At 69.5% G+C, this 112,408-nt stretch carries 109 protein-coding genes and 3 tRNA genes (1 of these 112 cut by a window edge); 49 read left to right on the forward strand and 63 right to left on the reverse strand.

Annotated features, from left to right (window positions below):
- The first annotated feature begins 84 nt into the window (after positions 1–84).
- From dnaA to C1N74_RS00045, 9 genes are all read left to right on the forward strand, one after another.
- Complete coding sequence (dnaA, locus tag C1N74_RS00005) at positions 85–1,410, forward strand: chromosomal replication initiator protein DnaA (RefSeq protein WP_233494942.1); 1,326 nt, start codon at positions 85–87, stop codon at positions 1,408–1,410.
- A gap of 393 nt (positions 1,411–1,803) precedes the next feature.
- Positions 1,804–2,943 (forward strand): DNA polymerase III subunit beta, encoded by a 1,140-nt coding sequence (dnaN, locus tag C1N74_RS00010; RefSeq protein WP_023953432.1) that lies wholly within the window; start codon positions 1,804–1,806, stop codon positions 2,941–2,943.
- A gap of 58 nt (positions 2,944–3,001) precedes the next feature.
- Positions 3,002–4,168: a DNA replication/repair protein RecF gene (gene recF / locus C1N74_RS00015; protein WP_137749706.1), complete on the forward strand. Its 1,167-nt coding sequence runs from the start codon at positions 3,002–3,004 to the stop codon at positions 4,166–4,168.
- Complete coding sequence (locus tag C1N74_RS00020; protein ID WP_023953430.1) at positions 4,155–4,643, forward strand: DUF721 domain-containing protein; 489 nt, start codon at positions 4,155–4,157, stop codon at positions 4,641–4,643. Before recF ends, C1N74_RS00020 begins: the two co-directional genes overlap by 14 nt.
- 123 nt (positions 4,644–4,766) lie before the next feature.
- Positions 4,767–6,824, forward strand: coding sequence for a DNA topoisomerase (ATP-hydrolyzing) subunit B (gyrB, locus tag C1N74_RS00025; protein WP_023953429.1), 2,058 nt, complete (start codon positions 4,767–4,769; stop codon positions 6,822–6,824).
- 33 nt (positions 6,825–6,857) lie between these two features.
- The gene (gyrA, locus tag C1N74_RS00030; protein WP_023953428.1) at positions 6,858–9,437 is read left to right on the forward strand and encodes a DNA gyrase subunit A; all 2,580 of its coding nucleotides are present in this window, start codon (positions 6,858–6,860) and stop codon (positions 9,435–9,437) included.
- Complete coding sequence (locus tag C1N74_RS00035; RefSeq protein ID WP_023953427.1) at positions 9,434–9,838, forward strand: DUF3566 domain-containing protein; 405 nt, start codon at positions 9,434–9,436, stop codon at positions 9,836–9,838. Before gyrA ends, C1N74_RS00035 begins: the two co-directional genes overlap by 4 nt.
- A 61-nt stretch (positions 9,839–9,899) precedes the next feature.
- Positions 9,900–9,973, forward strand: a tRNA-Ile gene (locus C1N74_RS00040).
- 14 nt (positions 9,974–9,987) lie between these two features.
- Positions 9,988–10,060 (forward strand) — tRNA-Ala (locus tag C1N74_RS00045).
- A gap of 64 nt (positions 10,061–10,124) precedes the next feature.
- On the opposite strand, the gene C1N74_RS00050 is transcribed toward C1N74_RS00045, so the two are convergent.
- Positions 10,125–11,237: a S1 family peptidase gene (locus C1N74_RS00050; protein WP_258317951.1), complete on the reverse strand. Its 1,113-nt coding sequence runs from the start codon at positions 11,235–11,237 to the stop codon at positions 10,125–10,127.
- Positions 11,238–11,368: 131 nt separating this feature from the next.
- Positions 11,369–12,004 carry a TetR/AcrR family transcriptional regulator gene (locus tag C1N74_RS00055; protein WP_219994747.1) on the reverse strand — a complete coding sequence of 212 codons (636 nt, stop codon included), beginning with the start codon at positions 12,002–12,004 and terminating at the stop codon, positions 11,369–11,371.
- A 65-nt stretch (positions 12,005–12,069) separates the two neighbouring features.
- On the opposite strand from C1N74_RS00055, the gene C1N74_RS00060 reads away from it, so the two are divergent.
- A complete protein-coding gene (locus tag C1N74_RS00060) occupies positions 12,070–13,530 on the forward strand; it encodes an MFS transporter (RefSeq protein WP_137749707.1) in 1,461 nt (486 codons plus the stop codon).
- On the opposite strand, the gene C1N74_RS00065 is transcribed toward C1N74_RS00060, so the two are convergent.
- On the reverse strand, positions 13,508–13,993 hold the full coding sequence (locus tag C1N74_RS00065) for an aminoacyl-tRNA deacylase (RefSeq protein ID WP_064955286.1): 486 nt from the start codon (positions 13,991–13,993) through the stop codon (positions 13,508–13,510). The two genes, C1N74_RS00060 and C1N74_RS00065, sit on opposite strands and share 23 nt — an antisense overlap.
- 5 nt (positions 13,994–13,998) lie before the next feature.
- Positions 13,999–14,577, reverse strand: a complete 579-nt coding sequence (locus C1N74_RS00070; protein WP_023953420.1) for a hypothetical protein — start codon at positions 14,575–14,577, stop codon at positions 13,999–14,001.
- 92 nt (positions 14,578–14,669) lie between these two features.
- Between C1N74_RS00070 and C1N74_RS00075 the strand changes: the two genes are divergently transcribed.
- Positions 14,670–15,227: a peptidylprolyl isomerase gene (locus C1N74_RS00075; RefSeq protein ID WP_036304728.1), complete on the forward strand. Its 558-nt coding sequence runs from the start codon at positions 14,670–14,672 to the stop codon at positions 15,225–15,227.
- Positions 15,228–15,235: 8 nt separating this feature from the next.
- Complete coding sequence (locus tag C1N74_RS00080; RefSeq protein WP_023953416.1) at positions 15,236–16,135, forward strand: rhomboid family intramembrane serine protease; 900 nt, start codon at positions 15,236–15,238, stop codon at positions 16,133–16,135.
- Positions 16,136–16,211: 76 nt separating this feature from the next.
- Here the strand turns inward: C1N74_RS00080 and C1N74_RS00085 are convergent, their stop codons facing one another.
- On the reverse strand, positions 16,212–16,451 hold the full coding sequence (locus C1N74_RS00085) for a cell division protein CrgA (protein ID WP_023953414.1): 240 nt from the start codon (positions 16,449–16,451) through the stop codon (positions 16,212–16,214).
- Between the two features lie 127 nt (positions 16,452–16,578).
- Between C1N74_RS00085 and C1N74_RS00090 the strand changes: the two genes are divergently transcribed.
- The 4 genes from C1N74_RS00090 to C1N74_RS00105 all read left to right on the forward strand — a co-directional run bounded on the left by C1N74_RS00090 (position 16,579) and on the right by C1N74_RS00105 (position 18,582).
- Positions 16,579–16,998, forward strand: a complete 420-nt coding sequence (locus C1N74_RS00090) for a hypothetical protein (RefSeq protein WP_023953412.1) — start codon at positions 16,579–16,581, stop codon at positions 16,996–16,998.
- Positions 16,999–17,078: 80 nt separating this feature from the next.
- Complete coding sequence (locus tag C1N74_RS00095; RefSeq protein ID WP_309147415.1) at positions 17,079–17,786, forward strand: class E sortase; 708 nt, start codon at positions 17,079–17,081, stop codon at positions 17,784–17,786.
- Positions 17,786–17,944, forward strand: coding sequence for a hypothetical protein (locus C1N74_RS00100; protein WP_023953408.1), 159 nt, complete (start codon positions 17,786–17,788; stop codon positions 17,942–17,944). Before C1N74_RS00095 ends, C1N74_RS00100 begins: the two co-directional genes overlap by 1 nt.
- Positions 17,941–18,582 carry an aminodeoxychorismate/anthranilate synthase component II gene (locus tag C1N74_RS00105; RefSeq protein WP_137749708.1) on the forward strand — a complete coding sequence of 214 codons (642 nt, stop codon included), beginning with the start codon at positions 17,941–17,943 and terminating at the stop codon, positions 18,580–18,582. The genes C1N74_RS00100 and C1N74_RS00105 overlap by 4 nt, the downstream gene beginning before the upstream one ends.
- An 18-nt stretch (positions 18,583–18,600) precedes the next feature.
- On the opposite strand, the gene pknB is transcribed toward C1N74_RS00105, so the two are convergent.
- Genes pknB through C1N74_RS00140 form a run of 7 tightly spaced genes read right to left on the reverse strand, consistent with a single transcriptional unit; the run spans position 18,601 to position 27,575 of the window.
- Entirely contained in the window at positions 18,601–20,349 is a 1,749-nt protein-coding gene (gene pknB / locus C1N74_RS00110) for a Stk1 family PASTA domain-containing Ser/Thr kinase (protein WP_181405562.1), read from the reverse strand.
- Between the two features lie 12 nt (positions 20,350–20,361).
- Complete coding sequence (locus tag C1N74_RS00115) at positions 20,362–22,200, reverse strand: serine/threonine-protein kinase (RefSeq protein WP_064955283.1); 1,839 nt, start codon at positions 22,198–22,200, stop codon at positions 20,362–20,364.
- Positions 22,197–23,657, reverse strand: a complete 1,461-nt coding sequence (locus C1N74_RS00120; RefSeq protein WP_137749709.1) for a penicillin-binding protein 2 — start codon at positions 23,655–23,657, stop codon at positions 22,197–22,199. Before C1N74_RS00120 ends, C1N74_RS00115 begins: the two co-directional genes overlap by 4 nt.
- Complete coding sequence (locus C1N74_RS00125; RefSeq protein WP_137750915.1) at positions 23,654–24,979, reverse strand: FtsW/RodA/SpoVE family cell cycle protein; 1,326 nt, start codon at positions 24,977–24,979, stop codon at positions 23,654–23,656. Before C1N74_RS00125 ends, C1N74_RS00120 begins: the two co-directional genes overlap by 4 nt.
- 56 nt (positions 24,980–25,035) lie before the next feature.
- Entirely contained in the window at positions 25,036–26,271 is a 1,236-nt protein-coding gene (locus C1N74_RS00130) for a PP2C family serine/threonine-protein phosphatase (protein WP_088379735.1), read from the reverse strand.
- Positions 26,272–26,280: 9 nt separating this feature from the next.
- Complete coding sequence (locus C1N74_RS00135; protein WP_064955281.1) at positions 26,281–26,838, reverse strand: FHA domain-containing protein; 558 nt, start codon at positions 26,836–26,838, stop codon at positions 26,281–26,283.
- On the reverse strand, positions 26,835–27,575 hold the full coding sequence (locus C1N74_RS00140; protein WP_137749710.1) for a DUF3662 and FHA domain-containing protein: 741 nt from the start codon (positions 27,573–27,575) through the stop codon (positions 26,835–26,837). The genes C1N74_RS00135 and C1N74_RS00140 overlap by 4 nt, the downstream gene beginning before the upstream one ends.
- Before the next feature lie 141 nt (positions 27,576–27,716).
- Here C1N74_RS00140 and C1N74_RS00145 point away from each other — a divergent pair.
- A tRNA-Leu gene (locus tag C1N74_RS00145) sits at positions 27,717–27,800 on the forward strand.
- Positions 27,801–27,923: 123 nt separating this feature from the next.
- Positions 27,924–28,541 (forward strand): GNAT family N-acetyltransferase, encoded by a 618-nt coding sequence (locus C1N74_RS00150; RefSeq protein ID WP_137749711.1) that lies wholly within the window; start codon positions 27,924–27,926, stop codon positions 28,539–28,541.
- Here C1N74_RS00150 and C1N74_RS00155 read toward each other — a convergent pair.
- From C1N74_RS00155 to C1N74_RS00175, 5 genes are all read right to left on the reverse strand, one after another.
- Complete coding sequence (locus tag C1N74_RS00155) at positions 28,477–31,836, reverse strand: ATP-binding protein (protein WP_137749712.1); 3,360 nt, start codon at positions 31,834–31,836, stop codon at positions 28,477–28,479. The genes C1N74_RS00150 and C1N74_RS00155 overlap by 65 nt on opposite strands.
- Positions 31,833–32,576, reverse strand: coding sequence for a DUF4194 domain-containing protein (locus C1N74_RS00160; RefSeq protein WP_023953396.1), 744 nt, complete (start codon positions 32,574–32,576; stop codon positions 31,833–31,835). The genes C1N74_RS00155 and C1N74_RS00160 overlap by 4 nt, the downstream gene beginning before the upstream one ends.
- A complete protein-coding gene (locus tag C1N74_RS00165) occupies positions 32,569–34,041 on the reverse strand; it encodes a DUF3375 domain-containing protein (protein WP_137749713.1) in 1,473 nt (490 codons plus the stop codon). Before C1N74_RS00165 ends, C1N74_RS00160 begins: the two co-directional genes overlap by 8 nt.
- 121 nt (positions 34,042–34,162) lie before the next feature.
- Positions 34,163–34,381, reverse strand: a complete 219-nt coding sequence (locus tag C1N74_RS00170) for a helix-turn-helix transcriptional regulator (RefSeq protein WP_071918818.1) — start codon at positions 34,379–34,381, stop codon at positions 34,163–34,165.
- Positions 34,381–34,857: a DUF2975 domain-containing protein gene (locus C1N74_RS00175; protein WP_137749714.1), complete on the reverse strand. Its 477-nt coding sequence runs from the start codon at positions 34,855–34,857 to the stop codon at positions 34,381–34,383. The genes C1N74_RS00170 and C1N74_RS00175 overlap by 1 nt, the downstream gene beginning before the upstream one ends.
- A gap of 240 nt (positions 34,858–35,097) precedes the next feature.
- Between C1N74_RS00175 and C1N74_RS00180 the strand changes: the two genes are divergently transcribed.
- On the forward strand, positions 35,098–35,886 hold the full coding sequence (locus tag C1N74_RS00180) for a hypothetical protein (protein ID WP_137749715.1): 789 nt from the start codon (positions 35,098–35,100) through the stop codon (positions 35,884–35,886).
- Positions 35,883–36,359: a peptide ABC transporter permease gene (locus C1N74_RS00185; RefSeq protein WP_023953388.1), complete on the forward strand. Its 477-nt coding sequence runs from the start codon at positions 35,883–35,885 to the stop codon at positions 36,357–36,359. Before C1N74_RS00180 ends, C1N74_RS00185 begins: the two co-directional genes overlap by 4 nt.
- Positions 36,360–36,684: 325 nt before the next feature.
- Here C1N74_RS00185 and C1N74_RS00190 read toward each other — a convergent pair whose 3' ends face one another.
- The 3 genes from C1N74_RS00190 to C1N74_RS00200 form a co-directional block, all read right to left on the reverse strand.
- Positions 36,685–37,176: a GNAT family N-acetyltransferase gene (locus C1N74_RS00190; RefSeq protein ID WP_023953386.1), complete on the reverse strand. Its 492-nt coding sequence runs from the start codon at positions 37,174–37,176 to the stop codon at positions 36,685–36,687.
- 174 nt (positions 37,177–37,350) lie between these two features.
- Entirely contained in the window at positions 37,351–38,022 is a 672-nt protein-coding gene (locus tag C1N74_RS00195) for an HAD hydrolase-like protein (RefSeq protein ID WP_023953384.1), read from the reverse strand.
- A 95-nt stretch (positions 38,023–38,117) separates the two neighbouring features.
- Complete coding sequence (locus tag C1N74_RS00200) at positions 38,118–38,717, reverse strand: TetR/AcrR family transcriptional regulator (RefSeq protein ID WP_064955274.1); 600 nt, start codon at positions 38,715–38,717, stop codon at positions 38,118–38,120.
- 90 nt (positions 38,718–38,807) lie between these two features.
- Here C1N74_RS00200 and C1N74_RS00205 point away from each other — a divergent pair, with 90 nt between their 5' ends.
- Positions 38,808–39,680 (forward strand): aldo/keto reductase, encoded by an 873-nt coding sequence (locus C1N74_RS00205; RefSeq protein ID WP_071919468.1) that lies wholly within the window; start codon positions 38,808–38,810, stop codon positions 39,678–39,680.
- A 27-nt stretch (positions 39,681–39,707) separates the two neighbouring features.
- Here C1N74_RS00205 and nucS read toward each other — a convergent pair whose 3' ends face one another.
- Genes nucS through C1N74_RS00220 form a run of 3 tightly spaced genes read right to left on the reverse strand, consistent with a single transcriptional unit; the run spans position 39,708 to position 41,771 of the window.
- The gene (nucS, locus tag C1N74_RS00210) at positions 39,708–40,406 is read right to left on the reverse strand and encodes an endonuclease NucS (RefSeq protein ID WP_064955272.1); all 699 of its coding nucleotides are present in this window, start codon (positions 40,404–40,406) and stop codon (positions 39,708–39,710) included.
- A 16-nt stretch (positions 40,407–40,422) separates the two neighbouring features.
- On the reverse strand, positions 40,423–41,001 hold the full coding sequence (locus C1N74_RS00215; RefSeq protein ID WP_071918814.1) for a GNAT family N-acetyltransferase: 579 nt from the start codon (positions 40,999–41,001) through the stop codon (positions 40,423–40,425).
- A 47-nt stretch (positions 41,002–41,048) separates the two neighbouring features.
- A complete protein-coding gene (locus C1N74_RS00220) occupies positions 41,049–41,771 on the reverse strand; it encodes a CPBP family intramembrane glutamic endopeptidase (RefSeq protein ID WP_071918813.1) in 723 nt (240 codons plus the stop codon).
- A gap of 64 nt (positions 41,772–41,835) precedes the next feature.
- Here C1N74_RS00220 and C1N74_RS00225 point away from each other — a divergent pair, with 64 nt between their 5' ends.
- Positions 41,836–42,426 (forward strand): TetR/AcrR family transcriptional regulator, encoded by a 591-nt coding sequence (locus tag C1N74_RS00225; protein ID WP_137749716.1) that lies wholly within the window; start codon positions 41,836–41,838, stop codon positions 42,424–42,426.
- Positions 42,427–42,691: 265 nt separating this feature from the next.
- Here the strand turns inward: C1N74_RS00225 and C1N74_RS00230 are convergent, their stop codons facing one another.
- Positions 42,692–43,951, reverse strand: coding sequence for an MFS transporter (locus C1N74_RS00230; protein ID WP_258317952.1), 1,260 nt, complete (start codon positions 43,949–43,951; stop codon positions 42,692–42,694).
- Positions 43,952–44,007: 56 nt separating this feature from the next.
- Here C1N74_RS00230 and C1N74_RS00235 point away from each other — a divergent pair, with 56 nt between their 5' ends.
- The 7 genes from C1N74_RS00235 (at position 44,008) to mnhG (ending at position 51,313) form a co-directional block, all read left to right on the forward strand.
- Positions 44,008–45,066, forward strand: a complete 1,059-nt coding sequence (locus C1N74_RS00235) for a LacI family DNA-binding transcriptional regulator (protein ID WP_023953377.1) — start codon at positions 44,008–44,010, stop codon at positions 45,064–45,066.
- 72 nt (positions 45,067–45,138) lie between these two features.
- Complete coding sequence (locus tag C1N74_RS00240; RefSeq protein ID WP_023953376.1) at positions 45,139–48,051, forward strand: Na+/H+ antiporter subunit A; 2,913 nt, start codon at positions 45,139–45,141, stop codon at positions 48,049–48,051.
- Entirely contained in the window at positions 48,048–48,569 is a 522-nt protein-coding gene (locus C1N74_RS00245; RefSeq protein ID WP_023953374.1) for a Na(+)/H(+) antiporter subunit C, read from the forward strand. The genes C1N74_RS00240 and C1N74_RS00245 overlap by 4 nt, the downstream gene beginning before the upstream one ends.
- On the forward strand, positions 48,566–50,131 hold the full coding sequence (locus C1N74_RS00250) for a Na+/H+ antiporter subunit D (RefSeq protein WP_023953372.1): 1,566 nt from the start codon (positions 48,566–48,568) through the stop codon (positions 50,129–50,131). The genes C1N74_RS00245 and C1N74_RS00250 overlap by 4 nt, the downstream gene beginning before the upstream one ends.
- A gap of 2 nt (positions 50,132–50,133) precedes the next feature.
- A complete protein-coding gene (locus C1N74_RS00255; RefSeq protein WP_052007652.1) occupies positions 50,134–50,697 on the forward strand; it encodes a Na+/H+ antiporter subunit E in 564 nt (187 codons plus the stop codon).
- Positions 50,694–50,966 carry a monovalent cation/H+ antiporter complex subunit F gene (locus C1N74_RS00260; protein WP_023953368.1) on the forward strand — a complete coding sequence of 91 codons (273 nt, stop codon included), beginning with the start codon at positions 50,694–50,696 and terminating at the stop codon, positions 50,964–50,966. Before C1N74_RS00255 ends, C1N74_RS00260 begins: the two co-directional genes overlap by 4 nt.
- Positions 50,963–51,313: a monovalent cation/H(+) antiporter subunit G gene (mnhG, locus tag C1N74_RS00265; protein WP_023953366.1), complete on the forward strand. Its 351-nt coding sequence runs from the start codon at positions 50,963–50,965 to the stop codon at positions 51,311–51,313. Before C1N74_RS00260 ends, mnhG begins: the two co-directional genes overlap by 4 nt.
- A 14-nt stretch (positions 51,314–51,327) precedes the next feature.
- On the opposite strand, the gene C1N74_RS00270 is transcribed toward mnhG, so the two are convergent.
- Positions 51,328–51,912: a TetR/AcrR family transcriptional regulator gene (locus C1N74_RS00270; RefSeq protein WP_023953364.1), complete on the reverse strand. Its 585-nt coding sequence runs from the start codon at positions 51,910–51,912 to the stop codon at positions 51,328–51,330.
- Positions 51,913–51,919: 7 nt separating this feature from the next.
- Positions 51,920–52,459: a hypothetical protein gene (locus C1N74_RS00275; RefSeq protein WP_023953362.1), complete on the reverse strand. Its 540-nt coding sequence runs from the start codon at positions 52,457–52,459 to the stop codon at positions 51,920–51,922.
- 107 nt (positions 52,460–52,566) lie between these two features.
- Between C1N74_RS00275 and C1N74_RS00280 the strand changes: the two genes are divergently transcribed.
- Positions 52,567–53,865, forward strand: coding sequence for a PP2C family protein-serine/threonine phosphatase (locus tag C1N74_RS00280; protein ID WP_023953360.1), 1,299 nt, complete (start codon positions 52,567–52,569; stop codon positions 53,863–53,865).
- Between the two features lie 15 nt (positions 53,866–53,880).
- Here C1N74_RS00280 and C1N74_RS00285 read toward each other — a convergent pair whose 3' ends face one another.
- Together C1N74_RS00285 and C1N74_RS00290 are read right to left on the reverse strand one after the other, a co-directional pair.
- A complete protein-coding gene (locus tag C1N74_RS00285) occupies positions 53,881–54,894 on the reverse strand; it encodes a glycoside hydrolase family 6 protein (RefSeq protein WP_137749718.1) in 1,014 nt (337 codons plus the stop codon).
- A 55-nt stretch (positions 54,895–54,949) separates the two neighbouring features.
- Positions 54,950–55,663, reverse strand: coding sequence for an alpha/beta fold hydrolase (locus tag C1N74_RS00290; protein ID WP_137749719.1), 714 nt, complete (start codon positions 55,661–55,663; stop codon positions 54,950–54,952).
- A gap of 30 nt (positions 55,664–55,693) precedes the next feature.
- Between C1N74_RS00290 and C1N74_RS00295 the strand changes: the two genes are divergently transcribed.
- Positions 55,694–56,395: a YafY family protein gene (locus C1N74_RS00295; protein WP_137749720.1), complete on the forward strand. Its 702-nt coding sequence runs from the start codon at positions 55,694–55,696 to the stop codon at positions 56,393–56,395.
- Here C1N74_RS00295 and C1N74_RS00300 read toward each other — a convergent pair.
- Positions 56,381–57,049, reverse strand: coding sequence for a GntR family transcriptional regulator (locus C1N74_RS00300; RefSeq protein WP_052007649.1), 669 nt, complete (start codon positions 57,047–57,049; stop codon positions 56,381–56,383). The genes C1N74_RS00295 and C1N74_RS00300 overlap by 15 nt on opposite strands.
- A 110-nt stretch (positions 57,050–57,159) precedes the next feature.
- Between C1N74_RS00300 and C1N74_RS00305 the strand changes: the two genes are divergently transcribed.
- Positions 57,160–58,308 carry a mandelate racemase/muconate lactonizing enzyme family protein gene (locus C1N74_RS00305; protein ID WP_071918804.1) on the forward strand — a complete coding sequence of 383 codons (1,149 nt, stop codon included), beginning with the start codon at positions 57,160–57,162 and terminating at the stop codon, positions 58,306–58,308.
- Positions 58,309–58,318: 10 nt separating this feature from the next.
- Here C1N74_RS00305 and C1N74_RS00310 read toward each other — a convergent pair whose 3' ends face one another.
- From C1N74_RS00310 to C1N74_RS00345, 8 genes are all read right to left on the reverse strand, one after another.
- The gene (locus C1N74_RS00310; protein ID WP_181405563.1) at positions 58,319–58,984 is read right to left on the reverse strand and encodes an HAD family phosphatase; all 666 of its coding nucleotides are present in this window, start codon (positions 58,982–58,984) and stop codon (positions 58,319–58,321) included.
- 61 nt (positions 58,985–59,045) lie between these two features.
- On the reverse strand, positions 59,046–60,989 hold the full coding sequence (locus tag C1N74_RS00315; RefSeq protein ID WP_137749722.1) for a YhgE/Pip domain-containing protein: 1,944 nt from the start codon (positions 60,987–60,989) through the stop codon (positions 59,046–59,048).
- Positions 60,986–61,651: a hypothetical protein gene (locus C1N74_RS00320; RefSeq protein WP_071918801.1), complete on the reverse strand. Its 666-nt coding sequence runs from the start codon at positions 61,649–61,651 to the stop codon at positions 60,986–60,988. Before C1N74_RS00320 ends, C1N74_RS00315 begins: the two co-directional genes overlap by 4 nt.
- The gene (locus tag C1N74_RS00325) at positions 61,651–62,289 is read right to left on the reverse strand and encodes a TetR/AcrR family transcriptional regulator (protein ID WP_023953343.1); all 639 of its coding nucleotides are present in this window, start codon (positions 62,287–62,289) and stop codon (positions 61,651–61,653) included. The genes C1N74_RS00320 and C1N74_RS00325 overlap by 1 nt, the downstream gene beginning before the upstream one ends.
- Positions 62,290–62,352: 63 nt before the next feature.
- The gene (gene argG, locus C1N74_RS00330) at positions 62,353–63,786 is read right to left on the reverse strand and encodes an argininosuccinate synthase (protein ID WP_023953341.1); all 1,434 of its coding nucleotides are present in this window, start codon (positions 63,784–63,786) and stop codon (positions 62,353–62,355) included.
- Positions 63,787–63,810: 24 nt separating this feature from the next.
- Complete coding sequence (locus tag C1N74_RS00335; protein WP_064955259.1) at positions 63,811–64,653, reverse strand: MetQ/NlpA family ABC transporter substrate-binding protein; 843 nt, start codon at positions 64,651–64,653, stop codon at positions 63,811–63,813.
- Positions 64,654–64,736: 83 nt separating this feature from the next.
- The gene (locus C1N74_RS00340) at positions 64,737–65,480 is read right to left on the reverse strand and encodes a methionine ABC transporter permease (RefSeq protein WP_023953337.1); all 744 of its coding nucleotides are present in this window, start codon (positions 65,478–65,480) and stop codon (positions 64,737–64,739) included.
- Positions 65,477–66,463: a methionine ABC transporter ATP-binding protein gene (locus tag C1N74_RS00345; RefSeq protein ID WP_137749723.1), complete on the reverse strand. Its 987-nt coding sequence runs from the start codon at positions 66,461–66,463 to the stop codon at positions 65,477–65,479. The genes C1N74_RS00340 and C1N74_RS00345 overlap by 4 nt, the downstream gene beginning before the upstream one ends.
- A 279-nt stretch (positions 66,464–66,742) precedes the next feature.
- Between C1N74_RS00345 and C1N74_RS00350 the strand changes: the two genes are divergently transcribed.
- A complete protein-coding gene (locus tag C1N74_RS00350) occupies positions 66,743–67,951 on the forward strand; it encodes an MFS transporter (protein WP_137749724.1) in 1,209 nt (402 codons plus the stop codon).
- Positions 67,952–68,007: 56 nt separating this feature from the next.
- On the opposite strand, the gene C1N74_RS00355 is transcribed toward C1N74_RS00350, so the two are convergent.
- Both C1N74_RS00355 and C1N74_RS00360 read right to left on the reverse strand, forming a co-directional pair.
- Entirely contained in the window at positions 68,008–68,880 is an 873-nt protein-coding gene (locus C1N74_RS00355) for a helix-turn-helix transcriptional regulator (RefSeq protein ID WP_258317953.1), read from the reverse strand.
- Between the two features lie 151 nt (positions 68,881–69,031).
- Positions 69,032–69,700: a peptidylprolyl isomerase gene (locus tag C1N74_RS00360; protein WP_137749725.1), complete on the reverse strand. Its 669-nt coding sequence runs from the start codon at positions 69,698–69,700 to the stop codon at positions 69,032–69,034.
- 159 nt (positions 69,701–69,859) lie between these two features.
- On the opposite strand from C1N74_RS00360, the gene C1N74_RS00365 reads away from it, so the two are divergent.
- A complete protein-coding gene (locus C1N74_RS00365) occupies positions 69,860–70,306 on the forward strand; it encodes a hypothetical protein (RefSeq protein ID WP_064955256.1) in 447 nt (148 codons plus the stop codon).
- Here the strand turns inward: C1N74_RS00365 and C1N74_RS00370 are convergent.
- Complete coding sequence (locus tag C1N74_RS00370) at positions 70,251–70,943, reverse strand: phosphatase PAP2 family protein (protein ID WP_181021898.1); 693 nt, start codon at positions 70,941–70,943, stop codon at positions 70,251–70,253. The two genes, C1N74_RS00365 and C1N74_RS00370, sit on opposite strands and share 56 nt — an antisense overlap.
- Before the next feature lie 81 nt (positions 70,944–71,024).
- Positions 71,025–71,708 carry a hypothetical protein gene (locus C1N74_RS00375; protein WP_064955254.1) on the reverse strand — a complete coding sequence of 228 codons (684 nt, stop codon included), beginning with the start codon at positions 71,706–71,708 and terminating at the stop codon, positions 71,025–71,027.
- Positions 71,709–72,029: 321 nt separating this feature from the next.
- Here C1N74_RS00375 and C1N74_RS00380 point away from each other — a divergent pair, with 321 nt between their 5' ends.
- Positions 72,030–72,521, forward strand: coding sequence for an FBP domain-containing protein (locus C1N74_RS00380; RefSeq protein WP_137749726.1), 492 nt, complete (start codon positions 72,030–72,032; stop codon positions 72,519–72,521).
- Positions 72,522–72,585: 64 nt separating this feature from the next.
- Here C1N74_RS00380 and C1N74_RS00385 read toward each other — a convergent pair whose 3' ends face one another.
- Positions 72,586–72,852, reverse strand: a complete 267-nt coding sequence (locus C1N74_RS00385) for a helix-turn-helix domain-containing protein (RefSeq protein WP_064955341.1) — start codon at positions 72,850–72,852, stop codon at positions 72,586–72,588.
- Positions 72,853–72,910: 58 nt separating this feature from the next.
- On the opposite strand from C1N74_RS00385, the gene map reads away from it, so the two are divergent.
- On the forward strand, positions 72,911–73,681 hold the full coding sequence (map, locus tag C1N74_RS00390; RefSeq protein ID WP_023953324.1) for a type I methionyl aminopeptidase: 771 nt from the start codon (positions 72,911–72,913) through the stop codon (positions 73,679–73,681).
- On the opposite strand, the gene C1N74_RS00395 is transcribed toward map, so the two are convergent.
- On the reverse strand, positions 73,665–74,411 hold the full coding sequence (locus tag C1N74_RS00395; protein ID WP_114598230.1) for a Pr6Pr family membrane protein: 747 nt from the start codon (positions 74,409–74,411) through the stop codon (positions 73,665–73,667). The genes map and C1N74_RS00395 overlap by 17 nt on opposite strands.
- Positions 74,412–74,594: 183 nt before the next feature.
- Here C1N74_RS00395 and C1N74_RS00400 point away from each other — a divergent pair, with 183 nt between their 5' ends.
- Complete coding sequence (locus tag C1N74_RS00400) at positions 74,595–75,335, forward strand: GNAT family N-acetyltransferase (RefSeq protein WP_071918791.1); 741 nt, start codon at positions 74,595–74,597, stop codon at positions 75,333–75,335.
- A gap of 122 nt (positions 75,336–75,457) precedes the next feature.
- Entirely contained in the window at positions 75,458–76,903 is a 1,446-nt protein-coding gene (locus tag C1N74_RS00405) for an HNH endonuclease signature motif containing protein (RefSeq protein ID WP_181405564.1), read from the forward strand.
- A gap of 70 nt (positions 76,904–76,973) precedes the next feature.
- On the opposite strand, the gene C1N74_RS00410 is transcribed toward C1N74_RS00405, so the two are convergent.
- A complete protein-coding gene (locus C1N74_RS00410; protein ID WP_137749727.1) occupies positions 76,974–77,606 on the reverse strand; it encodes a LysE family translocator in 633 nt (210 codons plus the stop codon).
- A 25-nt stretch (positions 77,607–77,631) separates the two neighbouring features.
- Complete coding sequence (locus tag C1N74_RS00415; protein ID WP_023953314.1) at positions 77,632–78,639, reverse strand: LacI family DNA-binding transcriptional regulator; 1,008 nt, start codon at positions 78,637–78,639, stop codon at positions 77,632–77,634.
- Positions 78,640–78,853: 214 nt separating this feature from the next.
- Between C1N74_RS00415 and mmsA the strand changes: the two genes are divergently transcribed.
- The 8 genes from mmsA (at position 78,854) to C1N74_RS00460 (ending at position 88,827) form a co-directional block, all read left to right on the forward strand.
- Positions 78,854–80,377 carry a multiple monosaccharide ABC transporter ATP-binding protein gene (mmsA, locus tag C1N74_RS00420; protein WP_258317954.1) on the forward strand — a complete coding sequence of 508 codons (1,524 nt, stop codon included), beginning with the start codon at positions 78,854–78,856 and terminating at the stop codon, positions 80,375–80,377.
- Positions 80,374–81,717, forward strand: a complete 1,344-nt coding sequence (mmsB, locus tag C1N74_RS00425) for a multiple monosaccharide ABC transporter permease (RefSeq protein ID WP_137749729.1) — start codon at positions 80,374–80,376, stop codon at positions 81,715–81,717. The genes mmsA and mmsB overlap by 4 nt, the downstream gene beginning before the upstream one ends.
- A 50-nt stretch (positions 81,718–81,767) precedes the next feature.
- Positions 81,768–82,886 carry a sugar-binding protein gene (locus C1N74_RS00430; protein WP_137749730.1) on the forward strand — a complete coding sequence of 373 codons (1,119 nt, stop codon included), beginning with the start codon at positions 81,768–81,770 and terminating at the stop codon, positions 82,884–82,886.
- 179 nt (positions 82,887–83,065) lie between these two features.
- Positions 83,066–84,094 carry an amino acid ABC transporter permease gene (locus C1N74_RS00435; protein WP_071918788.1) on the forward strand — a complete coding sequence of 343 codons (1,029 nt, stop codon included), beginning with the start codon at positions 83,066–83,068 and terminating at the stop codon, positions 84,092–84,094.
- Positions 84,091–84,858 carry an amino acid ABC transporter ATP-binding protein gene (locus C1N74_RS00440; RefSeq protein ID WP_064955246.1) on the forward strand — a complete coding sequence of 256 codons (768 nt, stop codon included), beginning with the start codon at positions 84,091–84,093 and terminating at the stop codon, positions 84,856–84,858. Before C1N74_RS00435 ends, C1N74_RS00440 begins: the two co-directional genes overlap by 4 nt.
- Positions 84,859–84,912: 54 nt before the next feature.
- Entirely contained in the window at positions 84,913–85,905 is a 993-nt protein-coding gene (locus C1N74_RS00445) for an ABC transporter substrate-binding protein (RefSeq protein ID WP_137749731.1), read from the forward strand.
- A gap of 47 nt (positions 85,906–85,952) precedes the next feature.
- Positions 85,953–87,032, forward strand: coding sequence for a GNAT family N-acetyltransferase (locus C1N74_RS16490; protein ID WP_219994748.1), 1,080 nt, complete (start codon positions 85,953–85,955; stop codon positions 87,030–87,032).
- A 187-nt stretch (positions 87,033–87,219) separates the two neighbouring features.
- Entirely contained in the window at positions 87,220–88,827 is a 1,608-nt protein-coding gene (locus tag C1N74_RS00460; RefSeq protein ID WP_088379711.1) for a molybdopterin-dependent oxidoreductase, read from the forward strand.
- Positions 88,828–88,924: 97 nt separating this feature from the next.
- On the opposite strand, the gene C1N74_RS00465 is transcribed toward C1N74_RS00460, so the two are convergent.
- The 15 genes from C1N74_RS00465 to C1N74_RS00535 all read right to left on the reverse strand — a co-directional run bounded on the left by C1N74_RS00465 (position 88,925) and on the right by C1N74_RS00535 (position 106,124).
- Positions 88,925–90,559 (reverse strand): ABC transporter ATP-binding protein, encoded by a 1,635-nt coding sequence (locus C1N74_RS00465; RefSeq protein ID WP_137749732.1) that lies wholly within the window; start codon positions 90,557–90,559, stop codon positions 88,925–88,927.
- Positions 90,556–91,497, reverse strand: coding sequence for an ABC transporter permease (locus C1N74_RS00470; RefSeq protein ID WP_137749733.1), 942 nt, complete (start codon positions 91,495–91,497; stop codon positions 90,556–90,558). Before C1N74_RS00470 ends, C1N74_RS00465 begins: the two co-directional genes overlap by 4 nt.
- Before the next feature lie 12 nt (positions 91,498–91,509).
- On the reverse strand, positions 91,510–92,466 hold the full coding sequence (locus C1N74_RS00475) for an ABC transporter permease (protein WP_071919464.1): 957 nt from the start codon (positions 92,464–92,466) through the stop codon (positions 91,510–91,512).
- Positions 92,467–92,468: 2 nt separating this feature from the next.
- On the reverse strand, positions 92,469–94,124 hold the full coding sequence (locus C1N74_RS00480) for an ABC transporter substrate-binding protein (RefSeq protein WP_258317955.1): 1,656 nt from the start codon (positions 94,122–94,124) through the stop codon (positions 92,469–92,471).
- Positions 94,125–94,311: 187 nt separating this feature from the next.
- Positions 94,312–95,115, reverse strand: coding sequence for an ABC transporter ATP-binding protein (locus C1N74_RS00485; RefSeq protein ID WP_088379706.1), 804 nt, complete (start codon positions 95,113–95,115; stop codon positions 94,312–94,314).
- Complete coding sequence (locus C1N74_RS00490) at positions 95,112–96,158, reverse strand: iron chelate uptake ABC transporter family permease subunit (RefSeq protein ID WP_258317956.1); 1,047 nt, start codon at positions 96,156–96,158, stop codon at positions 95,112–95,114. The genes C1N74_RS00485 and C1N74_RS00490 overlap by 4 nt, the downstream gene beginning before the upstream one ends.
- Positions 96,155–97,207 carry an iron ABC transporter permease gene (locus C1N74_RS00495; RefSeq protein ID WP_242435556.1) on the reverse strand — a complete coding sequence of 351 codons (1,053 nt, stop codon included), beginning with the start codon at positions 97,205–97,207 and terminating at the stop codon, positions 96,155–96,157. Before C1N74_RS00495 ends, C1N74_RS00490 begins: the two co-directional genes overlap by 4 nt.
- Complete coding sequence (locus C1N74_RS00500) at positions 97,197–98,249, reverse strand: iron-siderophore ABC transporter substrate-binding protein (RefSeq protein WP_023953285.1); 1,053 nt, start codon at positions 98,247–98,249, stop codon at positions 97,197–97,199. Before C1N74_RS00500 ends, C1N74_RS00495 begins: the two co-directional genes overlap by 11 nt.
- A gap of 48 nt (positions 98,250–98,297) precedes the next feature.
- Positions 98,298–100,187: an FAD/NAD(P)-binding domain-containing protein gene (locus C1N74_RS00505; protein ID WP_219994749.1), complete on the reverse strand. Its 1,890-nt coding sequence runs from the start codon at positions 100,185–100,187 to the stop codon at positions 98,298–98,300.
- Positions 100,184–101,509 carry an NtaA/DmoA family FMN-dependent monooxygenase gene (locus C1N74_RS00510; protein WP_137749735.1) on the reverse strand — a complete coding sequence of 442 codons (1,326 nt, stop codon included), beginning with the start codon at positions 101,507–101,509 and terminating at the stop codon, positions 100,184–100,186. The genes C1N74_RS00505 and C1N74_RS00510 overlap by 4 nt, the downstream gene beginning before the upstream one ends.
- Complete coding sequence (locus tag C1N74_RS00515; RefSeq protein ID WP_137749736.1) at positions 101,506–102,696, reverse strand: LLM class flavin-dependent oxidoreductase; 1,191 nt, start codon at positions 102,694–102,696, stop codon at positions 101,506–101,508. Before C1N74_RS00515 ends, C1N74_RS00510 begins: the two co-directional genes overlap by 4 nt.
- A gap of 92 nt (positions 102,697–102,788) precedes the next feature.
- Positions 102,789–103,352, reverse strand: coding sequence for a dihydrofolate reductase family protein (locus C1N74_RS00520; RefSeq protein ID WP_103841734.1), 564 nt, complete (start codon positions 103,350–103,352; stop codon positions 102,789–102,791).
- Positions 103,349–104,650 carry a hypothetical protein gene (locus tag C1N74_RS00525; protein WP_137749737.1) on the reverse strand — a complete coding sequence of 434 codons (1,302 nt, stop codon included), beginning with the start codon at positions 104,648–104,650 and terminating at the stop codon, positions 103,349–103,351. Before C1N74_RS00525 ends, C1N74_RS00520 begins: the two co-directional genes overlap by 4 nt.
- A complete protein-coding gene (locus C1N74_RS00530; RefSeq protein ID WP_071918776.1) occupies positions 104,647–105,609 on the reverse strand; it encodes an aminotransferase class I/II-fold pyridoxal phosphate-dependent enzyme in 963 nt (320 codons plus the stop codon). The genes C1N74_RS00525 and C1N74_RS00530 overlap by 4 nt, the downstream gene beginning before the upstream one ends.
- Complete coding sequence (locus C1N74_RS00535; protein ID WP_023953276.1) at positions 105,606–106,124, reverse strand: hypothetical protein; 519 nt, start codon at positions 106,122–106,124, stop codon at positions 105,606–105,608. The genes C1N74_RS00530 and C1N74_RS00535 overlap by 4 nt, the downstream gene beginning before the upstream one ends.
- 343 nt (positions 106,125–106,467) lie before the next feature.
- Here C1N74_RS00535 and C1N74_RS00540 point away from each other — a divergent pair, with 343 nt between their 5' ends.
- The gene (locus tag C1N74_RS00540) at positions 106,468–107,256 is read left to right on the forward strand and encodes an inositol monophosphatase family protein (protein ID WP_137749739.1); all 789 of its coding nucleotides are present in this window, start codon (positions 106,468–106,470) and stop codon (positions 107,254–107,256) included.
- On the opposite strand, the gene C1N74_RS00545 is transcribed toward C1N74_RS00540, so the two are convergent.
- Together C1N74_RS00545 and C1N74_RS16545 are read right to left on the reverse strand one after the other, a co-directional pair.
- The gene (locus C1N74_RS00545; RefSeq protein WP_258317957.1) at positions 107,246–108,226 is read right to left on the reverse strand and encodes a cation diffusion facilitator family transporter; all 981 of its coding nucleotides are present in this window, start codon (positions 108,224–108,226) and stop codon (positions 107,246–107,248) included. The genes C1N74_RS00540 and C1N74_RS00545 overlap by 11 nt on opposite strands.
- Positions 108,223–108,720, reverse strand: coding sequence for a transporter substrate-binding domain-containing protein (locus C1N74_RS16545; RefSeq protein WP_071919461.1), 498 nt, complete (start codon positions 108,718–108,720; stop codon positions 108,223–108,225). The genes C1N74_RS00545 and C1N74_RS16545 overlap by 4 nt, the downstream gene beginning before the upstream one ends.
- 142 nt (positions 108,721–108,862) lie before the next feature.
- Between C1N74_RS16545 and C1N74_RS00550 the strand changes: the two genes are divergently transcribed.
- Positions 108,863–110,149, forward strand: coding sequence for an adenylosuccinate synthase (locus C1N74_RS00550; RefSeq protein WP_023953269.1), 1,287 nt, complete (start codon positions 108,863–108,865; stop codon positions 110,147–110,149).
- Position 110,150: 1 nt separating this feature from the next.
- Positions 110,151–111,326 (forward strand): beta-propeller fold lactonase family protein, encoded by a 1,176-nt coding sequence (locus tag C1N74_RS00555; protein WP_137750921.1) that lies wholly within the window; start codon positions 110,151–110,153, stop codon positions 111,324–111,326.
- A 21-nt stretch (positions 111,327–111,347) separates the two neighbouring features.
- Here C1N74_RS00555 and C1N74_RS00560 read toward each other — a convergent pair whose 3' ends face one another.
- Positions 111,348–112,408, reverse strand: the 3' portion of a protein-coding gene (locus tag C1N74_RS00560; RefSeq protein WP_023953265.1) for an AI-2E family transporter. Its footprint extends 88 nt past the window's final position; 1,061 of the gene's 1,149 nt are visible here — the last part of the coding sequence; its start codon lies beyond the right edge, outside the window — the gene reads right to left on this strand; the stop codon is at positions 111,348–111,350.

Genomic DNA, 112,408 nt, shown 5'->3' on the forward strand with positions numbered 1-112,408 from the left:
TTGGCTCAGCACGATCTCCCGGACGTCCCGGTGTGGAACGCGGTCCTCGACCTGCTCGCCGACGATGACCGGGTGACCCCCCAGATGCAGGGGTTCCTGAGTCTCGCCGTCGCACAGGGTGTCATGGGAGGAACGCTCTACCTCGACGTTCCGAACGACCTCACCGCCGCTCAGCTCAACAAGCGACTGCGTCAGCCCATCATGGAGGCCCTCGCGCACGTGCACGTCGAGCCGGGCGCCTCGAGCTACCGCGTCGTCGTGAATCCCGAGCTCGCCGACGCCCACCTGACGGCCCCGATCCCGGTCCAGTCCGCGGCCGCGCCCGCGCCGCTGCGGCCGGCCGGCGAAGAGTACGTCGAGGCCCCCGTCTCGACCTCCCGCCACGACACCCGGCTCAACCCGAAGTACACGTTCGACAACTTCGTCATCGGCCAGTCCAACCGCTTCGCCCACGCGGCCGCCGTCGCCGTCGCCGAGGCTCCGGCCAAGGCGTACAACCCGCTGTTCATCTACGGCGACTCGGGGCTCGGCAAGACGCACCTGCTCCACGCGATCGGCGACTACGCGCTCAACCTGTACACCGGCATCCGCGTCCGGTACGTCTCGAGCGAAGAGTTCACCAACGACTTCATCAACTCGATCGCCAACAACCGCGGATCGGCCTTCCAGGCGCGCTACCGCGAGGTCGACATCCTGCTGATCGACGACATCCAGTTCCTGCAGGGTCGCGCCGAGACCCAGGAAGCGTTCTTCCACACCTTCAACACGCTCCACGACCACGACAAGCAGGTCGTGATCACGAGCGACGTGCCCCCTCGCCACCTGACCGGCTTCGAAGACCGCATGCGCAGCCGCTTCGAGTGGGGCCTGATCACCGACGTCCAGGCCCCCGACCTCGAGACCCGTATCGCGATCCTGCGGAAGAAGGCGCAGTCCGAGCGCCTCCTCGTTCCCGACGACGTCCTGGAGTACATCGCCACGAAGGTCTCGTCGAACATCCGCGAGCTCGAGGGCGCCCTCATCCGGGTGTCGGCGTTCGCGAGCCTCAACCGCTCGAACCTCGACATCTCCCTCGCGCAGACCGTGCTGCGCGACATCGTGGATCAGGATGACGCGAACGTCATCTCTCCCACCGACATCATCAACGCGACCGCGCAGTACTTCCGCCTTTCCGTCGACGACCTCTACGGCTCGAGCCGATCGCAGGCCGTGGCGACCGCCCGGCAGATCGCGATGTACCTCTGCCGCGAGCGCACGAGCCTGTCGCTGCCGAAGATCGGTCAGCTCTTCGGCAACCGCGACCACACGACCGTGATGTACGCCTACAAGAAGATCAGCGAGCTCATGAAGGAGCGCCGCTCGATCTACAACCAGGTCTCCGAGATCACCTCGCAGCTCGGCCGTCGCTGAGCCCAGCTTGACAGGGCTCGCACGACGGCCCATCATGCGGTTCTGCACAGTGTGGAAAACCTGTGGATAACTTCGATTCGTCGTCGAAGACTTGTGAACGAATCACACATCTCCTGTGGATCGCCACTCGAGCCGCGACCGTCGGCGCTCGACGTCATCCCACGCCCATCCGCAGCCGGCTCACAAGTTACAAACGTGTGGTTCCCCTCTCTCGACTGGGATCGAGCGAGTTGTCCACAGTTTCCACAGCGGAGATGAAGAAGACAGTTACATCTAGAGATTTTGCGATTCGATCACCTCGACGGCGATGAGGCCGGTCGCAACGGTGCTTCAGGAACCGCTCGGGATGGGCACTAGCATGGGAGAGCTTTCATCCACGACAAGGGAGCGCCAGTGAAGTTCCAGGTCAATCGCGACGTCTTCAGCGAGGCTGTGTCGTTCGTCGTGAAGCTCCTCCCCCAGCGCAACCCGCAGCCGATCCTCGCGGGTGTGCTCATCGAAGCCACCGACACCGGTCTCTCGCTGTCGGCTTTCGACTACGAGGCGTCCGCACGCACGACCATCGAGGCCACGGTCGACGAACCCGGCACGATCCTCGTGCACGGCCGTCTGCTGTCGGAGATCGCCAGCCGTCTGCCGAACGCGCCGATCCAGATCGCCGTCGACGACGACGGGATCCTGCTCACATGCGGCTCGGCGCGCTTCACGCTCGCGTCGATGCCGGTGCAGGAATATCCCGCGATCCCCGAGGTCTCGGGCGAATCCGGTGTCGTGCCCGCCGAGGACTTCGCCACGGCGATCTCGCAGGTCGCCTTCGCGGCATCGCGCGACGACGTGACTCCCGTTCTGACCGGTGTCCAGCTCGAGGTGACCGGAACGCAGCTCAGCCTCGTCGCCACCGACCGCTACCGCGTCGCGCTCCGCGACATCCCGTTCGACAGCGGGATCGTCGCCGACGAGAACACGACCACGGCTCTCGTCCCGGCGCGCACCCTGACCGAGGTGGGCAAGACGTTCGCCCACTCGGGTGACATCACCGTCTCGTTCTCGGGATCGGGAGACCGCGAGATCATCGCCTTCACGGCCGGCAACAAGACGGTCACGTCGCTGCTGATCAAGGGCAACTTCCCGCCGGTTCGGCGCCTGTTCCCCGAGGCGACCGATCACCACGCGGTCGTCAACACGGGTGAGCTCATCGAAGCCGTGCGCCGCGTGGCCCTGGTGCTCGATCGCTCCGCTCCGCTGCGTTTCACGTTCGGTGCCGACGGGGTCTCGATGGACGCATCCGGTACCGAGCAGGCGCGCGCGACCGAATCGGTCGACGCGACGCTGACCGGCGAGGAGGTCGTGATCGGCCTCAACCCGCAGTACCTGCTCGAGGCGCTCGCGGCGGTCAAGAGCGAGTTCACGCGTGTCACGTTCACGTCGAGCGAGAACGCGAACAAGCTCAGCCCGATCCTCATCACGCCCCAGACGTCGGGCGGCGTCGAGTCGTTCAAGTACCTCCTGCAGCCCAACCTGCTCCTGCGCTGATCGTCCGGGGCAGGGCCCACCGCGGTGGGCTGTCGGAGACGCGAACTAGGGTGATCTGATGATCGTGGAGCAGTTGAGCCTGGTGGACTTCCGCAACTACGCGACCGCCGAGCTCTCTCTCGCTCCCGGGGCGAACGTGTTCGTCGGCCGTAACGGCCAGGGCAAGACCAACCTCGCCGAGGCGATCGGGTATTTCGCGACGCTCGGTTCGCACCGGGTCTCGCAGGACGCGCCGATGGTGCGCGACGGCGCGGATGCCGCCTTCGTCCGGGCCCGGCTCGCCCACGGACAGCGTCGGGTGCAGCTCGAAGCGCAGCTCAATCGCGCCGGGTCGAACAAGGCCCGCGTCAACGGATCACCGGTGCGCACCGCTGAGCTCCCCCGATACGCACAGGTCGTGCTCTTCGCGCCCGAAGACCTGCAGATCGTCCGAGGCGATCCCTCGGCTCGTCGTCGCTTCGCCGATCAGCTCCTCATCCAGCGCGCACCGCGTCTGGCGGGTGTGCTCGCCGACTACGACCGGGTCCTGAAACAGCGCAACGCACTGCTGAAGTCGGCCCGCGCGCGCGGCATCCGGGGCGACGGCCTTTCGACGCTCGAGGTGTGGGACGACAAGCTCGTCACCCTCGGCACCGACGTCATCCGCGCCCGCCTGCGGCTGGCGGCCGAACTCACCGGCCCCGTCGCTCGCGCCTACGCCGCCATCGCCGGTGCCGATCACCGCCCCCAGCTGCAGTGGGCACTGTCGGTGGGCGGCGCCGACCCGGAAGAGGACGACTCCCCCGCCGAATCCGGTGTCGCCGACGCCGCGGCGATCGAGCAGCTCTTCCGTGCCGCCCTCGCCGATCGTCGCAGCACCGAGCTCGAGCGCGGCATCACGCTCGTCGGCCCGCATCGCGACGATCTGATCCTGCGCATCCGCGATCTGCCGGTGAAGGGCTACGCGTCGCACGGCGAATCGTGGTCGGTCGCGCTGTCGCTGCGGCTCGCATCGGCCGAGCTGCTGCGAGCCGAGTCCACGCTGGGTGATCCGATCGTCATCCTCGACGACGTCTTCGCCGAGCTCGACGCCGATCGTCGATCGCGGCTGGCGGGCATCGTGGCCGACTACGAGCAGGTCATCGTCACGGCGGCGGTCGCCGAAGACGTTCCCCTCGGTCTGCGGGCCCGCACCGTCCGGGTCGAGGCGGGCACGCTGCATGAGGATTCCGATGCTGCCGTCTGACGAGGCTCCCGAGACCATCTCCACCTATCTCCGCCTCCGCGGGCTCGAACCGTCGGGGCGGTGGAAGAAACGCCGGCGGCAGCGGACCGACGACGACGAGAACCAGCCCTTCACCTCCGGGCGCGATCCGAAGGGGCTCGGTGACGTGATCGCCGACCTCACTCGTCAGGCCGGATGGGACGCGCAGCTCTCGCGCGAAGACCTCGTGCTGCGGTGGGCGGAGGTCGCCGGCGAGGAGACCGCGCGGCACGCCTCCCCGGTTGCGCTCTCCGACGGCGTTCTGACCGTGCAGTGCGACTCGACGGCGTGGGCGAAGAACCTCCACCTCATGCGTACCGTCATCACGACGCAACTCGTGAAAGCGTTCCCACAGTCGGGCGTGCAGTCGGTGCGTTTCGTAGGCCCGGACGTCCCCTCCTGGAAATGGGGCCCCAGAGCCGTTCCAGGCCGTGGCCCTCGCGATACCTACGGTTGAGCCACGTCCCCAGTCGTCGAATCCGACTTTCGTTCGCCATACGGGCGCTGAGCGCCGCGTGGGAGCGCCTGAAAGGGTAGACTGGACGGGACTGACCGAACCGATGTGGAGCGCTCGAAACCTATGACGTCTCAGAATCCCGACAGCGTTCCCGAAGACCCCGAAACCCCCGACGCGGCCGAGGCGACCTCGGCCAAGGTCCCGAACGAGTACGGCGCTGACGCGATCCAGGTGCTCGAGGGCCTCGAGGCGGTCCGGAAGCGTCCGGGAATGTACATCGGATCCACCGGTGAGCGTGGCCTGCACCACCTCGTCTACGAGATCGTCGACAACGCCGTCGATGAGGCGCTGGCCGGCTACTGCGACACGATCCACGTGACGATCCTCGAAGACGGTGGTCTTCGCGTCGTCGACAACGGCCGCGGCATCCCGGTCGATCCGCACGCCTCCGACCCGACGAAGTCGACCGTCGAGGTCGTGCTGACCGTGCTGCACGCCGGTGGAAAGTTCGGCGGCGGCGGGTACGCCGTCTCCGGTGGGCTCCACGGCGTCGGATCGTCGGTCGTCAACGCGCTTTCGACGCGCTTCGAGGTCGAGATCAAGCGTCAGGGCTCGGTGTGGCGTCAGACCTTCGCCGACGGCGGCAAGCCGCAGGCTCCCCTCGCCAAGGGCGAGGACAGCGAAGAGACCGGAACGACGGTCACCTTCTGGCCCGACGGCGACATCTTCGAGACGATCGCCTTCGACTACGACACGCTTCGCACGCGCTTCCAGCAGACGGCGTTCCTGAACAAGGGGCTGCGCATCACGCTGACCGACGAGCGCCCCGAGGCGGCCGTCGTCGTCGACCTCGAGGAAGGCGGATCCGAGTCGCAGCAGCGTCACGACGACTTCCACTACGAGCGGGGCCTCGTCGACTACGTCGAGTACCTCAACAAGCTGCGCAAGAGCGAGGTCGTCAACGACGAGATCATCGAGATCGAGTCCGAAGACACGGTGCGTCACATCTCGCTCGAGCTCGCGATGCAGTGGACCACGAGCTACACCGAGAACGTGTTCACGTTTGCGAACACGATCAACACCCACGAGGGCGGCACGCACGAAGAGGGTTTCCGGGCCGCGCTGACCACGCGCGTCAACGCCTACGCCCGCGAGAAGGGCCTGCTCAAGGAGAAGGACGACAACCTCACGGGTGACGACATCCGCGAGGGTCTGACCGCCGTCATCTCCGTCAAGCTCTCCGAGCCGCAGTTCGAGGGCCAGACCAAGACGAAGCTCGGCAACACCGAGGCGAAGGCATTCGTCCAGAAGATCGTCGGCGACCAGCTCACCGACTGGCTCGACCGGAACCCCGCTCAGGCCAAGCGCGTCATCATGAAGGCCGTGGATGCCGCGACCGCGCGCCTCGCGGCTCGCAAGGCGCGTGAGACCGCCCGCCGCAAGAGCGTCTTCGAGTCGGCGTCGATGCCCGACAAGCTCAAGGACTGCACGAGCAAGGACCCGTCGATCTCCGAGATCTTCCTCGTCGAGGGCGACTCGGCCGGCGGTTCGGCCGTGCGCGGCCGCGATCCCGAGACCCAGGCGATCCTCTCGCTCCGCGGCAAGGTGCTCAACGTCGAGAAGGCGCGGCTCGACCGCGCCCTCGGCAACAACGAGATCCAGGCGATCATCTCGGCGTTCGGCACCGGCATCGGCGAGGACTTCGCCGTCGAGAAGGCGCGCTATCACAAGATCGTGCTGATGGCCGATGCCGACGTCGACGGGCAGCACATCACGACGCTGCTCCTGACGCTCCTGTTCCGTTACATGCGCGGGCTCATCGAAGCGGGCTACGTCTACCTCGCGATGCCGCCGCTGTACCGGCTCAAGTGGACCAACGCCGATCACGAGTACGTGTTCAGCGACAAGGAGCGCGACGCGCTCCTGGCCGACGGGCTCGCCAACGGCAAGCGCATCCCGAAGGAGTCGGGCATCCAGCGCTACAAGGGTCTCGGCGAGATGAACCCGAAGGAGCTGTGGGAGACCACGATGGACCACAGCACGCGCACCCTGCGCCAGGTGACGATCGACGACGCGGCTGCCGCCGACGAGATCTTCTCGGTGCTCATGGGCGAGGACGTCGAGTCCCGCCGCACCTTCATCCAGCGCAACGCCAAGGACGTCCGCTTCCTCGACATCTGATCGAGCCGAGCGACATCGAGAAACTGAGAACGTATGTCTGACGAAGAACGTCCCGACCTCACTCCTGCCCACAACCACGGCAACATCGACCAGGTCGACCTCCAGGTCGAGATGCAGCGGAGCTACCTCGACTACGCGATGAGCGTCATCGTGGGACGAGCGCTCCCCCGCGTCGAGGACGGCCTCAAGCCCGTGCACCGACGTGTCATCTACGGCATGTACGACGGCGGATACCGCCCCGACAAGAGCTACTCGAAGTGCGCCCGCGTCGTCGGCGAGGTCATGGGTCAGTACCACCCGCACGGCGACAGCGCGATCTACGACGCGCTCGTCCGCCTCGTGCAGCCGTGGTCGCTGCGCTACCCGCTTGCAGACGGGCAGGGCAACTTCGGGTCGCCGGGCAACCAGGGCGCCGCGGCCCCCCGGTACACCGAGACCAAGATGGCGGCTCTCGCCATGGAGATGGTCCGCGACATCGACGAGGACACCGTCGACTTCGAGGACAACTACGACGGCAAGACGCAGGAGCCTGTCGTCCTGCCCTCGCGCTTCCCGAACCTGCTCGTCAACGGTTCGGTCGGTATCGCCGTCGGCATGGCCACGAACATCCCGCCCCACAACCTGCGCGAGGTCGCCGAGGGCGCGCTGTGGTCGCTCGAGAACCCGGACGCGTCGCGTGAGGAGCTCCTCGAAGCGCTGATGTCGCGGATCCACGGTCCCGACTTCCCCACCGGGGCACAGATCCTCGGCACGAAGGGGATCCGCGAGGCGTACCGGACCGGTCGAGGCTCGATCACGATGCGCGCCGTCATCGAGGTCGAAGAGATCCAGGGTCGCACGTGCCTCGTGATCACCGAGCTGCCGTACCAGGTGAACCCCGACAACGTCGCGCTGAAGATCCGCGACCTCGCGCGTGACGGGAAGATCACCGGCATCGCCGACATCCGCGACGAGACCAGCGACCGCACGGGCCAGCGTCTCGTGGTCGTGCTCAAGCGCGACGCCGTCGCGAAGGTCGTGCTCAACAACCTGTACAAGCACACGCAGCTGCAGGAGAACTTCGGCGCCAACATGCTGGCGATCGTCGACGGCGTGCCCCGCACCCTCCCGCTCGACGGCTTCATCTCGCACTGGATCACCCACCAGATCGAGGTCATCGTCCGTCGCACGCGCTACCGCCTCAACGAGGCCGAGAAGCGCATGCACATCCTGCGCGGATATCTCAAGGCGCTCGACGCACTCGACGAGGTCATCGCGCTCATCCGCCGCTCCCCCACGGTCGAGGAGGCGCGAGAGGGACTGAAGACCCTTCTCGACATCGACGACCTGCAGGCCGACGCGATCCTGTCGATGCAGCTGCGCCGCCTCGCCGCGCTCGAGCGTCAGAAGATCATCGACGAGGCGACCGAGCTCGAGCTGAAGATCGCCGACCTCAACGACATCCTCGCCACCCCCGCACGCCAGCGCTCGATCATCGGCGAGGAGCTGACCGCGATCGTCGACAAGTACGGCGACGAGCGGCGCACGCACATCCTCCACGGGTTCGACGGCGACATGTCGATGGAAGACCTCATCCCCGAAGAGGAGATGGTGGTCACGGTGACACGTGACGGCTACATCAAGCGCACGCGGAGCGACAACTACCGTTCGCAGCACCGCGGCGGCAAGGGCGTGAAGGGTGCCCAGCTGCGCGCGGATGACGTCGTCGAGCACTTCTTCGTCACGACGACGCACCACTGGCTGCTGTTCTTCACGACGAAGGGCCGCGTCTATCGCACCAAGGCGTACGAGCTTCCCGAGGCCGGTCGCGATGCGAAGGGCCAGCATGTCGCGAATCTCCTCGCCCTCCAGCCCGGTGAGGAGATCGCGCAGATCCTCGACATCCGCGACTACGCCGCTGCGCAGTACCTGGTGCTCGCGACCCGTGACGGCAAGGTCAAGAAGACCGCGCTGACCGAGTACGACACCAACCGCCAGGGCGGTGTCATCGCGATCCGCCTGCGCGGTCAGGACGACGAGACCGGCGGCGACGAGCTCGTCAGCGCTCTGCTCGTCGACGAAGGCGACGACATCCTGCTCATCACACGCAAGGGGATGTCGCTGCGCTTCGCGGCCACTGACGACGCGCTGCGTCCGATGGGCCGATCGACCGAGGGTGTGAAGGGCATCTCGTTCCGCGAGGACGACAGCCTGCTGTCGGCATCGGTCGTGCGCGACGAGGGCTACGTGTTCGTCGTCACCGACGGTGGCTATGCCAAGCGCACCTCGGTCGACCAGTACCGCACCCAGAGCCGAGGCGGCCTGGGCATCAAGGTGGCCAAGCTGAACGACGATCGAGGCGTGCTGGCGGGCGGTCTCATCGTGTCGGAGACCGACGAGGTCCTCGTGGTTCTTGCCAGCGGCAAGGTGGTACGCTCCTCCGTGGCCGAGGTCCCGGCCAAGGGTCGCGACACCATGGGCGTCGTCTTCGCCCGGTTCGGTGACGACGACCGCATCCTCGCCATCGCCCGGAACGGCGAGCGTGGACTGACCGAAGACGCGGCATCCGAGGATGCCACCGCCCCGGATGCACCCCCGTCCGCGGATACCGAAGAGAGTGGTTCTGACGCATGAGCACGGTCGCCGACAAACTCGCCAAGAAATCCACGAGCAAGACCAGCGCCAAGCAGGTCCGCCTGCGCCTCGTCTACGTCGATTTCTGGTCTGCCGTGAAGCTGTCGTTCCTGGCGGCCGTGGCCCTGGCGATCGTCACGGTCGTCGCGACCTTCCTCGTCTTCATGGTGCTCAGCACCACCGGTCTCATCGACCGGGTGGACGAGCTCTTCGTGGCGTTCTCGAACGGCGACTTCTCGATCAAGCAGTTCCTGAACCTGCCGCAGGTCATGGCGTTCGCGGCGGTCGTGGCCATCCTCAACCTCATCGTCATCACCGTGCTCGGCGCTGTCGTCGCGGGCATCTACAACGTGATGGTCAAGGTCACCGGCGGCCTGCTCGTCGGCTTCACCTCCAATTAGTAGATTCCCGGATCATCGGGTAAAGTCTTGGAGGTTGCCGGCGCGTGAAGCGCGTCGGTACGGGGCTATAGCTCAGGCGGTTAGAGCGCTTCACTGATAATGAAGAGGTCCCAGGTTCAAGTCCTGGTAGCCCCACCCCGAACCCCCTCGGGGCCTTAGCTCAGCTGGTAGAGCGCCTGCTTTGCAAGCAGGATGTCAGGAGTTCGAATCTCCTAGGCTCCACAGATAAGACGCCGGGTATCCGTTCCAACGGATACCCGGCGTCACTGTTTCGCCGGCGCGTACGTCAGCGCGTGAGCAGCCTCAGACCGTACGCCCGCAGGATCTCGTTCACCGGCTGGAAGTACGTCGTGCCGCCGGTGCTGCAGTTGCCCGATCCACCGGAGGTGACGCCCTGCGCCTGGTTCCCGGCGAGCAGCGAACCGCCGGAGTCTCCGCGCTCGGCGCAGACCGACGTGCGGATGAGGCCCGAGACGGTGCCCTCCGCGTAGCGGACGCTGCTGTTGTAGGCCTGCACCTGACCGCAGTGCCAGCCGGTCGTGGATCCGGAGCGGCATACGGTCGCGCCGACGGCTGCGGGCGTCGATCCGGCGACGGCGACGGCGCCGCCCGCGTAGTCGGAGACGGTCGCGACGGGGGTGTGCGAAGGCGTCGCGACCCAGGCGTAGTCATCGCCCGGGAAGCTCGAGCCGCGGAAAGTGCCGTAGTTCGTCGACGCCCCCGCCCGGCCGCAGTGGCCGGCGGTCACGAACCCGCCCTCGACGGCGAAGCCGACCGAGCAGCGCGAGGTGCCGTTGATCGTGTAGGCGATCCCGCCCTGGATGGTCGCGAACGTCTCGGGCGCCTCGGCCGTGGTCTCCACGCGCACCGCGTCCGCGGGGGCTCCGATCTGCGACGCGACCTCGGATGCCGCCGCATCCCCGAGAGTCTCGACGACCACCTGATTGGTGGTCACGTCGATCCACCACGACGTCACGTCGCCGACGGGTCCGCCTTCTGACAGGCGGGCGGAGATCGCTTCGAGATCGTCGATCGAGTATGTGACCTCGACGGGGACGGCGCCCGCATTCTCGGCTGCCTGCCGCGCGTCAGCGGTCGTCACCGCCGTATAGACGGTGCGGGTCGACTCGTCGAGCCACGAGCCCGCATACGCGGCCCCCGTCTCATCGGCGAGCATTGCGGTCGTTGCGTTCGCGGTGTCCTGAAACGCGAGGACGTCGAGGGCGCCGGCGGTGTCCGTGCCGAGTTCTTCTGCCATCGCGGAGAGCAGGCCAGGATCGACGCCGCCAGAACCATCGTCGGGCCCGGGTGTCTGAGCCGACGCCGGAGCCGTCATGATGCTCGTGAATGCCAGGCTCAGGGCAGCGATGCCCAGAGCCGAACGGGTCGTTGATTTCACGGGATGTCCTTCCATCGGGGGGAATGAATGGTGGGTACCCACTGGCATCAAAGCATCCTGAGAGCGTTTTGCGAAGGGCCTGCTCGGAAACTTGGACGGAATGTAACAACCCGCGCAACAATCGCGGAAAGTCAGGAGTGCGCGTGGTTCTCCGCGCCCGTGCTGATGGCGATCCCGTCCATGACGACGGCGACCACCTCTTCGGCCAGCGTCGGCGTCACCGGCAGGTGCCCGAACAGCATCCGGTAGTAGACGGGCGCGGCGAGCGTGTCGAGGATCAGCGGGATGTCGACATCGGGGCGGATGTCGCCGCGCTCGATGCCTCGCCGCAGCGCCGCTTCGCTGGAGGCGCGGCGGGGATGGAACAGCCGGTCGAAGAACTGCGTCTCGAGCTCCGGGTCGTGCGCGAGGTCCGCTACGAGCGCCGGAAGGACCGAGCGACCCATCTCCTCGTCGAAGGACGGGCTGAGAGAGCCGATTCCCTCGATGAGGTCGCACCGGGTGCATCCCGTGTCGGGTGTGGGTGCCGCGCCCAGCCGGTCCAAGAGCGCGCTGACGATGAGGTGCTGTCGCGATCGCCACCGGCGGCGAAGCGCCGGGGTGTTCGTTCCCGCCCGCGCGGCGACGTCTTCGAGCGTCAGGCCGCTGTAACCGCGCTCGGCGAGAACCTCGAGCGTCGCACGCCGGATCGCCTCGTCGATGCGCGGATCTCGAGGCCGGCCGCGGCTGGGGCGGGCGCCGCGAGCATCGGAAGTGGAGGAAGCCACGGTCACACGATAGTCGTTTATATTGTGTTCTAACATCAAACATAAATCGGTCCAGGGGTTCAGAGATGCCGGAACATCGGGGAAGCGCGTCGTCGCCGTCGTCCACTGCGCGGAGCGGGGTCTTCGATGCCCGCCACCGCGGGCTCACCGCGGGCATCCTGCTCTCCGTGGGGATGGTCGCTTTCGAGTCGCTCGGTGTCGCGACCGTGCTGCCCCTGATCGCCCGCGACCTCGACGGGCTCGGCGCCTACGGGTGGGGGCTGTCGGCGCTGATGCTCGCGAACATCGTGGGAACCGTGACCGCGGGCTACATGGCCGATCGGCGGGGAGCGGCGCGTCCGCTGGCGCTCGGCATGCTGGTCTTCCTCGCGGGGTGCATGATCGCCGGTGTCTCGGGCTCGTGGTCGCTCTTCCTGCTCGGGCGGGTGGTCCAGGGAATCGGCGTCGGGGCGGTGATGGCTGCGAGCTACACCGCGATCGGGCGCGCATATCCGGAGTCGCTCCGAGCGCAGATGTTCGCGTTGCTGTCGTCGGCGTGGACCATTCCCTCACTCGTCGGGCCGCTCCTGGCGGGGATAGCCGCCGACCTCGTGGGCTGGCGGTGGGTGTTCGTCTCGATGGTGCCGTTGATCATCGCGGCCATGGCGCTCACGCTCCCGCGACTGCGCCGGGTGGCGGACGCCGGCCCGGCTCACGCGCAGAAGACGACCGCCCGTGGAGCGCAGTGGTGGCGTGGGCCCCTCGCCAGCTCGCTCCTGCTCACCCTCGGAACGGCGCTGCTGCTCCAGGCTCTGCTGCTCGCAGACCTCGTGCTGATGGCGGTCGGTGCGATCCTGGGGCTCGGCGTCGCGCTCGTCGCGTTCCGCCGGGTGACGCCGGAGGGAACGCTGTCCGCCCGCGCCGGTCTCGGAGCCGGCGTGATCGTTCGCCTGCTCCTCAGTGGCGCCTACTTCGGCAGCGAGGCGTTCCTCCCGCTCGCGTTCCAGGAACTGCGCGGGCAGACTCCGGCAGCGGCGGGCCTGGCGCTCTCAGCGGGCGCCCTGACCTGGGTGGCCGGTTCGCTGCTCCAGGCCCGGTGGGACCGTCGCCATCACGGTCGCCGTTCGCGCGCGGTTGTCGGGGGAGCGGCCGTTCTCCTCATCGGCACAGTCGCTATCGCCGTCACCGCTCTGGTGGAGGCGGTCCCCGGGTGGTGCGCGATCGGTGGCTGGGCCATCGGGGGACTGGGCATGGGCATCGCCTTCAATGCGTCGACCACGGACACGATGGAACAGGCCCCCGACGGACAGCAGGGCCAGGTCAGCAGTGCGCTGCAACTGGCTCAGACGCTCGCCACCGCCGTCATCGCGGGCGTGGGCGGAGCGATCGTCGCGTCAGCGGCCGGCGCGGCCGAGAGCCTTCCTGCAGCGATCGCGACCGTCTTCGCCGTGACCGCCTCACTCGCGGCGCTCGCACTCGCACTGTCGGGGCGACTGCGACCTGCGGCGGGGCGATCCGACACAGTCAGAGCGAACGCTGCTCGGTGATGTCGGCGACAGTCGCGCCGTAGGCGGCGATGAGAGCATCGGCGTCGACGAACAGGCTGTACCCGTGCGCGCCGGCACCCATCGCGATGCGTCGGCCCGCGATGGACGAATCGGCGAAGACCGGCCAGTCGTGAGTGCTGCCGATGGGCACGATCGTGCCGCGTTCGTAACCGGTGGCCGCCAGGGCGAGCTCAGGCTCGGGCAGGCGCAGCTTGTTGACTCCCACGAGCGCCCGGAGCTTCGGCCATGAGATCACCCGGTCGCCCGGGACGAGCGCGAACAAGTAGGTGTCGTCGCTGCGCTTGACCACGAGAGTCTTCACGATGTCGTCGGGCTCGAGTCCGAGGAGCGCTGCGGCCTCATCGAGGCTGGAAGCGTCCGGACGCGGTCGCACGACGACATCGAGCCCACGCTCGGCCGCAGCGAGGCGGACCCGAGACGTGGGCTCGAGATCGTCGGTCATCCGATTCAGGCGTCGGGAGCGCGCAGCGGGTCGTCGGCAACCCACAGCTCGTCGTCGGCGCGGAGCGTCTGCCATGCGGCGTAGAGCACGCCGGCGGCGGCAGCGACACCGAGGACCAGGGCGATGACGCCACCGGCGCCACGCTTCTTCTTCGGCTCGGGCAGTGCGGCACGCGACTGGAACTTCTTCGTCGCCTTCTTGCCGTACTTGGCGGCCTTCTTCTTGACCGACGTCAGGTCGAGGTCGACGCCGCGGCCGTGGGCGAGGCGCTCACGCGTGTCGTTCGCGGCATCCCACACCGAGAGGGCGCCGCCCACGACGGCACCAGCGGCGGGGATGAGGGCGCCGTTGTACACCTTGCGGGTGGCGCGGACGCTCTTGTCGACGTACGGCGCCGCGTACTGCTCGTAGGTGTTCTGAACGGCGGGCTTGACGTGCTCGCGGTTGTAGTTGCCCAGCTGGTGGCCGGCGTCGCGTGCGACTTTGGCGGCCTCTCCCATCAGGACCTGCTGCGACTCCCACAGGGTGTTTGCCTGCTTCTGGAGCTTGCGGAGTTGCTTCTTGCGCTTGCGGCTGAGGCTCACGTGGGCCCTCCCTGCATCGTGGGACGTTTTCCCTCATCTTGCCAGAGAGCGCTCCAGCCAGCAGGGCATTGACAGGTGCGAGAATGGCACACATGCCTCAGCACACCGCAGTAGCGACGATCCACACCAACCACGGCGACATCGTCGTCAACCTTTTCGGCGACCAGGCCCCCCGTACGGTGAAGAACTTCATCGGCCTCGCCGACGGTTCGCAGGAGTGGACCGACCCCGCCACGGGCAAGCCCGGCGAGGGCGCGCTCTACACCGACGTCATCTTCCACCGCATCATCCCGAACTTCATGATCCAGGGCGGCGACCCGCTCGGCCAGGGCATCGGCGGCCCCGGCTACAACTTCGACGATGAGATCAGCCCCGAGCTGGACTTCCAGAAGCCCTACATCCTCGCCATGGCCAACGCCGGACTGCGCCGCAACGCGATCACCGGCAAGGCCGAGGGCACGAACGGCTCGCAGTTCTTCATCACCACCGACCCGACCCCCTGGCTGCAGGGCAAGCACACCATCTTCGGCGAGGTCGCGGACGACGCGTCGCGTCAGGTCGTCGACACGATCGCCTCGGTGAAGACCGGCGCGCAGGACCGTCCGGTCGACCCGGTGGTCATCTCGTCGATCGACGTCGTCACGGTCTGAGGCGGTACGTGAGCGCGTCCGAGCTGCGGAGCAACCCCGACAACTTCTGTTACCGGCATCCCGATCGACAGAGCTTCGTGCTCTGCCAGCGGTGCCTGCGCACCATCTGCGCGGAATGCCAGACGCAGATGCCCGTCGGTGTGATCTGCCCCGAATGTCTGCGTGATCAGCAGAAGAGCTCGGGCGCGCCGCGTCCCCGCCGTGCACCGCGCATCCTGCGTGCGGTGCGCTCCGACGATTCCCGGCCGTTGGTCACGTACGGGATCATCGGCGTGACGTTCTTCGCCTTCGTCGTGGGACTCATTCCCGGCGCGGGCGCGGCGGTGCAGTCGCTTCTGGCGCTGTACCCGCCGCTGCTCTACCCGCAGTTCAGCGGGACCTTCCAGCCATGGCGGCTGTTCACGGTGCTGTTCGTGCACAGCGGCTTCTGGCACGTCGGGCTCAACATGCTCGCGCTGTGGATGCTGGGGCGCAGCCTCGAACCGATGCTCGGACGCAGTCGTTTCCTGTGGCTCTACGTGCTCAGTGGCCTCGGGGGATCCGTCGCGGTCGTCCTGTTCGGCTTCACGTCCGCGGTCGTCGGAGCATCGGGCGCGATCTTCGGACTCTTCGGCGCCTTGCTCGTGATCGGCCGTCACATCGGCGCGAACATCACAGGCATCGCCGTCGTCCTCGGGATCAACCTCGTCATCACGTTCCTGCCCCTGCTCACGAGCGGGCTCGGCGGCGGGGGCGGCGTCCAGATCTCGTGGCAGGCGCATGTGGGCGGACTGGCTGCGGGCGCTCTAGTCGGACTGATCTACGCGCGCACACGGACGATCCGGCGCCGGAAGCTCCAGATCTGGTTGCTCGGCGCCACCGCGGCGGCCTTGGTCGCCCTGCTCGCCGTGCCGCTCGCGCTGTACTGACGAAAGTTATCCACAGGTCTATCCCCAGGTGGGGATGGAATCACACCGGTGTGATTCACCCGATGTGGAGAACTGGTCAGCGCCACCGCGTGGTCATGAGGAAGCCCACGAAGGCGATTCCGAAACCGATCACCAGGTTCCAGCCGCCGATGCCGGGAACGGGGAGGGTGGAGTTGCTCAGGTAGAAGACGAGCACCCACACGAGTCCGATGAGCATCAGTCCCAGCATGATCGGCTTGAACCAGACCGGGTTAGGTGCGTCATCTGCGGGGCGTCGCTCCACGGTCGGGTCGTCGTGGTCGCTCGAAGATGCCATGGGAGAATCCTAGCCGTCGGACCTCGAAGCGCCCGGGCTCACCCGTCAGGACTCCCACAGGCCCGCCGTGAGAAAGTAGGGGAGTGCTCCGCCTCGGTGACGGCATGCCGAATCGAGAGGGGCCGATATGCCCGCATGGTGGGAACAGATCGTCCACGCAGTAACCGGTCGCGTCAGCCGGCACGATGACCTGCCGGATCTTCGGCGACTGCCGTCGCGGGCGGTGAGACTGGAACGTACCCACTATCTGGTCAACGACCGTGAGCGACAGAGCCGTCATCCGCGTGCCTATGTCCTGCGTACCGAGGTGGACGCATCTCGGGGCAGCGGCAACGTCGCCGCCTTCTCGAACGGCCGTGGCGTCGGATACCTGCCGCAGTCGATCGCGGCCGAAATGCATCCGCTGCTCGATGACCTCGGAGGAGCCGCCGTCGTGAACGGCGCAGGTGCCAGAACCGGCAGCATCCGGCTCTGGATCGACGTGCCGACGCCCGGTTCGGTCCGTGGGCTCGTCGCCACAGTGAGATCTTCCAGGGCCGAGGGATAAACTCTGCGACTGTGCAGAGCACCCGTACGCCGACCCGACGCTCACGTCGGTCGCAGGTGCGTCCGCGGCGACGCGCGAGTGTGATCAGCGTGTTCGGCGAGCTCCTCCTCACCGCGGGTGTCGTGATGCTGCTCTTCGTGAGCTGGCAGATGTGGTTCGGCGACATGATCATCGGATCGCAGAAGCAAGCCGAGGCCGCCGCGCTGGCGCAGCAGTGGCAGACGCAGGCGCAAGAGGCTCCGACGCCCACCGGAGAATCCGGGCCGGCAGACCCTGCGGCGATTCCCGTGCTGGCCGAGCCCGAACCGGGCGCCGAGTTCGGCATCATGTATGTCCCGCGCTTCGGTTCCGACTGGCAGTTCACGATCGCCAACGGTACGGGCAAGAAGGCGATCCTCGACCAGGGGCGCATCGGTCACTACGAGGGATCGGCGATGCCGGGCGCCGACGGCAACATGGCGGTCGCCGCGCACCGCTGGACTTCCGGTGCGCCCTTCGACCCGGTCGACCGGCTCGTCGTCGGCGACGCGATCGTCATTCAGACCCAGGACGGGTGGTACACCTACCGCTTCCGGAACGTCGAGTACGTGCAGGACACCGCCATCGAGGTGCTCAACCCGGTTCCGCAGCAGGTGGATGTCAGCGCCAACGGCAAGTACCTCACCCTCACGAGCTGCGCGCCGAAGCTCAACATGCTCGAGCGCATCATCTCGTATGCGGTCTTCGAAGAGTTCACCCCGACCTCGGCGGGACCGCCGGCGTCGCTGACAGAGGGAGTCTCCGCCTGATGTACGGAGCGCTGTGGCGAGTTCTCCCCGGGCCGTGGTGGCTCCGGGTGGTCTTCCTGCTCATCCTCGCGGCCGCGGCCGTCTACGCACTCTTCTTCTGGGTGTTCCCCGCCGTCGCGCCGTTCTTCGCCCCCGGCGAGGAGTCGACGGTAGGGTGACCGCCGTCCTCGTGATCGACAATCACGACAGCTTCATCCACACCCTCGTCGGCTATCTGCGTGAACTCGGCGCCGAGACCGAGATGGTGGAGTCGGATGCCGTCCTCGACCCCTCACGCGTCCTGACAGGCTACGACGGCGTCCTCGTCTCGCCCGGGCCCGGGACTCCCGAGGACGCGGGTGCATCGATCGCCGTCGTACGGGCGGCCGCGGCATCCGCGGTTCCCCTGCTCGGGGTGTGTCTCGGTCATCAGGCGATCGCCGTCGCCTTCGGTGCCACCGTGGGCGAGGCGCCGGAGCTCATGCACGGGATGACCTCGGACGTGCGGCACGACGGGTCGTTCCTCTTCGACGGACTGCCCGACACCTTCACGGCGGGCAGGTACCACTCCCTCGCCGTCGACCCAGCGACGCTGCCGGCCGAGCTGCGGGTGACCGCGCTGGCCCCGGGCGGCACCGTCATGGCGATCGCCCACCGAGGCGCACCCATCGTCGGCGTCCAGTTCCACCCCGAGTCCGTGCTGACTCAGGGCGGATACCGGATGCTGGGAAACTGGCTGGGCTCGCTCGGGCTGATCACCGCGCGGGAGCGTGGCGCCCGGCTGCATCCGCATCGACGGGATGTCGGCGCTGCCTGATCGGACGAGGCGCTGCTCTCAGCTGCCGGTGCAGACCCGGAGGGTGACCGTCGATCCGATCGGCACCTCGCCCGGTGCAAGCGACTGCGACGAGACCGTGCGTCCGCCGGCATCCGCGGCACAGCCCGGATCCTCGACCACCTCGGGGATCAGCTGACGCGACTCCTGCTGGAGCTCGCGCTCGGCTGCCTCGACGGTGTACCCGGTGAGGTCGACCAGGGTCACGGTGCCGCTCGCGACCACGAGGTTCACCGACGATCCCATCGCGAGCGCTGAGCCCTCGGGAGCGGAGGCCTCGATGACCGTGCCGGCGGGCAGGGTCGGATCGTTGCGGGATCGCACGGTTCCCAGTTGCAGTCCGGCGCGCTGCAGCGCCTCGGTCGCTTCCGTGCGTGAGAGGTTCTGCAGCGTCGGGACGGTGGCCATCTCCTGGCCGGTCGAGACGTAGACGGTGACGCGCTGTCCGGGGGACAGGGTGATACCCGCGGCCGGTTCGGTGCCGATGACGTCGCCTGCCGGCACCGCGTCGTCGCTGCGGTCGGAGCGGACGGGATCGAGCTCCGCCTCTTCGATCAGGTTCTCCGCGAGGTCCCAGGACTTCCCGGAGACCTCGGGGACGGTGCGCGAGGTGCTGGGAACGGTCGTCCCGGTGTCGCGGAAGGCGAGCACCCAGATGAGCACCGCGATCAGCAGCGCCGCCAGTACTGCAACGCCGGCCCAGATCCAGCTCACGGGCGGGCCGGACTGCGTACGGCGCATGGTGTTGTCGGTGCTGAGCTGACGCAGCGACCGCGCCGTCTCGGCCGCGTGACGCGGATCCGGTCCGTACAGCTCGCTCGCAAGAGCGCCCATCTGACGCCTCGTCGGCTGCTTGCCGCCGACCGCCTGGTCGAGCGCGGCCCGGAACTCCGTGGCGTCCTGGAATCGCTGGAACGGACTCTTCGCGAGGGCACGCAGCACGACCGCATCGAGCGCCCGCGGTACCTCGTCGACGATCTCCGACGGCGGCAGCGGCGCCTCGCTGACGTGCTGGTAGGCGACCGCCACCGGCGTCTCGCCACGGAAGGGCGCGCGGCCGGTGAGCAGCTCGTAGAGCACGACACCCGTCGAGTAGAGGTCGGCGCGCGCGTCGACGGGCTCGCCCTTGGCCTGCTCGGGGGAGAAGTAGGCGGCCGTGCCGATGATCGCGGTCGTCTCGGCAACCGTGGACGACGAGTCCGAAACTGCACGGGCGATGCCGAAGTCCATCACCTTGACGTTCCCGGCGTCGGTGATCATGACGTTCCCGGGCTTGATGTCGCGGTGCACGACCCCGGCGCGGTGCGAGTACTCGAGGGCCTCGAGGATGCCGTCGACGTAGCGCACGGCGTCCTCCTCGGAGAGCGGTCCGGCTTCGACCATGTCCTTGAGCAGGCGGCCCGTCACGAGCTCCATGACGATGTACGGCACGGAGTGCTCGCTGCCGTCGGGGTCGATCTCGGTATCCTCCCCGGCGTCGAACACGCGCACGATCGACGGGTGGGCCATCCGCGATGCCGCCTGGGCCTCCAGACGGAACCGCATGCGGAAACCGGGGTCGTCCGCCAGCTCGCGCTTGAGCACCTTGATGGCCACGTCGCGCCCGAGGGTCACGTCGTATCCCCGATACACGCTCGCCATTCCGCCGCGCCCGATGGGCTCGTCGATGCGGTAGCGCCCTGACAGCACACGTTGCTCTGCCGACACGTCACTCCCTGCGTTCGACTCGTACTCGGATGTGGGACTCATGGTCGAACCGGGTCAGTCGTCGTTTCCGCCGTTGCCGTTTCCGCCACCGTTGTTGCCGCCGTTGCCGTTCTGGCTGGGGGTCGGAGAAGGCGCCGTTTGAATCGTGGCGGCCGCCTCGGGGGAGGCGGGCGACGTGCGGTCGCCGCTCTCACCCGCACAGGTCACGGTGTAGGTGACGGAGAGCGCGCCGGAGTCTCCGACCGTGACCGGCGCGGGACGCTGGTTCAGGCTGAAGCTCGAGGTGGTCTGGCCGTTGCCGAACGTGCCGCCCGAGACCGTGAAGCGGTACTCCGAAGGCGTGAGACCTGCCGGGCAGGAGTAGCTCGACCACATCACCTGCACGGTGGAGCCGGCGGTGACGCTGGTGGCGGTCTGACCGTTGGACTGGATCGTCGGAGCGGAGGGTGCGCCGAGCGGGCTCTGCTCCGCGTAAGAGGTCAGGGTCACCGAATCGGTGGCCTTGACGTTGCCGAGCGGGACGACGTCGTAGACCTGTCCGACCTGGTCCTCGCTCGGAGCGGGGTTCCCGGGTGCGCAGGTGACGTTCTCGAGGCCCGCGCGAGCGGCGACCGCGAGGGCGTCCTCGCACGAACGCCCCGTCAGCCCCAGCCCGTCGACGTTGATCGTCGTTGCCGCGCTCGGACTCGCCGGGGTCGACGGCGTGTTGGCCGGGGTCGAGGGCGCCGACTCGGTCGGCGTCGTGGGAGCGGGCTCGGGGTCGCCGTTGCCGGACAGCAGGGCGAACAGGGTGCCGCCGAGCACGATGACGAGCAGGGCGATGAGAGCGACGAGGGGCCACGTCCACCGGCTGCGCTTGCGCTTGGGGGTCTCGGTCAGGTTGTCGTCCACGGCGGCCGCTTCGGACGCGGCGCCCGCCGCACCCGCGGCCGCGAGCCCGGCACCGGCCGCGGCGGCCCCGGCCGGGAGCAGCAGCGTCGCGGTGTCGCCTCCCTCGGCGGGGAGCAGCTGCGTCACGTCGCTCGTGCCGGCACCGGCCACGATCGCCGGGACAGCGGCGTGGGCGGCGGCCAGATCGCCGCGGCGGAGAGCGGATGCCGCGCGCGCGACGGCCGACGCGGAGGCCGGACGGTCGTCGGGCTTCTTGGCGATCATCGCGAGGATGAGCCTCTGCACCGGGTCGGAGACGGTGGCGGGAAGCGGCGGGGGCTGCTCGTTGATCTGCGCCATGGCGATCGCGACCTGCGACTCGCCCGTGAACGGGCGCTTGCCCGCGACGGACTCGTACGCGACGATGCCGAGCGAGTAGATGTCGGTCGCCGGGGACGCCGGGTGCCCCGAGGCCTGCTCGGGGGAGAGGTACTGCACCGTGCCCATGACCTGACCGGTCGCAGTCAGCGGCACCTGGTCGGCGATGCGCGCGATGCCGAAGTCGGTGATCTTCACGCGACCGTCGGGCGTGATGAGCAGGTTGCCCGGCTTGATGTCGCGGTGCACGAGGCCCGCCGCGTGAGCGGCCTGCAGGGCCGACGCGGTCTGGGCGACGATGTCGAGCGTCTTGTCCGACGACAGCGAGCCTTCACGCTCGAGGATCGTGGACAGTGCCTCACCGGGAACGAGCTCCATCACGAGGAACGCGCTGCCGTTCTCCTCGCCGTAGTCGAAGACGCTCGCGATGCCCTCGTGGTTCACGAGTGCGGCGTGGCGGGCCTCGGCGCGGAAGCGCTCGAGGAACCCGGGGTCGCCCATGTACTCGTCTTTGAGGATCTTGATCGCGACGGTGCGGCCGATGACGTGGTCAGTGGCTTCCCACACCTCGCCCATACCGCCGATCGCGATCCGCGAATCCAGTTCGTAACGCCCGCCGAAGCTCACGCCTTGCATGGGTCTCATCTGTTCAGCACCGCCTCGATAACCTTCTTCGCAATGGGGGCTGCGATCCCGCTGCTCGTCCCGGCCTGCCCCTGGCCGCCCCCGTTCTCGACCATCACTGTGACGGCCACCTGGGGGTTGTCCGCCGGCGCGAAGCCGGTGAACCACAACGTGTACGGATCGCCTGGACCGTGCTCCGCAGTGCCCGTTTTTCCGGCGACATCGACGCCGTCTATTCTTGCACCGCTCGCCGCACCGTCACGGACATTGGCGACCATGAGCGTGCGCATCTGCTCAGCGACATCCGTGCTGAGAGCGCGTTGGAACTCGCTCGGCTCGAACTTCTCCTGCACGGTCAGATCGGGTGCGACGACGGAGTCGAGCAACTGCGGCTTCATCACCATCCCGCCGTTCGCGATGCCTGCCGAGACCTGGTTGATCTGCAGCGGTGTCGCGGTGACGTCGCCCTGCCCGAAGCCGGAGAGCGCCGTGCGGGCGTCGTTCAGTCCGCGGGGGTACTCGGATGCGGCGGCCGGGAGCGGGATCTCCATCTCGCTGTTGAAGCCGAACTTCTCGGCCTCTTCGCGGATGGCGTCGTCTCCGAGCTCGACGGCGAGCTCGGCCATCGGGATGTTGCAGCTGAGTCGGAGCGCGGTCGCGAGGGTGACCGTGTCGCCGGGGCCGCACGTGCCGAGGTCGAAGTTGTGGAGCGTGTTGCTCGTACCGGGGATCGTCCAGGTCGCAGGGTTCGGGAACGTCGACTCGGGCGTGTACTTTCCCGACGACAGCGCGGCGGAGGTCACGACGAGCTTGAACGTCGACCCAGGCGGGTTGAGGTCGCCGCCGATGGCGCGATTGAACAGCGGCTTCAGCGGGTCCGCCGCGAGCTCGTCGTAAGCGGCGTTGACGCCGGCCGAGTCGTGCGATGCCAGCAGGTTGGTGTCGAAGCTCGGGCTCGTGACCATCGCGAGGATGCGTCCGGTGGACGGGTCGCTCGCGATGACGGCGCCTTCGTACCCCTGCAGGGCGTCGAACGCGGCCTGCTGGATCTGGGGGTCGATCGTGAGCAGCACGTTCGACCCGCGCGCGGGTGCACCCGAGATGATCTGCTCGAGGCGGGCGAGGAACTGCGTGTCATCGGTGCCCGAGAGCGACTGGTTCATGATCTGCTCGATCCCTGATGCAGGTGAGCCGAGCACGGGGTTGATCCAGCCCGTGATCGGCGCCCACATGGCGGCATCCGTGTACTGGCGCTGCCATGAGTAGATATCGCCGCTCGGCACGGATGCCGCCACGACCGAGCCGCCCGCGATGATCGACCCGCGCTGCACCTCGAAAGAGTCGTACAGCGTTCGCCGGTTGCCCGGGTTCTCGTTCAGCGCCTGGGCCTGGATCACCTGGATCCAGCTGGTCGAGATGAACAGCGCGAGGAACATCGCCAGCATCACGAAGCTGAGTCGCCGCAGTTCCTTGGTCATCCGATCACCACCCGGGGTCGAGAGCGAACCGCATCCGAGATGCGGAGGAGGAGGGCCACGATGATCCAGTTCGCCACGAGCGACGATCCGCCGGCAGCCAGGAACGGCGTCGTCAGCCCCGTGAGCGGGATGACGCGAGTGACGCCGCCGACCATGATGAAGACCTGCAGCGCGATCGTGAACGACAGGCCGGTCGCGAGGAGCTTGCCGAAGTCGTCCTGACCGGCCAGGCCGATGCGGACGCCGCGGCTCGTGAAGACCATGTAGAGGCACAGCAGGGCGAAGAGGCCGATGAGGCCCAGCTCCTCACCGAGGCTGGGGAAGATGTAGTCGCTCTGCGAGAGTGGCGTCATCCACGGGCGGCCCTGGCCGAGTCCCGTGCCGATGAAGCCGCCCTTCGCGAGACCGTAGAGGCCGTTCACGAGCTGGAAGCTACCGCCGGCCGCGTCGATGTTCGCCGGGTCGAACGGGTTCAGCCAGTTCTGGAATCGCCCCTCGACGTAGGGGAGCACCTGCGAGGCGATCGCACCGCCGGCCACCACGAGGCTCAGGCCGATCATCACCCAGCTCGTCTTGCCGGTCGCGACGTAGAGCATCGCGATGAACATGCCGAAGATCAGGGTTCCGGTACCGAGGTCGCGCTGGAGCACGATGATCCCGAGCGAGATCACCCAGATGACCAGCACCGGGCCGAGCTCGCGAGCGCGCGGCCACGTGATACCGAGGAAACGGGTGCCGACCGATGTGAGCGATTCGCGCGTGCGCACGAGGTAACCCGCGAAGAAGATCGCCAGGGCGATCTTCGCCAGCTCTCCCGGCTGGAACGAGACGATTCCGCCGATGGACACCCAGACGTCGGCGCCGGCCTCGACACCCAGGCCGGGGATGAACGGCAGGAGCAGCAGGGCGATGCCGGCGAACCCGAAGACGTAGGTGTACCGGAACAGCACGCGGTAGTTGCGCAGGGCGATGACCACGATGAGAGCGGCCACCAGGGCGATCGCGCACCAGACGATCTGGCGCACGGCAAGCATGTCCCAGCCCGCGGAGGTGCCCTCGAGGTCGATCCGGTAGATCATGGCGATGCCGATGCCCGACAGCAGCGTCGCGATTGGAACGACGAAGGGATCGGCGTCGCGTGCGCGCAGGCGCAGCACCACGTGGATCGCCAGCGCGACCGCGTCGAGCACGGCGCAGTAGATCAGGAACGAGGAGTCGATCGCGTCGTTCTTGCCGAGCTGCACGAGGGCGAGCGCGGCGGCGTTGATGACGAACGCGAAGAGCAGCAAGCCGAGCTCGCGGTTGCGCTGCGTCTGCGGCATCCGCAGTTTGCGCAGCGCCTTGATGACCGAGGTGTCGGCCGAGACGGCGGTGCCGGTCACGATGATCCTCCGTCCACGCGCAGGTTCTCGACGATGGCTCGTGCATCCGCGAGGGAGTCGGCCGTGATCGTCTGCTTGACCAGGTCCAACTGGTACGGAGCCAGGTCGGCGAGGGCGATCCCGGTGTCCTCTTCGGGCGAGGAGAGCGAGATCGGTCCGATGCTCGGCGGGATGCCGCGGTAGATCACGACCGTGTCCTCGTCGACGCCCACGAAGAAGCGGGTCTGCGTCCAGCTGTAGGCGCCGAACAGCACGACGCCGATCGCCGCGAGGATGACGATGAAGCCCGCGAACCAGGTGAGCCGGCGCCGGCGTGCGCGGCGGCGGTCCTCCTCGATCAGTTCCTCGAGGAACTCGGCGGCCGGTTCGAAGTGCGTGGGCTCGTTCGCGGCCTGCCGGGCAGGATGCAGCCAGCTGCTGCGCTGCGGACGCGCTGCGGGCACCTCGATGCCGAGCGGGTGCGACGCCGAGCCGACGACGGTCGGCGGTCCGCTGAAGAGGGGGTGCTGACCTCCGACGTCGACGATGACGATCGTGACGTTATCGGGCGCTCCGCCGTCGAGGGCCTGCTTGAGGAGGCTGTCGGCGGTGCGACCGGGGGCCCAGCCCTGCCCGAGCGCCTTCGCGGTGTGCGCGTCGTCGACGACGCCCGACAGTCCGTCGGAGCACAGCAGCCACCGGTCGCCGGGCTGCGTGGGCATGATGAACGTGTCGATCTCGGGATCGGGATCCATGTCGCCCAGCACGCGCATGAGCACCGAACGGCGCGGGTGATACCGGGCCTCCTCCGGGGTGATGCGACCCGAGTCGACCAGGCGCTGCACGAAGGTGTGGTCCGTTGTGATCTGGGTGAGCGTCCCGTCGCGGAAGAGGTAGAGGCGCGAATCGCCGATGTGGGCGATCACGGCGTATTCGTCGACCATGACGAGCGCGCTGACGGTGGTTCCCATGCCGGCGAGCTCGGGGCGCACCTTGACGGTGCTGATCAGCTCCGCGGCCGTGTCGGCCAGCGCCTCGCGCAGCGCGGCCTCTGCCTCGGTCGTCGACGAGAAGGCGTGGTCGAGACTCTCGAGCCGTCGGACCGCCAGGCTCGACGCGACGTCACCGCCCGCGTGCCCGCCCATGCCGTCGGCGACGACGAACAGGTTCGAGCCGCAGAAGCCCGAGTCCTGGTTGTTCGAGCGCACCTTCCCGGTATGCGAGATGGCGGCGCTGGAGCCCTGGAAAACCATGCGTGCGGGCTACTTCCGCAGTTCGAACGTCGTCGCGCCGACCTTGATCGGCGCTCCCACGACGACCGGAACCGGAGAAGCGACGCGCTCGCCGTCGTGCCACGTGCCGTTGGTCGAATCGAGGTCCTGGATCATCCACTGGTTGCCCCACAGCACCAGGCGCGCGTGGTGGCTCGACGTGTAGTCGTCGCGGATGACGAGACCCGACTCGCTCGAGCGGCCGATGGTCAGCGGCTCGGAGCCGAGCGGAAGCTCGAGGCCCGCCTTGGGGCCGCTCGTGATGACGATGCGCGACACGGCGTCGGTCGTCGCCTTTCCGCCCTTGCCCGCCGGCGCGGGCGTGCCGACGGCGCCGACTGCGGCGGTGGCGGCATCCGGAGACGACGTGGGCGGACGGGTGACCGCGGGGCTCGCCGCGGGCGCGGCACCGGCGGCGGCCGGCTCGGGGAGCTTGCGCACCTTGACGCCGAACAGGTCGGCGCGCAGCGAGTACACGACGGCGAAGACGAAGAACCACAGCAGTACCAGAAAGCCGATCTGCAGCAGCAGGAGGGTCAGCGGACTCATCGGACGTCACCTCGGGTGTCGTACATGCGGGTCGCGTCGGCCGCCGACATCCGCGGACGTGCGGGAGCCTGAGCCTGCGGGACGACGCGGAAGACGATGTCGGTGCGACCGATGCGCACGACGCCGTCCGACGGCAGGGCGGCCTCGCTGACGCGCGCGCCGTTGAGCTGGGTGCCGTTGGTGGAACCGAGGTCGCGCACCATGGCGCGCTCGCCGTCCCAGAGGATCTCGACGTGCTTCCGGCTGGTTCCGGCATCCGGAATGGTGATGTCGGCGTCGCTGCCGCGCCCGATGACGGTGCGGGCCGCGACGATCGGATGCCGCGTCCCGTCGATGTCGAGCACGGCCTGCCACGACACGCGGGCGCCCGCGTCAGAGGTGGAGTCGACGCGGACGGTGCCGGTCGACAGCTGCGGGTCGGCCTGGAGCGTCACGGTCACGGCGCCCGAGAACGAGTAGCCCTGCGCCTTCGCGTGCTTCTCGACCATTCCGCGCAGCTCGTCGAGAAGAGCGGGCCCGATGGCGTTCATGCGCTCGGCGTCGTTGTCGGAGAGGCGCACCGTGAAGGCGTTCGGAACGAGGATGCGGTCGCGGCTGACGACCGCGGCCTTCTTGTCGAGTTCGCTGCGGAGGGCCGAGGCGATCTCCACCGGCTGGACGCCGCTGCGGAAGGTCTTGGCGAAGGCGCCGTTGACGGCACGCTCGAGACCCTTCTCGAAGCTGTCAAGTAGTCCCACTGGGCTCCTCAGGCAGGCGGATGGTTGCTTCATCGTAGTCAGCGAGGCTGAACGGACCATGCATTGGGCCTCGGATCGCGGCTCAAGAGCCGCCGTCGGCGTGATATCCTCGGGAAGTTGAGTTCGTGGAAATACGTTCTCGCGCGAGTGGCGGAATAGGTAGACGCGCTGGCTTCAGGTGCCAGTGCCCGCAAGGGCGTGGGGGTTCAAGTCCCCCCTCGCGCACACAGTGAGACGAAGGCCTCCGACCGGGAAACCGGCGGAGGCCTTCGGCGTTCGTGGGGTGCTCCATATTCGAGTCACATCCCGAGCCCATACCTTCGCAAGCTAGTTGGCGAAGGGCTCCGTATGAACAACATCGTCCGACGGGTCGATCTCAGACCCACCGACCCGAGCGACCGGATGTCGTTCGCCCGCCGTCTCCAAGCGGCGTTCGCGCTCGCCGTGACCGATCACGGTCCGAGCTCGGACGTCCCGACGCCGTCCGACCGTGAGGTGTTCGCCTCGTTCGATGACGCCGCATCAGAGGTTCTCGACGTCGTGGCGGAGGGTGAGGTCGTGGGCGGAGCGGTCGTCGCGGGCGACGACGATCGTCGATCCCTCGAGCTCTTCTTCATCGATGCCGGCGCTCACGGGCGCGGGCTCGGGCGGACGGCCTGGCACGCAGTCGAGGCGCGCTACCCGGACACCGGGATCTGGGAGACCCACACACCCCACTTCGAAGTGCGCAACATCCACTTTTACGTCAACGTGTGCGGCTTCCACATCGTCGAGTTCTTCCACCCCGGCCATCCGCTCGAACACCCCGGCGAGGCGCAGGCGGACGAGGATCACTCGCCCGAGGTCGGCGAGGACGTGCCGGAGTTGATGTTCCGGTTCGAGAAGGTGGTGCCGCGCGCCGTCAGGACGCCGGGGCCTCCAGGCCGACCTTCGGCTTGGCCCACGATCGACCGCGCGTGTCCTTGAGGATGTCGTACTCGACGTCGACGTGCGGCTCGATGGCGCTGTACTTGTCGTTCGGTGCGCCGATCACGAGCTGGAAGCCGAGTCCGCGCCACGCTCCGATCGCACGCTTGGTGAAGTGTGCATCGGCCTTGATCAGGGCCTCGTCCATGAACACGGGGGCGTAGCGAGGTCGTTCGGCGCTGGCGTCGCCGAGCTGGTAGCGGAGGGCGGCGCCGACGATGAACGCGATGAGTTCCTGCGATTCTCCGCCGGACTTCTCGCCGATGTGGTCGTACAGCGCGACGTGCTCCTTCGTCACGGCATCCACCCGCTCGGCGCTCACGCGAACGTGGTTGCGGACGTCGATGAGGTCGCCGAAATCGGGTGCCGACCGCCGCATGTGCCCGATGAGGCGCGACATCCGGCGGTACGCGTGCTCGCGCTCGTCATCCGTCGTGGCGTTCTCGATCAGCCCGCGCACCTCGCGCAGCTCGCGCCGGAAGCGCCGGCGAGGCTCGGACTGGTTCTCGCGCGTGGTGATCTGCAGGCGGTGGTCGTCGTCGTAGAACGGGAGGTCCTGCATGATGCGGTTGATCGGGTCGATGCGATCACGGATCTCGCGGATCGACCGGCTGAGCGTCGAGTCGAGGTTCGTGAGGTCGTTGCCCGACAGCTTGAGCAGGCTGTCGCGCCACTCCGCCTCCAGCTCATGCAGCCCACTGGTCTCGAGGGCCTGGAGAGCGCGTTCGAAGTCGTCGATCGAGGTGTCGGGGTCGGGCAGCAGGTTCGGATTCGGCCACCGCTCGAGGAAGCTCGCCATGATGCGTCGCAGGCCCTCATGGCTCTCGTCGAGGGCATCGACGGCCGCCCGCCGGTCCTCTGCGAGGCGCTGCGCAGCCGTCGCGAGGGCGGCGGAGAAGCGGTTCAGCGCCTCGGACGGGCTGGCGTCCGAGGTCGGCCCATCGAGATGGAATCGCTCGTCGAGGAACGCGGACTGTGCGGCGGTGAGAGTGCGCTCCGCCCGCTCGGCGTCGTCGAGCACGGACTGATCCGAATCGACGTCGTCGATCACCTCGGCCCACTGCGCCTCGATCTGATCACGCTCGATCGACACGCGGGCGATCTCGTCGCGCAGGTGTGAGATCCGGTCCTTGATGTCGGAGATCCGTCGCTGCACATCGGCGATCTCGGGGTTGGCGGCCGTGACGTCGCTCTGCACGCCGATCCAACGATCCCGTTCCGCGGTGACCGCCTCGACGTCGACCTCTTCCCAGGTCAGGTCAGTGATCTTGGCGTACACAGCAAGGCGCGAGTCGACCGTGTCGAGCTCGGTCTCGGCGACCTTCCGCTCCCGCAGGGCGTCGTCGAGACGGCGGCGAGCGTCGTCGATGAGACGCGCCACGTCGTGCCGGCGTCGCTCGTTCGAGAACCCGAGGACATTCTCGCGACCGTGGCCACCGTGCGCGCCGCGGTTGCCCTGCGCGACCTGTCCGGTGATCGTGAGCGCCATGCGATGCTTCGGCAGCTCGGCGCTGGAATCGACGCAGACGTATCCGTGACGGGCTTCGAGCCGCTCCTGCAGCCAACCGGTGAACGGCGAGCTCTGGTAGTCGAGGCGCCCGGGCAGGGTCTGCGGGTCGAGGTTGGCGACCGGCTCCATGCCTGCGTGCACGCCCTCGAAGCGCAACCGCACGGGGGTGTGGACCGATTCGATCGCCGCCCGGAAGCGCCCCAGGTGAGCGGTGTCGATCAGCACCGTGGTCGCGAAGCCGCCGAGCGCGAGGTTGAACGCCTCTCGCCACGGCTCGAACTCGGTGCGCACTTCGACGAGCTCGCCGACGAAGGGAAGGTCGGCTGTCGTGAGCCCGGCGGCCTCCGCGAGCCGCTCGCGCGACTCGTGCAGAGCGGGTGGGATGTTGCCGTGGCGAGAGGCCACGCGCTGAGCCTCCGCCTCCAGTTCTGCGACGTCGATCCGCGCGGCTTTCGCCGCCGACGCGGCTTCAGCGAAGGCGGAGCGAGCACGCGCTTTCGCATCGGAGTCGGCGAGTTCGGCCCGCGCGCGGGAGATGAACGCTGTGAACTCGTCGCGGTTCGAGATCTCGACGCCCAGACCGCGGAGGGCGGCGTCGAGCACCTCGCGGTGTCGCCGGACGTCGGTGAGGCGCCGCTCCACCTCGCGCAGTTCGCGCTGCGCCGTGGCCAGCCGATCCCCGCCGGAGAGCCGGAGCACGTCGATCAGGCCATCGCGCTCCGCCTCGGCGCCATCTGCGAGGGCACGCTTCTCGCGCAGCGTGACCTCGGCCGCGGTCTTGCGCTCGCGCAGCTCGGTCTCGACGTCGCGCAGCATCCCGAGGCGTCTGTCCGCTCGCCAGAGCGTGGCGAGCGACCCGGCATCCGAGAAGGAGCCGACCTCGTCGATCAGGTTCACCCGCTCGGCGGCGGCGGCCATCTTGGCGCGCAGCTGCGGGATAGGCGTGAGCGCGGTGACCTGCTGCCGGGCCGTCAGCATGCGCATGCGCGTGCTTTCGAGTCCGTCGAAGTGCGCGACGACGGCGTCGGCGGTCTCCATCGTCTCGGGCTCTTCGAGCACGAGACGCTTGTAGAGGTCGTCGACGGTCGTGATCTGCTGGCCCGCCTGGATGCGCGCGAGCAGGCTCATCGCCTTGGCCCCGGCCCCTGCTGCCCCGATGCCCAGGACGGCGTGCAGGCGGGCCGAGAACTCGCGGTCCGTTCCGACGGGCTCCAGACCGGCGTCGCGCACGGCGGAATCGGAAAGCCGCTGCGCGGCGGCCGGTTCGAGCGAGCGGAGGTCGAAGGCCCGATCGGTCGTCGCCCGCACGCGCACGGTGTCTTCGAGCACGCGCGCGCTGGCCGGGATGTACCAGGCTCGCACCGCTGTGAACTGCGACCCGTCGTGATCGATCCACGTCATCGAGACGGCGGTCCAGGTGTCTTCGCCGTCGCCTCGGAGGACGGTCATCTTCGTGCCGTCCTCGGTGCGCGACTCGTCGATCTTGCCGCGACCGTAGGAGAGGATGTTGCGCTGCTCGGAGCCGCGAGGACGCCCGGTGACGCCACCGTTCGAGGCGCCGTTGAAGGGAGTGGTGTGGGGCATCATGAGCGCGATGTAGGCGTCCATCAGCGTCGACTTGCCCGACCCCGAGCCGCCGCACAGAAGAGTGGCACCGGGGGAGAAGCGCACGCGATGGGCGCCCTCGTAGCCGCCCCAGTTGATGAGCTGAAGGTCTTCGGCGAGCCACTGCTGGCCGCGGGATGCCGCCGGGATGAGCCCGAACAGCGTCTCGAGCATCGTCACAGCTCCTCCTCCTGAGGCTCGTCGTCGCCTTCTTCGTCTTCGTCTTCGCCGGCCGCGATGCCACCCGTGTCGTCCGCCCCCGACCGGTCGCGTAGCCAATCGCGCAGTTCCCGCAGCTTCTCGGCGCTGAGGACGATCTCGACGAGCGGACTGATGCGGAAGCGGCCTGTCGTCTCCTCGTCGACGATGCCGTCGCGGGCGAGCCGGTCCATCGCTTTGCGGATGAGGCGCTGCCGCTTCGCGGTGTCGCCGTCGGCATCCGCGAAGTAGCTCATCACGGTCTGCTCGACGTCTTCGATGTCGACCCGGGCAGCCGGCTCACCGGCCGCCGATTCCCGCTGGTACACCGTGCGCAGGTGCACGAGGACGAGGGTCTCGGAGCGCGTGTATGCAGCATCCCGAAGCAGGATCGGAACATCGAGCTCGTCCGAGCGCACCTGCTGCTTGTACGCGACCCCGCGGTCGTGGTCGATCACGAGCCGCACGAAAAGGTCGTTGAGGCGCGATTCGACGAGCTGCTGATTGTCGAGGAGGGCTGTCCACTCCTCGCGGTTGCGGTCGGCGAGGACGAACCGCCGCTGCAGCAGGTGGACGAGCACGCGGCGCACCGCGGGATCGAGAACTCCGCGATCGCCGGGGAAGAGCTCGCCGAGATCGTCCTCCATCGCGGCGGGCTCGACGAATGCACCGTCGCCCGGGGCCTCGTCTTGGGCTGCGCCGAGGGTGGCGGTGTCAGTCATCGTCGGACTCCTTCGAGGTGCGGGCGGTCACGGATCCGAAGGCGAAGCGCCGGGTGGTTCCGTCGGGGCGGCGCGCCTCGACCACGGAGAGGTCGTCGCTCTCGCGCATGCCGTTGCGGTGGGCGATCTCGAGAAGGCCCACCAGGTCGACCGGACGGCGCACGTCGTCGTCTGCGGCGAGGAAGGCCTCACCCAGATCGAACTCCTCGCCGAGGGCCGCGACGTGGGCCTCGAGCTCCGCATAGCGCGGACCGCCCCACGCCCGCGTATCGGCATCCAGAATCTCCGCGTCTTCGTCGGACGCTGTCAGCGGTGCCGGCGCACGCGGCGGGCGGATGTCGGTGGTCGACTGCCGCAGGTGGCGGATGTCGGCCGTCGGCAGACTGCGGATCATCTCGACGGTGGCCTCGGATGACGTGCTGTGCGTCCAGGCCTGGAGGCCGGCCATGACATCGCGCAGCAGATCGTCGACGTGGCGATCGCGGATGGGGTCGTGCGTGCGCACCTGCGCGGTGATGACCCGCGACGCACGGCGCTGGGCGGTCAGAACTTCTTCGACGCCGAGCTCCACGCGCCTCGAGATCGCGTCGAGCTCGGCGCGCTGCTCGGCGTCCATGAGACGCGCGAAGGGCTGCGCGACCAGGGCGTGCAGCTGATCGGTGAGGCTGTCGATGCGCTCGGGATCGCTGATCAGCCGGAGCGCGCCGGCGAACGCCCGGCCCTCGGGGGTCGACTGCATGACGTGCTGCCCGCGCTGCAGGTACTCGCGCAGCACCTCTCCGGTGGGCCGAACATCGCGCCGGAGGTCGGCGACGACATCGCGCTGCATGGCCTTGATCGACTCCGCGACGCGCGTGAAGTCGGCGGGCAGCTCACGCGCCAGGTGCAGCACGTTCTCGGCCTCTTCGAGGAGGTGCTCGTCATCGATCGGCTCGGACTCACCGACCTGGAGGCGCGCGATCTCGGCGTCGAGCGCGTCGCGTTCGCGGATGAGGCGCGTGAGGCGCACCTCCGGGTCGGTCTCGGCGTGATCGGAGAGTCGTTCAACGGCTTCCAGGAGGGTGCGGACACGAGAGTTCGAGACCCGGGTGCGTCCGCCGGTGGTGCGTCCGGTGATCTCCAGCGCGCCCACCGCGTGGGCCGTCAGCCGGTAGACCTCGACATCGCCGTCGATCTGGGGGACGAGCCATCCCACCCGCACCCAGTAGCGACAGATCTCACGGGCTGTGCCCGCCGGGAGTGCGCGATCGTCCTCGTCGTATCCGGCCGCGCGCAGCTCGTCGAGGATCTCGGCGACCTCGGCGTGCGCATCCGAGATCTCGACGGCCGGCCGGTCGACGGAGAAGACGAGCGAGAGCGTCGCGACCACGAAGGGCGCATAGCGGCCGTGGAGGAGATCGAGCGTGGGGGTACGGAACGCCGACAACGCACGCAGATATGCGGCCTCAGCCCGAGTACTTCCCATCCATGCAACAGTATCCGGCGCGCCGACATCGAACTGTCGCATCGGATCCCGTCGAGCGCCGGCGAATCTCGCCATCCGCGCGTTCGGCGACCGGACGCACAGCACCGGTGGGTGCCCGAGCCTACGTGCCGGCTGGGGCGTTGTCGTATCGGAGTATGTCGCCGGGCTGGCAGCCTAGCGCCTCACAGAGCGCAGAGAGCGTGGAGAAGCGGACGGCCTTCGCACGACCGTTCTTGAGCACGGCAAGGTTCGCTGGCGTGATTCCTATCGCCGCGGACAACTCAGCGACGGTCATGCCGCGTTCGTCCATGAGCCGGTCGATGTCGACGACGATCGGCATCAGATGACCTCCGCAAGGTCGTATCGCATGGAGGCGGACTGCCGAAGCAGCGTGAACAGCACGGCCAGGATCAATGTCGCCGCGGCACTGACTCCGATCGCGGACAGCATGCCGAGCATGAGCGCCGGCGGCGTGACGTGCGCGGCGTTGAGCACCACGAACATCGCGAGGGTGCTGAGCCCAATCGCGGCGGGGCACCACGTCAGCGCGCGCACCCACGTGAAGGCGTCGGTCGTGAAGATGCTGTCGTCGCGCACAAGATCGAGCAAGCGCCACGTGACGACGACCGCTGCCTGACCGCAGGCGATGACGAAGGCTCCCCACCCGATGATGACGGGCTCGATGCTGGCGACCTCCGCGTAGTCGCTGGCGAGGCCGGCGACGTTCGCGGGGATGATGAAGAGCCGGAGCGCGAGCCCGATGAGGGCAAGTACGGCGAAGACGATCTTGGCGGTGGCGATCAGGGTCCGGTTCATATCGCGCTCCTTCACTAGGTATCGAGAAACGATCGATTGTTTCTCGATAGGCGTCTACCCCCTGGACGCGTAGCGGCCGGGATGCCGGCCGGGTCAGCGGGCTCCACAGCGCGAACCAAGTACCTGGCGATGGCCGGCCATAAACGATCGTTTCCGGTGGGCTCGTCGGCATCGATGAGCAGCTGCGCGATACGCCGAGGCTCGATCTCATCGAAGAAGCGATCCTCGCGCCCTGGGGCCATGGACCCGCAGTCCCCGGCGGTCATCGTCCAGATGAATGAAGAAGCCCGAACTCCTGAGCTGCAGTTAGTAGCTCGCGACGGCGGCACCGCCTTGAGGGGGGGTTTCGGTGGAACCCGGCTGATGGCAGAGTCCTATGCGGCAGGGGGGCTCCACCTAAAGAACGGACAGAAAATGCGGAACGCGAAAATGCTCGGCCTCGTCGTCGCGTCGGCGCTTGCCATGATGCTGGCGGTCCCGGGGGCTGCTAGCGCGGCGCAGGTTGAACCGGCACCACCGGCTGATGTGGCGGCTCAGATCGCGAGCGATCCCGAGCTGCGGTACGTCACGGTAGCGGAAGCGGAAGCACTTTATGGTTTCGACGCTGATGCTGAAGATGTCCCGGAGCCAGCCGCAACCGAGCCCGTCGTCACCCCTCTGTGGTCTTGGTGGGGCTGCGACTGGCGCGGAAAAGCCGATTACCCGCACGTGACGAAAAACGAAGCCTCTGTACATGGGTACTGGGTCAAGGATGGTGGCGACTGCCCAGCGACGGGAACGGTCACTGTTGAACTGCAAGCTCTGGGCTGCAGCCAGTTCGGTTGTACATGGATCACCCAGGCGACAGACGTCGCCCCGGGTGTGAAGCCAGGATCGGGAACGGGGCGGTGGGCCACTCCGCACAAGGCGTGCGCGAACAACAACCTCACCGGTTGGCGCGGCCGTGTCGACACGGCGCTCACTGATTTCTACGATCCGTTTGGTTGGGACGATGGGCCGGCCAAGGATCTGAGCTGCTCGCCGGCATGAGTGAGGACGACGAGCAGATCCGGTACGTCCCTCTGCGCCCAGCCGACGAGTACCATCGCGCACCTCAACGCCGAGCCTTCGTGTTGTCAGAGCTTTCTGTCACGCGACTGGTCATCATCTGCGAACTCGACCAGCCCCTTACCGGTAGATCTCGGCCCACCATGAGCATGAAGATCACGCAGTACTTGCGGATGTCGGACGACTCGATGGTGCGCCTCGACATGGATCGCGGGGTGAGCTCGTTCAAACACGGGTGGGAGAGGCCCGTGAGCTGGAAGAGCGCCGCGCAGGACGTAATCGATGAAGTTCTCGACCTCGTTCGGGCTGACGGAGTGGACGGCGAGTCATTTCCGTGGGAGGAGTACGCGGAAGCCGCGCGAGTGCGCGGTATCGAGGTGGGTCCAGACGAACTGAAGGACCTCCCCCACACCGTGCTCATATCGGACGAGCTGACGAAGGTCTTCGAGTTCTGACTTCCGGGACCCGTATCACTTGTGGCCCCGGCGTGAGTATCACCCGGGGCCACAAGTATTGCCCGCACGGTTCGCCTTCGTGGTCTCATCCGCGCCGTTCTTGCTCAGGCGGTTCTGGATGGCGCATCAGCCGACGAGATAGCCGAGACTGCAGGCCTCCTACAAGCGCAGGCCAACGAGATCATGTCGGGTCACACAAGCTTCTCGAAGCTGCTCTTCGAAGCTGCCGCCGCCGACTCGCTGCCCACAACACGAGAGCAGCAGGCGAGAACTTCAGCGTCCTTCTCGAAGTCCAGCCGGGCTGGTGGCCTGTAGCGAAGTTCGGTCAGATCCCGTCGAGCGTGGGCGGCAGGGCGAACACGAGCTCGTCGATCTCGGCGCCACGCGCGGGGGCGTAGGCGCGCTGCCGCCGGATCTCGCTGAAGCCGTTCTTGGTGAGGACGGCGATGGATGCCGCGTTGTCGGCGGCGACCCGCGCGTAGAGCGGACGCTCGGCCTCACGGGCGACAAGCAGGCGCAGGGCGGCGGACGCGACACCGCGGCCCCGCGCGTTTCGGGTGATCCAGAAAGTGACCTCGCGGTCTCCGTCCACGGTGAAGGCCGCGGCGGTGCCGGCGAAGCCGCCGTCATCGGTCACGACGAACATCGAGACCCGGTCGTCGGCGCGGTGGCGCTCGAGCCAGGCGTCGAACGCTGCCCGGTCCGAGGGGTCGTCGGCGGTGAACGCGGCCTGGGCGACGGCATCCGGGTCGCGCATCATCTCGAAGACGGCATCCGCGTCGTCATCGTCGAAGGGGCGGAGATCCACATGAGTCACACCGGCACGCTACGCGGATGAAATCCGTCTCATTTATGGGTATCGGTGCGCGGCGAAGATCAGTACGCTTATCCCGTCACGCATCGCGTGACGTATCCGGGGGGATCCGTCGACGCCCGGGCGCTGCATTTCTGGCACGCAGCCCGGGCGTCGAATGGGGGAGTGCCCCGACGCTCAGCCGGCAGGGAGCAGCTGCCTACGCAGCTCGTCGATGTCGGCCGCCACGGCGATCGCGCCGTTCGCCTCGTCGGGGGTGCTGAAGCCCCACGACACGAAGATGACGGGCACGTCGTTCGCGGCGCCGCCCTCGACGTCGTGGTGGCGATCTCCGATGAGAACGGGTCGCGACACGTCGATGCCGTCGGCCGCCAGGCGTCGGAGAGCCTCCGCCACGATGTCCGACTTCGAGCTGAGCGTCTTCTCGTCGCTCGTGGCCCCGACGATCTCGCGCAGCCGCGGAGCGAGGCCGAAGTGCTCCATGAGCGCCCGCACCTGGATCTCGGGCTTCGAGCTCGCCGTCGACTGCGGCACGCCGGCCTCATCCAGCTCGACCATGAGGTCGGCGACGCCGGGATAGAGGCGAGCACCGGTCGTGTAACCGTCGGCCTTGCCGAGCACGCGGTAGAACGACACCGCCTCGGTCGCCTTCTCGGGCGTCATCCCGAGGTTCGTCTGGAACGACTCGTGCATCGGCGGACCGATCCAGTGGATGAGCTCCTCACGCGTCGGCGCGGGGTGGCCGAAGTGCTCGAGCGTGATGGTGAGGCGGCGGAGGATGCCTTCGGACGCATCGACGACTGTGCCGTCGATGTCCCACAGCACGCAGGAGAACGGCGATCGGGTCATAGGTCCCACCCTATGTGCGCGATGACACGGAGTACGGCGTGAGGGCGCCGTCGGCCATCTCCAGCACGCGGTCGCAGTGTCTTGCCGACAGGCTGTCACCTACGAGGGACAAGTTCACATGCGCCGTGCACGCCTCCATCGAGAACCCCGATGACGCCAGCGATCACGTCGTCGGCGTCGACCCCGTGCTCCACGAGCTGCATGCCGGCGGTGATGACGCCCTGAACGAGGGCCGCACGGGTTGCGGCATCCGGGATTCCCAGCTCCTCGAGGAGGTGACGCAACGGCGCCGTGAGTGCGTCGTGCATCGCCATGATCGCCTCGACGTTCTTCGGCGAGATATCGGTCTGCTGAAGCCCCGTTGCGAGCGTGTGCTTGCCGTCGGCCGTCATCCGGATCGTCGCGGTGACGTAGGCGTGCAAGCGATCACGCCCCGGCCCGGCGGCATCCATCGCGGCCTCGAGCTCCGCCCCCCACTCCTCGAACGCCTGCATCGCGATCGCGGCGAGGAGGTCGTCCTTGGAGGGGAAGTACTCGTAGAAGCTCGACCGGGACAGGCCCGCCCTTTCGCACACGGAACGCGGGGTGATGGCGGCGACGCCGGCCTCGGCGATGATCGCCTTCGCCGAGGCGAGGAGGGCTCCGTGTTGAGCGACGCGGTGTTCTGCGACGGTCGCAGCGGTGATCTTCGGCACCGCCCCATTATGGGTCTCGCTCATGAGGCCCGCCGGGGTGGCTATGTGGGTGGCGGGAATGTCTCGCGGCTCCCGCGCGCTGACATCCTCATGACGACATCCAGCACGTCCTCAGCCCACGCTTCCGGCACCTTTCGCATCGGCGGCGACCTCGAGGTCAACCGCCTCGGCTACGGCACGATGCAGCTCACCGGCCCCGGCGTCTGGGGTCCGCCGAAGGATCACGACGAGGCGATCCGCGTGCTCAAGCGCGCCGTCGAGCTCGGCGTGAACTTCTTCGACACCGCCGACTCGTACGGCCCCTACGTTGCCGAGGAGCTCCTCAAGGAGGCGCTGCACCCCTACGGGGACGACGTCGTGATCGCGACGAAGGCCGGCCTCACGCGCACTGGGCCCAACGAGTGGCCGCCGCTCGGGCGCCCCGAGTACCTGCGCCAGGAGGCCGAGATGAGCCTTCGCCGCCTCGGACTCGACCGCATCGACCTCTTCCAGCTGCACCGCATCGACCCGCAGGTTCCCCTCGAAGACCAGGTCGGCGAGCTGAAGAAGCTGCAGGACGAGGGCAAGATCCGCCACATCGGACTCTCCGAGGTCACCGTCGATGAGGTGAAGGCCGCGCAGCAGATCGCGACGATCGTCTCGGTGCAGAATCTCTACAACCTGCAGAAGCGGGATGCCGAGGAGCTGCTCGACTGGTCGACGGAGCAGGGCATCGGCTTCATCCCGTGGTTCCCGCTCGCGACCGGCGGCCTGACCGGTGCCGACTCGCCGCTCAGCGAGCTCGCTGAGCGCAAGCAGGCATCCCCCGCCCAGATCGCCCTCGCGTGGCTGCTCAAGCGCTCGCCGGTCGTGCTGCCGATCCCGGGCACCTCGAGCGTCGCGCACCTGGAGGACAACCTGCGCGGTGCCGAGATCGAGCTGACCGACGACGAGTTCGAGGAGCTGTCGAAGCTCGGCTCCTGACGGGTTCGTGGTTGCGGGCGCGCCGCGTCAGAACAGGCGCGGTGCGCCCGACTCGATGCCCTTCATGGCGTCGTAGTCGAGCGTGACACAGCGGATGCCGCGGTCTGTAGCGAGCACTTTCGCCTGCGGCTTGATCTCCTGTGCGGCGAACACACCCGACACGGGCGCGAGGTGCGGGTCACGGCCGAGCAGCTCGAGGTAGCGCGTGAGCTGCTCGACGCCATCGATGTCGCCGCGGCGCTTGACCTCGACGGCGATCGTGCCGCCCGCGGGATCGCGCAGCAGCAGGTCGACCGGGCCGATCGCGGTCGGGAACTCGCGTCGGACGAGCGTCAGGTCCTCGCCGATGACCTCGACCTGCTCGGCGAGCAGCCGCTGCAGGTCGGCTTCGACGCCGTCCTTGATGAGACCGGGGTCGACGCCGAGCTCGTGCGACGAGTCGTGGATCATCTCGTAGATGCGCACGACGAGGGTGTCGCCCGACTTCGCGTGGGTCACCCGCCACTGCTCGACGACCTGCTCCTCAACATCCGGGTCGTCCTCCGGCGTCTCGACCGTGAGCGTGCACGGCGGGCTCATCCAGTTGAGCGGCTTGTACGACCCGCCGTCGGAGTGCACGAGCAAACTTCCGTCGCCTTTGTGCACCAGCAGCCGAGTAGCCAGCGGAAGGTGAGCATTGAGGCGCCCCGTGTACTGGACGGAGCAGCGGGCGATGACCAGACGCACCCGTCGAGCCTAAGCGCTATCGCTGGGCGGCGTCGGCCTCGGCGTCGGTGTCGGCATCGGCGACGGAGAGCTCGTAGATGATCTCCCGGCCGTCCTCGTCATCCCACTGCTCGCCGCGCTCGACGAACCCGTAACCGTCGATGAGCGCTCGTGACGCGACGTTGTCAGGGCTGATCGTCGCGCGCACCGTGCGCACATCGGGGTGGGTGCGGGCGACGTCCAGGAGTATCTCGAGAGCCTGCCGCGCATATCCGCGGCGTCGCAGCTCGGGGTCTACGCGGTAGCCGACCTCGACCATTCCGCCCTCATCGGGCGGGCCGTGGAAGCCGGCCACGCCGACGGCGGCGTCGCGCTGGGGATCGATGATGAGCCGGGTGATCCACGGAGCGTCACCAGGCGCGTTCCCGACCTGTGCGCTGCGGTGCCGCCAGAGCCAGTCACATTCCGGGCCTGTGAGGAACGGGTTGGCGTAGATCGGGTCGAGGTTCGCCGTGTCACCTGCCCCGAGGGCATGGAGAACCTGCTCGGGGATCATGTCGAGGTGGACGCCGGTGTCGGATGCCGGGAGATGCCAGGGCTGTGTGGAGATCGTCATCGCGGATGATCCTGGCAGAGTGCCGGCGCGGGCGCGCGCCCGCGTGTTCAGCCGATATGCGCAGCGACGGTCGGGATGAGGATGGGTGCGTTCACGGCTGCGTGGAGCACCATGCAGGCGACGAGGTTGCGGCGCCAGAGGTACAGCACGTAGATCGCCACGGTTCCGCTCGCGTGGTAGAGCAGCCACTCGGGTCCGAAGGTGAACAGATGTGGCACGACGAAGAACGGAAGCGTCGTGGCGACCGCGACCCAGCGTCGCCGGGTGAGCTGGGTGAGCCGTTCGAGCGGGTAGCCGCGGAACAGGATCTCTTCGCAGATCGCGGCGCTCAGGATCATCGCGACGACGGTCAGGATCGGGAGCGCCGCGATGGTGGCGGAGCCGGTGTCGGGTGCGTTCTGCGGACGGATGAGCTGCGCGAGCCAGCTCCAGGCCATGGCGCCACCGAAGAGGATGAGCGCCCACTCGAGGTCTTTGCCGGTCGGCCGCACGATGCGCAGAGACGACAGCCCGCGCCGCTCGACACCGAACACCCACGCGAGGACGAGCGCCGTCGCGAGCCAGTTCCAGAAGATCGAGGCCGCCGGTCCCGCGAGCCCGATCGCCGCGAGCGGGAGACGTGGGTCGGCTCCCGCGGCGCGAAGCACCTCCGGTAGCCACATCGGTGACCACGCGAGACCGATGCCCACGAGCGCGGTGACCCACGCGCGTGCCCGGGTGCGCGGGCGCTGCGATTGCGGTGCCGCGACGGGGTTCGATTCAGGTTCCACGAAAGTAGATTAGCCGCTCTAGAGTGGGCACTCTATTAACGATCAGCGGGTTATCGTGGCTCCCGTGCCACGCCGACGCGATCCAGAACGCTTCGAAGAGCGACGTTCGGCGATCTTGGATGCCGCGGCGGCCGAGTTCGCCGCATCCGGATACGCGGCCGCCACCACTGCGTCGATCCACCGTCGCGCGGGCGTGTCGTCGGGCACGCTGTTCCACTACTTCCCGACGAAGCTCGACCTCCTGGTCGGAGTGCTCGAGGCCGGGCGCTCCGAGACGGAACGGGCGCTGGCCGAGATCACTGAGCGGGCAGCGGGTATGGATGCCGTTCTGGCCTATGCCGCGCACCTCGAGGCGGAGCTCGCCGCCGAGTTGTACCCCGGGCTCGTCCGGGCGATCGGCGACGTCGAACGGCTCGAGCCCGTCCGCGAAGCGCTCGCCGCCGAGACCGCGGCGATCGACGACTTCCTCGCGCAGCACCTCGCGCAGGCTCTCGATGCAGACCCGACGTCGTGCGCCGGCCGGGCTCGCGCGATCCGCTGGGTTCTCGACGGTGCCGCAGCCGACGCGGTCGCAGCGCCGGTCCCCACCGGGTTGCTTGTCGACGCGATGCGCGCCCTGCTTCGCGGCATGGGGGTGCCGCTGCCGCGGTTCTGAGCTACCGCGCCGGCATCTGCCGGTTGTCCCGTCGTCAGGCTCACCTGCCGTTGAAGCCCCGCGGGCCGTCAGCGAGCACGGTTGAGCCTGTTGACCGGACGGGACCGGCTCGGCTCACACGACCCCGACTCGTCCGCCAGGCCATCTGCCCCCGCCCGCTTCACCGCTCCGCCGAGGTCCCAGTTGGGCGGGGAATGGTGGCGGGATACCCGGCCCAACTGGGACCTCGCGGCGCGGTGACGCGGCGCGGACCTCGCGCGACGGGTCAGTGGCGCCCGGCGCCGACCTTGGCCCCGGGCAGCGGCTTCGCGGCGGACGAGGCGAGACCGGATGCCGCAACGAGCACCACCAGGATGAACAGCGTCGGCAGCAGGCCGATGTGGTCGCTGATGAAGCCGAGGACCGGCGGCCCGCACAGGAACGCGACGTAGCCGATCGTCGCGGCGGCACTGACGCGCGCGGCCGCGCGGGCGGGGTCGTCGGCGGCGGCCGACATCCCGAGCGGGAAGCCGAGCGACGCCCCGATGCCCCACAGCGCCGCGCCGACGAAGACGAGCGGCAGGTTCGGGGCGAGGATGAACAGCAGGATGCCGGCTGTCGCGGCGACGGCGAGCACGCGCAGCGTCGCGACGCGGCCGAAGCGGTCGACGAGGGGTCCGCCGAAGACGCGCACCACGGTCATCGACACGCTGAAGACGGTGAGGGCCGCAGCGCCGATGGCGGCGGTTCCGCCCTCGTGCTCGACCACGCCGAGCGCGAGCCAGTCGTTCGCACCGCCTTCGGCGAAGGCCATGCCGAGCATGATGATGCCGAGCGTGTAGGTCCGCGGCTCGCGCCAGGCCGAAAGCGACACGGCAAGGCGCTGACGCCAGCCGGGCGCGGGACCGTCGGCGGGCGCCGCCTCGGGTGCCGCGGAATCGGCGGCGACGGCGTCGGTGACCGCCCGGCGGGGGACGTTCGCGATCGCGACGATCGCAAGCACCACGATGAGGGCGGCGATGGTGACGGCGTGGATCGCGACGCCGATCCGCAGGCCCGCGGCGATGGCGCCGAGCCCCGCGCCGATCACGGTTCCGAAGCTGAAGAAGGCGTGGAACAGGGGCAGGATCGTCTTGCCCGACTGCGTCTCGATGGCGGCACCGTCGACGTTCATCATGACGTCGAGGCATCCGTTGCCGAATCCGAACAGCGCGAGCCCGACGATGAGCATCGCGTACGAGTGGAAGAAACCGCTGCCGAGCCCGAGGATCGCGAGGCCGATCGACAGCGTGATCAGCACCCCGAACATGCCGGTGCGGGTGCCGAGCCGGGCGATGATGACGGAGCTCGCGGAGAGCCCGAGGATCGAGGCGATCCCCATCGCGAGCAACGCCAGTCCGATCTCGCGGTTCTCGATGCCGAGGTCTTCTTTGATCGTGGGAACGCGCGCCGCCCAGGTGGCGATGCTCAGGCCGCTCGCGGCGAAGATCGCGAAGACGGCGTTGCGCCAGCGCAGGTAGACGGAACGGGAGAGCACATCGGTCACCGGGTCAGCGTACCGAATCGATTCGACGTCGCACGACAGCCAGGTACGATCGGGGCGTGAATGCTCGTCGGCCCACCATCTCGGATGTCGCACACGCGGCCGGGGTCTCGCCGTCGACGGCATCCGTCGTCTTCAGTGGCAAGACGCCCGTGAGCGAGGCGACCCGGGCGAAGGTCCTCGCGGCCGCAGCCGAGCTCGGATACCTCGGGCCGGACCCGCGCGCGGCGTCGCTCCGACGCGGACGCAGCGGCATCATCGGCGTCGTCAGCGGAGGGCGACTCGGCAGCGTCTTCGGCGACCCCGTCATGCGCACGACGATGGATGCGCTCGCCGATGCGGTCGCTCCCATCGGTGCGGGCCTGCTGCTGCTGCGCGAAGGCAGCGTCGTCGCGGGCGAGCCGACCCTCATGACGGCTCCGATCGACGCCGCCGTGCTGATCGGATGCAGCGCGCTGCTGCGCGATCACCTCGCGAGCGTGCGCGCCCGCGGCATCCCGGTCGTCGTCATCGAGGGCGACGGGGGAGAGGGGGTGCCCCGCATCGCGCTCGACAACCGCGAGGCGCAGCGTCTGGCCGCCGAGCACGTCCGCGATCTCGGGCACACGAACGTCGTCGCGGTGACGATGCCGGTGCGGTGGGGGTCGGAGTCGGGCTGGCTGTCGCGTGACGACGAGAGCACCACCTCGGTCGACGTGGTGGCCGACCGGCTCGCCGGATTCCGCGACGTGTTCCCGGATGCCGCGGCCTACGCCGCTGTCGACAGCTCGATCGACGCCGGCGCCGCGGTCGGCCGCGCCCTGTTCGCGGGTGACGGCCCTCGGCCGACCGCGATCGTCGCGCAGAGCGACCTGCTCGCCGTCGGCGTGCTGCGCGCGGCGGAGGAAGCCGGACTGCGGGTGCCCGACGATGTCAGCATCACCGGCTTCGACGGCATCGTCGTCGACGGCCTGGCGCCCTACGAGCTGACCACTCTCGTGCAGCCCGCGTGGCAGAAGGGGCGCGCCGCCGGCGAGGCTGTCGCTGCGCTGCTCGGCGGCGACACGCCCGACTCGCAGTGGTTCACCAGTACGTTCCGCATCGGGAACACGACGGGGCCCGTCGCCGCCGAATCTTAGATCCCGGGGCGCAGGACCGTCATCCTGTCGGTAAGATGGATGACACGACCCCCCACGCCCAGAGGAGGCCTGTTGCTGATCTTCCTCGGTGCGTTCGCGGTTCTTCCGTTGGTTCTGCCGTGGTTGATCAAGCGGATCGGCGCCCGCGCATTCTTCGTCGCAGCCCTGCTGCCCATCGCCGCGTTCGTCGATGCGGCCCGCCGCGCTCCTGAGGTTCTGAGCGGTGGCATTCCGTTCGAGTCATACGCCTGGATCCCCCAGCTCGACATCGCGCTGTCGATGCGGATGGACACCCTCGCGTGGATCATGACGCTCATCGTCACGGGCGTCGGTGCGCTCGTGATGATCTACTGCCGCTGGTACTTCGACGGCAAGAAGGTCGGCGTCGGGCAGTTCGCCGCCGTGCTGCTGGCCTTCGCCGGTGCCATGTACGGCCTCGTCCTGACCGACGACATCGTCGTGCTGGTGATGTTCTGGGAGATCACGAGCGTCCTGTCGTATCTCCTGATCGGGTTCTACAACGCCCGCGGTGCGAGCCGGCGCGCGGCTCTGCAGGCTCTGCTCGTCACGACCCTCGGCGGGCTCGTGATGCTCATCGGCGTCGTCATGCTGGTCGTGCTGTACGGCACGACGAGCCTGAGCACGATCGTCGCGTCACCGGCCCCCGACGGCGCGCTGCTGAACGTCGCCATCGCGCTGACCCTCGTCGGCGCCCTGAGCAAGTCGGCGATCTTCCCCTTCCACTTCTGGCTTCCGGGCGCGATGGCCGCACCCACGCCGGTGAGCGCGTACCTGCACGCGGCCGCGATGGTGAAGGCGGGCATCTACTTGATCGCCCGCCTCGCCCCCGCTTTCGCCCACGAGGATCCGTGGCGCCCGATGGTCATCGGACTCGGCGTCTTCACGATGCTGCTCGGCGGATTGCAGGCGCTGCGCGAATCCGACCTCAAGCGCATCCTCGCCTTCGGCACCGTCAGCCAGCTCGGCATGCTGACGGTCGTGCTGGGCTACGGAGAGCGCAACTCCGCTCTCGCGGGTCTGGCCCTGCTCGTCGGTCACGCGCTCTTCAAGTCGTCGCTCTTCCTCGTGGTCGGCGTCATCGACCGGCAGCTGTCCACTCGCGACATCCGTGAGCTCTCCGGGGTGGGCCGGCAGGCGCCGACGCTCGCGGTCTTCTCGATCATCGCGATCGGTTCGATGGTGGGCCTCGCGCCCACCGTCGGCTTCGTCGCGAAAGAGGCGGCGCTCTCGTCGTTGCTCGAGGGAGGCACCGATCCCGAAGCCCTCGCGCCTCTCATCGGAATCGTGCTCGGGTCGCTCCTGACCACCGCCTACGGCGCCCGCTTCGTGTGGGGGGCGTTCTTCACGAAGAAGGATGCCGCGGGCGAGACTCTGCCCCGTACCGAGTGGCCCGACCCGCCCATCGGTTTCCTCGCGGCCCCGGTGCTGCTGAGCGGCCTGACCATCGTCGGCGGTGTCGCGGCACCCCTGCTCGACGTCGCATTCTCGGGTTACGCCGACACGATGCCCGAGGTGGCCGGCGCCGACGGCTACGAGTACCACCTGGCTCTGTGGCACGGTCTCGAGCCGGCGCTGTTCCTCTCGATCGGCAGCATCCTCGCCGGTCTGGTGCTGTTCTGGTTCGTCGGCCGGCGCGACGGCACGCAGCGTCGCTGGCTTCCCTTCACAGCGGTCGACGCCTACAACGGCACGGTCCGTGCGATCGTGCGGACCTCGGTCTGGACGACGTCGCTGACCCAGCGCGGGTCGCTCCCGGTCTACGTCGGAACGATCTTCGTCGTCTTCGTCGCGGCCGAGGGCACTGCACTCATCGCGCACGGAGGCTGGCAGGCAGACCTGGCCGCGTGGCACTCGCCGATGCAGGTCTTCGTCGCACCGATCATGATCATCGCGGGCATCATCGCGGTGCGCGCGCGGAAGCGTTACACGGGCGTCGTGCTCGTGTCGGTGACCGGGCTCGGCATGGTCGCGCTCTTCGCCTCGGCCGGTGCGCCCGATCTCGCCCTGACGCAGATCCTCGTCGAGACCGTGACGCTCATCGCCTTCGCGCTGGTGCTGCGCCGCATCCCGTCGCGGATGGGCGACCACAATGCCTCGGTCTGGCCGATCGGGCGCGCGCTGCTCGGAATCGGCGTCGGCGCGACGATGGCGCTCGTGGCGATCGTCGCGACCAGCGCCCGCGTCGCCGAGCCGATCTCGACCGCGTTCCCCGACCTCGCCTATGAGATCGGCCACGGCAAGAACGTCGTCAACGTGACCCTCGTCGACCTGCGCGGCTGGGACACGATGGGTGAGCTGTCGGTGCTCATCCTCGCGGCGACGGGCGTGGCCTCGCTCGTCTTCGTCACCCACCGTTCCGACACGCTCTCGCGGGCGATCTCGTCGCTGCCGACCGGCGCGCTCCGCACCCGGCGCCCGCTCGTCGAGACGGCGGAGGGCCCGCGTCCGCGTGCCGGCTCGGGCTCGTCTCGGCAGGCCTGGCTCGTGGGCGGGCAGAAGCTCCGGCCCGAGACGCGCTCGATCATGCTCGAGGTGATCGTCCGCATCCTGTTCCACACGATCATCGTCGTCTCACTCTACCTGCTGTTCGCCGGCCACAACCTGCCGGGCGGCGGCTTCGCCGGCGGACTCGTCGCGGGCATGGCGCTCGTCATGCGCTACGTCGCGGGCGGCCCGTACGAGCTCGGTGCGGCGGCTCCCGCGGATGCCGGGCGGCTGCTGGGCGTCGGGATGGCGCTCGCCGTCGGCACGGCGGTCGTCCCCCTCTTCTTCGGGGCACCAGCTCTCACCAGCACGTTCTGGGAAGCGGAACTGCCGGTCCTCGGCCACGTCGAGTTCGTCACCTCGACGATCTTCGACGTCGGCGTGTATCTCGTGGTGATCGGTCTCGTCCTCGACGTGCTCCGCTCGCTGGGCGCTGAAGTCGACCGCCAGCGCAAGGAGCGAGAGGAGCTCGCCCGATGAACGTCTCGCTGATCCTCATCATCGTCATGGGTGTCCTGTTCGCCGCCGGCGTCTACGCGATGCTCGAGCGCAGCCTGACGCGCGTGCTCATCGGGTTCCTGCTGCTCGGCAACGCGGCCAACCTGTTCCTCCTCGTCGTCATGGGGGCGCCCGGCGTCGCGCCGTTCTACGGCTCCGCCGACGACCCTTCGGAGTTCAGCGACCCGCTGCCGCAGGCCCTGACGCTCACGGCGATCGTCATCACCTTCGCGGTGTCGGCGTTCCTGCTGGCCCTGATCTACCGTTCCTGGCAGCTCGGTCAGGCCGACACGGTCGAGGACGACGAGGCCGACCTCGCCGTGCGTGATCGTGTCGCCGAAGACGACGAGGCGATGGAGCAGGAGATCACCGACGAGGACGACGACGCCACGACCGACTTCGTCGGCGATCAGACCTCGCCCATCACCGTGCTGCACTCGCGCGACTTCGACGCGCTGCGCGACGACGCGCCCACCGATCGCCCCGGAGGAGACCGATGAGCGCCCTGGTTCCCCTCCTCGTGACGCTGCCCCTGCTGGGGGCCGCGATCGCCCTCATCTTCGGTCGCCGCCGCCGCATCCAGGTCGGGGTCTCGATCGTCACGCTCACCGCGACGCTCGTGATCGCGGCGGTGCTCCTGAACGCCATCAACGCCACCGGCGTGCCGATCGCGGTCTCGGTCGGCGGCTGGCCGATCCCCTTCGGCATCGTGCTCTACGTCGACCGGCTGGCCGCGCTGCTGGTCGTCGTCTCGAGCGTCGTCCTGCTCGCGGTTCTGCTCTTCTCGGTCGGCCAGGGCGCCGCCGACGGTGACGACGAGACGCCGGTCTCGATCTTCCACCCGTCGTACCTCATCCTCTCGGCGGGCATCTTCAACGCCTTCATCGCGGGCGACCTGTTCAACCTGTACGTCGGGTTCGAGATCCTGCTCGTTGCGTCGTACGTGCTCATCACCCTCGGCTCGACCGAGTCGCGCATCCGCACGGGCGTCGTCTACATCGTCGTCTCGCTCGTGTCGTCGATCCTGTTCCTGTCGGCGATCGCGGCGATCTACGGCGCGCTCGGCACCGTCAACATGGTGCAGCTCTCGCAGCGGATGACGGAGCTGCCCCAGGAGACGCAGCTCGTCCTGCACCTGCTGCTGCTGCTCGCGTTCAGCATCAAGGCCGCCGTCTTCCCGCTGTCGTTCTGGCTGCCCGATTCGTATCCGACGGCCCCCGCTCCTGTCACCGCGGTGTTCGCGGGTCTGCTGACGAAGGTCGGCGTGTACGCGATCATCCGCACCGAGACGGAGATCTTCCAGGACAACGATGTCAATACGCTGCTGCTGATCGTGGCGCTGGCGACGATGATCGTCGGAGTGCTCGGCGCCGTGGCGCAGGCCGAGCTCAAACGCATCCTGTCGTTCACGCTGGTGAGCCATATCGGCTACATGATCTTCGGCCTCGCGATCGCGACGCCGGCGGCCGTCGGGGCCACGATCTACTACATCGTCCACCACATCGTCGTTCAGACGACCCTCTTCCTCGCGGTGGGGCTCGTGGAGCGACGCGCGGGGTCGACCTCCATCCTGAAGGTCAAGGGCCTCATGCGGGCCGCACCGCTGCTGGCCGTGCTCTACTTCATCCCGGCGATCAACCTCGGGGGGCTCCCGCCCTTCTCGGGCTTCATCGGCAAATACGCGCTCTTCGACGCGGCCGCCGACGAGGGCACCCCGCTGATGTACGTGCTGATCGTCGCGGGCATCATCACCTCGCTCCTCACCCTCTACGCCCTGATGCGCGCGTGGAACCTCTCGTTCTGGCGGGAGAAGGACGAGGTCGGCGAGGGTGAGAGCGAGACCGACTCGCGCATCGCCTACCTCGGGGATGCCGAGGGGGCCGACGTCCAGACCGAGAAGCGCGTCATCCCGCGCATCATGACGACCGCGACGGCCGGAATGGTCGCGGTGACCGTGGCGCTGACCGTCTTCGCCGGGCCTTTGTACGACCTGTGCGCCGCCATCGGAGAATCGCTCCTGCAGCCGGTCACGATCAGTCAGCTCGAGCAGGAGGTGCAGTGATGATGGGCGAGGCGAAGCGCAATGCCGCGACCGCGCTCTGGCGACAGCTGCCGTTCTTCGTCTGGCTGGTCGCGCTGTGGATGCTGCTGTGGGGTCAGTTCACCGTGCTCGCGGCGCTGACGGGGATCGTGGTGGCCCTCTTCGTGACGCGCGTATTCCGGCTGCCGCCGGTCGAGCTGTCGGGTCGGGTCAACATCTGGTGGGGCGTCGTCTTCTTCCTCGAGTTCCTCCTCTCGCTCGTCAAGGGATCGCTGCTGGTCGCCTGGCAGGTCATCGATCCGCGCCGTCAGCCGGGCGCTGCGATCATCGCTGTGCCGCTGCGCACCGACGACGACCTGATCATGACGCACGTCGCGGTGACGGCATCCCTCATCCCCGGCTCGCTGATCATCGACATCGACCGCGATCGCCGCATCCTGTACGTGCACGCCATCGGCATCCGCACGCAGGAGCAGCTCGAGCACCAGAGGCGTGAGATCCAGCACTGGGAGGAGCGCATCGTGCGTGCAGTCGGCTCGAAGGAGCAGGCGCACCAGCTCTCGGACCTGCGGAGGGAGCGCTCATGACCTGGCTCATCGTCGTCATCTCGGTCGTCTTCGCCGTCTCGGCGCTGCTCACGCTGTGGCGCATCATCGTCGGCCCGTCGATCCTCGACCGCGCCGTCGCCTCCGACGTGCTGCTGACGCTCGTCATCTGCGCGCTCGGCGCCGAGATGGCGATCAACCATCACACCCGCACCTTGCCCGTGCTGCTGATCGTCGCCGCGGTCGGCGTGTTCGGTTCGATCTCGATCGCGCGCTTCGTCGCGCGGAAGGACAACACGGACGCATCATGACCATCACCGACGTCATCGCCCTCGTGCTCGTCCTCATCGGGGCGCTGCTGTGCCTCACGGCGGCGATCGGCTTGCTGCGTTTCCGCGACGTGCCGACCCGCCTTCACGCCGCCACGAAGCCGCAGGTGCTCGGCTTCATCCTGATCTGCATCGCGGTCGGCGTCTCGCTGCACTCGTGGCCGGTCGTCGCCTTCCTCGTCCCCGTCGCGCTCATCCAGCTGGCGACGGCTCCTCTGTCGGCGCACATGGTGGGGCGGCAGGCATACCGGAACAAGACCCTCGACCGCGATTCGCTCTTCGTCGACGAGTTCGCCGACGCTCCGGCGCCGAGCGACACCCGCGACTGAGGCGCGAAGAAGCGCTAGCCGGCGAGCGAGTCGAGGTGGCGCGCGAGCACCTCATCGGCGTTGACGACAGTGTCGATCGACGAGGTCCAGATGAGGTGCAGCGCCAGCCCGTCGAGGAGCGCGTGCAGTCGCTCCGTCTCGAGGACCGGGTCGAGGTGAGACGCGAGCTCTCCCGCGGCCGCGAGCTCCTCCACGGCGGCGGCACAGACCCGATGGACGCCGTCGTGCAGGTCGCGGGCGTGGCCTCGTAAGCCGTCATCGGTGAGTGCGAGCCGGGTCAGTTGGAGCTGAACCAGCAGCTCGGTACGCCGGGAATCGTCGAGCGGCAGCAGCTCACGCATCCAGCGCATCGCGCGTTCGCGGCCCTGGCCGGTCACGGCGAGCAGGCGGGTCGTGACGTCCTGTTGCAGTCGCTCCAAGCAGAATCGGCGCAGCTCATCCTGCGTGGAGAACGCGCGACGAAGGGATGCGGTCGCGATCCCCGCCTCGTCCGCCACCCGCCGTACCGACAGTGCCGCGACCCCGTCGCGGGCGAGCACTCGGAACGCGGCCGCAGCGATCTCGTCGTTGCGGTGGTCGTGGTCGATCAGGCGGGGCATGCCAACATCATCCCGCAGCGACGGGAGCCCGCTTGGGCCAGAGGGAGTAGCTGATCGCCCAGAGCAGGTCGATCCCGACGATCACCCCGAGAATGGGGAAGAACCCGAGCAGCTCCGAGGTGCGGTCCGCGTCGCCGACGACGACGATGAGCCCGCCCAGGATCGAGGCAGCGATCGCCGCCGCGAGCAGTGTGCGCGGGACGTCCTTCCAGCAGGCGACGGCATACGCCGCGCCGTACAGCGCGGGGCGTGGGGCGGCGCCCCGGAAATGTGTGGCGACCTTCGCGTCGGCCCAGGCGATCATCCGGTGCCCGTACGCGACGGAGATGCCGATGTAGAGCGCGGCGAGGCCGTGGTGCCAGGAGGCCGTCCCGCCGCCGATCAGGTCCGCTGCGACGAGCAGGAGCAGGAGCAGGTCGATCAGCGGCGCTGCGAGGAGCAGCATCGCACCGAGTCGGGGGCGGTTGAGGGCGTAGCGGGCGACGAGGCCGGCGACGATCGCGACCCAGAACCCCACCTCGCAGGCGATGATCGCGGCCAGAATCATGATCGAGTCCTCTCGAGTCGACGAATGCGCCGATGTTAGCACGCGTGTGCTATCAAAAGGCATGGCTCCGCGACCCGAAGCGGGCGGGAGTCGTATTGACTGGAGGCATGACGCACGCCCCGCCTGACACCCGGGTCTCCCCGGCGGAGACGACGCCCGTGGTCGTGGCGACAGGACACCGATCATGGGAGAACCTCGCGCGGCAGGCGATCGTCGCCACCGTCGTCGTCGGAGCGGCCATCGCGAGTGCGGCCGTGCCCTGGCTCCCCGTGACGGACGCGACGAGGATGTGGCAGGGAGCCGCTCTCGCGGTGGTGCTGCTGGTCCTGGGCGCTCTGATGGCGCGGTGGCCGGTGCTGCGGCGCGCGGAGCTGATCATCCCGATCGGCGACTTCGTCGCGATCGGCTTGCTGCGCTTCGGCACGGGCGACACGCAGTCCGTGTTCCTTGCGATCGTCGTGCTCCCGGTGATCTGGATCGCCGCCGGGCCCGGGCGCTGGCGCATCCTCGTCCCCCTCGTCGGCGTCTGCGTCACGCTGCTGCTGCCGCTCGTGCTGGCGCCCGGCCAGGTACTCACGGTGAGCGAGTTCGTCCGGCTGATCATCGCCGTGCTCGTCTACGCGGCAGCGGGCGCCGTCGTGAACGAGCTGTCGCGCCGCTCGCTGCAGAAGCTCACGGCGTCGCAATGGCACCGGCGCCTGGCCGAGGCCGAGGTTTCGCAGGCCGCCGTGGTGCAGCGGTCGTTGCAGCCGGTCGACGGCTCGGACCTCCCGCCGCGCTTCCGCGTCGCGGGGGTCTGCGTGCCGGCCCGGACGGTCGGCGGCGATTTCTACGACTGGTACGCCACGCCCGACGGCGGCACAGCCTTCACTCTCGGCGACGTCATGGGCAAGGGTGTCGGCCCCGGGATGATCGCCGCAGCCGTCCGCACGGTCATCCGCAGCAACGTCGACGATCCCGACCCCGCCGCGGCTCTGCGGCGCGCCGCCGTCGGCCTGAACACGGGTCCCACCGACACGATCGGCACCCAGTTCACGACGTGCTTCCACGCGCGGATCAGCCCGGATGGGATGCTGCGCTGGGCCGATGCCGGGCATGGCCTCACGATCGTCCGGAGCGCCGACGGCACGAGCTTCTTCCTGCGTTCGGGACAGCTCCCCATCGGTGTCGGCACCGGCTGGACCAGTGACGAGGTCGCACTGCGGCCCGGTGACAGTGTCATCAGCGTCAGCGACGGCGTCCTCGACCTCTTCGGCGGATCGCTCGACTCGATCGACCGCTACCGCGACTTCGTCACCGGTCGGGACGACATCGACGCCGTCGTCAGCGAACTCGCCGCTCGTGCCGCACAGAGCGAGCAGGAGGACGACGTCACGGTGATCGCGGTCACCTGGGGCATCGCCTGAGCTTGCCGACGGCGCTCAGAACGCGCGGTTGCGCACCAGCTCGAGGGCGGCCTGCTCGTACCAGCTGCCCGCGGCGGGCCCGCCGTTGCAGGTCCCGTCGCTCTCTCCGGGACGCTTGACCCAGAGCAGGGCGTCGAGCCCGGAGCCGTCCGTGCCGATGCTCGGCGGGGTACCGAGGCCCACCCCGGTCGGGTTGCACCACGTTCCCTGCCATCCGCGGCCGTTGCGCGAGGTGTCGATGACGTACCGCGGGGCACCGCCCAGAAGGGCGCGCAGGCGCTCCGCGTAGCGCTGCTCGTCGGCCGTCGGCGAGAAGTTCGACACGTTGGTGGAGAACCCCCGGCCCTCGAGCACCCCGGCGTCGCGCAACCGCTGGGCCATCGTCTCGGGCGGCACCCAGTTCGCGTTTCCCGCGTCGACGTACGCGGCGACGCCGGCCGCGGTGAGGGCACGGACGGCGTCGCCGATCAGCGTCGCCCGCGGACCCTGGCCCTCGCAGTCGCCGAGCATCGCCAGGGCGTCGGGCTCGACGATGACGGCGGATGCCGTGCCGCGCAGCGTCTGCGCGATGAGCCGTGCCCACGCGCCGTAGCGGTCGACCGGGAGCCCGCCCTGCGAGTAGGCGGAGCAGTCGCGGGCGGGGATCGCGTACATGACGAACGTCGCGACCTTGTTCTGCGCCGCCGCCGCCGCGGTCTCCGCCTGGAGCACCCGTACGAGCTCGGCGTCGCTGTACCACTCCCCGAGCCAGGTCGCGGTGGGCCGGCTCGCGATCACCTCGAAAGCGTCGGCCTCGGCCGTCCGGCCCTGAGCTCGCGCGTCCGACACCGCTTGGGCCGCGGCCGAATACGTCGGCAGCGCGGCTCCGCGCGCGAGTGGGTTCGGGCCGGAGCTCGCGCCGGCCGACGGGCCCGCGCCCCGCCGGGTCTGCTCGTGGGCGCTCGCCGGCGCGGCGTGGGCGATCCCGACGGTCACCGCGAGAGCGAGCACCGCCGTGATGGCCGAGAAGATCCGCAGAACGCTTCGCATGATCGACCACCCTCCAAGAACGATGTCCCGAGACTATCGGGATGCCGCGCGCTCGTCAGCGGCCCCGCGCGACCTCCGCCCGGATGATGTCGGCGAGCTCGCGCGGCCTGCTCCACATCGGCCAGTGGCCCGTGGGCAGGTCGACGACGTCGACGTGCCGAAGCCGCGTGACCTCGGCGAACATGGGATGACCGCTCTCGGCCATCCGAATGACCTGCGCGCCCGAGATCGAGCAGCACACCAGCGTGGTCGGCACGGCATGGCGCGCATCGTTCGTGAGGCGCACCGGTTCGCGCACCACCGGCGCGGGCTCGGCCATGGCGCGGTCGCGGAAGCGGTCGAGGTGGTCGGCGTCGAGCCCTGCGAGGCTCGCCTGCTGCCCGAGTTCGTCGAAGGGGGGCAGGGGAAGTTCGGAGACGGTCTCGGGCAGTCCTGGCGCGAACGCGGAGCCGCTCGCCATCGGGCCGGAATCGACCCATACGATGCGCCGGACGAGTTCGGGATGCCGGTCGACGACGATGCTCACCGGCCCGTTGGCGCCGCTGTGGGCGACGACGACCGCCGGGTCGGCGGGTGACGCACCGAGCGAGTCCAGCGTCTCGAGAATCGCGTCGACCTGGTCTTCGAGTGTGCGCGTCGCGTGCGCGGGGTCGTCGCCATCGAGGCCCGGCAGGGTGAGCGCCTTCGTTCGAGCATCGGCGGGGGAGAGGTGAGCTGATCGGTCATGACACCAGCATCCGCCGGGTGTTGGACAGCAGTGTGTCATCATCTATGTCATGAATTCATCGCGATTCCGACGATGAAGCGCGCGGAGCGCTTGCACGCCCTGTCCGAGACACTGCGCCGCAGCGGGGCGCGCGGTGTGTCGGCCGAGCGTCTGGCGCAGGAGTTCGAGGTGTCGGTTCGGACGGTCAAGCGTGATCTCGATGCACTCGAACGCAGCGGTGCGCCGATCTGGTCGCGGCCCGGCCCGGGCGGTGGCTACGGGCTCGCCGCCGGGTCCTCCCTCCCGCCGATCAGCCTGTCGCCGTCTCAGGCGGTGGCGCTCATGGCCGCGGTCGCGGCCGCGACGGACGCGCCGTACGCCGACCTCGCATCGGCTGCCGTGCGCAAGATCGTGGACGTGCTCGACCCTCGCACCCGGAAGCACGCGGCCGACCTCGCCGGACGGGTCTGGGTCGACGGCGCGCCCGGCGCCTCGCGTGCGGTCAGATCAGCCCTCGAACAGGCGATGGCCGAGCAGCGCGTCGTCCGCATCCGCTACACCGCCGACAGCGGCGCCACCACGACGCGCGACGTCGAGCCGGTGCTTTTCGCGTCGAATGGCGGCCGCTGGTACCTCATCGGATGGTGTCGCCTGCGCGACGGGATACGTTGGTTCGCGATGGATCGCGTCGAGCGGGCGCACGTGACGGCGGCGGAGTGCGAGGGGCACACCGTCGCCGAGGTCGGGCGGCCGCCGGAGCACGCGCGGCCCGTCGGCGGATCACGAACGGAGTGAGTCCGCGGGGTCGCCGAAGTGCGTGCGGATGTGCTCGCTGATGACGCGCCGGCCCTCGTCCTGGTCGCCCGCGCGCAGGGCGTCGAGCAGTGTTCGGTGCTGCGCCCCCACGGCGTGCGGGTCGCTGTAGAACGACGCATCGCGCCGGAAGTACGCGCGTACGCGGGGCTGGATCGTCCGCCAGATCTGCAGGCAGTGCTGCTGGCCGGACAGGATCACGATGGCCTCGTGGAACCGGGCGTCCTCGTCGGCGAGCCGACCCAGGTCGCCGGCCGACGCCGCATCGTCCATGCGCTCGATGATGGCTGCCAGTCCTGCGGCATCCTCATCCGTGCACGCCTCCATCGCCTTCGCGAAGGCGAAGCGCTCGAGGGCGAGGCGGACGGGAACGAGGACGTTCTCGATCTCCTCCTGCGAGACGCCGAGCACCTCGGTGCCGCGGTACGGGTAGGAGACCACGAGCCCCTCCTGCTCCAGCTGTCGGAGCGCCTCGCGGATCGGCGCACGACTGGTCCCGAGCTGACTCGCGAGCTCGAGCTCGGTGAGCTTGTGTCCGGGTTCGAGGTCCCCGGACGTGATGGCCTCTCGCAGCACGTCGGCGACCTGCTGGCGGCGAGAAGCGGTCGGGATCGGCGGAAGCGGAGAGGAGCTCACTCCGCCACCGTAGCAATCCGGTGGTCGTTGTCGACAATGACCGGAAGAGGCCGGTACGGTTATTGTCGACAATCGACAGCATGGATTCCGTGGTGAGGAAGGCGGATCAGATGAAGATCACCGAGATCAAGACGTGCGGGCTGCGCGGCGCGACCCCGGAGGGTGGGTGGACGCACGAGCACGGCCCCGACGACGTCATCCACACCCTTATCGCGGTGCACACCGACGAGGGCGTCATCGGCGTCGGCAGCTGCTACTCGAGCGAGGCGCTCGTCCGCGCCGCGCTCGAGCTCCTGACACCGCTGGTCGTCGGGGCAGACCCGCGCGAGCCCGAGCGGGTGAGTCAGACGCTGGCAGCCCATACCTTCTGGATGGGAAGAGGGGGCGCGGTCGCGCACGCCATCAGCGGGATCGACATCGCCCTGTGGGACATCCTGGGGCAGACGGCGGGACTTTCCGTGGGGATGCTGCTCGGGGGCGTCTACCGGTCGCGTGTACGACCGTATGCGTCGCTGCTGGTCGACGACCCTGCCCCGCTGCGCGACACGCTCCACGAGATCGCGGCCGACGGTTTCCACGCGTTCAAGATCGGGTGGGGCGGTTTCGGACGCCGCGACAGCCGATACGACGAGGATGTCGTCGCCGCGGCGCGCGACGCGATCGGGCCGGATGCCCTGCTCGCCGTCGACGCCGGCGGGTCGGATGGATTCTGGGCGGGCCGATCGGCGTGGGCGATCCGCACCTCGGCGATGCTCGCCGACTACGACGTCGCATGGTTCGAGGAGGCATTGGCGCCCGATGACATCGAGGGCTACACGGCTCTGCGTGCTCGAGCCGGCGTGCCCATCGCCGGCGGCGAGGTGCTGACGCGGCGCCAGGACTTCGCGAGATGCATGCGCGCCGGGGCCTTCGACATCGTGCAGCCCGACACGACGAAGAGCGGCGGGCTCAGCGAATCACGCCGTGTGGCCTGGCTGGCCGAGGAGTTCGGGGTGCAGCTCATCCCGCACGGGTGGAACACGGCGGTCGGGCTGAGCGCGGATCTGCATCTCGCGTCCGCTGTCGCCGGCACCGACCTCGTGGAGTACCGCACGGGCTCGGCCTACATCGACGGGCTGCTGGAGACGCCTCCCGAGCTCGACGCCGACGGCATGCTCGCCGTGCCCGAGGGGCCGGGCCTCGGCATCCGGCTCTCGCAGGAAGCCCTCGACCGATGGGGCACGCGGCCCGATCTGCTTCGGCCGAGCGTGAGCCGGTGAGCGCCGCGGGTCAGTGAACGACCGTGTCGAGGATGAGAGTGCGCATGCCCGCGCGCGAGGCGGCCAGCGCGCCGACGGCGCTGTCTTCGATCGCGAGACACCGGTCGGCTGGAGCCGCGACGAGCGACGCGGCTCGACGGTAGAGGTCGGGGTGAGGCTTGGGGCGGTCGCGTGGCGTCCATCCCACCAGCGTCACTCCCGCCAGCAGGGGCAGCGCGCAGGAGACGGTGTACTGCAGCCGTTCCTGCGCGCTGTTGCTGACGATCGCGACGGGAATGCTCGCGCGGACGAGCTCGCGGGCGAGGCGGTAGGTCGCCTCGATGGGCTGCAGGCTCTCCTCGAAGGCTGTGCGCAGGCGCCGCCAGTACTCGGCATAGACGACCTCGGTCGGGGGAAGCGCGGGATTCGTGGTCCGCAGCGCCTCGAGGCGCTGCTCGAAGCTGAGGCCCTCCGCGTCGGCTCCCGGGGCTGCCACCACGCCCAGGTCGCCGGCGAGAGCGCTCCAGACGCGGTGGCCGATGGGCTCGGAGTCGACGAGGGTGCCGTCGCAGTCGAACATCACCGCGTCGATGTCCTGTCGTCGGACGAGATCGATCACGGCAGTGCCGACGTCGTCGACGCGGGTCCGCTCGGGGGCCAGCGGGTCACGTGCTCCGTCGGCGTCCACGTCCACCATTCCGCCACTCCTCGCTCTCGTGTCGATTGTCGACATTCTAGCGGGACTGGCCCGGAGTGAATCAGCCGATGAGGCTCGGCTGCAGGTCGCGCAGCGTGCGACCGTGCGTCATCCGGGCCACGCCGACCGCGGCGAGCACGAGAGCGCCGGCCATCCACGCGAAGAGCACCGCGAGATCGAGACTGACCCGACTGAGGTCGCCCCCGTACATCCACTGGCGCATGCCGTCGACGACGTAACCCATCGGCAGAACATGGTGCAGGGCGGCGAGCGGTGCCGGCAGGGTCTGCCAGGGGAAGGTTCCGCCCGCCGTGACGAGCTGGAGGACCATCAGCACGAGGCCGATGAACTGACCGACCGACCCCAGCCACACGTTGAGCGCGAGGATGATCGCGGCGTACGTGAACGACGCCGTGATCAGCATCCCGAGCGTGCCGACGGGGCTCGAGAAGTTGAACCCGAGCGCGATAGAGAGCACCCCGAAGAGGACGATCATGCCGATCCCGCCCAGCATCGCGGGTGTCAGCCAGCCGGCGAGGGTCACGCGCAGGGGTGAGCGCAGCGCGGTCACGGCGCGGCGCGAGACCGGCTTGACGATGAGGAACAGGGCGTAGATGCCGATCCATCCGGCTAGGGCGGCGAAGAAGGGCGCGAGGCCCGCGCCGTAATCGCCGGCCTTCGCGAGGTTGCCGGAGTCGACCGCCACCGGGTCGGCGATCGTCTGCGCCTGCTGGTCGCGCAGCTCGGGAGTCGAATCGGGCAGCTGGGCCACGCCCGAGCTCAGCCCGTCACGCAGGGTGACGAGCCCGCCGTCGAGGGTTCCGAGGCCCGACGCCAGCTGCCGCGCGCCCTCGTCGAGCTGAGCGGCGCCGGTCGCGGCCTCGTCCGTCGCCGACGCGAGCTGGCCGGCACCCGACGACACGGATGCCGCACCGTCGGCGGCCTGTGCGGCGCCGCTCGCGAGCTGGGCGGCACCCGAACTGACCTGAGCGGCCCCCGCGGCGAGACGGTCGATCTGCCCCGTCGCCTCGTCGACGCGCGTCGCGCCCGACTGCAGGCGCTCGCCGATCGGATCGAGGCGCGCGAGGACCGCCGCGATCTGCCCCTCGTCGAGTCCCCCGTCGGCGAGCAGGGCGGCGATGTCCGTCCGCACCTGCGGGAGCTGCCCCGCAGCCTCATCGACGGCCGCGCGAACGCGATCGGCGTAGCCGGCGAGCTCGGCCGTGCCGTCGGAGACCTGGGCCGCGCCCGACGCCAGATCGGACGAGCCCTGAGCCAGGGTGCGGGTGCCGTCGGCGAGCTGCGACGCACCGTCGGCGAGCTGGTTCGCGCCGTCGCGCAGCTGCACGGCACCGCTCGAGAGCCGCCCGGTGCCGTCGGCGAGCTGGTTCGCGCCGTCGAGGGCCTGACCGGCACCGTCGACGAGCTGGTTCGCACCGTCGGTGGCGTTCTGCAGCTGCACGCGGATGTCGGCGATGCCGGTGAGCAGACGCGACGCGGCCTCGCGGCCGACGAGCTCGGCGACGGACGAGCGGATGCGTTCGACCGCCTGCGAGCCGATCGATGAAGCGAGGTAGTTGTTCGCGTCGTTGGTGGCGAGGACCAGCGTCGCCTGCCGGGGCGTATCGCCGGCGGCGCTCGTCAGAGCGAGCGAGAATTCCTCGGGAAGGGTGACGGAGAAGTCGACCTCGCCGGTGCGCAGCGCCTCCTGCGCCTCGGCGGCATCCATCTGCTTCCAGCCGAAATCCTTGCCCTCGACGAGCTTGTCGGCGACCTCCGACCCGTAGTTGACCGTGCCGTCGCCCTCGCTCGCGGGCGCACCCGCGTCGAGGTCGACCAGGGCCACCGGGATGTCGGCGAACTTGCCGTACGGGTCCTGGTTGGCCCACAGGTACAGGCCGCCATAGAGGACGGGAACGAGCATGAGCGCGATGAGGGCCACCACCGACATCCGGGTGGCCGTCAGCCGTCGCAGCTCGGCGCTGATCAGGGCGGGGATCTTCATCGGGAGGCCTTCGGACGGGTGCCGCGCAACCGGATGCCGCTGGGCACCAGGCGTCGATGCGGCGCGAGGGGATCGGTTTCAGTGAGGAGCGTCGCGGCGGCCTCGCCGGCGATGACGAGCACCGCGAGGCCACGTCCGGCGAATTCGCGCGCGAGCGTCCACCAGGCATGGGGATCGCCGCCGTGGCGGTCGGGCGAGACGAGCACGATGCCCTCGACGCCCGGGCGCAGGGCCGCGAGCTCGAGCAGCATCCGGATGCGATCGGTCGCGGGAACGTCGCCGATGGGAACGCGCGAATACGAGCGCAGGTCGTGCTCGTCGAGCCAGCGCCGAGCGGAGATCGGGTCGGCGAGCCGGCCCGCGAACATCAGCTCCTCGCCGACCATGCCGACCGTGGAGATGTTCGGTGGCGGATCGCTGACGTCGGGAGCGTCGATCAGTGCGGTCTTGTGCCGAAGGGTACGCGCCGCCCGGGCGCCGTCGAGCAGAACGGTGCCGCCGTCGGGCCGCATGCGTCCGCTCGCGATGAGGCCCAGGACCGTCGGGCGCTGCTCGGTCTCGGCGATCGCGAGGGTGGCGCGGCCGGTGCGGAACGACAGGCTCGTGGGCGGCAGAGCGAGATCTTTGCGGCCCTTCGCCACCTCGCGCAGTTCGACGCGCATCAGGACACCGTTCCGACCACGTCGGCGTGTGCGTCGATGATGGCGGCGGCGTCGCGCCACGAGAGCCCCGCGATCGACAGCACCGCTCGGACGACGAGCGAACGCGCCTCGGGCGACGAGGCGTCGAGGCGCACGATGACCGTTCGGGCGGTCTCTTCGATGAGGCGGGCGAGCGTCGGCGCCGCGACGTCCGTGCGGAGCGTGCCCTCGTCCTGACCGCGGCGCACGAGCGCCATCAGCGCTCGGCGGAGCGGGGCGAGGGCCGCGGCGGAGTCTTCGACGTGGCGCTCGTCGAGGGCGACGGCCGCCGCGACCTGCACGTGGGACGCCTCGCCCCAGAGCCGGCCCGTCAACCGGGCGAGGGCGACGGGGACGGGCTCGGTGTCGAGTCGCAGCGCGGGGTCGGTCGCGATGGCGTTGAACCGCTGCGCGCCCGAGGCCACGAGCTCGCGCACGAGGGCGTCACGGTCGTCGAAGTGGCCGTAGAGCGCGCGGCGGCTGAGCCCGGCGGCGCGGGCGATCGCGTCGACGGAAGCGCTCGGGTCGAGCGCGAGCGTGCGCGCGGCGGCGGAGAGCAGGCCGGCGCGGTTCGCGGCGGCATCCTTCCGCGGACGACGGGGGGAGACGGTGTCGGTCACCCGTCGATGATACGAACCTGCACATGCGTGTGCAAGTTACCTCGCTGCAGCGCGTGCTGCGGGTCAGTCGGCGCCGAAGTCGAACGACGCGGACTCGCCCGCGGCATCCACTCGCTCGGCCAGATCCTGGTCGGTCGGTTCGACGTTTCCGGTGATCTCGGCCGCACCGCCCCGCTCGAGGTCGCCGACGAGCTCGGCCGTCGGACCGCCGATGAGGCCGATGCCGGCGTAGTGCTCGAGGCGCGAGCGCGAGTCGGCGATGTCGAGGTTGCGCATGGTGAGCTGGCCGATGCGGTCGGTCGGACCGAAGGCCGAGTCGCCGACGCGCTCCATAGAGAGCTTCTCGGGCGAGTACGACAGGTTGCGGCTCTCGGTGTTCAGGATCGTGTAGTCCTCGCCGCGGCGCAGGCGCAGCGTCACGGTGCCGCTGATGGCGGAGCCCACCCAGCGCTGGATCGACTCGCGCAGCATGAATGACTGCGGCTCGAGCCAACGACCCTCGTACATCAGGCGGCCGAGGCGGCGACCCTGCTCGTGGTAGGTCGCGAGGGTGTCTTCGTTCAGGATGCCGTTGACGAGGCGCTCGTACGCGATGAACAGCAGCGCCATGCCCGGGGCCTCGTAGATGCCGCGGCTCTTGGCCTCGATGATGCGGTTCTCGATCTGGTCGCTCATGCCGAGGCCGTGGCGGCCACCGATCGCGTTCGCCTCCATCACGAGCTGCACGATGTCGGAGTACTCGACGCCGTTGACGGCGACGGGACGGCCGGCCTCGAACGTGACCGAGACGTCCTCGGTCTCGATCTCGACGGCCGGATCCCAGAAGCGCACACCCATGATCGGCTCGACGATCTCGAGCGAGACGTCGAGGTGCTCGAGGGTCTTCGCCTCGTGCGTCGCGCCCCAGATGTTGGCGTCGGTCGAGTAGGCCTTCTCGACCGAGTCGCGGTAGGGGAAGCCGTGCGCGACGAGCCACTCGCTCATCTCGGTTCGGCCGCCCAGCTCGGTGACGAAGTCGGCGTCGAGCCACGGCTTGTAGATGCGCAGCGCGGGGTTGGCGAGCAGGCCGTAGCGGTAGAACCGCTCGATGTCGTTGCCCTTGTAGGTGGAGCCGTCGCCCCAGATGTCGACGCCGTCCTCCTTCATGGCGCGCACGAGCATCGTTCCGGTGACGGCGCGGCCGATCGGCGTGGTGTTGAAGTAGGTGCGTCCGGCCGAGCGGATGTGGAAGGCACCGCACGACAGGGCGACGAGGCCCTCCTCGACCATCATCGGCTTGCAGTCGATCAGGCGCGAGCCCTCGGCGCCGTACTGCAGCGCGCGACCGGGGATCGACGCGATGTCGTCCTCGTCGTACTGACCGAGGTCGCCGGTGTAGGTGAAGGGGACGGCGCCCTTGTCGCGCATCCACGCGACCGCGACGGAGGTGTCGAGACCCCCCGAGAAGGCGATGCCGACGCGTTCGCCGACGGGCAGGGACTGGAGGACCTTCGACATGGGGACAATCCTACTGAGCAGGCGTCAGTCCTTCGTGACGGGGACGACGAGGCCGCCCCAGGTCTCGTTCTCGAAGTCGGCGACCTCGGTGGAGGTCAGCAGGTCGTAGAGCGCAACGATGCGGGGGTCGTCCTTCAGGTCGGGGCGCGTCGCGAGAACGTTGTAGTACGGGCTGCCCTCGCCCTCGGTGAGGATCGCCTGGTCGGCGGTGAGGCCTGCGGGCAGCGCGAAGCTGATCGTGACGAAGGCGGCGTCGACGTCGGGCACGGCCTGCGGCAGCGTCGCGTTCTCGATCTCCTGGAACCGGAAGTCGCGCGGGTTGTCGGTGATGCCGGTGAGGTCGGCGACGTCGTCGGAGACCTCGATCAGGCCCTCCTGCGCGAGCAGCTTCAGTGCTCGTCCCTCGTTCGTCGGGTCGTTCGGGATGGCGATCGTCGCGCCGTCCTCCAGGTCGTCGAGGCTGTCGACCTTGCTCGAGTAGAACGCGGCCGAGGGCAGGTAGGCCTCGCCGACGCTGATGAGGTCCGACCCGGTGTTGGTGTTGAAGTTCTCGAGGAAGGTCGAGTTCTGGAACAGGTTCGCGTCGATCGAGCCGTCGACGAGCGCCGTGTTGGGGGTGTTGTAGTCGGTGAAGGGGACGAACTCGATCGTCAGCCCGAGTTCGGCCGCGCCGTTCTCGGCGATGTGGTTGAGGATGTCGCCGGCCGGGGTCTGCAGGGCGCCGACCTTGAGCGTGCCGAGGCCGTCTCCGTCGGCGTCACCCGACTCGGACGCCGGCGAGCCGGCGCACCCGGCGAGCAGGAGCGCGGCCGAGGCGACGGCGGCGATGAGGAGCGGGGTGCGGGCGGTGCGAGCCGTGCGGGACATGAAGGGTTCCTCTCGGGATGACGGTGCGGTGCGGTGCGGTGCGGTGCGTGGGGTGCGGGTGCGGGTCGGGGACGGACGGGTGTTCAGGCGGCGCCGCGGGCATCGGCCCGCTGCATCCGTGCGCTCGGGGAGGCGGTGCGGCCGCGGGGCGAGCGGCGGGCGAGGCGCCGGGCGCCCCAGCTCGCGAGGCCCTGCAGCACCATGACGATCGCGAAGATCACGACGATGACGCTGACGATGTGAATCCAGCTGTACTGCTGGTAGCCGTACCGGATCGCGACGTCGCCGAGACCGCCGCCGGCGACGGTGCCGACCATCGCCGAGAAGTTGATGATCGAGGTGACGGTCGTCGAGAGGCCGAGCAGCATCGCGGGCGCGGCCTCGGGCAGCAGCACCTTCGTCACGAGCTGCCAGCGGCTCGCTCCCAGCGATGCGGCGACCTCGAGCAGGCCGTCATCCACTTCCTTGATCGCGATCTCGACCATGCGGGCGAAGAACGGGATGGCGACGACCGACAGGGGCACGATCGCCGCGGTCGGTCCGATGAAGGTGCCGACGATGAGCCGGGTGAAGGGGATCAGCGCAACCATCAGGATGATGAACGGCACCGAGCGGCCGAGGTTGACGATGAAGTCGAGCACGCGGTTGATGACGATGCCGACGCGGCGCGAGCCGAAGGGCGTCGCGAGAAAACGCCCCTGCTCCGTGCCGACGAGCACGACGCCGAGCGGCAGGCCGATGACGATCGTCGCCAGCAACGCGACGCCCACCATGTAGAGCGTCTGGCCCGTGGCGACCAGCAGCAGATTGAGCAGTTGCTCGTTCACGCGGCATCCCCTCCTCGCAGGACATCGACGATGAGACCCTGACTGCGCAGGTCGGCGATGACGGCGGCTGCCGCGGACGCGGGCACCTCGAGACGGGTGCGGCCGGCCTGCGTCCCTGCGATCTGCTCGACGAGAGCGCCGAGCAGCGACACGTCGACGTCGTGGTCGCGGGCGATGCGCGCGATGACGGGACGGTCGGCTGTGCCGCCCGCGAACGTGATGTCGATGACCGTCGCGCTCGGATCGACTCCCGCAGGAATCGGCCCCAGCGGGAAGAGCTGCGACGTGAGGCGCGAGCCCGGCGTGCGGATGACGTCGGTCAGGCGCCCGCTCTCGATGACGCGGCCGTGCTCGATGAGCGCCGCCGAGTCGCACGTCGACTTCACGACATCCATCTCGTGCGTGATGAGGAGCACGGTGAGTCCGAGCTCGGCGTTGATGCGCCGGTAGAGGTCGAGGATCGAGGTCGTGGTCTCGGGGTCGAGGGCGCTCGTCGCCTCGTCGGAGAGCAGCACGCTCGGGCCGCTCGCGAGGGCGCGGGCGATGCCGACGCGCTGCTGCTGTCCGCCCGACAGCTCGTGCACGGCGGCGTCGCCACGGTGACCGAGGCCGACGAGGTCGAGCATCTCCTGCGCGCGGTCGCGCCGCCGGGTCCGGGGGCTGCCGTCGAGTTCGAGGGCGAGCTCGACGTTGCCGCGCACGGAGCGGCTGCCGAGGAGGTTGAACCGCTGGAACACCATGCCGATGCGGCGCCGTGCCGCGCGCAGGCTGTTCGCGTCGAGGGCGGTCAGATCCACCCCGTCGACGACCACTCGGCCTGTATCCGGCCGCTCGATGAGGTTGACCATACGGGCGAGCGTGCTCTTGCCGGCGCCGGACTGGCCGACGATGCCGTAGATCTCCCCGGAGGGGATCTGCAGCGAGACGTCGTCGACGGCGGTCAAGCCGCCGTAGGTCTTCGATACGTGCTCGAGCGCGATCACGGTCGGGCCTTTCGGAGGTGTGCGCCGTCGGGTCGCCGGCGTCACCCCGAGTTTCCCGGTGTTCACGCGCCGCGCCGAATTCTCGTTACCCCAAATGTCGCCGTCGCTTGGCGACGCGCGAGCACGCACCGTCGCCGCGAGCGCGTACCCCGCAGGGTGCGTTCTCGCCGAGAGGGTGCGTTCCCGGCGGATGCCGCGTGCCCGGGCCGCGGCCAGACGGTCGGATGCCGCGGACGTTCGGTCGGGCGCACGTTCGGCCGAGGCGACAACATCGGAAGCATGACCTCGACCGCAGCCATCCCCCTCGCACACGAGAACGCCGCGCCCATGAGATACGGCGGACTCATCGTCGTCATGCTCATGGGGTTCCTCGTGGTCACCGCGGAGTTCCTGCCCAACGGCGTGCTGACCGAGATGGCCGCGGGCCTCGGGGTGACACCCGGTCAGGCGGGCCAGACGGTGACGATCACGGCGCTCGCCGGACTCATCGCGGCCCCGACGATCGGCCTCATCTTCCCGCGCCTCGATCGGCGCGCGCTGCTCGTGGGGGCCGCGGCGGCGGCATCCGTCTCGAGCATCGTCGTCGCGCTCTCACCGCACCTGGTCGCGATCCTCATCGCCCGCTTCTTCCTCGGCGCCTCGATCAGCGCGTTCTGGTCGATGTCGATCACGGTGGCCGCCCGGCTCGCCGGGCCGGAACGCATCGGCCGGGCGATGATGTTCACCTCGGCCGGGGTGTCGCTCGCAACCGTGGCCGGCGTGCCCCTCGGCGTCCTTCTCAGCGAGATGCTCGACTGGCGCATCGCGTTCGCCGTCGTCGGAGCCGCGACCGCTGCCGTCGCGCTCGCCGTGCGCCTCACCCTGCCCACGGTGCCGGCCGCGGCGGCATCCAGTCTGCGGCTGCTCGTCGACTCGCTCCGGCGCACCGGCGTCGCGGCGGGCATGGTCGGCCACGTGCTCGTCGTGCTAGGGCACTTCCTCGCGTACACCTACATTCGGCTGGCGCTGGAGCGGGTACCGGATGTCGGGGCCGAGACGATCGTGCTGCTGCTCGCGGTGTTCGGGGCGGGCGGGCTCGTCGGAAACCTCGTCATCGGACTGCTCGTCGACCGGGCGTTCCGCGTCCTCGCCGTCACGGCGCCGGTCGTCATCGCCGCGGCGCTCGCGCTTCTCGTGCTGCTGCCCGGATCGATCCCCGTCGTCGTCCTGGCGGTCTTCGCCTGGGGCTTCTTCTTCGCCTCGTGGCTCATCATCGTCAACACGTGGGTGGGACACCGGATGCCGGACCGGCTCGAGGCCGGTGGAAGCCTGACGGTCGTCGGGTTCCAGCTCGCGATCGTGCTCGCGGCCGGACTCGGCGGGCTGCTGGTCGATCTCGTCGGCGTCGTCGCGATCGACGTCGTCGCCGTTACCCTCCTCGCGGCCGGCGCGGTGCTGTTCGGTTGGGTCGTGCGGACGCACGAGGCCGACCGGATGCCGCGCCCCTGACGAGGCGCCCGGACGACCGCCCCGCCGCCGAGGGCGGCTCTCGGGCGGCGGTACCGTCAGTACAACGACGGCGCCGCCGCCCGCGCACGCCACAGCGACGGCGGCATCCCGGTATGGCGGCGGAACGCCCGGCTGAAGCCTTCGTCGGATCCGTAGCCCAGGGTGCGGGAGGTCTCCGAGACGGATGCTCCCGACTCGAGCATGTCCTTGGCGTGCTGCATCCGGATCTCGGTGACGTAGCTCGCGGGCGAACGCCCGTACGCGCGCCGGAAGCGTGCGGCGAAGACCGTCCGCGACATGGCGCTGAGGCTCGCCAGCTGGTCGATGGTCCAGTCGCGACCGGGGTCGGCGGCGACGGCCTCCGCGGCGCGGCTGAGGAAGGGGTCGACGGCCGGCGCGGGCCACGCGGAGGCGCCGGCGGTGTGCGCGGCCCACGAGCGGATGGCCGAGAGCAGCACGGTCTTGACCATCATCTGGCAGATGACCGCGTCTCCCGACCGCCCGGACGCGGTGCCGGTTCCGAGGTGGGAGACGAGGGCGGCGGCCGCGGGCTCGAGCTCGACGAAGCCGTCGACGAAGACGAACGGCGGCAGCGGGGTCACCGCGGCGAGGGAGACGTCGGCGGGGACGACCGTCAGCTCCGCGCCCGACTGCGAGGTCAGGGAGATCGGACGGCATCCCAGGCTCAGGAAGGCGTCACCGGCGAGGAGCGTGCGCGCGCCTGTCGGGGTCGCGGCGTCGCCGGAGGGTCCGACGACCGTGCAGCTGGTGCCGGATGCCGGATCGCCGGTGATCTCGCCCGATCGCACGTACACCAGCGTTGCGTCGCCTGTGCCGAGCGGCAGCGATCCGCCCGGGGCGAGGTCTGCCCGATGGGCCATACGCGGCCGGATCTCGAGGGATGCCAGAGCCTGTTCGAGCGCGATCACGCTGTCCCCAACGCCGCGCCGAGCGGGCTCATTCCGCCGCGCACGCCTACGCCCACGCGAGAACGTACCGTCGGGGCGAGCACGCACCCCGTTCGGTGCGTGCTCGCGGCAAGGGTGCGTTCTCGGCGGGCTCGTCTCAGCCGCGGGCGGCTCAGCCCAGTGAGACGCCGGTGATCGTCACGGGGGTTGCGGGGGCGCCGTCGGCGGCGCCGCCCTCGGCGCCGGCTGCGGCGACCTCGCGCACGACGGCGAGGCCCGCTTCGTCGAGCGTGCCGAAGACGGTGTACTTCGCGGGCAGCGGGGTGTCCTCGTACACGAGGAAGAACTGCGAGCCGTTGGTGTTCGGGCCGGCGTTGGCCATAGCGACCGTTCCGGCCGGGTAGGTCTCGCTGCCGTTGAGCTCGTCGGCGTAGTTGTAGCCGGGGCCGCCGCGTCCAGTGCCCGACGGGTCGCCGCACTGGAGCACGAAGATGCCCGAGGTCGTGAGGCGGTGGCACGGCGAGTCGTTGTAGTAGCCCTGCTCGGCGAGTGAGACGAAGCTCCCCACCGTGCACGGCGTGCGGTCGGCGTCGAGGGTCATCGGAATGTCGCCCGCCGACGTCTGCAGGACGGCCGAGACCTGCCCCGACACCTCGGCCTCAGCGGGCGGCGGCGTCACATCGCGCACGCCGCCGGCTGCCTCGACGTAGGCGCACGAGCCCTCCGGGACGGTCTCCGCCGTCGGCATCGTGTCGGGTTCGGCCGGCGCCGGCGACGACGAGCATCCGGCGAGAGCGAGAGCCGACAGGACGAGGAGGGCGGAACCGAGGCGAGCACGCATGGTCCGAGCCTACGGTCTTGGATGCCGCCTCCCGGGTAGTCCTCGCGACGTCGTTCGGTCTCCGCGGCAGACGCCCGGATGTCGGATCTTTCCCGCACGCGGCGCGAGTGGCACGATCGGACCGTGACGCCCGCGCCGCGGGCCGCGGAAGGGGTGGCGATGGCTGACAGCACGGCGGGCGGGGCCGGGTTCTCCGACGAGGAGAAGGCCGCGATGAAGCAGCGGGCCGAAGAGCTCCGCTCGACGAAGGGTCTCAAGGGTGCCGCGAAGCTCGCGAAGGAGCTCGAGGCCTGCATGGAGGCGATCGACGCGCTCGAGGGGATCGACGGCGAGGTCGCCCGCATGGTCCACCGGATCGTGTCGGAGGAGGCATCCGACCTCGATCCGAAGACGTTCTACGGGTTCCCCGCATACGCGCGGGCGGGCAAGGTCGTCATCTTCGTCCAGCCCAAGTCGAAGTTCGACACCCGCTACCCGACCCTCAACTTCGACGAGACGGCGACGCTCGACGACGGGTCGATGTGGCCGACGTCGTTCGCGATCGTCGAGGTCACTCCCGAGGTCGAGCGTCGCGTGCGGGCTCTGGTCCGCGCGGCGATCGACTGAGCGCCGACGCCGGCGAGACCCCCGCCGACCGCGGTTCTCGCGTCGCGGCGACCGCGATGGCCGTCAGCAGCGCGGGCACGGCGAGACCGAGCAGAGTCCCGGCCGCGACATCGTGCAGGTAGTGCGCACCTTCGAACAGCCGGCCCGACAGCACGATGAGCGCCGCTGCGACCGCCGTCCAGGTCGCCCACGCCCGGTGCACCGCGACGGCGATGACCCAGACCGCGCCCATCGCCAGAACCGAGTGGTTCGAGGGAAAGGAGTAGCCCGTCGCGTCACACGCGGTCAGCGCGGTCCAGCGGGTGCACGGACGGGCCTGCATCAGAGCCACCTTGACCATCTCGCTCGTCGCGTAGGCGATGACCACTCCGCCCGCTGCGGCGATCGAGAGGATGCGGCGCCGCGGGCCGCCGCGGAGCGTGACGGCCAACGCGACGACCGTTCCGACGGCGAGAAGAGACAGGAACACGTCCGACAGGTACGCGGTCGCCGGAAGCGCGAGTCCCGCGTTCATCGCCCGGCGCGTGACCTGGACACTCAGGCTCACGCCCCACCACGGGATGAGCAACGCCGCCGCGGCGATGACCGCGACAGCGGACAGGGGGAGTATCGACGACCGAGGGATGACGGTGCTCACTTCAGCAACGCTAGGAAGCGCGCCGCGGCGCGGCATCCGCTCGCAGGCTGAGTCGCATCGTCCGCGCGGTGTATTCCCGCCTCAGGAGAGCAGCGCCTCCGCACGCAGCGTGAGCGCGGTCGCGACGAGCGTCGACAGCAGGCCCGAGGCCAGCAGGAGGCCCGGATGGGCGAGACCGATCACGATCTGCCGGGTGCGCGGCGCCTCGGCCAGGAAATGCTCCGGGATGCGGTGACGCGTAGGCACAGCCGACCAGCCGCGCAAACGCACGAGGTAGCTCGCGTAGCGGATGATCAGCACGCAGTACAGCAGCACGGTCACCGGAGGCACGATGCGGGCGAAGAGGTCGCCGGCGACGAGCCAGGCGGTCTCGATGTTCGTGCCGCTCTCGTCGGCGAGCTGCACGGCGATCGCTCCGCCGATCACGACCGAGCCCAGCCAGAACACGAAGGCGCTGAAAAGCGCGAGGAACCGCGCGAAGAAGTGGGTCAGGATCGACGGCTCGTACTCCAGGTGCGACCTCGGTGTCTGCGACAGGACGATGAGCGTCGCCACGAGCGGGGGCAGTGCTGCGGTGAGGGTCAGGGTCGCGCGCAGCCAGTGCGGGCCGCCCAGCAGATCGCAGATCACGAGCAGGGCGACCACGGTGATCATCCACAGCAGGCCGAGGGCCGTGGGGTGGGAGGTCACGAACGACGGATGATGCTCCTCCAGGCGGGCCCCGGCTCGTTCGACGAGGCGCCGTCCCCGATCGTTCGTCGTCACGGGGGGATGCTATCGCCGGTGACGGCCGGGCGGGCAGGGAGTAGCCTGGACGCGTGAGTACCGCCCGCCTGCCGATGCCCTCTGGGCGTGAGGGGGTCTCCGGCGCGCTCAGCGCCGGCGGCACAGGCGCGGCATCCTTCGTCCTCCTCGCCGGTTGATCCGGCGCGCGTCGCGTCGACTCTCGTCCGCGATGCACTCTCCCGGTCCCGGGCGACGGCTCCGTCGTTCCGGGATGATCCGCTCACGACCGTCCGCTCGCAGCCCGTTCCGGGCGCCGGCGCGACGGTGGTGCGCGAACGTGTACTCAGACAGGACCCCTTCATGTTCGCCCTCACCGCGAAAGCCATCCGCTCCTCGTTCATCAACGTCTCGCTCCGCGAGCGCAATTCGCTCGTCGTCCCCGCCGATCTCGGGGACCTCGACTGGTCCACCCGTGACTACTACGGATGGCGCGACCCCAAGACTCCGCTGTTCGGGTTCATCGTCGCCGAGGTCGACGGCGAGGCCGTCGGCCTGCAGCTGCGTCAGGCCGACCAGGCCACGCGCACCCGTCCGCAGTGCTCGTGGTGCTGCGACGTCACCCTCCCCAACGAGGTGGTCTTCTTCGCCGCGAAGCGGGCGGGCAAGGCCGGTCGTGCCGGAAACACCGTCGGGACGCTCCTGTGCTCGGGATTCGAGTGCTCGCGGAACGTCCGGCGGCTCGACCCGCCGCCCTACCTCGGGTTCGACGCCGCAGCGGCGCGCGATCGTCGCATCGCGACGCTCCGGAACAACGTCGACGCCTTCTTCCGCGATCTGCGCGACGGCGCCTGAGCCGCCCCGCCCGGGCGTCCGGCTTCTCCTCGACGAGGTGGGGCCGGACGCCGGCGGTCGCCGATCAGATCGTGGCAGGGGTGATGTCTGCGAGCAGCGCCTCGGCGGCCAGTGCGTCGAGCGATAGGCCGAGGCTCGCGGCGACGGCGGCGACGGTCGCGAACGACGGGGTCGCCAGCCGCCCCGTCTCGATCTTGCGCAGCGTCTCGGGAGACACCCCCGCGGCTGCCGCGACCTCGGCGATCGACCGGTCGCCGCGCGCTCGCCGGAGGTGGGCGCCCAGGCGCCGGCCGCGCTCGACGGCTTCGGGGGTGAGAGCGCGACGAACCATCATGCGCTCATCGTATCGGTATAGTTTGACCGGTATTTTTATACCGGAGGAGCGCACCATGATCGAGATCTTCACACCGCCCGAGGTCGACCGCGCCCGAGAGACGGGAGCCATCGTCGGCGGCATCCTTCGCGACCTGCGCTCGCGGGTGCAGGTGGGCACGAACCTGCTCGAGATCGACGAGTGGACGCGCGAGCTCATCGCCGACAATGGAGCGACGTCCTGTTACGTCGACTATGCGCCGTCGTTCGGGCGGGGACCCTTCGGGCACTACATCTGCACCGCCGTCAATGACGCGGTGCTGCACGGGATGCCGCATGACTACCGTCTCGCCGATGGCGACCTCCTGACGCTCGATCTCGCGGTCATCAAAGACGGCCTCGCTGCCGACGCCGCGATCAGCTTCATCGTCGGGCGCAAACGTCCCGAGGGGGCGGCGGCCCTCATCGACGCGACCGAGCGCGCCCTGGCGGCGGGCATCGAGGTCGCACGCGCGGGCAACCGGGTGGGCGATATCTCGCGCGCGATCGGCAATGTGCTCTCCGGTGCCGGATACTCCATCAACACCGAGTTCGGTGGTCACAGCATCGGGACGGTGATGCACGGCGACCTCCACATCCCGAATACCGGGCGGCCGGGGCGCGGCTACATCCTGCGGCCCGGGCTGCTCATCGCGATCGAGCCGTGGGTCATGGAAGACACGAATGTGCTCGTGACCGACGCGGACGGGTGGACGCTCCGCAGCTCGACCGGATGCCTCACCGCGCACACCGAGCACACGATCGCCATCACCGACGGAGCGGCCGAGATCCTCACTCTGTCGCGGTGATTTCCGTCGCGGCGGCCTCTGCCGTGGTGGCCTTTGTTGGCACGGCGCGGCCGCGGCGGCGGGTGACCCACACCGCTCCGAAGCCAACGGCGACGAAGCCGATCGCGATGACGACGACGTACGCCGTGACCGACCCCCATCCGCCGGGGCCGTTGGGGTTGAGGAACGGGTAGGGGTACCAGTACGGCTCGCCCGTCGTGGGGTTCGTGACGAGCGGGCCTCGGACGAGCGTGTAGGCCACCCACAGCAGCGGGAACGCGACTACGACCCAGACGACCTGCCAGCGGAGGGCGCGGCGCCGGGTTCCGATCAGCAGGTCGAGCACGAGGAAGATCGGGCCGATCAGGTGCAGCACCTCATTCGACCACGGCACCGGCTCGGATCCCTGCGGGAGCGTGATCCCGCGCAGGAGTGCGTTGTAGACGATTCCGGTGATGACCATGTACGCCGTGGCGCAGGTGAGCGCGGCGGAGAGCCCGAGTGAGCCGGCGGCTTCGGCGGGCCGCATCAGCGCTCGGGCGCCCGCCGTCGCAAGGACCACCGCCGCGATGACGTTCGAGAGGATCGTGAAGAAGCTGAAGAAGTTCGCGAACACTGTCGCGACGTCGCCGCCGGTCTCGGCGGTTCGGGTCAGTGACACGGTCAGCTGGGTGATGACGGCGGCCAGGATGACGACGGCCATCGCCAGCCGCAGAACGGACCACACCGTCGCCTGCCTCGAGCTCTGCACGAGGGCACACTATCGCTCGCCCGCCGTTCGTGAACGTATGTGGCGGCGGTCCGGGATGTCGCGTCCGGTCACGGCTAGCGTCGCGGTGCGGCATCCGCGGGCATGGATCTGCGCCCCCGTGCGTTGCGTTCCTCGGCGACCGCGACGAAGGCACCACGCGGCGCGCGCGAGAGGACGAATCCGATGACCATCACCACCCCTCCTGCTCTGGGAGTCTCCGACGTCCGCGACAACGCCGCGTGGCACTCGCTGACCGGGGTGCATGCGCACCTCGCCATCGGCGACGACCTCGTCCGCCGGTACCCCGACGACGTGGCCGGCTTCGTGGGCGTGCGCACGTGGGACGACCCCGCGGTGTGGGACTCGCTCGCGACCGTGGTGGGGTCGGGCAACGAGTTCAGCATCAGCACGCCCGACCGTGCGGATGCCGCGGGCGTCGCTGCCTCTGCGCCGGAACTGCCGGAGGGCTGGGTCCGTACGTTCGGCGGCGCAGGCGTGCAGCTCGTCGAGACGGATCGCCTCCGCCCGAGGCCGGACGACGAGGCGGTCGAGCTCGGTGAGGCGGATGTCGCCGACATGCTCGCGCTCGTCGAGCGCAATCGGCCCGGCCCCTTCCGCCCGCGCACCTACCTGCTCGGCCGGTACATCGGCATCCGGCGTGACGGCCGGCTGATCGCGATGGCCGGGGAGCGGCTGCAGCCGGGCGAGTGGACCGAGATCAGCGCTGTCGCTACCGACGAGGCGTACCGGCGGCAGGGGCTGGCGTCTCGGCTGGTGCTGGATGTCGCTTTCCACATCCGGCAGCGGGGCGGCCGCGCGATGATGCACGCCGCGGCGTCGAACGTGAATGCGATCGCCGGGTACGAGAAGCTCGGATTCGAGCTGCGGCAGCGGACGAACTTCACCGGCGTGCGCGTGCCCTGAGCGGGGCGTTCGCTGCGCGATTCTCCAGCGGCGATTCCTCCCCAGGGGGCGCGCTCTGACGGGCTTCTTAGTTCGTCGCTATGGTCGATATTAATGTCTGACCCTGCTGCCACAATGGGAACATGGCGGCGAACACGGGTGGTGGCTCGGACGGGGTGGAGGTCTCGCCGCACGCCCACGCGATCGCCGCTTACGGCGAGACGTTGGCGCTGGTGCATTACGCGGAGGTCGCGTCGGTGCGCGCGCTGGCCGAGCTCGGGCGGTCGGCGCTTCGTGAGGCCCAGCGTGATGGGGTTCGCGGGATGGCGTCGGACATGGAGCTGCGGTCGGTCGCGGCCGAAGCGGCGGGCCTGGCCCGGCGGACCGACCGGCGCCTGCAGGCCGACATCGACCATGCGCTGACGGTCGTCGACGACTACCCGACCGTGTTCGCGGCGTGGGAGGGGCGGCGGATCACCCGCGACCACGTCGACGTGGTCGTGAAAGCGGGAACCGGGCTGCCCGACGAGGTGCGGGGCGAGTTCGAGGTCGCCGCGATCGCGGTGTGCGAGCGCGACATCGCGACCCGGGTGAAACCGGCCCTGCGGGCCCTGGCTGAGAGGCTGCACGAGCGCACGTTCACCGACCGGCACCGAGAAGCCGCCGCAGGCAGGTGCGTGCGGGTATCGCACGGTGCGGACGGGATGTCGGACCTCATCGCCACCCTCCCCACCGTCATCGCCGCCGGAATCCTCGACCGCATCACCCAGATGGGACAGTCCGTCAAAGACGCCCGGGTGGAGGCGGCCGGCGCCGTGGCAGGGCCGAGCGCTGAGGGGCTAGATGCCGCGGGCGCGAGTGTCGATGCGGATGGCGCGGGCGCGAGTGTCGATGCGGATGCCGCACCGGATGTCCGGACGATGGACCAACTGCGCGCCGACATCCTCAGCGACCTCGTCCTCAGCGGGGCGCCCGTGGTCGATCCGACCTACGGGACCGACCGGGCCGGTGGGCTCGGCGCGATCCGCGCACGGATGCAGGTCGCCGTGACCGCCGAGACCCTGACAGGCACAGATGAGCACCCCGCCGAAACCGTCGGGGCCGGGCTCATCGACGCCGAAACAGCACGACAGCTTGCGGGGCGGGTCAGCGAATGGGACCGCCTGTTCATCGACCCGGTCACCCGCACCCCCGTGGAGATCGACACCTACCGGCCCACCGCGGCGATGAAGAAGCTCCTCGCCGCGAGAGACCAGCATTGCCGGTTCCCCGGATGCCGCCGGGCCGCGATCCGCTGCGAAATCGACCACACCATCGACTACGCCCTCGGCGGGCACACCCACATCTTCAACCTCGCCCACCTCTGCCAACGACACCACTCGATGAAGCAATTCACCAAATGGGAAGTCAGACAACTCGGCGGCGGAGTCCTCGAATGGACCTCACCCCTCGGGCGGATCTACCGCGAAGACGTACCGACACCGGCGGTGTGCTTCACGATCGACACGGGTGACACTGCCGCTATCGGCGACGCGCCACCGGGTGGCCGAACCGAGCGGGTAGCGCCACCCGAATCACCACCCTTTTGACGCCAGCTCTCTGACGCCGGTCGCGTTCGACACCGACAATTCCCCCGCGGTCAGCCTGTGCGACATGCGGTCAGCTCTTCGAGCCGGCGAACGCAAGGGTGCCGCCGAGGCCGATCATCATCACGCCGCCCGTTCCCGCGAGCGTCGACATGCGCCGCGGCGAGTCGGCGAACCAGGCGCGGGCCGTTCCCGCAGCCAGCGCCCACAAACTGTCGCAGACGACGGCGAGCACCTGGAAGAGGAGGCCGAGCGCGAGGAGCTGCATCCAGATCGGACCAGCTTCGGGGGCGACGAACTGCGGCAGCACCGCTACGAAGAACGCGATCGTCTTCGGGTTGGTCATGCCGACGACGAACCCTTGGGTGAGCAGACGCGTCGACGAGGTCCGTTCGCCTCCCGGAGCGTCGACCCGCACGTGGCGATGGCGGATCGCCTGCACGCCCAACCACACCAGGTAGGCGGCGCCCACGAGTTTGATCACGGTGAACGCCGCGACCGATGACGCGACGATCGCACCGACGCCGAACGCCACCGCGATCACAGCGGGCACGGTGCCGAGGGCATTGCCGATGACGCTTAGCACCCCGGCCCGGCGCCCCAACGCGATCGACCGCCCGATGACGAACAGCACGCTCGGCCCGGGGATCACGATGATGACGACAGCCGCGAGGACGAACGCCAGCAGGTTCTCGAACGGGATCACGAGCGAACGCTACTCCGTCGATGTTTCAGCCGTGCGGCGGACGCTCGCCCGACCCGCGCTGCACCAGCGAAGTCGCGATCTCGACGCGTCGCGGCGGCGCCGTCGGGCGGTCGATCCGATCGATCGCGAGCAGCGCTGCGGCTCGGCCGAGCGCGTGCGCATCGTGCGCGACGACAGAGATCCCCAGCATCTCCGCCAGCTCGAAATCATCGAAGCCGATCAGCGCGCACGGCGAATCGAGATCGCGCAGCGCCTGCAGGGTCGCCGTCGTCGCCCGGTTGTTACCCGTCACGATCGCGGTCGGCGGCTCACTCGAACGCATCAGCTCGACGACGGCGTCGCGCGTGCTCGCCGCCGGGTCGTCGCCGAGGCTCAGCCAGCGATCGGTCGGGCTCACCCCCACCTCCGCGAGCGCGTCGCGGTACCCCGCCAATCGCTCCCGCACTGTGTGCACCGACGCGGGATTCGCGACGAACGCGATCCTGCGGTGCCCAAGCGCGGTCAGCGAACGTACGGCCTCAGCCATCCCGGCGCGATTGGTGAGCAGCACCGTGTCGGACAGCAGGTTCTCGAGAGGCCTGTCGACCCCGACGATCGGCGTGCCGAAATGGCGCTCGCCCTCGAGGTACGACTGATCGTCCGCGACGGGGATCAGCAGCAGTGCCCGCACGCCCTGTGACAGGACCGCGTCGACCACGCGGCGCTCGGTCTCGGCCGAGTCGTCCGTCGTGGCCAGCAGCATCGTGTACCCGTGCTGCGCCAGCTCGTACTCGATGCCCCCGGCGACGGTGAAGTAGAACGGGTTCTGGATGTCGCCGATCACGAAGCCCACGGTGCTGGTCACCCCGCCGCGGCGCAGATCGCGCGCGACGCGGTTCGGACGGAATCGCAGACGTTCCGCGGCGGCCATCACCCGCTCGCGCGTGTCCGGACGCACCTGGTCCGAACCGTGGAAGACACGCGAGACGGTTTTCGCGCTCACCCCTGCGAGCCGGGCGACATCCTGAATCGTCGCCCGCGTCGGATTCGGCATCCCTGCTCCCTCCGATGACAACGGTGGACATTCTATCTGTGCGGCGATGCTTCATACATCGCAAGGCGGAGCGTAGAGTGACGTCGCTCGATGACAACGTTGACATCCGATGAGCTGGGGCAGAGGAGCTTTGGTGATCGATTCAGAACCCGGCGTGCCCGGACTCGGCCGCGAACGGCCTGACCGGAGTGCGACCGGCCGACCCTTGCTCGAGATGCGCTCCATCACGAAGCGCTTCCCCGGCGTCATTGCCCTCGCCGACGTGTCGCTCACGGTGCAGGCCGGAGAGATCCACGCGATCTGCGGCGAGAACGGCGCCGGCAAGTCGACGCTCATGAAGGTGCTCTCGGGGGTCTACCCGTACGGGACCTATGAGGGCGACATCGTCTTCGACGGGCAGGCGGCCCAGTTCCGCGACATCCGGGCGAGCGAGGATGCCGGCATCGCGATCATCCATCAGGAGCTCGCCCTCATCCCCGAGCTGTCGATCGCGGAGAACATCTTCATCGGCAACGAGATCTCGCGGTTCGGCCGCATCGACTGGGACGCCTCGCGAGCCCGGGCGCGTGAGCTGCTGCAACGCGTGGGCCTGCGCGATGACCCGGCCACCCCCATCAAGCAGCTCGGCGTCGGCAAGCAGCAGCTGGTCGAGATCGCCAAGGCCCTGTCGAAGAACGTCAAGCTGCTCATCCTCGACGAGCCGACCGCCGCGCTGAACGAGAACGACTCGCAGCACCTGCTCGGCCTCATCACCGATCTGCGAGACCGCGGCGTGACCTCGATCATCATCAGCCACAAGCTCAACGAGATCGCCCAGATCGCCGACTCGATCACGATCATCCGCGACGGTCGGACGATCGAGACGCTCGACGTCCACGCCGGCGACGTCGACGAGGACCGCATCATCCGCGGCATGGTCGGCCGCTCGCTCGAGAACCGGTTCCCGCCGCGCGACACGAAGATCGGAGAGGTCTTCTTCGAGGTGCGCGACTGGACGGTGCGGCATCCGCTGAACGCCGACCGGCTCGTCGCGAAGTCGTCGCACCTCACCGTCCGCCGCGGCGAGGTCGTCGGTCTCGCGGGCCTGATGGGAGCCGGCCGCACCGAGCTCGCGATGAGCCTGTTCGGCCGCTCGTACGGCCTCTACGAGGGCGGTCAGATCCTCATCGACGGCAAGCCCGTGACGCTCAAGGATGTGCCGGCGGCGATCTCGCACGGGCTCGCCTACGTGAGCGAGGACCGCAAGGTGCTCGGGCTCAACCTGCTCGACCCGATCCGGCGATCGGTGGTGTCCGCGAAGCTCCGCAAGATCGCGCCGCACGGCGTGCTGCATAAGGACGAAGAGCGCGCCGTCGCCGACGACTACCGGGGGAGGCTGCGCATCAAGACGTCGAACGTCGACGACGGCGTCTCGAAGCTCTCGGGCGGCAACCAGCAGAAGGTCGTCCTCGCCAAATGGATGTTCACCGATCCCGACCTGCTCATCCTCGACGAGCCCACCCGCGGCATCGACGTCGGGGCGAAGTACGAGATCTACTCGATCATCAACGACCTCGCCGCTCAGGGGAAGGGCGTGCTCCTCATTTCGAGCGAGCTACCGGAGCTGCTGGGCATGGCAGACCGCATCTACACGGTCTTCGAGGGGCGCATCACCGACGAGATCGACGCACGCAGAGCCACACCCGAGGAACTGATGCGGAGCATGACCGCAGACCGTGGAAAGAAAGTGACCGCATGACTCAGCCCGACACCGCCCCCGTCCGCACCGGCGGGCTGGCCGACATCCGCAAAGCGTTCGGCGGCGGACAATCCACGCTGCGGCAGTTCGGCATCCTCGGATCGCTCGTGCTGATCATCCTCGTCTTCCAGATCTGGACCAATGGCCTGACGCTGTCGTCGGGCAACCTCATCAACGCGATCAATCAGAACTCCTACATCCTGATCCTCGCGATCGGCATGGTGATGGTCATCATCATGGGCCACATCGACCTCTCGGTCGGGTCGGTCGCCGCCTTCACCGGCATCGTCGTCGCCAAGTCGATGGCCGACTGGAACGTGCCGTCGTACCTCGCGATCGTGCTCGGGCTCGTCGTCGGCGTGCTCATCGGCGCCTGGCAGGGGTTCTGGGTCGCCTACGTCGGCGTGCCGGCGTTCATCGTCACGCTCGCCGGGATGCTGATCTTCCGAGGCTTGAACCAGATCGTCGGGCAGTCGACGACCCTCGCCGTGCCCGCCGACTTCCAGGTGATCGGTGCCGGGTACCTGCCCGAGCTCCCCTTCATCCCGTTGCCGTTCAACGTGCTGACCCTCGCGCTCGGCATCCTCGGTGCGCTCTGGATCGTCGTCAACGAGATCCGCCTTCGCAGGCGTCAGGCCAAGACCGGAGCCGAGTCGGCCCCGCTGTGGGTCTCGATCCTCAAGGTCGTCGTCGTGGGCGGCGTCATCCTCATCGCCGCCTACCTGTTCGCGACCGGGCGGCCGGGAACCGGGTTCCCGATCTCGGGCGTCATCCTCGTCGCCCTCGTCATCCTGTATTCGTTCATCACCAACAACACGACGTTCGGCCGGCGCATCTACGCCGTCGGCGGCAACCGTCTCGCCGCGACGCTGTCGGGCGTGAAGGATCGGCGCGTCGACTTCTTCGTGATGATGAACATGTCGGTGCTGGCTTCGCTCGCCGGCATGATCTTCGTCGCCCGATCGGGTGCCTCCGGCCCGCAGGACGGCAACGGATGGGAGCTCGACGCCATCGCGGCGGTGTTCATCGGCGGCGCGGCGGTCTCGGGCGGCATCGGCACCGTCATCGGCGCGATCATCGGTGGACTCGTGATGGCCTTCCTCAACAACGGGCTGCAGCTCGTGGGCACCGGCGCCGACCTCGTATCGGTCATCAAGGGCCTCGTGCTGCTGCTCGCCGTCGGCATCGACGTGCTGAGCAAGGCGACCGGGCGCCCGTCGATCATCGGCCTCTGGTCGGCGCGCCGCCGGGCCCGCGCCGACGCCCCCACACCTCCGACTGTCTTGCCGACCGCCGGAACCAATGAGACCAGTCAGCCCGTCGATGCCGGTCGTCGATGACGACACCGCTCGCTGATGGCTCTCCGCACCGAAGAAAAGAGATGAATGCAATGAAGAAGATCGCTCTCGCCGTCACCGCGCTCGCGGTCACGGCGCTGGCCCTGTCGGCGTGCTCCAACGCGCGCACCGACGCGGGCGCCGGCGGCGACGCCTCCGCTGCGGCGGGCTTCGCGGCCGACGCGACGATCGGCGTCGCCTTGCCCGACAAGACCAGCGAGAACTGGGTGCTCGCGGGCGACCTGTTCACGAAGGACCTCGAGGCCGCCGGCTTCAAAGCCGACGTGCAGTACGCACCGGCATCGAACACAGTCGCCGAGCAGCAGAACCAGATCTCCGCGATGATCACGAACGGTGCGAAGGTCATCGTCATCGGCGCGAAGGACGGCAAGCAGCTGGGTACCCAGCTGCAGCAGGCCGCCGACGCGGGCGTGAAGATCATCGCCTACGACCGGCTGCTGGAGAACAGCGAGAACGTCGACTACTACGTCGCGTTCGACAACTTCAAGGTCGGTCAGCTGCAGGGGCAGGCGCTGCTCGACGGGCTCGAGGCGCGGTCGGGCCACGGCGCGCCGTGGAACATCGAGCTGTTCTCCGGCTCGCCCGACGACGCGAACTCCGCGGTGTTCTTCAACGGCGCGCTCGACGTGCTCCAGCCGAAGATCGACGACGGCACCCTCGTCGTGAAGTCGGGTCAGGACGAGATCGCGCAGACGGCGACCCAGGGCTGGAAGGCCGAGAACGCGCAGAGCCGCATGGACTCGATCCTCACGTCGACCTACAGCACCGACACGCTCGACGGCGTGCTCTCGCCCAACGACACCCTGGCCCGTGCCATCCTCACCTCGGTGAAGCAGGCGGGCAAGGATGTCGCGACCTTCACCGTCACCGGTCAGGACTCCGAGGTCGAGTCGGTGAAGTCGATCATGGCCGGTGAGCAGTACTCGACCATCAACAAGGACACGACGCTGCTGGTCGAGCAGACGGTCAAGATGATCGGCGAGCTGCAGCAGGGCGAGGATGCCGAGGTCAACGACACCGAGCAGTACGACAACGGCGTGAAGGTCGTTCCGGCCTATCTGCTCGAGCCCGTGATCGTCACGAAGGAGAACGCGGCCGACGCGTACGCCAACGTCCCAAGCCTCCTCGAAATCGTGCAGGCGGCGCAGTAGCCCGAACCGCTCGCGGAACCGGCCCCCAGCTCTCTCGCTGGGGGCCGGTTCCTCGTGTTACGCCGTATCTCTCTTCGTGTCGTCGTGTGAGCGGATGCCGCGACACCGGGCTCCTCCGAGTCCTACTGTCGTGCGATCCGCAGCCTCCGCTGCATCCACGCCGTTCCGAGGAGATCCGCATGACCGACACCGTCTCGCGCGTCGACCGCGCCGTCGGCGACCCTGCGTCGACCGCGCCGCGCGTCGACCTCGGCGACATCCCGGTCGTCCGCACACGGCACTGGTTCCGGTGGGCCATCGCCGCGATCGTCGTGTTCGTCGTGGCCCAGTTCGTGTGGTCGCTCGTGACGAACGAGAACTACGAGTGGGACTACTTCGCGCAGTACTTCTTCTCCGACCCGGTGCTGCAGGGACTCGGCCTCACCCTCGTCTACACGGCGGTGTCGGCGACGATCGGATTCCTGCTCGGGACGGTGCTCGCGCTGGCTCGGCTCGCCAAGTCGCCGCTGCTGAACGCCGCGGCGTGGGGCTTCATCTGGTTCTTCCGCTCGGTCCCCCTCGTCGTGCAGCTGGTCGTCTGGTACAACCTCGGCTACCTGTATCCGACGCTCGGACTGGGCACCCCCTTCACAACCGACTTCTGGATCGTCGAGTTCCCGACGGTGCAGCTGATCAGCGCGTTCGCGGCCGGCGTGCTCGGCCTGAGCCTGCACCAGGCGGCCTACTCCGCCGAGATCATCCGCGGCGGCCTGCTCTCGGTCGACCAAGGCCAGCTCGAGGCGGCCGCCGCCCTCGGCATCCCGCCGCGTCGGCGGCTCAGCCGCATCGTGCTGCCGCAGGCCATGCGATCGATCATCCCCAACGCCACGAACGAGGTGATCGGGCTCGTCAAGGGCACCTCGGTCCTGTTCGTGATCGCGATCCCCGAGCTGTTCTACGCGGTGCAGGTGATCTACAACCGCAACAGCCGCGTCATCCCGCTGCTGCTCGTCGCGGTGGTCTGGTACACGATCATCACCACGGTGCTCAGCATCCTGCAGTACTACATCGAGCGGCACTATGCCCGCGGCGCTGTGCGTGTGCTGCCGCCGACCCCGCTGCAGAAGGCGCGTCACTGGATCGCCGTGCAGTGGGCCCGCCTCGGCGACGACGCGCCGGCACCCCGCCCACTCGCGACCAGCCGCGCCACTTCCGGAGGAGAGTCATGACCCGCGGTCTCGTCGAGATCCACAACGTCCACAAGAGCTACGCCGGAGTCGAGGTGCTCGGCGGCATCGACCTCACGGTCGAGCCGGGCGAGGTCGTCGCGATCCTCGGCGCGAGCGGCTCGGGCAAGTCGACGCTGCTGCGCACCATCAACCACCTCGAGACGGTCGACCGCGGATCGGTCACGGTCGACGGCGAGTTCATCGGGTACGAGCAGCGCAACGGCAAGCTCTACGAGCTGCGCGAGAAAGCGGTGCTCGAACGCCGCACCCAGATCGGCATCGTCTTCCAGAACTTCAACCTCTTCCCGCACCTCACCGCCCTCGAGAACGTCACCGAGGCGCCCATCGCCCTCGGCCGATTGTCGAAGGACGACGCTCGCGAGCTCGCCCTCGGCCTCCTCGACCGCGTTGGGCTCGGCGACAAGGCCGGTCACTACCCGCGCCAGCTCTCCGGCGGGCAGCAGCAGCGCGTCGCGATCGCGCGAGCGCTGGCTCTCAAGCCGAAGGTGATCCTGTTCGATGAGCCGACGAGCGCGCTCGACCCCGAGCTCGTCGGCGAGGTGCTCGACGTCATCCGCGACCTCGCACAGCTCGGCACGACGCTCATCATCGTCACCCACGAGATCGGCTTCGCCCGCGAGGTCGCCGACCGCGTCGTCTTCCTCGATGGCGGCCGGATCATCGAGCAGGGCCCGCCCGCCGAGGTACTCGTCGCGCCGAAGCACCCCCGCGTGCAGGAGTTCCTCGCCAAGGTCCTCGCCTGACATCCCATCCCACCCCTCCACCCGCACCCCACTTTTCGAGAGAGACCCAACAGCATGGCCATCAGTAAGAAGCAGGGCATCGCCGCCGGACTCGGCGTCGTCGCGGTCGCGGCGATCGTCGGCGGCATCGTCACCGCCGTGAACCTCAACCGGCCTGCCGAGGCCGAGGCCGCCGCGCCCGCACCGACGACGGCGAACGTCGCGACCGACGACATCCACTGGGTGCACCTCGACGAGCCCGTCGCCGAGGCCGTCGCTGCCCTCGAAGCGAGCGGTTTCGAGCCGGTCGAAGAGGGGAAGCTGACCGTCGCCCACTCCGCTTACCTGCCGCCGCTCGGCTACATCCCCGAGGGAGAGACCGAGGCCGCCGGAACCGAGCCCAACATAGGATCGCTCATCGCCGAAGCGCTCGGCCTCGAGTACAACCCCGTGGTCGTCGCATGGGCCGACTGGCCCCTCGGCATCCAGTCGGGCAAGTACGACCTCATCACCTCGAACGTCACGGTCACGGAGGAGCGCAAGGAGCTCTACGACTTCGCGAGCTACCGCGAAGACCTGCTCGGCTTCTACGTCCGCTCCGACAGCGACATCGACAAGATCGAGGAAGCCGCCGACATCTCGGGCCTGAAGATCGTCGTCGGCTCGGGCACCAACCAGGAGCAGGTGCTGCTCGCCTGGAACGACGAGCTCGAAGCCGCAGGCGAGGCGCCTGCCGAGTTGCAGTACTACGACGACAACGCCGCGGCCGTGCTCGCGCTGCAGTCCGGCCGCGTCGACGCCACCTTCGGCCCCAACGCGACGTCGGCCTGGTCGGCGCGGGAGACGGGCGACACCAAGCTCGTCGGGCTCGTGCCGGGCGGCTGGCCGCAGACCGCGAACATCGCCGCGGCGACGGCGAAGGGCAACGGCCTGATCGAGCCCGTGTCGATCGCGATCAACGCCCTCATCGCCGGCGGCCAGTACGACGAGGTCCTCGAGACCTGGGGGCTCGAGTCGGAGCGCATCGAGAAGAGCGAGATCAACCCGCCCGGACTCCCCGCGTCATGAATGGGCCCGCGTCGCGATCGGGTCTCGGTGAGAGGTAGCGTCACCTCGTGACATCGACCGCGACAGCGCTCACCATCCGGCTCGTCCGCACCGAGGAGTTCGCTCGGGCGGGCGAGCTGACCGCTCGCGCCTACCAGCACAGCTACGGCGAACTCTCGGAGCACTACCTCGCCTCGTTGCGCGACGTCGCCGCGCGCGTCCGGAGCGGAGATGTGTGGGTGGCGGTGGACGCCGGCGGGAGTGAGGATGCCGCTGCCGAGCCCGAGATCCTCGGGACCGTGTGGGTCGCTCGGCCCAACCGCCCGCTCGCCGGGGTCGCGCAGCCCGGCGAGACCGACTTCCGTCAGCTCGCCGTCGCCCCCGAGGCGCGGGGGCGGGGCGTCGGCGAAGCACTCACGCGGCACGTGATCGAGCTGGCCCGCGAGCGCGGTTCGCACCGCGTCGTCATGAACAGCGGACCCGAGATGACCGCGGCGCACGCGCTGTACGCCAAGCTCGGCTTCACGCGGCTCACCGAGCGCGAGGGGCGGATCGAGGTCGAGCCCGGCCGCTTCATCGACCTGCTCGCGTTCGGATACGACCTCGCGCCCGAGCCTGCCGCCGCAACCCGCGCTCCTGCAGGCGCCTCGGCCACGATGTGGCTGTTCGAGCACATCGACTACGACGACCCGCGTGCCGAGGCCCTGCGCGCCGAGATGGACCGCGAGGTCGGCCCGCGCTACGCCGACCGCTTCGACGAGACCGACCCCGAGGCCGCCGCTCGGTCGGCACGAGCGTTCGCCCTCGATCCCGCGACGATCGTGGCGACGGTGCTCGTGACGGATGCCGCGGGCGAAACAATCGGCCACGGCGCGCTGCGCGATCTCGAGCACGACGGCATCCGCGATCTCGAGATCAAGCGCGTGTATGTCCGCCCTCGGGCCCGCGGTCTCGGCGCGAGCCGGGCACTGCTCGCCGAGCTCGAACGCATCGCCCGCGACCGGGGCGCGGCGCGCGTCATCCTGCAGACCGGCGACCGCCAGCACGACGCCGTCGTCCTGTACGAGCGCCTCGGCTACACCCCGATCCCGATCTACGCCCCGTACACCGAGTACGCGTTCTCCCGCTGCTTCGCCAAGACCCTGTAGCCCCGAGCCCCCTGGCACGATCGCCGAGAACGCACCCTCCCGGCGAAGACGCACGGTGCAGGGTGCGTCCTCGCGATGGCGGTGCGTTCTCGCGGCATCGACACCGCCGAATTTCCATCCGTTGCGGGCTCGGCGACGAAGACACTATGCACGGTAGGAGTGATCTGCCGATCGAGAGGCGACAGCGATGGCGAAATCGACCGCATCCGCGAACGAGGCGAAGACCCGTCGCTGGGTCTGGGGCCTCTGGAGCGCACTCGCCGGCATCGTCAGCGCGGCCGCCTTCCTCGCGGTCGCCGAGCTGATCGCGCTGCTCGTCGCGCGCGAGAGCAGCCCGATCCTCGCGGTGGGCGCCTTCGTCATCGACATCGTGCCGCAACCCCTCAAAGAGTTCGCGATCGCGACCTTCGGCTCGGCCGACAAGATCGTCCTGCTGGGCAGCCTCGCGCTCGCCGTCGTCATCGCCGCGGCGATCGCAGGCATCCTGCAGTTCTTCGTCCGGCCCTTCGGAGTCATCGTCATCGCCCTCGCCGGGGTGATCTCGACCGCGGCGATCATCACCCGAACCGGCGCCAGTCCTCTCGCGTTCGTGCCGCCCGTGGTCGGGACGCTCGTCGGAGTGCTCGTCCTGGTGTTCCTCATCACGCGCCTCCGGCGCTGGGCGGGCGCCGCGGATGCCGCTGATGCCGACACTCCCGCGGCACCGGCCGCCGAGCAGCGCGGCCTCGGTCGCCGTTCGTTCCTCGTCGCGACGGGAGGCGTCGGCATCGCTGCGGTCATCGTCGGCGTCGGCGCACGTCTGCTCAACGCGACGTCCGCGTCGGTCGACGCCCTGCGCCGCGAGCTGCGCATCCCCGAGCCGCGGTCGACCGTCACGATTCCCGACGGCGCCGAGCTCGAGGTCGAGGGCATCTCGCCGCTCATCACCCCGAACGCCGATTTCTACCGCGTCGACACGGCGCTCACCGTGCCCTCGGTCGACCCCACCACGTGGCGTCTCGTCATCGACGGCATGGTCGACCAACGCGTCGAGCTGAGCTTCGACGACCTCGTCGGCATGGGCCTCGACGAGTACGCCGTGACGCTCACCTGCGTCTCGAACGAGGTCGGTGGCGGGCTGGTGGGTAACGCGATCTGGCAGGGCGTCCCGATCCGCGACATCCTCCGCATGGCCGGCCCGCAGTCCGGCGCCGACATGGTGCTCTCGAAGAGCGTCGACGGCTACACGGCGTCCACCCCGCTCGAAGCTCTGACCGACGATGCGCGCGACGCGATCTTCGCCGTGAAGATGAACGGCGAGCCGCTTCCGCTCGAGCACGGTTTCCCGGTGCGCATGGTCGTTCCCGGGCTGTACGGCTACGTCTCGGCGACGAAGTGGGTCACCGAGCTCAAGGTCACGACGTTCGAGGCCGACGAGGCGTACTGGACTCCGCGCGGATACGCGGCCGAAGCTCCGATCAAGTTCTCCTCCCGCATCGACACTCCGCGCACGGGTACCCCGGTGGCGGCGGGAACCGTCGCGATCGCCGGGATGGCGTGGGCGCAGACCGTCGGCATCGAGCGCGTCGAAGTGCGCATCGACGACGGCGACTGGCAGGCCGCGACGCTCTCGACCCCGATCAATGCCGACACCTGGGTGCAGTGGATGCTCGAGTGGCAGGCCGAAGCGGGCACCCACTACGTCGAGGTGCGCGCGGTCAACAAGAACGGCGACACGCAGATCGAGGAGCGCGCCCCCATCGCCCCCGACGGCTCGAGCGGCTGGCAGCGGGTCCTCGTCACCGTCTCAGCCTGATCCCCGGCCAGGTCTCCCCACCCTGCCGTCGACTCGCCATCAACTGCGGATCCTGGCCCCGCCGCATCCGCAGTTTCTGGCGACTCGACGGGGCCTTTCAGGGGGCGACGGGCTCGCGGGAGCGGCCGGGGATGGCGTTGATCAGGCGGCGCGTGTACTCCTCGCGCGGGTACGTCAGCACCGTAGCGGTCGGCCCCTGCTCGACGACGCGCCCCTTCTGCATCACCGCGACGCGGTCCGAGATCTCGCGCACGACCGCGAGATCGTGGCTGATGAAGAGGTACGACACCCCCAACTGCTGCTGCAGCTCGACGAGAAGGTCGAGGATCTGCGCCTGCACCGACACGTCGAGGGCCGAGACCGCCTCGTCCAGAACCACCAGGTCGGGGTCGGTCGCCAGAGCGCGCGCGATCGCCACGCGCTGGCGCTGCCCTCCCGACAGCTCGGCGGGCCGGCGCCCGGCGGTGTCGGCGGGGAGCGCGACGCGGTCGAGCAGCTCTCGCACGCGCGCCGCGCGTCGTGTCCGATCGCCGATGCCGAACGCGCGCAGCGGCTCGTCGACGACGTCCGCGATCGTGAACCGCGGGTCCAGCGAGGCGTACGGGCTCTGGTAGACGAGCTGGAACCGGCGACGTAGCGACCGCAGCTGCTCGCGCCTAGCGGTCACGAGATCGACGCCGTCGAAGCGGATGCCGCCGGCCGTGGGCTGCTCGAGCCGCAGCGCGAGCCGCGCGGTCGTGCTCTTGCCCGACCCCGACTCGCCCACGACGGCGAGGGTCTCGCCCCGCCCGACCGCGAACGACACGTCGTCGACCGCGACGAGACGCCGGCGGCCGGGAAGCGCGAACTCCTTGCGCAGACCCGTGACCTCGAGAAGCGGGGCGGGCTGCACATCCGCTGCAGGCTGCACATCCGCCGTTCGCAGACCCGTCGCCCGCAGGCCCGGTGCCGCCGCGATGAGTGCGCGGGTATAGGGATGCTGCGGAGCCGCGAGCACGGCGCCGGTCGGTCCCTGCTCGACGATCCCACCGTTCTGCATCACGACGATGCGGTCGGCGCGGTCGGCGGCGACTCCGAGATCGTGCGTGATGAGCAGCACCGCGGTGCCGAGGGTGTCGGCGAGCGTGTCGATGTGGTCGAGGATCTGCTTCTGCACCGTGACGTCGAGCGCGCTCGTCGGCTCATCGGCGATCACGAGCTGCGGCTCGGCTGCGAGCGCCGCGGCGATGAGTGCGCGCTGCCGCATCCCGCCCGAGAACTGGTGCGGGAACTGCTGCGCCCGGGCCTCGGGCTCGGGGATGCCGGCGAGTCCGAGCAGCTGCACCGCCTGCCGGTCGGCGGCACGGCGCGAGGCGAGCCCGTGGATCACGAGCGGTTCGCCGACCTGCCGCCCGACGCGTTTGACGGGGTTGAGGCTCGTCCCCGGGTCCTGCGGGATCAGGCCGATCCTCCGGCCGCGCACCTCGCGCCAGGCCCGGGACGAGAGGCCGGTGAGGTCTTCGCCGTCGAATCGGATGGCGCCGGCGTCGACACGCGCGTTGCGCGCCAGCAGGTGGATGACGGCGTGCGCGGTCGTGCTCTTCCCCGATCCGGACTCGCCGACGATGGCGACGACCTCTCCGCGGTCGACCGAGAACGAGACATCCGTCACCGCCGCACGCGTCTCGCCGTCGACCGTGTACGACACGCTCAGGCCGTCGACCTCGAGCAGGGGTGTGAGCGGGGCGGTCATCGGGTTCCTCCGTTGCGTTCGAGAGCGCGTGAGATGCGGTTGGCAGAGAGCACGACGGCGACGATCACGAGTCCCGGGAGCGTTGTCAGCCACCAGGCGACGGCGAGGTAGTCACGCCCGCCCGACACGAGCGATCCCCACTCGGGCGTCGGCGGCGGTGCGCCGAAGCCGAGGAACGACAGCGATGAGATGGCCAGCACCATGACGCCGAACTCGAGGGCGGCGAGGGCGACGACCGGTCCCGACGCGTTCGGCAGGACGTGGCGGGCGAGGATCGTGTACCACCGCACGCCCAAGACCCGGGCGGCCTCGACGTAGACGGACGTTGCGACCTGCAGCACCTCCGCGCGCATGACGCGCGAGAACGATGCGACGCTCGCGAGTCCGACCGCGATCGCGACGTTGATCGTCCCGAAGCCCAGAGCCGTGATGAGGGCCAGCGAGAGCAGCAGGCTCGGGACCGCGAGGAGCACGTCCATGAAGCGCATGATCACGTCGTCGACGAATCCGCGCAGAAAGCCGGCGAGCAGCCCGAACACCGATCCCACCGTGAGCCCCACGACGACGGCGACGCTCGTCGCGGCGAGCGACGTGGCCGATCCGTGCACGACCCGGGCGAACAGATCGCGGCCGAGGTTGTCGGTGCCGAACAGGTGCTCGGCCGACGGCGGCTGCAGCCGGTCGCGCGCCACCCCCTCGATCGGGTCCCATGACGTGAACCAGGTCGGCGCGACCGCCCACAGCACGACCAGGGCGAGCACCGCGACGGCGAGCACGAGCGTCGGTTGGCGCAGGAATGATCGGATGCCGCGCGCGGCACGTGCCCGATCCGCTCCGGTGCGGGGCGGCCGACGGCCGCCGCTCGGCCCCCGGCCGGCGGATTCGGCGGGATCGGCGGGTTCAGCGGGGCGGATGGGGGCGTCGAGGGTGATGGCCATGATTCCTCCGGCTCAGGCGGCGACGAACGCCGTGCGTGCGAGCGTGATGCGGCGGTCGACGAGCGGGTAGACGAGATCGACGATCAGGTTGGCGACGACGAAGACGAAGGCGGCGAACACCACGACGATCTGCACGACCGGAACGTCGCGGTTGTTGACGGCGGTCACCACCAGGCGTCCGATGCCCAGCCGCGAGAACACGGTCTCGGTCACGACGGCCCCCGACAGCAGGCCGCCCACGAGCACGCCGCCCATCGTGAGGGTCGGGATGACGGCGTTGCGCAGCGCATGCCCGAACTGCACGCGGGTCTCGCCGGCACCCTTCGCGCGGACGACTTCGACGTAGGGCTGCGCGAGCGTCGAGCGCAGGCTCCGCGAGAGCAGCTGCGCGATGAACGCGCCCGAGGGGATCGCGATCGTCACGGCGGGCAGGACGAGACTCACGAAGCCGTCGTCGCCCATCGCCGGGAACAGGCGCAGCTGGAACGAGAACGCCTGCAGCAGCAGGAGACCGATCCAGAACACCGGAATGGAGACGCCGATCGGCGGAAGGGAGAACAGCAGGTTCCGCAGCCACGCGATGCGGGTGAGCGAAGCCGCGAGCGCGAGCACCGCACCCAGCGCGACGGACAGCACGAACGCGAAGCCGGTGAGGGCGAGAGTCGGAGGCAGCGCCTCGCCGAGCAGATCGGCGGCGGGGCGCCCGGTCTGCGTCGAGGTGCCGAAGTCGCCGACGAGCGCCCGCCCGAGTGCCGTGAGGTACTGCTCCCACAGGGGGCGGTCGAGCCCGAGCTCGGCGCGCAGCCGCGCCACGAGCTCCGGGTCGACCGCTTCCTGGTCGGCGCCGCCAGCGAACAGGGCCGCGGCGTCACCGGGCAGCAGATACAGGACGAGGAACGAGATCGTGTACGCCGCCCAGAGCACGACCAGTCCCTGCCCGACCCGACGCGCGATATAGGTGAGCCACATGATCACTCGGCGATCCAGGCGTCGTAGAAGTCGAGCCGGCTCGACGCCTCGAACGTCAGTCCCCGCACCTTCGAGGCCGCGGTGATGGTGGTCGACAGCTCGTAGATCGGGATGGTGATCCCCTCGGTGACGAGCGCGCGCGCCGCCTCGTCGACGACGGTCTGGCGCTGTGCGGCATCCGTGATCGCCGACTGCTGATCCAGCAGGTCGTCGACGGCGGTGCGCGTCGTGCGCCGGGTGTTGCCGGTCGGGTTGTCGGCCGTGAAGACGGTGCGCAGCACGTCGGGGTCGGACCGGGTCAGGTTGCCGTAGACGAAGTCGTAGGTGCCGTCGGCGGATGCCGCCTGCGAATCGGCGATGCTGGCGAACTTCAGCTGCAGGTCGACGCCGATCTCGCGCAGCTGCTGCTGGACGAGCTCGAGCACCTCCTTGGGCGACTGCCAGTACGTGACGAGGAAGCTGAGCTTCTCGCCGTCCTTCTCGCGGATGCCGTCGGCCCCGACCGTCCATCCGGCGTCGTCGAGCAGCTCGCCCGCGGCATCCGGGTCGTACTCCAGCACATCGCTCAGGTCGCTGAAGTACGGCGTCGACGAGGCGAGCGGCGACAGCGCCGGCTTGTCGTCGGGTCCGAGCAGGGTCGCGGTGATCTCGTCGCGGTCGATGCCCTTCTGGATCGCCAGGCGTACGTCGGCGTCGGCGAGCTTGGGCGTCGACTGGTTCGCGTAGAGGTTGTAGACGACGCCGGGGTTCGCGCGGTTCTCGCTCCAGAATCCGTCGCCCTCGAACAGCACGGCGTCGGTCGCCGAGATGCCGGTGGTCGCATCGATCTGTCCCGACTGCAGGCTGCCGGTGCGGTTGCCGGCCTCGGGCACCACGACGTACTCGATCGCGTCGAGGTAGGCCTCGCCCGTGTGGTCGTTGGTCGAGGGACCCCAGTCGTAGCCCTCGCGGCGTACGAGCGTCGCGCCCTGGTTGGGCGTGTAGCTCTCGACCGAGAACGGACCCGAGCCGACGTATTCGCCGAGGCAGCGGTCGGCCTGGCTCACCGCGGCGGTCGCTGGGGAGAGCAGGCCGAGGCTGAACGTCGAGGTCGCCTGCAGGAACTGCGCGCTCGGACGCGAGAAGGCGATCGTCACGGTGCTGTCGTCGACGACGTCGATGCTGTCGAGGTCGGCGAGGTACGACGAGCCGAGGGGTGCCTTCGCCCCGAGCGCTCGGATCGCCTCGAAGTTCGTCTTCACCGAGGCGGCGTCGATCGGCGCGCCGTCGGCGTAGGTCGCTCCGTCGCGCAGCGTGAACGTGAAGCTCGTCGCGTCGGCGTTGACCTCGTAGTGCTCGGCGAGCCAGGGCAGGATCTCGCCCGTCTCGGCATCCTGCGTCGTCAGCGAGGCGACGGTCTGGCGGGCGATCGCGATCGCGTCGTTGTTGCCGACCTGCTGGGGGTCGATGCATTGGCTGTCGACCGAGATCGCGAAGGTCAGCGTCCCGCCCGCCACGGGCTCGCCGGACGGCGACGGGCCCGCTCCGGCGGTCGTCGAGCTGCAGGCGGAGAGGAGGACGGCGCCGGCGGCCGCGCCGACGAGGAGCACGGTCGGCGCGGCGCCGCGCAGCGTGCGCGAACGGGTGCGGATGCGGGAAGGTGTGCGGAGGAGAGGCATGCGTCCCAGGCTCGCGACCATCGTCGCGGCCGGCGCGCGGCCCCGTCACACAGCGGAAGACCCCGACACGCAGCGTCATCCGCCGCCCTCCCACACTCCGTCGACTCGCCAGAAAGGGCGGATGCTGACGCTCCCTCATCCGCAATACGTGGCGAGTCGACCCCGGGCGGAGCGAGGCGGCAGGTCCTCAGGCGCGGTGGTGGCGGCCGAGGGGAGAGACGAGGGGCGCCCCGGAAGCGGGGTCGGGGATGACGATCGCGTCGATGCCGAAGACCTCGCGCACGAGGTCGGCGGTGACGACATCGGCTGGGGCGCCCTCCGCGACGATGCGCCCGCCCGACATCGCGACGAGATGGTCGGCGTAACGGCACGCGAGCGACAGCTCGTGCAGCACCATCACGATCGTGGTGCCGCGCTGGTGGTTGAGGTCGACGAGCAGGTCCAGCACGTCGATCTGGTGGCTGATGTCGAGGTAGGTCGTCGGTTCGTCGAGCAGCATGACATCGGTCTGCTGCGCGAGGGCCATCGCGATCCAGACGCGCTGGCGCTGACCGCCCGAGAGGGTGTCGACGGAGCGGTCGGCGAGCTCGGCGACCCCCGCCGTGCGCATCGCAGCGTCGACGATCGCGTCGTCCTCGGATGCACGTCGCCGCAGCCAGCTCTGATGCGGATACCGTCCGCGGGCGATGAGGTCGGCCACGAGGATCGACTCCGGCGCGACCGGCGATTGCGGCAGCAGCCCCAGCACACGCGCGACCTCCGCGGTCGGCCGCGAACGGATGTCGGCGCCGTCGAGCAGCACCGCGCCCGTGGTGGGCGTGAGCAGCCGGGCGAGAGCCCGCAGCAGCGTCGACTTCCCGCACGCGTTCGCCCCGACGATCACGGTGATCCGCCCGGGTGGCACGGCGAGCGACAGGCCGTCGACGATCGGGACTCCGTCGTAGCCGAGCGTGATCGCCTCGGCGCTGAGTCGGTGATCGGCGGTGGTCATCGGGTGCCTCCCGGTCGGGTGGGGTCGGAACGTGTCAGCAGCCAGGCGAGGGAGGGCGCGCCGATCGCGCCCGTCACGACCCCGACGGGAAAGGGGATGCCGGGTACCGCGTACTGCGCGATGAGATCCGCCGCGCTGACGAGGGCGGCGCCGACGGCGGCCGAGGCCACGAGCGAGATCGACCCCGGGCCCACGAGGCGTCGCGCGATCTGCGGCGCCATCAGGGCGACGAAGCCGATCGGTCCGCTCGCTCCGACGGCGATCGCGGCGAGGACGACGGCGGTGAGCAGCACACCGATCCGGACCCGCTGCACGCGCACGCCCAGGGCGGCGGCGGTCGCGTCGTCGAGCTCGAGCCCACGCAGACCCCGCACCTGCAGGACCAGCAGGGCGAACACGATGACCGCGACGGCCCCGCTCGTTCCGACGACGGCCCACGACGAGCCGCCCAGGCTGCCGACGAGCCACGTGTACGCGACGCTCACATCGCGGATCTCCGCACGGGTCAGCACGGTTCCGGTCAGCGCCGTCGCGAAGGCGGAGAACCCGACGCCGACGAGGATGAGCCTCATGCCGTGCAGCCCGCGGTTCCAGGCCAGGACGCCGATGAGCGCCGCGGCGACGACCGACCCGCCGGCGACGAGGCCGGTCAGTGCGATGCCGCTGGCACCGAGACCGAGCACGGCGGCCACGCCGACGGTTCCGGCGGACGCCGTCACCCCCAGCACATCGGGGCTCGCAAGCGGGTTGCGCAGCACCGACTGGAAGACGGCCCCCGCGGCGCCGAGGCAGGCGCCGACGACGACGGCAGCGAGGGCGCGCGGCATCCGGAGCTCCCAGACGACGAGCGAGACGACCGGCTGGGCGCGGCCCGTGATCGCCTCGACGACCTCAGCCGGCGAGAGCGCCGCCGGTCCCAGCAGCAGCGCAACGGCGAACAGGACGGCGACCGCGACGGCGGCGCTCGCCGAGACGATCACGACCCGGCGGGCAGCTGCTCGGCGGAGCGGCTGAGCGAGAGCTGCGGGAACCGCGCCCGTCACAGCCCCGCCATCCGACCCCGCCGCACGAGCGCGATGAAGAACGGCGCGCCGACCGCCGCGACCACGATGCCGACCTGCAGCTCGCCCGGTCGCGCGACGATCCGGGCGACGACGTCCGCCGCGACGAGGAGGACGGCGGCGGTCGGCGCTGCGAAGAGCAGGATCCATCGGTAATCCGGGCCCGCGATGCTGCGCACGGCGTGCGGCACGATCAGACCGACGAAGGCGATGGGACCCGCGACCGCCGTCGCGCCGGCTGCGAGCACGACCAGCGCGATCGCCAGAAGCAGGCGCGCGCGGTTCACCCGTAGGCCGAGGGCCGCGGCGGTCTCATCGCCGAGGGCGAAGAGGTTCAGCGTCCGACCCGACGCCAGCGCGACGGCGGCCGCGACGATCAGCACCGGCAGCACCGGAACGAGGACGTCGAGACCACGTCCGGCCAGGGCGCCGACCTGCCAGAAGCGCATGGCATCGAGCGCCTCGCGGCTGACGATGAGCACCGCCGAGACGAGCGAGAACAGCGCGGCGGACACGGCCGCTCCCGCGAGGGCCAGCTTGCCCGGGGTGGCCCCGTCGCGACCTCGCGACGACAGCACCCAGACGATGGCGGCGGCGATCGCCGCGCCGACGATCGCGAACCAGAGATACGAGTTCGGCCCGGTCGCACCGAAGACCGTGATGGCTGCGACCACCGCGAGGGCGGCTCCCTGATTGACGCCGAGGATGCCGGGGTCGGCGAGCGGGTTCCGGGTCACCCCCTGGGCGAGGGTGCCCGACAGCCCGAGCGCGGCGCCGACGATGATGCCGACGACCGTGCGCGGCAGACGTTTCTCGACGATCGCGATGTGCTCCGGATCGGCGGGGTCGTAGGCCGTCAGCGCATGCCAGACGGTGCCGAGAGGAATCTCGGACGTCCCGACCGCGAGGCTCGCGACGACGACGCCCCCGAGCGCGAGCGCGACTGCCGCCCCCGCCCAGACGCGCCGACGGGGCAGCGACCGCGGAGAGCGGCCCCTGCCCCGGGGAAGCGCGAGGGTGTCAGCCGACACGCTCGGCGACGGCGGCGAGCTGCGGAACGTACTGGTCGAGCATCCACGGGATCGACAGCACCGTGGGCGCGCTCGAGGCCATGACGAACGACTCGCCGACGATCGGGGCGAAGCGGTCCTCCTTCACCTGCGGCATGGCGGCGACGAGCGGGTCGGCGACGAACGCGTCCACGTCTGCCTGTGTGCCGAAGTAGGCCACGAGCACGTCGGACTCGAGGGCGTTCAGGTTCTCGAAGCCGAGCTGGTAGAAGTAGCTGTCGTCGTCGGGGGCGAGCGTCTCGACCGAGGGGGCGACCGTCATGCCCAGCTGGGTGAGCAGCTGTACGCGCGGGTCGTCATCGCGGAAGACGTTGAAGATCTCGGGCTGGTTGTTCGCTCCGTAGGCGAAGGACGTGCCTGCGAGCGCCGGATACTCGGCGGCGAGGTCGGCGATGTCGGCGTCGACCTGAGCGACCAGGTCGGCGGCCGCATCCGTCAGGCCCAGCGCCTGGCCGACGATAGCGGTCTGGTCCTCCCACGAGGTCGCCCAGCGCTGGTCGGGGTATGCGACGACGGGCGCCACCTTGCTGAGAGCGTCGTACTGCTCCTGCGTCAGCCCCGAGTAGGGCGCGAGGATGACGTCGGGGCGGGCTTCGACGAACTCTTCGATGTTCGGCTCGCCCGTGTCGCCGCCCGTCAGGAGCGTGGGGGTCTCGCCGCCGAGGTCCTCGATCGCATCGGCATCCCACGGGAGCACGCCGTCGACGCCGCCGTAGGCGAACGCGGGCATGGCGACCGGGACGACGCCGAGCGCGAGCACCGCGTCCTGCGCCGACCAGCCCCATGTCGCGATGCGCTCGGGCTTCTCGGGGATCACCGCGTCGCCCAGGGCGGACGTGACGGTGACGGGGAAGCCGGCAGCGTCGGAGCCGTCCGCGGCGGGTGCTGTACTCGCGTTCTGGTCCGTGGGGGCGGAGCAGGCGACGAGGCCGGCTCCGGTGATGATGAGGGCGGTGACGGCCGCGGCGGCGCGGCCCCCCGGACGTGAGAGAGCGGTGTGCATGGGGATCCTGGCTGGAGAGGGTTGTGCGACCGGTGATCCGGCCGCACGTTAGGTTACCCTAACCAGCGGCGCAGCTGCGTCGAGAACGGTGGCGACGATGGCGCCGGCGGTGCGATCCGTCTGGCGGATCGAGAGCGCGTTCGACCCCGGGCGGGTGAAGGCGCCGCTCTCGGGCAGCGACGTGAACGGTCCGAGCGCGAAGGCGGATGCCGTCGGCACGCCGTCCGCCGTCAGCACGCGGCCGTCGGCGTCGGTCAGCACCCGCGCCACCGAGCCCTGCTGCCGGGCGAGCGCGCGCAGCACGGGGTTCTCGCTGAGGGCGGCGCCGGGTCCGGGGACCCACGCGTCGACGAGGCTGCGGGCGACCGTCTCGCCCGGGACCCGCGGGCTCGAGGCGACGAAGCCGCGCTGCGGATCGATGCGGACACCGATCTCGGGTCCGAGGAAGCGGACGACCCCGGCATCCGCGAGGGCGAGGAGCTCCTCGAGGCGATGTGCGGGCGGGCCGCTCGCGACATAGCTGAAGAAGGTGTGCCACCGCCCCGGCAGCGACTGCGTGCGCGAGCGCTCGTTCCACCGCGCCGCGGGGATCTCGGCAAGCGCGAGGAACGACAGCAAGGCGGCCAGGAAGACGCCCTGCGCGGCACTGCGCTTCGGCGACGTGCGCAGATGCAGGTCGGTGACGATGTGGGCGCGCACGCGGTCGTGCGCGTCCTCGCGATCGGTGAAGGTCTTCGCGGCCAGCGGGCGGTCGAGCGACGCGACGTCGAACCGGTCGAGCGGGTCGGGCACCGCCGCCGCGATCGCCTCCAGAAGCGCCGGGTCGTCCCACGCGTGCGACTGCAGCACCGCACGGAAGGTCGGCCAGTCGCCTACGACACGGTCGGGGTGGCCCGTGAACAGCTCGCGGTAGTGGCCGTGCAGCAGCTCGCCCGCGATGAGCGGCCAGACATCGGCCTCGAAGTCGATGAGACCGGGGCGGGCCACCAGCTCGGCGATCGCCGCGGGCGTCAGCACCTCGCGCTGCGGCGCGTCGCCCTGTATCGCCGACGACACCTTGGAACGGTAGGGCACACCCCGGCGCGACCCGAGATGCAGGCGGGGCTCACGCCCCGAGGCGACGTACCGCAGGGCGCCGCCGTCGTCGACGAAGCGTCCGCCACGGCCCTGAGTGAGCAGCACGACGAGGTCGACCGCGGCCAGCCCCATGCCCCGCACGATGACGTCGTCGCCGGCTCCGAGATGGGAGAGGTCGGCATCGGCGGTGAAAGCCGGCGGCACGTACTGCAGTTGTCCGTGGCGGGCTCCCGCGATGAGGTCGGCGGTGATGGCGTCCGGTTCGCGACCGGTGTGACCCAGCGCGAACACGACGCCGTCTGCCTCGAGCTCGAGGCCGCTCGACAGGATCACGCGATTCTCCGGGCTCACGCTCGCGACGGTGTCGGGCCGCCAGCGCACCGTGACGCCGGTCGGCGCCTCGGCGACCGTGCGTCGGTAGAACCACTCCAGGTAGTAGCTGTGCAGCCGCCGCGTGGGAAAGCTGTCGCCGCGCAGCCCGCGTGCCTCGGCCGCGGCGACCTCGTCGTCGATCTCGATGCCCCGGCCGGTCGCGGTCAGCTCGCCGCTGCGCCAGAGCTCGGCCCACTCGATGAGCGAGGGCCCCGGGCGGATCGGGCCGTCGATCGTGCAGCTGTCGTCGGTGAAGACCGTCACGTCGCGCGCCATCGAATTGAGCTTCAGCAGCGGCGATTGCGCTCGCCGCCAGATCCGGCCGGCACCGGGGGGATGCGGGTCGATCAGCTCGACGTGCAGCCGCGGTGCACCGACGGTACGAGCGTCCGCCGTGCCCGCCGCGGCGCCGAACCGCGCGATGATCCGCTCGAGGAGCATGATCGCGCGCGGGCCGGCGCCCACGAAGACGAGCCGGTGGACGCTCACGCCGGTACGGATGCGGGGGCCGGAACCGCGGCCGGCAGCCCGAGCAGGTCGCGCAGCGTCGCACTCTCGCCGTACGAGTCGCGGTACGACCCGCGCTCCTGCAGGAGGGGGACGATGCGGGTGGCGAACTCGTCGAGCCCGTTCGGCGTCAGATGGCCGACGACGGTGAAGCCGTCGGTCGCCCGCTCCTGCACGTAGCGGTCGATCTCGCCCGCGATGTGCTCGGGCGTGCCGACGAACGTGTGCTTCGCCGTCAGCCGGATGACGAGCTCGCGCACGCTCAGACCCTCCGCCGCGGACAGGTCGCGCAACGAGGCGATGCGCGCTTGCACGGCCTTGTGGCGGTTGGCCCAGCCGCGTGCCGTCTCCGACCCGGTGTCGGGTTCGACGTCGGGCAGCGGGCCGTCGGGGTCGTAGCCGCTGAGGTCGCGACCCCAGACCTGCTCGAGGTAGGTCAGTGCCTGCTCGGGCCGCACCTGCTGAAGCGCGATCTCGCGCGACCGCTCGCGCGCCTCGGCATCCGTGTCGCCGATGACGAACGTCGCGGCGGGCAGGATCTTCAGCGAGTCCTCGTCACGACCCCAGGCGGCCAGGCGGCCCTTGACGTCGTCGTAGAACACGCGGGCCGCGTCGAAGTCCTGATGCAGCGAGAAGATCACCTCGGCGTGCTCGGCTCCGAAGTCGCGCCCGTCGGCGGAGTCGCCGGCCTGCACGATCACCGGGCGCCCCTGCGGCGAGCGGGGAACATCGAAGAGGGCGTCGACGTCGAACTGCGGACCCGCGTGGCGGATGCGGTGGGGCAGCGCCTCGTCCTCGTCCCATGAGTCCCAGAGCTTCTTCGACAGGGCGGCGAACTCCTTCGCGCGCTCGTAGCGGTCGGCGTGGTCGAGGAACCCGCCGCGGCGGAAGTTCGCGCCGTGGAACGCGTCGGAGCTCGTCACGGCGTTCCACCCGGCGCGGCCGCCGGACAGGTGGTCGAGCGTCGCGAGCTGACGGGCGAGCTCGTACGGCTCGTTGAACGTCGTGCTCAGGGTGCCGACGAGACCCACGTGGTCGGTGACCGCCGTGAGCGCCGCGAGGACGGCGAGGGTGTTGGGGCGGCCGAGCACGTCGAGCTCGTGCACGCGGCCCTTGTGTTCGCGCAGCCGCAGGCCCTCGGCGAGGAACACGTAGTCGAAGAAGCCGCGCTCGGCGGTGCGGGCGAAGTACTCGAAGGCCGCGAAGTCGATCTGGCTGCCCGACGTGGGATCGGTCCAGACGGTCGTGCTGTTCACGCCGGGGAAGTGTGCGGCCAGGTGGATCTGGCGGGGTGAACGGCTCACAGGGCGACCTTCTCTCGTGCCGGCGCGGAGTCTTGCGCGGGAGCGGCGTACCTGCTCGCGGGACGCGGCAGGCCGAGTCGGCCGCGCAGGGTAGCGGCGTCGTCGTCTTGCAGCACGCGAGTCGCGCGCAGCAGCGGGGTGAGCCGCTCGGCGATCGCGACGACGTCGTCGGGCTGACGTGCGGGACGCAGCCGCACGCCGTCGATCCCGGTCTCGGCGAGGGCGCGGATGTGCTCGGCGACCTCGGTCGGCGTCCCGGCGATGATCCGCGCGTCGGAGCGGAACTCGGCCCCGGCCAGGCCGTCGAGCCGCGCGAGCGCTTCGCGTGCGGCGGACGATGTCTCCTCGATCAGCACGATCACGTCGGCGAACACGCGCAGTCGCTCGGGAGAGCGGCGCAGCTCGGCGGCGGCGCCGTCGAGCTCGGCGAGGATCCCGGTGGCCGCGGCCTCGTCGTGGGGCGTGACGAACACGACATCGGCGTGCTCGGCAGCCAGTCGGAAGGGCACAGTCTGGTGCGCGAGCACCGAGATGATCGGGCGGCCCTGGGGCGAGCGGGGCACGATCGACGCGCCGGTGATCGAGAAGAACTCACCGGCGAAGTCGATGTTGTGGATGCGGTCGGCGTCGACGAATCGGCCGCTCGCGGCATCCCGGATGATCGCGTCGTCCTGCCACGAGTCCCACAGGCGTCCGATCGCGTCGGCGACCTCGCCCGCCTCGCGGAACCCGGTCTCGAGGTCGATCTCGTCGCGGCGCCCGAAGTTCGCCCGCTCGGCTGCCGACCCCCCGACGACGAGGCGGACGCCCGCGCGGCCGCGGCTGGCGAAGTCGAGCGTCTGGATGCCGGTGGCCACATGGAACGGCTCGGTGTGCGTCGTCGTGACCGTCGGGATCAGGCCGATCCGGTGGGTGAGCGGCGCGAGCGCAGCGGCCAGCAGAACCGCATCGACGCGGCCGTGCAGGCGCTGCGGGTCGGGGGCGTCGGCGTTCTCGGAGCGATCGGTCAGGGTGAGCGCGTCTTCGATGGTCGCGAAGGTGACGCCCGCCCGGTCGAGGACGCGTACCTGCTCGGTCCAGTGACGCGGTGTGGTGAGCTCGCGTGGCGAGAGGCCCGCGGCGCGCCACGCGGCGGGGTGCCAGCCGGCCCGCTCGAGAGCGACGGCGAGAAGGATGCGGTGAGACATGAGCCCACTGTCGACCTCACCCTCGGCGCTGCCAAGGGCGCGCGTCATCCGGCGACACCTGTCGTAACCGGAGTTCGCGGCGGGAGCCCGGGTCAGGCGCTGCGGAGCCGATATCGCGTCGCCACGGCCCCGGAGCGGAACGCCGTGCGGTCCACGGGGTCGAGTTCGATCTGCCGGTCCAAGCCGGCGAGCAGGGTCGGTCCGCGCCCCGCGACGACGGGATGCACGAGGAACTCGAACTCGTCGATGAGGCCGAGGTTCGCCAGGGCGGTCGGCAGGGTCACGCCGCCGACCCACAGCCCGGTGCCCGGCTCGGCCTTCAACGCGCGGACGGCTGTCTCGAGGTCGCCCGAGATCAGCTCGGCGTTCCAGTCGGGGTCCGCGAGAGTCGACGACACGACGAACTTCCGCGCGCCGTCGATGGCCTCGGCGAACCTGACCTCGGCGTCATCCATCCAGGCGGGCCACTCGCCCGAAGGCGGCCGCCGCCAGGCCGCCGCCATCATCGCGTACGTCACCCGCCCGAGCAGCAGCGCGTCGACGCCGGCCATCTGCGCTGTCCAGAAATCCATCGATTCCTCGTCGGGCGGCAGGCCCGCCTCGTGGTGGCAGCAGCCGTCGAGCGTCACGTTGATCGAATACCGGAGAGGTCTCATGTCGCATCCCGCCTGCGGCGGATGACGCCGCGACGCCAGTCTGAACCTGCGGGCATCGATATGCGAGGAGTCCAGGCCAAAAGCACGGCGAAGACGACGCGCGTCGCGAGCAGGACCGACCAGATGGCCTCCGCCGAGCCGGAACGCGTGACGGCGAGCAGCGTCAACCCGGGGCCGGCCACCGCCCCGTAAGCGATCCCGAGGGCGGGCAGCCCGGCCGCCGTCGACAGCGCGATCTTCCGGTAGGAGTAGAGAACGCCTGCCCACGGTTCGATGAGCAGCTGCACGGCCATCATCGCTATGAGCAGCCAGCCGAGCTGGTCGAAGACCGGTAGGGCGAGGCGCGAGATCGCGAGCGCCACCGCGATCGCCGCGAGCAGGACGAAGCAGTTCGTCTGGACCGTCGACAGACGCATGGCGTCCTCGCGCTCGCGCCCGCGCTCGGCGATGACGAATCGCGCCCCGACCACGCCGAACTGCTTCAACGGGACGATGACCGAGCGCATCACCGCCACCGAGAGCGCGACGACAGCGCCGTCTGCGGGGGAGTGCGCTGTGGCCACCAGGATCGCCGCGGTGAAGGTGACCAGGAAGACCAACCCGTCGACCGACGCAGCAGCACGCTCGCCGAGCGAGCGGACCACCGCGACGGGGTGCGCGAGAGCGTCTCGCCTCGCCGCTGCGAACATGGGCCACGAGATCATGTCCGCCCGCGCGAGCTGGGATCCTCGTACCAGCGCTCCCAGGATCGACGCGACCGACGTCGTGGCCCCCACCGCCGCGACGGCAGCAAGCGGTGAGACGCCGAGCACGACGACGACCGCCGCGACGGCCGCTTTCACGAGCGTCCCGGTGACCGCGGTGATCAGGTTCGTGCCATCGCGGTGCAGCGCCTGGAACGCGCCGTTGAAGACGAAGCCGATCGGCGTGAGCACCGTCGCCGGGATGGTGGCGATCCAGTACGCGGCGAAGAACCCGCCCGCGTCCGAGCGGGAGAGCACCGGGCTGAGCAAGGCGATCGCGATCGATGCGAGCAGCAGGAGCATCGCTGCCCCGACGGAACCCGTCAGCTCGCCCTGGAGGGAGCGTCCCGCCGTGCGTGCACGAATGGTGGTGACCACGAAACCGGATGCCACGACCGTCACGATCGCGGCGGTCGAGCCGCCCAGCCCGATCGCCGCCTGCACGTCGTCGGAGTAGGCCGTCGCCATGATCAGCAGGATGACGACGCTGCCGATCCCCGGCAGGAACATCGCGGATGCCGCCAGAGCGGCCCGCCCCAGATAGTCGCGCCTCATGATGGGGCTCCTGTCCACGCCTCGATCGAGGCGGCCACCCGATCCGAGGCATCGAGACGCAGGGCGTTGAGGAGTGGGTACTCCTTCCAGCCGTGGTCCCCCAGCGCGGGCTCGGGGACGGAGCCCCGCCGGACTGTGATCGCGAAACTGTTCGACGTGTACATCACCTCCGCCTCGAGACGCTCGAGTGCGCGTCGCAGCCGATGGTGCAGCTTCCGCTGGCGTGTACCCACGTCGTGGGCGCGACGGCGAAGGTTGTCGCCATCGATGAATGCGTCCCAGACGGCGCACTGGAACACATCGAGCTCCATCGGGTTCGGCATGACGTGCGGTCCGGGTCCGCCATCGAGCAGAACGCCGAGACGGATGCCGGCCAGGCCCAGCGATTTCGACGCGCTGACGATCACCGGCGCGTCGGTCAGGCGCAGCAGGGGTGCGAGCCCGGCGACGCCGTCGGGGTCGAGAAGCGAGAATGTCGCGTCGACAACGGCTTGGGCGCCCCTTCCCGCCAGCGCCCGGAGGAGATCGCCGGCATCCGCCGTCGCGATCGGCGACGACGGCGTTGTGATGACGACGAGGTCGCCGCGGCGCGACCCCGCGAGATCGTCGAGGTCGGCGTACGTGAGGAGCGGGATGCGGCAGGATGACGCGACGCGAGCGAATCCCGGGTACCCGTGCGCCGGGACCCACAGTCGTTCGGGCGCCCGGTGCTCGATCAGGCATTTCAGCGCGGCTTCCGCGCCGCGGTGGAGCGACCCGCGCCGGTCGCCCCCGGGGTCGAGCCTGAGACGCTCCGCGAAGTCTCGGGCTGCTTGCCGTCCGTCGAGGCCGACGTAGGTGTTCCAGCGCGAGAGGCGCACCCGCTCGAGGACCTCGGCTTTCCAGGCGACATCGACATCACGGTCGTGCGTTGCGAACGACACCCGCGAGGGCGGGCTCAGCGCGTAGTCCCGATTCACGCGGCCAGGAGCATCTCGAGATCGTCGTGCGCGAGGATGCGCCATGGCGAGTCCGGCGGCAGTGCTGCCTCGGGCTGAGCGGATGCCGCGACTGCGTTGATCTCGTCGAGCGTCATTCCGAGCTCGGAACGCAGGAACCCGACCACTGTCCAGTGCTCCGCACGCTCCGGATCGAAAGGCCCGAAGCTGTGCACGTAGTCAGGGACCCAGCGGAGGAACTCGGCGACGAACTCCCGCTCTCCCGTCCGCGCGGCGTATGCGTCCGGCGTGATCGAGGCGTGGTGAACGTACCTGCCACCCGGCAGGGCTTCGCACAGGGCGAAATACGGGCCCGTCTGCACGATGAGCTCGTGCCAGACCTCGTCGACTTCCGGAGTGACGACTATTCGTCGCCCGCTGGTGCCCGACATGATCGCGAGGTATTTCAGGCACTCGATGATATGTCGGTCGGTGCAGGCCAGTCCTTTTTCGTCGACACGGCTGCGAACCGTCTCGACGTAGTTCCTCGTGAGCATGAGTCGCCTCTCCTTCATTTGCGGCACGGAGGGCGGCGGGTGCGCTCTCGGTCCGCCCCGCCGCCCGGTGTGATCACTTCGGTTCGTCGATCACTGCGCAGCAGTCCATGTGGACCTGCTTCAGCTGATCCAGGTGTCGCGCTTCGATGAGGTCAGCGATGGCATCCATGCTCGCTCCTTTCTGCCGATATCCGGCCTCGGAGTTTTCGGAATAAGACGCACATTTTGCGCCCCGTGGTGCGGGAATTTACCGGCGTCGGGATATGCACTCAATGGGCCACTGGTGTTCTCGGCCACTTTTGGCGAGTTTTCATCGTCGGTGGCGCCCGCTAGCGTCAGATGGATGGATCTCCAGCGCGCCGCAGACCTCGCCATCGCCCTCGCCCGGGAGGTCGGTGACTTCGCCGTCGCAGAGCGGGCGACCGCCCGCGTCCACGCGAAGGGCGACGGCGCCGACCTGGTGACGCACGTCGATCGCGAGGCCGAGCGCCGGATCGCCGCGGCCCTCCGTCGCGAGTACCCGGATCACGCGATCCTCGGCGAGGAAGGCGGCGAGCAGGGCGCGGAAGGCAGCGAGTGGCGCTGGCTGATCGACCCGCTCGACGGCACGCACAACTACGTGCTGGGACTCGACGTGTACGGCGTCTGCATCACGCTCTGCCACCACGAGCGACCGGTCATGGCTGTCGTGCACGATTCACCGCGCCACCGCACCTTCTGGGCCATCGAGGGCCGCGGGGCGTTCGTCGCCGACGCTGCACCCGACGCCGGAGCCGCCGCCGACCGCCTCCGCGTCGACGCGGAGGGCGCGCTCGCTCACGCGACCGTCGCCTTCACGCAGGGTTACGGCGTCGGTCATGACGACCCGCGCCGCAACCAGCTGTTCGACCGCCTCGAGCGCCGCACGAAGCGGGTGCTGCGCAGCTGGGCGCCGTCGTCCGACTGGGCGCTGCTCGTGACGGGCGGGCTCGGCGCCCTCGTGGCCTACCGCAACGAGATCTGGGACCTCGTCGGCGGCGCGCTCATCGCGACCGAGGCGGGCGCGGCATCCTGGACCTCCGCAGACGGCGACCTGGTCATCGTCGGCCGACCGGATGTCGTCACAGCGCTGCACGAGCTCGTCACTCGCTGACCGGCACGACGATCGGCAGTTCGCGGACGGGCACGAGCACGATGTCCTGCACCTTCCAGTCGAGCTCGACGCAGCCTTCGCGGGCAGCCTCCAGCTCGTCGAGGCTCGGCATGCGCCCGTCGCGCGGCACGACGAACGACTCGACGTGGAACACGTGCCCCTCGTCGCGCACCCGGCTGCCGACAGCCGACACCCAGGGCAGACCTGCGAGGTACGCGTCGATCTCGCCCGCGAGCGGATGGGGCTCGGCCTCGTCGAACGTCGTGGCGCGCGCGTCCATGAGATCGACGATCGCGGCCCGCAGGTTCTTCAGTCCGTCGCGCAGGATGCCCGACGCGATGAACAGCGCCGCCGCCGCGTCGAGCCACCACAACCCGAGCCCGATGCCGGTGACGCCGACGATCGAGCCGACGGCCGTCATCCAGTCGGCTTTGTTCATGTCGGCATCCGCGTAGAGCACCTTGTTGTGCAGCTCACGCGCCAGCTTGAGCTTCGCGCGCCCGAGGAGGACGGGCGGCACGGCGGTCATCGCCATGACGCCGATCATGAGCCACCCGAGCCAGATCGACGCGCCGAACAGCTCGACCGTCCCGATCGTCGGGTGTTCGCCGCTCAGCAGCCCGATCCCCGACTCGACGATCAGGTAGGTGCCCATCGTGGTCAGGGCCACGGCCGCGACCAGGTGGCCGACCCCGACCGAGCGGTGATAGCCGTACGGATGCTGGAGCGTCGGCCGTCGACGGTTGACCCGGATAGCGATGAGGAACGCCAGCGGCGGGATGAACGACAGCAGGTCCTCGATCCACGCCGCCTTCATCGCCTGCGAATTGCCGAGCACGAGGAAGACGAGGGTCACCGTCACCGCGAGGAACCCGATGGTGATCCACTCGAGCCGCACCGCGCGGCGCAGCGCCTCGACCTGACGCTGCGGGAGCTCGGTCTGCCCGAAGCGCACCTCCGACCGGTTCACAGCTCGCCCGCCTTCGCCCGCTCCGAGAGGAACGTCTCGAGGCGCGAGAGGAACGCGTTCTCGCCGAGCGGCACGAGCATGACGACCTTGAGCGTGCTGCCGTCCTTCGCCGTCGCTTCGGCGTAGGGGCGGGTGACCCCCGCCTTGTCGGTCCACGGCGTCTGGTCGGTGATGCCGCCGGCGATGAGGTCGAGCCCGCCGTTCTCGAGCTCGCGCACCAGAGCCTCCTCCGACCCGACGGTCCATTCCACGTCGGCGTCGAGTGACTCGGCGAAGGCCCGGATCGCGTCCGGCTCGCTGCCCTGCGGCTCGTCGCCGTCGACCTGCACCCACTCGCCGTCGGGGGAGACCCCGGCCCGCAGTGTGCCGCCCTCGACCGAGGCGAGCGTGCCCGACGGGTCGGTCGGGATCGACAGCCCGCACCCCGCGAGCGCGAACGACGATGTCAGCAGCAACAGGACCGCGCCGACCGCTGCGGCGAGCCGGTGGTGCATGAGACCCTCCTCCTTGCGTGTCTGATCGATACATCCGATCTGCGCCATCACCCTGGCGCGCGCGCCGCGATCTCCGTAAGGGGGTTGCGTCCGTGTCGATAGGATGGGGTGCAATCCCTCCTCGACAGAAAGGGAGATCCGCATGCCGGGAATCGTCATCGTCGGCGTCCAGTGGGGCGACGAGGGCAAGGGCAAGGCCACCGACCTGTTGGGCGACCGCACCGACTGGGTCGTCAAGTTCAACGGCGGCAACAACGCCGGGCACACCGTCGTCATCGGTGACGAGAAGTACGCCCTGCACCTGCTGCCGAGCGGCATCCTCTCGCCGGGCGTCAACGCCGTCATCGGCAACGGCGTCGTCGTCGACCTCGAGGTGCTGTTCGCCGAGCTCGAGGCGCTGTCGGCGCGCGGGCTCGACATCTCGCGCCTCAAGGTCAGCGCCAACGCGCACCTGATCACGCAGTATCACCGCACGCTCGACAAGGTGACCGAGCGCTTCCTCGGCAAGCGTCAGATCGGCACCACCGGCCGCGGCATCGGGCCGGCCTACGCCGACAAGATCAACCGCGTCGGCATCCGCGTGCAGGACCTCTTCGACGAGAACATCCTGCGGCAGAAGGTCGAGGGCGCCCTCGACCAGAAGAACCACCTGCTGGTCAAGGTCTTCAACCGTCGCGCGATCACCGCCGATGAGATCGTCGAAGACCTGCTCTCGTACGCCGATCGCCTGCGTCCGATGGTCTGCGATACTGGCCTGCTGCTGAGTGAGGCGCTCGACAACGGCGACGTGGTCGTCTTCGAGGGCGGCCAGGCCACCATGCTCGACGTCGACCACGGCACGTACCCCTTCGTCACGTCGTCGTCGGCCACCGCCGGTGGCGCCGCAACCGGATCGGGCGTCGGCCCCAACCGCCTCGACCGTATCGTCGGCATCGTCAAGGCATACACGACGCGCGTCGGCTCGGGTCCGTTCCCGACCGAGCTGTTCGACGAGAACGGCGACTTCCTCCGCTCGCGCGGGTTCGAGTTCGGCACGACGACCGGCCGTCCCCGCCGGGTCGGCTGGTACGACGCCCCGATCACCCGCTACGCCACGCGGATCAACGGCATCACCGACCTCGTGCTCACCAAGCTCGACATCCTCACGGGGCTCGACCGCATCCCGGTCTGCGTCGCGTACGACGTCGACGGCGAGCGGTTCGACGAGGTTCCGGTCAACCAGTCCGACTTCCACCACGCCAAGCCGATCCTCGAGTACTTCCCCGGCTGGAAGGAGGACATCTCGACGGCGCGCACGTTCGACGACCTCCCCACCGCGGCCCAGGAGTACGTGCTGGCCCTCGAGAAGATGAGCGGCACCCGCATCTCGGTGATCGGTGTCGGGCCCGCCCGCGACGCCGTCATCGTCCGCCACGACCTCGTCGACTGACGTGCGGCTGCTGCTCGGCGGCTACACCGCCGACATGGGCGGCGAAGCCGCCGGCATCGGGCTGCTGCACGCCGGCGATCCCGACGGTGCCACCGCGGACGGTCAGCTCTCGCTGCGGCCCGAGGTCGTCGCCGCGTCGTCGCCGTCGTGGGTGGCCCGCCACCCGCGCCTCGACGTCGTCTACGCGGCTCTCGAGTTCCGTGGCGAGGTGCAGGCCTACCGGCGCACCGGCCTCGACGCGTGGACGCCGCTCGGCCGCCCCGTCGCGGCGGGCGAGGCGGTGTGCCACGTAGCCGTCGCCCCCGACGGAGCATCGCTCGTCGCGAGCTGCTGGAGCGACGGCCGCGTCGTCCGCATGAGCGTCGACGCCGCCGGCATCCCGTCAGCGCCCGTGATCGCGCCCGCCGCCGTCGACCCGTATGGGCCCGACGCACCGGCCGAGCCCACGGTGGACGACATCGACCTGGCCGCCGCTGCGCGGGCGCTCCGAGAGGCGGCCGGTCCCGAGTTCGCCCATCTGGTGCCCGGCTCCGACGCGCCCGCCGCGCCGCATCCCGGTCCCGATCAGGATGCCGAAGCCCCGCGTCCGTCGCGATCTCACCAGGCGCGGTACCTGCCGGGCGGCCTCATCGTCACGACCGACATGGGCCTCGACCTCCTGCGTTTCTGGCGTGACAGCCCGCGCGGGCTCCGGCTCGTCGAGCAGGTCGCCCTGCCGCTGGGCAGCGGGCCGCGCCACACGCTCTGGCACCCGAGCGGCCACCTGTACGTGCTCACGGAACTCTCGCGCGAGGTGTTCGTGCTCGGTGCCGACCGTGAGGGGCGATGGCGGATGCTATCGGCGACCGGCCTTCTCGGCGCTCTCGACGACGACACCGCCGCGGAGATCGCCATGACGCCGGACGGCGAGGCCATCTATGCCGGTGTCCGTGGCAGCAACACCCTCGGTGTGCTGCGCGTGCGCGACGCCGGCGACCGGCTCGAGCAGCTCGCGCTCGTCGATGCGGGCGTCGACTGGCCGCGCCACCACGTCGTCGTGCGCGACACCCTGCTCGTCGCCGGGCAGCTCTCGAGCGAGGTCGTGTCGATGACACGTGACCCCCGGACCGGCGTGCCCGGTCGCGTGCGCCACCGCGTGACAGCGCCGAGCCCGACCTGCATCCTGCCGGTCGCGTGATCGCGTGCCCCGCCGCGGGGCTCAGTGGGGCAGCTTCTTGGCGTCCTGACGCGGGATGACGATCTGGTTGATGATCAGCAGGATCGACGCGGTGACGGGGATCGCGACGAGGGCGCCGAGCAGGCCGAGCAGCGTGCCGCCGACCAGCGCGCCGATGACGACGAGTGAGCCGGGCACCGAGACCGTGCGGTTCATGACCCGCGGCGTCAGGACGTATGCCTCGACCTGCATGTAGAGGAGATACACGGCTGCGAAGATGATCGCCTGCACCGGCGCAGTCGGATTCGTCAACAGGGTGATGACGGAGGCGCCCACCCAGAAGATCACCGTTCCGACGAGGGGGATCAGGGTGATCGCGAAAGCGAGCACGGCCATGAGGGCCGCGAACGGGACGCCGAGGATGGTGAGCACGATGAAGGCGAACGTCGCGTTCATGAGCGCGAGCACGACCATGCCCGACAGGTAACCGCCGATCGACTCGGTGATCTGGCGGGTCATGTCGGCGACCGTGGCCCGTGACCGGGCCGGCGAGATGCGCACGAGCGCGTTCTTCATGCGGGGCAGCGACGCGAGGAAGTACAGGCTCAGCACGAGCACGATGATCGAGCCCGAGATAGCGGTCACCACGTTGACGCCGACCTGCAGCAGGCCGCCGCCGATCGCGGCGATGTTGGAGGGGTTGGTGACGAAGCTCTGCACCTCATTGATCACGTCGCTCAGGCTGTCGCCGAAGGTGTCTTCGGCCCATCGGACCGTCTCGCTCTTCAGCACATCGTTGACAATGTTCGGCACGTCCTTCGCGAACTGCTCGACCTGGCGCACGACCGGCGGCAGGACGACCCACAGGATGCCGGCGATGATGAGCGCGAGCGCGGCGAACGTGATCACGATGCCCCACGCTCGCGGGATGCCGCGGCGCACGAGGAATCGCACGACCGGGTCGAGCGCGAGGGCGACGAACAGGGCGATCGCGACGTAGATGAGGACCGTCGACAGGCTCGAGATCGCCAGGCCGAGCACGATCGCGGCGAGAGCGCCGAGCGCCAGGAAGAAGCCCGCGGCGAACGGGCGGGAGAGCGCGC

This window comes from Microbacterium sp. SGAir0570 (assembly GCF_005491085.2).
GTDB classification, from domain to species: domain Bacteria; phylum Actinomycetota; class Actinomycetes; order Actinomycetales; family Microbacteriaceae; genus Microbacterium; species Microbacterium arborescens.

Bases quoted from the DNA above. Each gene is read 5' to 3' on its own strand.
- dnaA (WP_233494942.1), top strand. From the start codon at position 85: ATGCAGGGGTTCCTGAGTCTCGCCGTCGCACAGGGTGTCATGGGAGGA.
- recF (WP_137749706.1), top strand. From the start codon at position 3,002: ATGATCGTGGAGCAGTTGAGCCTGGTGGACTTCCGCAACTACGCGACC.
- C1N74_RS00020 (WP_023953430.1), top strand. From the start codon at position 4,155: ATGCTGCCGTCTGACGAGGCTCCCGAGACCATCTCCACCTATCTCCGC.
- gyrB (WP_023953429.1), top strand. From the start codon at position 4,767: ATGACGTCTCAGAATCCCGACAGCGTTCCCGAAGACCCCGAAACCCCC.
- gyrA (WP_023953428.1), top strand. From the start codon at position 6,858: ATGTCTGACGAAGAACGTCCCGACCTCACTCCTGCCCACAACCACGGC.
- C1N74_RS00035 (WP_023953427.1), top strand. From the start codon at position 9,434: ATGAGCACGGTCGCCGACAAACTCGCCAAGAAATCCACGAGCAAGACC.
- C1N74_RS00060 (WP_137749707.1), top strand. From the start codon at position 12,070: ATGCCGGAACATCGGGGAAGCGCGTCGTCGCCGTCGTCCACTGCGCGG.
- C1N74_RS00065 (WP_064955286.1), bottom strand. From the start codon at position 13,993: ATGACCGACGATCTCGAGCCCACGTCTCGGGTCCGCCTCGCTGCGGCC.
- C1N74_RS00075 (WP_036304728.1), top strand. From the start codon at position 14,670: ATGCCTCAGCACACCGCAGTAGCGACGATCCACACCAACCACGGCGAC.
- C1N74_RS00085 (WP_023953414.1), bottom strand. From the start codon at position 16,451: ATGGCATCTTCGAGCGACCACGACGACCCGACCGTGGAGCGACGCCCC.
- C1N74_RS00090 (WP_023953412.1), top strand. From the start codon at position 16,579: ATGCCCGCATGGTGGGAACAGATCGTCCACGCAGTAACCGGTCGCGTC.
- C1N74_RS00100 (WP_023953408.1), top strand. From the start codon at position 17,786: ATGTACGGAGCGCTGTGGCGAGTTCTCCCCGGGCCGTGGTGGCTCCGG.
- pknB (WP_181405562.1), bottom strand. From the start codon at position 20,349: ATGAGTCCCACATCCGAGTACGAGTCGAACGCAGGGAGTGACGTGTCG.
- C1N74_RS00115 (WP_064955283.1), bottom strand. From the start codon at position 22,200: ATGAGACCCATGCAAGGCGTGAGCTTCGGCGGGCGTTACGAACTGGAT.
- C1N74_RS00120 (WP_137749709.1), bottom strand. From the start codon at position 23,657: ATGACCAAGGAACTGCGGCGACTCAGCTTCGTGATGCTGGCGATGTTC.
- C1N74_RS00125 (WP_137750915.1), bottom strand. From the start codon at position 24,979: ATGCCGCAGACGCAGCGCAACCGCGAGCTCGGCTTGCTGCTCTTCGCG.
- C1N74_RS00130 (WP_088379735.1), bottom strand. From the start codon at position 26,271: ATGGTTTTCCAGGGCTCCAGCGCCGCCATCTCGCATACCGGGAAGGTG.
- C1N74_RS00135 (WP_064955281.1), bottom strand. From the start codon at position 26,838: ATGAGTCCGCTGACCCTCCTGCTGCTGCAGATCGGCTTTCTGGTACTG.
- C1N74_RS00150 (WP_137749711.1), top strand. From the start codon at position 27,924: ATGAACAACATCGTCCGACGGGTCGATCTCAGACCCACCGACCCGAGC.
- C1N74_RS00160 (WP_023953396.1), bottom strand. From the start codon at position 32,576: ATGACTGACACCGCCACCCTCGGCGCAGCCCAAGACGAGGCCCCGGGC.
- C1N74_RS00165 (WP_137749713.1), bottom strand. From the start codon at position 34,041: ATGGGAAGTACTCGGGCTGAGGCCGCATATCTGCGTGCGTTGTCGGCG.
- C1N74_RS00170 (WP_071918818.1), bottom strand. From the start codon at position 34,381: ATGCCGATCGTCGTCGACATCGACCGGCTCATGGACGAACGCGGCATG.
- C1N74_RS00175 (WP_137749714.1), bottom strand. From the start codon at position 34,857: ATGAACCGGACCCTGATCGCCACCGCCAAGATCGTCTTCGCCGTACTT.
- C1N74_RS00180 (WP_137749715.1), top strand. From the start codon at position 35,098: ATGGACCCGCAGTCCCCGGCGGTCATCGTCCAGATGAATGAAGAAGCC.
- C1N74_RS00185 (WP_023953388.1), top strand. From the start codon at position 35,883: ATGAGTGAGGACGACGAGCAGATCCGGTACGTCCCTCTGCGCCCAGCC.
- C1N74_RS00195 (WP_023953384.1), bottom strand. From the start codon at position 38,022: ATGACCCGATCGCCGTTCTCCTGCGTGCTGTGGGACATCGACGGCACA.
- C1N74_RS00205 (WP_071919468.1), top strand. From the start codon at position 38,808: ATGACGACATCCAGCACGTCCTCAGCCCACGCTTCCGGCACCTTTCGC.
- C1N74_RS00215 (WP_071918814.1), bottom strand. From the start codon at position 41,001: ATGACGATCTCCACACAGCCCTGGCATCTCCCGGCATCCGACACCGGC.
- C1N74_RS00245 (WP_023953374.1), top strand. From the start codon at position 48,048: ATGAACGTCTCGCTGATCCTCATCATCGTCATGGGTGTCCTGTTCGCC.
- C1N74_RS00250 (WP_023953372.1), top strand. From the start codon at position 48,566: ATGAGCGCCCTGGTTCCCCTCCTCGTGACGCTGCCCCTGCTGGGGGCC.
- C1N74_RS00255 (WP_052007652.1), top strand. From the start codon at position 50,134: ATGGGCGAGGCGAAGCGCAATGCCGCGACCGCGCTCTGGCGACAGCTG.
- C1N74_RS00260 (WP_023953368.1), top strand. From the start codon at position 50,694: ATGACCTGGCTCATCGTCGTCATCTCGGTCGTCTTCGCCGTCTCGGCG.
- mnhG (WP_023953366.1), top strand. From the start codon at position 50,963: ATGACCATCACCGACGTCATCGCCCTCGTGCTCGTCCTCATCGGGGCG.
- C1N74_RS00270 (WP_023953364.1), bottom strand. From the start codon at position 51,912: ATGCCCCGCCTGATCGACCACGACCACCGCAACGACGAGATCGCTGCG.
- C1N74_RS00275 (WP_023953362.1), bottom strand. From the start codon at position 52,459: ATGATTCTGGCCGCGATCATCGCCTGCGAGGTGGGGTTCTGGGTCGCG.
- C1N74_RS00280 (WP_023953360.1), top strand. From the start codon at position 52,567: ATGACGCACGCCCCGCCTGACACCCGGGTCTCCCCGGCGGAGACGACG.
- C1N74_RS00285 (WP_137749718.1), bottom strand. From the start codon at position 54,894: ATGCGAAGCGTTCTGCGGATCTTCTCGGCCATCACGGCGGTGCTCGCT.
- C1N74_RS00290 (WP_137749719.1), bottom strand. From the start codon at position 55,663: ATGATGACACACTGCTGTCCAACACCCGGCGGATGCTGGTGTCATGAC.
- C1N74_RS00295 (WP_137749720.1), top strand. From the start codon at position 55,694: ATGAAGCGCGCGGAGCGCTTGCACGCCCTGTCCGAGACACTGCGCCGC.
- C1N74_RS00305 (WP_071918804.1), top strand. From the start codon at position 57,160: ATGAAGATCACCGAGATCAAGACGTGCGGGCTGCGCGGCGCGACCCCG.
- C1N74_RS00310 (WP_181405563.1), bottom strand. From the start codon at position 58,984: ATGGTGGACGTGGACGCCGACGGAGCACGTGACCCGCTGGCCCCCGAG.
- C1N74_RS00315 (WP_137749722.1), bottom strand. From the start codon at position 60,989: ATGAAGATCCCCGCCCTGATCAGCGCCGAGCTGCGACGGCTGACGGCC.
- C1N74_RS00320 (WP_071918801.1), bottom strand. From the start codon at position 61,651: ATGCGCGTCGAACTGCGCGAGGTGGCGAAGGGCCGCAAAGATCTCGCT.
- argG (WP_023953341.1), bottom strand. From the start codon at position 63,786: ATGTCGAAGGTCCTCCAGTCCCTGCCCGTCGGCGAACGCGTCGGCATC.
- C1N74_RS00335 (WP_064955259.1), bottom strand. From the start codon at position 64,653: ATGTCCCGCACGGCTCGCACCGCCCGCACCCCGCTCCTCATCGCCGCC.
- C1N74_RS00350 (WP_137749724.1), top strand. From the start codon at position 66,743: ATGACCTCGACCGCAGCCATCCCCCTCGCACACGAGAACGCCGCGCCC.
- C1N74_RS00360 (WP_137749725.1), bottom strand. From the start codon at position 69,700: ATGCGTGCTCGCCTCGGTTCCGCCCTCCTCGTCCTGTCGGCTCTCGCT.
- C1N74_RS00365 (WP_064955256.1), top strand. From the start codon at position 69,860: ATGGCTGACAGCACGGCGGGCGGGGCCGGGTTCTCCGACGAGGAGAAG.
- C1N74_RS00380 (WP_137749726.1), top strand. From the start codon at position 72,030: ATGTTCGCCCTCACCGCGAAAGCCATCCGCTCCTCGTTCATCAACGTC.
- C1N74_RS00385 (WP_064955341.1), bottom strand. From the start codon at position 72,852: ATGGTTCGTCGCGCTCTCACCCCCGAAGCCGTCGAGCGCGGCCGGCGC.
- map (WP_023953324.1), top strand. From the start codon at position 72,911: ATGATCGAGATCTTCACACCGCCCGAGGTCGACCGCGCCCGAGAGACG.
- C1N74_RS00400 (WP_071918791.1), top strand. From the start codon at position 74,595: ATGACCATCACCACCCCTCCTGCTCTGGGAGTCTCCGACGTCCGCGAC.
- C1N74_RS00405 (WP_181405564.1), top strand. From the start codon at position 75,458: ATGGCGGCGAACACGGGTGGTGGCTCGGACGGGGTGGAGGTCTCGCCG.
- C1N74_RS00415 (WP_023953314.1), bottom strand. From the start codon at position 78,639: ATGCCGAATCCGACGCGGGCGACGATTCAGGATGTCGCCCGGCTCGCA.
- mmsA (WP_258317954.1), top strand. From the start codon at position 78,854: ATGCGCTCCATCACGAAGCGCTTCCCCGGCGTCATTGCCCTCGCCGAC.
- mmsB (WP_137749729.1), top strand. From the start codon at position 80,374: ATGACTCAGCCCGACACCGCCCCCGTCCGCACCGGCGGGCTGGCCGAC.
- C1N74_RS00430 (WP_137749730.1), top strand. From the start codon at position 81,768: ATGAAGAAGATCGCTCTCGCCGTCACCGCGCTCGCGGTCACGGCGCTG.
- C1N74_RS00435 (WP_071918788.1), top strand. From the start codon at position 83,066: ATGACCGACACCGTCTCGCGCGTCGACCGCGCCGTCGGCGACCCTGCG.
- C1N74_RS00440 (WP_064955246.1), top strand. From the start codon at position 84,091: ATGACCCGCGGTCTCGTCGAGATCCACAACGTCCACAAGAGCTACGCC.
- C1N74_RS00445 (WP_137749731.1), top strand. From the start codon at position 84,913: ATGGCCATCAGTAAGAAGCAGGGCATCGCCGCCGGACTCGGCGTCGTC.
- C1N74_RS00460 (WP_088379711.1), top strand. From the start codon at position 87,220: ATGGCGAAATCGACCGCATCCGCGAACGAGGCGAAGACCCGTCGCTGG.
- C1N74_RS00465 (WP_137749732.1), bottom strand. From the start codon at position 90,559: ATGACCGCCCCGCTCACACCCCTGCTCGAGGTCGACGGCCTGAGCGTG.
- C1N74_RS00470 (WP_137749733.1), bottom strand. From the start codon at position 91,497: ATGGCCATCACCCTCGACGCCCCCATCCGCCCCGCTGAACCCGCCGAT.
- C1N74_RS00475 (WP_071919464.1), bottom strand. From the start codon at position 92,466: ATGTGGCTCACCTATATCGCGCGTCGGGTCGGGCAGGGACTGGTCGTG.
- C1N74_RS00480 (WP_258317955.1), bottom strand. From the start codon at position 94,124: ATGCCTCTCCTCCGCACACCTTCCCGCATCCGCACCCGTTCGCGCACG.
- C1N74_RS00485 (WP_088379706.1), bottom strand. From the start codon at position 95,115: ATGACCACCGCCGATCACCGACTCAGCGCCGAGGCGATCACGCTCGGC.
- C1N74_RS00500 (WP_023953285.1), bottom strand. From the start codon at position 98,249: ATGCACACCGCTCTCTCACGTCCGGGGGGCCGCGCCGCCGCGGCCGTC.
- C1N74_RS00515 (WP_137749736.1), bottom strand. From the start codon at position 102,696: ATGTCTCACCGCATCCTTCTCGCCGTCGCTCTCGAGCGGGCCGGCTGG.
- C1N74_RS00520 (WP_103841734.1), bottom strand. From the start codon at position 103,352: ATGAGACCTCTCCGGTATTCGATCAACGTGACGCTCGACGGCTGCTGC.
- C1N74_RS00525 (WP_137749737.1), bottom strand. From the start codon at position 104,650: ATGAGGCGCGACTATCTGGGGCGGGCCGCTCTGGCGGCATCCGCGATG.
- C1N74_RS00535 (WP_023953276.1), bottom strand. From the start codon at position 106,124: ATGCTCACGAGGAACTACGTCGAGACGGTTCGCAGCCGTGTCGACGAA.
- C1N74_RS00540 (WP_137749739.1), top strand. From the start codon at position 106,468: ATGGATCTCCAGCGCGCCGCAGACCTCGCCATCGCCCTCGCCCGGGAG.
- C1N74_RS16545 (WP_071919461.1), bottom strand. From the start codon at position 108,720: ATGCACCACCGGCTCGCCGCAGCGGTCGGCGCGGTCCTGTTGCTGCTG.
- C1N74_RS00550 (WP_023953269.1), top strand. From the start codon at position 108,863: ATGCCGGGAATCGTCATCGTCGGCGTCCAGTGGGGCGACGAGGGCAAG.